97 protein-coding genes and 1 tRNA gene (2 of these 98 running past the window's edge) are annotated in these 115,343 nt (G+C 56.7%); 66 read left to right on the top strand and 32 right to left on the bottom strand.

Annotation, left to right across the window (positions count from 1 at the left end; all coding sequences use genetic code 11):
• A protein-coding gene (locus tag QEH57_RS10250; RefSeq protein WP_309006641.1) for an FAD/NAD(P)-binding protein crosses the window boundary here: on the top strand, positions 1-881 show its 3' portion. Its footprint begins 814 nt before the window's first position; 881 of the gene's 1,695 nt are visible here — the last part of the coding sequence; its start codon lies beyond the left edge, outside the window; the stop codon is at positions 879-881.
• A gap of 89 nt (positions 882-970) precedes the next feature.
• The gene (locus QEH57_RS10255; RefSeq protein WP_309006642.1) at positions 971-2,338 is read left to right on the top strand and encodes a hypothetical protein; all 1,368 of its coding nucleotides are present in this window, start codon (positions 971-973) and stop codon (positions 2,336-2,338) included.
• Between the two features lie 49 nt (positions 2,339-2,387).
• Here QEH57_RS10255 and QEH57_RS10260 read toward each other — a convergent pair whose 3' ends face one another.
• Both QEH57_RS10260 and QEH57_RS10265 read right to left on the bottom strand, forming a co-directional pair.
• Positions 2,388-2,546 carry a YqaE/Pmp3 family membrane protein gene (locus QEH57_RS10260; RefSeq protein ID WP_309006643.1) on the bottom strand — a complete coding sequence of 53 codons (159 nt, stop codon included), beginning with the start codon at positions 2,544-2,546 and terminating at the stop codon, positions 2,388-2,390.
• Positions 2,547-2,778: 232 nt separating this feature from the next.
• Positions 2,779-4,479, bottom strand: coding sequence for a PRC-barrel domain-containing protein (locus QEH57_RS10265; protein ID WP_309006644.1), 1,701 nt, complete (start codon positions 4,477-4,479; stop codon positions 2,779-2,781).
• Positions 4,480-4,962: 483 nt separating this feature from the next.
• Here QEH57_RS10265 and QEH57_RS10270 point away from each other — a divergent pair, with 483 nt between their 5' ends.
• Positions 4,963-6,030, top strand: a complete 1,068-nt coding sequence (locus QEH57_RS10270; RefSeq protein WP_309006645.1) for a PRC-barrel domain-containing protein — start codon at positions 4,963-4,965, stop codon at positions 6,028-6,030.
• 149 nt (positions 6,031-6,179) lie between these two features.
• A complete protein-coding gene (locus QEH57_RS10275; protein ID WP_309006647.1) occupies positions 6,180-6,842 on the top strand; it encodes a hypothetical protein in 663 nt (220 codons plus the stop codon).
• A 153-nt stretch (positions 6,843-6,995) separates the two neighbouring features.
• Here QEH57_RS10275 and QEH57_RS10280 read toward each other — a convergent pair whose 3' ends face one another.
• Positions 6,996-7,598 (bottom strand): hypothetical protein, encoded by a 603-nt coding sequence (locus QEH57_RS10280; protein WP_309006648.1) that lies wholly within the window; start codon positions 7,596-7,598, stop codon positions 6,996-6,998.
• Positions 7,599-7,897: 299 nt separating this feature from the next.
• Here QEH57_RS10280 and QEH57_RS10285 point away from each other — a divergent pair, with 299 nt between their 5' ends.
• On the top strand, positions 7,898-8,749 hold the full coding sequence (locus QEH57_RS10285) for a YihY/virulence factor BrkB family protein (RefSeq protein WP_309006649.1): 852 nt from the start codon (positions 7,898-7,900) through the stop codon (positions 8,747-8,749).
• Between the two features lie 89 nt (positions 8,750-8,838).
• Positions 8,839-10,644: an alpha-amylase family glycosyl hydrolase gene (locus tag QEH57_RS10290; protein ID WP_309006650.1), complete on the top strand. Its 1,806-nt coding sequence runs from the start codon at positions 8,839-8,841 to the stop codon at positions 10,642-10,644.
• A 260-nt stretch (positions 10,645-10,904) separates the two neighbouring features.
• Here the strand turns inward: QEH57_RS10290 and QEH57_RS10295 are convergent, their stop codons facing one another.
• Positions 10,905-11,369, bottom strand: a complete 465-nt coding sequence (locus QEH57_RS10295; RefSeq protein ID WP_309006651.1) for a DUF2383 domain-containing protein — start codon at positions 11,367-11,369, stop codon at positions 10,905-10,907.
• Positions 11,370-11,552: 183 nt separating this feature from the next.
• Complete coding sequence (locus QEH57_RS10300; RefSeq protein ID WP_309006652.1) at positions 11,553-12,527, bottom strand: hypothetical protein; 975 nt, start codon at positions 12,525-12,527, stop codon at positions 11,553-11,555.
• 499 nt (positions 12,528-13,026) lie between these two features.
• Between QEH57_RS10300 and QEH57_RS10305 the strand changes: the two genes are divergently transcribed.
• Together QEH57_RS10305 and QEH57_RS10310 are read left to right on the top strand one after the other, a co-directional pair.
• Positions 13,027-14,148: an ATP-binding protein gene (locus QEH57_RS10305; protein WP_309006653.1), complete on the top strand. Its 1,122-nt coding sequence runs from the start codon at positions 13,027-13,029 to the stop codon at positions 14,146-14,148.
• Between the two features lie 136 nt (positions 14,149-14,284).
• Complete coding sequence (locus QEH57_RS10310; RefSeq protein ID WP_309006655.1) at positions 14,285-15,397, top strand: DUF748 domain-containing protein; 1,113 nt, start codon at positions 14,285-14,287, stop codon at positions 15,395-15,397.
• Between the two features lie 51 nt (positions 15,398-15,448).
• On the opposite strand, the gene QEH57_RS10315 is transcribed toward QEH57_RS10310, so the two are convergent.
• On the bottom strand, positions 15,449-17,128 hold the full coding sequence (locus QEH57_RS10315; protein WP_309006656.1) for a fibronectin type III domain-containing protein: 1,680 nt from the start codon (positions 17,126-17,128) through the stop codon (positions 15,449-15,451).
• A gap of 60 nt (positions 17,129-17,188) precedes the next feature.
• Positions 17,189-17,668, bottom strand: a complete 480-nt coding sequence (locus QEH57_RS10320; protein ID WP_309006657.1) for a hypothetical protein — start codon at positions 17,666-17,668, stop codon at positions 17,189-17,191.
• A gap of 231 nt (positions 17,669-17,899) precedes the next feature.
• Between QEH57_RS10320 and QEH57_RS10325 the strand changes: the two genes are divergently transcribed.
• Complete coding sequence (locus QEH57_RS10325) at positions 17,900-18,097, top strand: hypothetical protein (RefSeq protein ID WP_309006658.1); 198 nt, start codon at positions 17,900-17,902, stop codon at positions 18,095-18,097.
• A 167-nt stretch (positions 18,098-18,264) separates the two neighbouring features.
• Here QEH57_RS10325 and QEH57_RS10330 read toward each other — a convergent pair whose 3' ends face one another.
• Positions 18,265-18,666, bottom strand: a complete 402-nt coding sequence (locus QEH57_RS10330) for a VOC family protein (RefSeq protein WP_309006659.1) — start codon at positions 18,664-18,666, stop codon at positions 18,265-18,267.
• A gap of 161 nt (positions 18,667-18,827) precedes the next feature.
• Here QEH57_RS10330 and QEH57_RS10335 point away from each other — a divergent pair, with 161 nt between their 5' ends.
• From QEH57_RS10335 to QEH57_RS10360, 6 genes are all read left to right on the top strand, one after another.
• Complete coding sequence (locus QEH57_RS10335) at positions 18,828-19,862, top strand: hypothetical protein (RefSeq protein ID WP_309006660.1); 1,035 nt, start codon at positions 18,828-18,830, stop codon at positions 19,860-19,862.
• 118 nt (positions 19,863-19,980) lie between these two features.
• Positions 19,981-20,505, top strand: coding sequence for a hypothetical protein (locus QEH57_RS10340; RefSeq protein WP_309006661.1), 525 nt, complete (start codon positions 19,981-19,983; stop codon positions 20,503-20,505).
• Positions 20,506-20,531: 26 nt separating this feature from the next.
• Positions 20,532-21,950 carry an MBL fold metallo-hydrolase gene (locus QEH57_RS10345; protein WP_309006662.1) on the top strand — a complete coding sequence of 473 codons (1,419 nt, stop codon included), beginning with the start codon at positions 20,532-20,534 and terminating at the stop codon, positions 21,948-21,950.
• Complete coding sequence (locus tag QEH57_RS10350) at positions 21,947-22,540, top strand: YeeE/YedE thiosulfate transporter family protein (protein WP_309006663.1); 594 nt, start codon at positions 21,947-21,949, stop codon at positions 22,538-22,540. The genes QEH57_RS10345 and QEH57_RS10350 overlap by 4 nt, the downstream gene beginning before the upstream one ends.
• A gap of 11 nt (positions 22,541-22,551) precedes the next feature.
• Complete coding sequence (locus QEH57_RS10355) at positions 22,552-23,292, top strand: MauE/DoxX family redox-associated membrane protein (protein ID WP_309006664.1); 741 nt, start codon at positions 22,552-22,554, stop codon at positions 23,290-23,292.
• Positions 23,293-23,294: 2 nt separating this feature from the next.
• Positions 23,295-23,813: a DUF6691 family protein gene (locus QEH57_RS10360; RefSeq protein WP_309006665.1), complete on the top strand. Its 519-nt coding sequence runs from the start codon at positions 23,295-23,297 to the stop codon at positions 23,811-23,813.
• Between the two features lie 527 nt (positions 23,814-24,340).
• Here QEH57_RS10360 and QEH57_RS10365 read toward each other — a convergent pair.
• A complete protein-coding gene (locus QEH57_RS10365) occupies positions 24,341-24,913 on the bottom strand; it encodes a VPDSG-CTERM sorting domain-containing protein (protein WP_309006666.1) in 573 nt (190 codons plus the stop codon).
• Between the two features lie 449 nt (positions 24,914-25,362).
• On the opposite strand from QEH57_RS10365, the gene QEH57_RS10370 reads away from it, so the two are divergent.
• The 14 genes from QEH57_RS10370 (at position 25,363) to QEH57_RS10435 (ending at position 39,058) form a co-directional block, all read left to right on the top strand.
• Positions 25,363-26,847, top strand: a complete 1,485-nt coding sequence (locus QEH57_RS10370) for an FMN-binding glutamate synthase family protein (protein WP_309006667.1) — start codon at positions 25,363-25,365, stop codon at positions 26,845-26,847.
• A gap of 168 nt (positions 26,848-27,015) precedes the next feature.
• Positions 27,016-27,660 (top strand): cytochrome c3 family protein, encoded by a 645-nt coding sequence (locus tag QEH57_RS10375; RefSeq protein WP_309006668.1) that lies wholly within the window; start codon positions 27,016-27,018, stop codon positions 27,658-27,660.
• Positions 27,657-30,473, top strand: a complete 2,817-nt coding sequence (locus tag QEH57_RS10380) for a 4Fe-4S dicluster domain-containing protein (RefSeq protein WP_309006669.1) — start codon at positions 27,657-27,659, stop codon at positions 30,471-30,473. The genes QEH57_RS10375 and QEH57_RS10380 overlap by 4 nt, the downstream gene beginning before the upstream one ends.
• 29 nt (positions 30,474-30,502) lie before the next feature.
• Complete coding sequence (gene nrfD, locus QEH57_RS10385) at positions 30,503-31,813, top strand: NrfD/PsrC family molybdoenzyme membrane anchor subunit (RefSeq protein ID WP_309006670.1); 1,311 nt, start codon at positions 30,503-30,505, stop codon at positions 31,811-31,813.
• Entirely contained in the window at positions 31,806-32,360 is a 555-nt protein-coding gene (locus tag QEH57_RS10390) for a DUF3341 domain-containing protein (RefSeq protein WP_309006671.1), read from the top strand. Before nrfD ends, QEH57_RS10390 begins: the two co-directional genes overlap by 8 nt.
• Positions 32,357-32,914 (top strand): cytochrome c, encoded by a 558-nt coding sequence (locus QEH57_RS10395; protein WP_309006672.1) that lies wholly within the window; start codon positions 32,357-32,359, stop codon positions 32,912-32,914. The genes QEH57_RS10390 and QEH57_RS10395 overlap by 4 nt, the downstream gene beginning before the upstream one ends.
• 61 nt (positions 32,915-32,975) lie before the next feature.
• On the top strand, positions 32,976-33,947 hold the full coding sequence (locus tag QEH57_RS10400; protein ID WP_309006673.1) for a hypothetical protein: 972 nt from the start codon (positions 32,976-32,978) through the stop codon (positions 33,945-33,947).
• Positions 33,944-34,231 carry a hypothetical protein gene (locus QEH57_RS10405; protein ID WP_309006674.1) on the top strand — a complete coding sequence of 96 codons (288 nt, stop codon included), beginning with the start codon at positions 33,944-33,946 and terminating at the stop codon, positions 34,229-34,231. The genes QEH57_RS10400 and QEH57_RS10405 overlap by 4 nt, the downstream gene beginning before the upstream one ends.
• A complete protein-coding gene (locus tag QEH57_RS10410; protein ID WP_309006675.1) occupies positions 34,228-34,968 on the top strand; it encodes an SCO family protein in 741 nt (246 codons plus the stop codon). Before QEH57_RS10405 ends, QEH57_RS10410 begins: the two co-directional genes overlap by 4 nt.
• Positions 34,965-35,921 carry a cytochrome c oxidase subunit II gene (gene coxB / locus QEH57_RS10415; RefSeq protein WP_309006676.1) on the top strand — a complete coding sequence of 319 codons (957 nt, stop codon included), beginning with the start codon at positions 34,965-34,967 and terminating at the stop codon, positions 35,919-35,921. Before QEH57_RS10410 ends, coxB begins: the two co-directional genes overlap by 4 nt.
• Positions 35,914-37,533 (top strand): cytochrome c oxidase subunit I, encoded by a 1,620-nt coding sequence (ctaD, locus tag QEH57_RS10420; RefSeq protein WP_309006677.1) that lies wholly within the window; start codon positions 35,914-35,916, stop codon positions 37,531-37,533. Before coxB ends, ctaD begins: the two co-directional genes overlap by 8 nt.
• The gene (locus QEH57_RS10425; protein WP_309006678.1) at positions 37,530-38,204 is read left to right on the top strand and encodes a cytochrome c oxidase subunit 3; all 675 of its coding nucleotides are present in this window, start codon (positions 37,530-37,532) and stop codon (positions 38,202-38,204) included. The genes ctaD and QEH57_RS10425 overlap by 4 nt, the downstream gene beginning before the upstream one ends.
• Positions 38,201-38,455: a cytochrome C oxidase subunit IV family protein gene (locus tag QEH57_RS10430; RefSeq protein ID WP_309006679.1), complete on the top strand. Its 255-nt coding sequence runs from the start codon at positions 38,201-38,203 to the stop codon at positions 38,453-38,455. The genes QEH57_RS10425 and QEH57_RS10430 overlap by 4 nt, the downstream gene beginning before the upstream one ends.
• A 195-nt stretch (positions 38,456-38,650) precedes the next feature.
• Entirely contained in the window at positions 38,651-39,058 is a 408-nt protein-coding gene (locus tag QEH57_RS10435) for a response regulator (RefSeq protein WP_309006680.1), read from the top strand.
• Between the two features lie 147 nt (positions 39,059-39,205).
• Here QEH57_RS10435 and QEH57_RS10440 read toward each other — a convergent pair whose 3' ends face one another.
• Positions 39,206-40,072 (bottom strand): PRC-barrel domain-containing protein, encoded by an 867-nt coding sequence (locus QEH57_RS10440; protein ID WP_309006681.1) that lies wholly within the window; start codon positions 40,070-40,072, stop codon positions 39,206-39,208.
• Positions 40,073-40,790: 718 nt separating this feature from the next.
• Here QEH57_RS10440 and QEH57_RS10445 point away from each other — a divergent pair.
• The 5 genes from QEH57_RS10445 to tal all read left to right on the top strand — a co-directional run bounded on the left by QEH57_RS10445 (position 40,791) and on the right by tal (position 44,014).
• Positions 40,791-41,183 (top strand): hypothetical protein, encoded by a 393-nt coding sequence (locus QEH57_RS10445; protein ID WP_309006682.1) that lies wholly within the window; start codon positions 40,791-40,793, stop codon positions 41,181-41,183.
• Between the two features lie 47 nt (positions 41,184-41,230).
• The gene (locus QEH57_RS10450; RefSeq protein WP_309006683.1) at positions 41,231-41,737 is read left to right on the top strand and encodes an MgtC/SapB family protein; all 507 of its coding nucleotides are present in this window, start codon (positions 41,231-41,233) and stop codon (positions 41,735-41,737) included.
• A 111-nt stretch (positions 41,738-41,848) separates the two neighbouring features.
• Complete coding sequence (locus QEH57_RS10455) at positions 41,849-42,403, top strand: type 1 glutamine amidotransferase domain-containing protein (RefSeq protein WP_309006684.1); 555 nt, start codon at positions 41,849-41,851, stop codon at positions 42,401-42,403.
• 74 nt (positions 42,404-42,477) lie between these two features.
• Entirely contained in the window at positions 42,478-42,834 is a 357-nt protein-coding gene (locus QEH57_RS10460; protein ID WP_309006685.1) for a hypothetical protein, read from the top strand.
• A 22-nt stretch (positions 42,835-42,856) separates the two neighbouring features.
• A complete protein-coding gene (tal, locus tag QEH57_RS10465; protein WP_309006686.1) occupies positions 42,857-44,014 on the top strand; it encodes a transaldolase in 1,158 nt (385 codons plus the stop codon).
• A gap of 85 nt (positions 44,015-44,099) precedes the next feature.
• Here the strand turns inward: tal and QEH57_RS10470 are convergent, their stop codons facing one another.
• From QEH57_RS10470 to QEH57_RS10480, 3 genes are all read right to left on the bottom strand, one after another.
• Positions 44,100-44,912 (bottom strand): SDR family oxidoreductase, encoded by an 813-nt coding sequence (locus tag QEH57_RS10470; RefSeq protein ID WP_309006687.1) that lies wholly within the window; start codon positions 44,910-44,912, stop codon positions 44,100-44,102.
• A gap of 145 nt (positions 44,913-45,057) precedes the next feature.
• On the bottom strand, positions 45,058-45,276 hold the full coding sequence (locus QEH57_RS10475) for a hypothetical protein (protein WP_309006688.1): 219 nt from the start codon (positions 45,274-45,276) through the stop codon (positions 45,058-45,060).
• Positions 45,277-45,319: 43 nt separating this feature from the next.
• Complete coding sequence (locus QEH57_RS10480; protein WP_309006689.1) at positions 45,320-45,754, bottom strand: hypothetical protein; 435 nt, start codon at positions 45,752-45,754, stop codon at positions 45,320-45,322.
• Between the two features lie 504 nt (positions 45,755-46,258).
• Here QEH57_RS10480 and QEH57_RS10485 point away from each other — a divergent pair.
• Positions 46,259-47,575, top strand: a complete 1,317-nt coding sequence (locus QEH57_RS10485; protein ID WP_309006690.1) for an NAD(P)/FAD-dependent oxidoreductase — start codon at positions 46,259-46,261, stop codon at positions 47,573-47,575.
• A 149-nt stretch (positions 47,576-47,724) separates the two neighbouring features.
• Here the strand turns inward: QEH57_RS10485 and QEH57_RS10490 are convergent, their stop codons facing one another.
• On the bottom strand, positions 47,725-50,106 hold the full coding sequence (locus tag QEH57_RS10490) for a phosphoketolase family protein (protein WP_309006691.1): 2,382 nt from the start codon (positions 50,104-50,106) through the stop codon (positions 47,725-47,727).
• 136 nt (positions 50,107-50,242) lie between these two features.
• On the opposite strand from QEH57_RS10490, the gene QEH57_RS10495 reads away from it, so the two are divergent.
• Positions 50,243-50,839 carry an exopolysaccharide biosynthesis protein gene (locus QEH57_RS10495; RefSeq protein ID WP_309006692.1) on the top strand — a complete coding sequence of 199 codons (597 nt, stop codon included), beginning with the start codon at positions 50,243-50,245 and terminating at the stop codon, positions 50,837-50,839.
• A gap of 20 nt (positions 50,840-50,859) precedes the next feature.
• On the opposite strand, the gene QEH57_RS10500 is transcribed toward QEH57_RS10495, so the two are convergent.
• Positions 50,860-51,240 carry a DCC1-like thiol-disulfide oxidoreductase family protein gene (locus tag QEH57_RS10500; protein WP_309006693.1) on the bottom strand — a complete coding sequence of 127 codons (381 nt, stop codon included), beginning with the start codon at positions 51,238-51,240 and terminating at the stop codon, positions 50,860-50,862.
• Positions 51,241-51,488: 248 nt separating this feature from the next.
• Between QEH57_RS10500 and QEH57_RS10505 the strand changes: the two genes are divergently transcribed.
• Positions 51,489-52,004 (top strand): hypothetical protein, encoded by a 516-nt coding sequence (locus QEH57_RS10505; protein WP_309006694.1) that lies wholly within the window; start codon positions 51,489-51,491, stop codon positions 52,002-52,004.
• Positions 52,005-52,097: 93 nt separating this feature from the next.
• On the top strand, positions 52,098-52,688 hold the full coding sequence (locus QEH57_RS10510; RefSeq protein WP_309006695.1) for a superoxide dismutase family protein: 591 nt from the start codon (positions 52,098-52,100) through the stop codon (positions 52,686-52,688).
• A gap of 281 nt (positions 52,689-52,969) precedes the next feature.
• Here the strand turns inward: QEH57_RS10510 and QEH57_RS10515 are convergent, their stop codons facing one another.
• Positions 52,970-53,461 (bottom strand): ferritin-like domain-containing protein, encoded by a 492-nt coding sequence (locus tag QEH57_RS10515; protein ID WP_309006696.1) that lies wholly within the window; start codon positions 53,459-53,461, stop codon positions 52,970-52,972.
• 352 nt (positions 53,462-53,813) lie between these two features.
• Between QEH57_RS10515 and QEH57_RS10520 the strand changes: the two genes are divergently transcribed.
• From QEH57_RS10520 to QEH57_RS10530, 3 genes are read left to right on the top strand one after another with little or no spacing between them, the layout of a single operon-like run.
• Complete coding sequence (locus QEH57_RS10520) at positions 53,814-55,571, top strand: thiamine pyrophosphate-dependent enzyme (protein ID WP_309006697.1); 1,758 nt, start codon at positions 53,814-53,816, stop codon at positions 55,569-55,571.
• 25 nt (positions 55,572-55,596) lie between these two features.
• Entirely contained in the window at positions 55,597-56,778 is a 1,182-nt protein-coding gene (locus tag QEH57_RS10525; protein ID WP_309006698.1) for a hypothetical protein, read from the top strand.
• Positions 56,779-56,799: 21 nt separating this feature from the next.
• The gene (locus QEH57_RS10530) at positions 56,800-57,831 is read left to right on the top strand and encodes a hypothetical protein (RefSeq protein ID WP_309006699.1); all 1,032 of its coding nucleotides are present in this window, start codon (positions 56,800-56,802) and stop codon (positions 57,829-57,831) included.
• A gap of 19 nt (positions 57,832-57,850) precedes the next feature.
• Here QEH57_RS10530 and QEH57_RS10535 read toward each other — a convergent pair whose 3' ends face one another.
• Positions 57,851-59,221, bottom strand: coding sequence for a sigma-54 dependent transcriptional regulator (locus tag QEH57_RS10535; protein ID WP_309006700.1), 1,371 nt, complete (start codon positions 59,219-59,221; stop codon positions 57,851-57,853).
• Positions 59,222-59,316: 95 nt separating this feature from the next.
• On the bottom strand, positions 59,317-59,490 hold the full coding sequence (locus QEH57_RS10540; RefSeq protein ID WP_309006701.1) for a DUF1328 family protein: 174 nt from the start codon (positions 59,488-59,490) through the stop codon (positions 59,317-59,319).
• A 280-nt stretch (positions 59,491-59,770) separates the two neighbouring features.
• On the opposite strand from QEH57_RS10540, the gene QEH57_RS10545 reads away from it, so the two are divergent.
• The 5 genes from QEH57_RS10545 to QEH57_RS10565 are packed head-to-tail and all read left to right on the top strand — an operon-like array spanning position 59,771 to position 64,086.
• Positions 59,771-60,601 (top strand): STAS domain-containing protein, encoded by an 831-nt coding sequence (locus tag QEH57_RS10545; protein ID WP_309006702.1) that lies wholly within the window; start codon positions 59,771-59,773, stop codon positions 60,599-60,601.
• A 20-nt stretch (positions 60,602-60,621) separates the two neighbouring features.
• The gene (locus tag QEH57_RS10550) at positions 60,622-60,996 is read left to right on the top strand and encodes an STAS domain-containing protein (protein ID WP_309006703.1); all 375 of its coding nucleotides are present in this window, start codon (positions 60,622-60,624) and stop codon (positions 60,994-60,996) included.
• 46 nt (positions 60,997-61,042) lie between these two features.
• A complete protein-coding gene (locus QEH57_RS10555) occupies positions 61,043-61,399 on the top strand; it encodes an ATP-binding protein (RefSeq protein WP_309006704.1) in 357 nt (118 codons plus the stop codon).
• Positions 61,396-62,427 (top strand): ATP-binding protein, encoded by a 1,032-nt coding sequence (locus tag QEH57_RS10560; protein ID WP_309006705.1) that lies wholly within the window; start codon positions 61,396-61,398, stop codon positions 62,425-62,427. The genes QEH57_RS10555 and QEH57_RS10560 overlap by 4 nt, the downstream gene beginning before the upstream one ends.
• 9 nt (positions 62,428-62,436) lie before the next feature.
• Entirely contained in the window at positions 62,437-64,086 is a 1,650-nt protein-coding gene (locus tag QEH57_RS10565) for a sensor histidine kinase (RefSeq protein ID WP_309006706.1), read from the top strand.
• Positions 64,087-64,259: 173 nt separating this feature from the next.
• Here the strand turns inward: QEH57_RS10565 and QEH57_RS10570 are convergent, their stop codons facing one another.
• From QEH57_RS10570 to QEH57_RS10585, 4 genes are all read right to left on the bottom strand, one after another.
• Positions 64,260-64,805 (bottom strand): hypothetical protein, encoded by a 546-nt coding sequence (locus QEH57_RS10570; RefSeq protein WP_309006707.1) that lies wholly within the window; start codon positions 64,803-64,805, stop codon positions 64,260-64,262.
• A gap of 99 nt (positions 64,806-64,904) precedes the next feature.
• A complete protein-coding gene (locus tag QEH57_RS10575; RefSeq protein ID WP_309006708.1) occupies positions 64,905-65,249 on the bottom strand; it encodes a DUF3618 domain-containing protein in 345 nt (114 codons plus the stop codon).
• Entirely contained in the window at positions 65,230-65,703 is a 474-nt protein-coding gene (locus QEH57_RS10580) for a phage holin family protein (protein ID WP_309006709.1), read from the bottom strand. Before QEH57_RS10580 ends, QEH57_RS10575 begins: the two co-directional genes overlap by 20 nt.
• A 20-nt stretch (positions 65,704-65,723) precedes the next feature.
• Positions 65,724-66,176, bottom strand: a complete 453-nt coding sequence (locus QEH57_RS10585; RefSeq protein WP_309006710.1) for a hypothetical protein — start codon at positions 66,174-66,176, stop codon at positions 65,724-65,726.
• A 390-nt stretch (positions 66,177-66,566) separates the two neighbouring features.
• Here QEH57_RS10585 and QEH57_RS10590 point away from each other — a divergent pair, with 390 nt between their 5' ends.
• The gene (locus QEH57_RS10590; RefSeq protein ID WP_309006711.1) at positions 66,567-66,848 is read left to right on the top strand and encodes a hypothetical protein; all 282 of its coding nucleotides are present in this window, start codon (positions 66,567-66,569) and stop codon (positions 66,846-66,848) included.
• A 5-nt stretch (positions 66,849-66,853) separates the two neighbouring features.
• On the opposite strand, the gene QEH57_RS10595 is transcribed toward QEH57_RS10590, so the two are convergent.
• Complete coding sequence (locus QEH57_RS10595; protein WP_309006712.1) at positions 66,854-68,068, bottom strand: phospholipase D-like domain-containing protein; 1,215 nt, start codon at positions 68,066-68,068, stop codon at positions 66,854-66,856.
• Between the two features lie 46 nt (positions 68,069-68,114).
• Between QEH57_RS10595 and QEH57_RS10600 the strand changes: the two genes are divergently transcribed.
• Both QEH57_RS10600 and QEH57_RS10605 read left to right on the top strand, forming a co-directional pair.
• Positions 68,115-68,486, top strand: coding sequence for a DUF4112 domain-containing protein (locus tag QEH57_RS10600; RefSeq protein WP_309006713.1), 372 nt, complete (start codon positions 68,115-68,117; stop codon positions 68,484-68,486).
• Between the two features lie 326 nt (positions 68,487-68,812).
• Entirely contained in the window at positions 68,813-69,286 is a 474-nt protein-coding gene (locus tag QEH57_RS10605; RefSeq protein ID WP_309006714.1) for a DNA starvation/stationary phase protection protein, read from the top strand.
• 98 nt (positions 69,287-69,384) lie between these two features.
• On the opposite strand, the gene QEH57_RS10610 is transcribed toward QEH57_RS10605, so the two are convergent.
• The 6 genes from QEH57_RS10610 to QEH57_RS10635 all read right to left on the bottom strand — a co-directional run bounded on the left by QEH57_RS10610 (position 69,385) and on the right by QEH57_RS10635 (position 77,676).
• Entirely contained in the window at positions 69,385-69,780 is a 396-nt protein-coding gene (locus QEH57_RS10610) for a hypothetical protein (protein WP_309006715.1), read from the bottom strand.
• 267 nt (positions 69,781-70,047) lie between these two features.
• Entirely contained in the window at positions 70,048-71,151 is a 1,104-nt protein-coding gene (locus QEH57_RS10615) for an AI-2E family transporter (RefSeq protein WP_309006716.1), read from the bottom strand.
• Between the two features lie 15 nt (positions 71,152-71,166).
• On the bottom strand, positions 71,167-72,432 hold the full coding sequence (locus QEH57_RS10620; protein WP_309006717.1) for a glycosyltransferase: 1,266 nt from the start codon (positions 72,430-72,432) through the stop codon (positions 71,167-71,169).
• Positions 72,429-74,699: a hypothetical protein gene (locus tag QEH57_RS10625; RefSeq protein WP_309006718.1), complete on the bottom strand. Its 2,271-nt coding sequence runs from the start codon at positions 74,697-74,699 to the stop codon at positions 72,429-72,431. Before QEH57_RS10625 ends, QEH57_RS10620 begins: the two co-directional genes overlap by 4 nt.
• Before the next feature lie 13 nt (positions 74,700-74,712).
• Positions 74,713-75,390 carry a VTT domain-containing protein gene (locus QEH57_RS10630; RefSeq protein WP_309006719.1) on the bottom strand — a complete coding sequence of 226 codons (678 nt, stop codon included), beginning with the start codon at positions 75,388-75,390 and terminating at the stop codon, positions 74,713-74,715.
• A gap of 6 nt (positions 75,391-75,396) precedes the next feature.
• Positions 75,397-77,676: an endonuclease/exonuclease/phosphatase family protein gene (locus QEH57_RS10635; protein ID WP_309006720.1), complete on the bottom strand. Its 2,280-nt coding sequence runs from the start codon at positions 77,674-77,676 to the stop codon at positions 75,397-75,399.
• A gap of 795 nt (positions 77,677-78,471) precedes the next feature.
• Between QEH57_RS10635 and QEH57_RS10640 the strand changes: the two genes are divergently transcribed.
• Both QEH57_RS10640 and QEH57_RS10645 read left to right on the top strand, forming a co-directional pair.
• Positions 78,472-79,134, top strand: a complete 663-nt coding sequence (locus QEH57_RS10640) for a VPDSG-CTERM sorting domain-containing protein (protein ID WP_309006721.1) — start codon at positions 78,472-78,474, stop codon at positions 79,132-79,134.
• A gap of 349 nt (positions 79,135-79,483) precedes the next feature.
• A complete protein-coding gene (locus QEH57_RS10645; RefSeq protein ID WP_309006722.1) occupies positions 79,484-80,332 on the top strand; it encodes a hypothetical protein in 849 nt (282 codons plus the stop codon).
• A gap of 75 nt (positions 80,333-80,407) precedes the next feature.
• Here the strand turns inward: QEH57_RS10645 and QEH57_RS10650 are convergent.
• Positions 80,408-80,495 (bottom strand) — tRNA-OTHER (locus tag QEH57_RS10650).
• Between the two features lie 40 nt (positions 80,496-80,535).
• Between QEH57_RS10650 and QEH57_RS10655 the strand changes: the two genes are divergently transcribed.
• The 7 genes from QEH57_RS10655 (at position 80,536) to QEH57_RS10685 (ending at position 95,690) form a co-directional block, all read left to right on the top strand.
• Positions 80,536-81,939, top strand: coding sequence for a tyrosine-type recombinase/integrase (locus QEH57_RS10655; RefSeq protein WP_309006723.1), 1,404 nt, complete (start codon positions 80,536-80,538; stop codon positions 81,937-81,939).
• 730 nt (positions 81,940-82,669) lie between these two features.
• Complete coding sequence (locus QEH57_RS10660; RefSeq protein WP_309006724.1) at positions 82,670-84,409, top strand: sulfatase; 1,740 nt, start codon at positions 82,670-82,672, stop codon at positions 84,407-84,409.
• Between the two features lie 51 nt (positions 84,410-84,460).
• Positions 84,461-85,930, top strand: coding sequence for a sulfatase (locus QEH57_RS10665; RefSeq protein ID WP_309006725.1), 1,470 nt, complete (start codon positions 84,461-84,463; stop codon positions 85,928-85,930).
• A 26-nt stretch (positions 85,931-85,956) separates the two neighbouring features.
• Positions 85,957-87,345: a sulfatase gene (locus tag QEH57_RS10670; RefSeq protein ID WP_191618692.1), complete on the top strand. Its 1,389-nt coding sequence runs from the start codon at positions 85,957-85,959 to the stop codon at positions 87,343-87,345.
• 21 nt (positions 87,346-87,366) lie between these two features.
• Complete coding sequence (locus QEH57_RS10675) at positions 87,367-90,396, top strand: family 78 glycoside hydrolase catalytic domain (RefSeq protein WP_309006726.1); 3,030 nt, start codon at positions 87,367-87,369, stop codon at positions 90,394-90,396.
• 12 nt (positions 90,397-90,408) lie between these two features.
• On the top strand, positions 90,409-91,941 hold the full coding sequence (locus tag QEH57_RS10680; RefSeq protein WP_309006727.1) for a sulfatase: 1,533 nt from the start codon (positions 90,409-90,411) through the stop codon (positions 91,939-91,941).
• 407 nt (positions 91,942-92,348) lie between these two features.
• The gene (locus QEH57_RS10685) at positions 92,349-95,690 is read left to right on the top strand and encodes a hypothetical protein (protein ID WP_309006728.1); all 3,342 of its coding nucleotides are present in this window, start codon (positions 92,349-92,351) and stop codon (positions 95,688-95,690) included.
• Positions 95,691-96,005: 315 nt separating this feature from the next.
• On the opposite strand, the gene QEH57_RS10690 is transcribed toward QEH57_RS10685, so the two are convergent.
• Positions 96,006-98,801 (bottom strand): family 78 glycoside hydrolase catalytic domain, encoded by a 2,796-nt coding sequence (locus QEH57_RS10690; RefSeq protein WP_191618696.1) that lies wholly within the window; start codon positions 98,799-98,801, stop codon positions 96,006-96,008.
• A gap of 24 nt (positions 98,802-98,825) precedes the next feature.
• Complete coding sequence (locus QEH57_RS10695) at positions 98,826-101,102, bottom strand: glycoside hydrolase family 88 protein (RefSeq protein WP_191618697.1); 2,277 nt, start codon at positions 101,100-101,102, stop codon at positions 98,826-98,828.
• Between the two features lie 581 nt (positions 101,103-101,683).
• On the opposite strand from QEH57_RS10695, the gene QEH57_RS10700 reads away from it, so the two are divergent.
• From QEH57_RS10700 to QEH57_RS10735, 8 genes are all read left to right on the top strand, one after another.
• Positions 101,684-104,671: a hypothetical protein gene (locus QEH57_RS10700; RefSeq protein WP_309006729.1), complete on the top strand. Its 2,988-nt coding sequence runs from the start codon at positions 101,684-101,686 to the stop codon at positions 104,669-104,671.
• Positions 104,672-105,030: 359 nt separating this feature from the next.
• Complete coding sequence (locus QEH57_RS10705) at positions 105,031-108,003, top strand: hypothetical protein (protein ID WP_191618699.1); 2,973 nt, start codon at positions 105,031-105,033, stop codon at positions 108,001-108,003.
• A 220-nt stretch (positions 108,004-108,223) separates the two neighbouring features.
• The gene (locus tag QEH57_RS10710) at positions 108,224-109,435 is read left to right on the top strand and encodes a hypothetical protein (protein WP_309006730.1); all 1,212 of its coding nucleotides are present in this window, start codon (positions 108,224-108,226) and stop codon (positions 109,433-109,435) included.
• Positions 109,436-109,503: 68 nt separating this feature from the next.
• Complete coding sequence (locus tag QEH57_RS10715; protein WP_309006731.1) at positions 109,504-110,811, top strand: hypothetical protein; 1,308 nt, start codon at positions 109,504-109,506, stop codon at positions 110,809-110,811.
• A gap of 341 nt (positions 110,812-111,152) precedes the next feature.
• The gene (locus tag QEH57_RS10720; protein ID WP_191618702.1) at positions 111,153-111,692 is read left to right on the top strand and encodes an RNA polymerase sigma factor; all 540 of its coding nucleotides are present in this window, start codon (positions 111,153-111,155) and stop codon (positions 111,690-111,692) included.
• The gene (locus QEH57_RS10725) at positions 111,692-112,789 is read left to right on the top strand and encodes a FecR domain-containing protein (RefSeq protein ID WP_309006732.1); all 1,098 of its coding nucleotides are present in this window, start codon (positions 111,692-111,694) and stop codon (positions 112,787-112,789) included. The genes QEH57_RS10720 and QEH57_RS10725 overlap by 1 nt, the downstream gene beginning before the upstream one ends.
• A 369-nt stretch (positions 112,790-113,158) precedes the next feature.
• Positions 113,159-113,929 carry a hypothetical protein gene (locus QEH57_RS10730; protein WP_309006733.1) on the top strand — a complete coding sequence of 257 codons (771 nt, stop codon included), beginning with the start codon at positions 113,159-113,161 and terminating at the stop codon, positions 113,927-113,929.
• Positions 113,930-114,295: 366 nt separating this feature from the next.
• A protein-coding gene (locus QEH57_RS10735; protein WP_309006734.1) for a hypothetical protein crosses the window boundary here: on the top strand, positions 114,296-115,343 show its beginning. Its footprint extends 1,529 nt past the window's final position; the window shows 1,048 of its 2,577 coding nt (coding positions 1-1,048); it begins with the start codon at positions 114,296-114,298; its stop codon lies off the right edge, out of view.

A 115,343-nucleotide genomic window follows, 5' to 3' on the forward strand; every position in this document is an offset into this window, starting at 1 on the left:
CAATGCGTTGCAAGCCGCAGCCGCAGAAGATGTGCCTGCCTGCTAGCATTCGAACGGTATGGGAGGAAGGACGGACCTGGCTGGAAGGGCAGAAGGAGCAGGGAGGAGCGTCTTTCGAATCGCTGATTTTGCCGATCGTTTTCGACTGCGCCCAGCGTTCCCTGCGACTGTGCGGGGTGGAGGGCAGCGTGGAGGCCTGGTACGGGAGCTGGCTGGAAGCGTCGGCGGACCCGTGGGACGTTTTCGACGAGATGCGGAAATCCTGCGCGATCGCTTCGGGCAAGGCTCCGGTCGATGCCGGATGGGCTCTGGGCGAGAGCTGGCGTCAGCTCTATCCCGCGGTGGCTAGCTTGGCCCAACGCGGTGGCTTGGAGACTGGCCAGTGGAAGCGTTTCTGGCGATTCCATCAGGAGATGGAACGTATCGCCTTTGGACCTCCTCTGGAGAACATGGAGAAGCTCGTTGCCTTGGTGGGCGCGGGGCGGGTCAAACTCGATGCGCTGAAGTCACCGGAATATGAATACGAGGAAGACTCCGCTCAATTCGTTTCCTCGAAGTACGAAAAGCGGGTGGACGTGTTGGTGGATGCGGTCTTGCCGGGCTTTCAAGATTTTTCCGAGGGGTCTTTGTTGGGATCGCTGATGGCGGCCAAAAGAGCTCGCCGCGACCCGGTCAGCGGTGGCGTGCAGGTCGCGGAAGACGGTGCGTTGATCGACGCCAGAGGACAGCCCGATTCGCGTCTCGTCTACTTTGGGCGCGCTACGGAAGGCTGGCTTCTGGGGAACGACAGTTTGGGTCGCAATCCTCGGGAGGGCATATCGCTATGGGCCGAGAAGATGGCGGCTAAGGTGCTTGAATCCACGAAGCGAATGGCTCGATGAATGGGGACGCGACGTGTTCGAATAGGGAAGGAGCAAGATGGAGCTCGTTGCAAGGCGTTCCTAGGCTCGAGGCTCGTCTTGAGCCGTGGATGCAGAGAGAGGGCCTGGGAAGCCTCTTGAGGGAGGGCTTGAAGGTATTTGGCTCGCCCTTGAACCTGATCCATACGGATCCTTTCGTCCGGAATATCGAAGCCCTGCTCAAGACGGGTAGGACGCGCAATCTCGACCTTGCGGTTTTCTTCGCCCGCAAAGCGAACAAGTGCCTCTCTTTCGTCGATGCGTGTCGAATAAACGGATACGGAGTGGATGTCGCTAGCGAGGTGGAGCTTCGCCAGACCTTGGCCCGGGGAGTGCTGGGCAGCGGTATCGCGTGTACGGCCGCGGTGAAGTCCCGTTCGCTGCTGGAGACCTGCTTGCAGAACGACGTTTGCGTGGTGATGGATAATAGCGACGAGCTGGAGCTCGCAGCCTCGGTCGCCAAGGGCCGGAGTCGTTCCTTGCGGGTGGCCTTGCGGCTGGCGGGCTTCGAGTTTGAGGGGCGTGCCCTAGAGTCGCGGTTTGGCTTTCCGCTGCGAGAGGTACCTGAGCTTTTAAGGCGTCCCGAGTGGCGATCTCTCGCTCTCGAAGGCCTGCATTTTCATTTGGACGGATATTGCCCTAAGCAGAGGATCGCAGCCTTGGCTCAGTGCTTGGACCTGTATGACTCGCTGGAGACCGCTATGGATCGACGCATCGCTTTCATCGATTGCGGCGGCGGCGTGCCGATGTCCTACCTAGAGAGCGAGCGTCAGTGGAATGACTTTTGGAAGGCCCACGAGGATGCCTTGTTAGGCCGTGGGGATCCGGTGACGTTCGGAAATAATGGATACGGACGCATTGTGGTGGACGGCCATTTGCACGGGCAGGTGAAACGGTATCCGTTCTACCAGTCCTTGGTGCAAGACCAGTGGCTCGAGCGCATTCTGGACGCGCCTTGCCAGGGGGCGACGATTGCGGAAGCCCTTGCCAAGCGCGGCTTGCAGCTGCGCCTGGAGCCGGGACGAAGTGTGTTGGATGGCAGCGGTGTGACGGCGGCGGAAGTGGCCTTCCGCAAGCGGCACAGCAATGGGCAGCCCTTGGTGGGTCTTGCTATGAACCACACGCAATGCCGTACCAGTAGCGTCGATTTTTTTGCGGACCCGTTGCTTTATAGAAGTGGTGGGGAGACCGGACAGGTGAGCCTATCCGGCGACGATTCCGCGTTTTTAGTCGGCGCGTATTGTACGGAGTCGGAGTTCTTGAGCTTGAGACGGTTTCACTTCCCTGAAGGCGTAGCGGTCGGCGATATCGTGGTGTTTCCCAATACGGCGGGCTACTTTATGCACTTCCGGGAAAGCCGATCCCATCAGTTCCCGTTAGCGAAGAATATCGATATCACGCAGGGAACCCTCCGTGTAGACGCATGCGAGCGAAGCTAGTCCGAGGACAGGCTTCGCTCGTAAACGGTTTAAATTAGCGGTTCGAAATCTATTTCTTGGCGATGATGTAAACCGCGTGGATGACACCTGGGATATAGCCGAGGATAGTCAGTAGGATATTGAGCCAGAAGTGAAAGCCGATTCCAACCTGGAGGAAGACGCCGACTGGGGGAAGGATTATAGATAGTATTATTCGTATTAGATCCATGATGTATAGCGATTGATATGGGTTTGAGGCTGTTTAGTAAAACCTATTCGCTGCTGATTCTGTTTTTGTTTGCGAGGCTTCTATTCGTTTGTCGATAGCTCCGCGGTTTGTTCGGAGATCCAGCGGGGAAAGGTACGTTTATCGGATTCGACGAAGGGAGACCGATATGGTCTCCCTTCGCGTGTGATGTCTAAAATGCCTTTATGTTATGAGGCGTTAATAGGTCCGCGTGTTAGCGGGAAGCGGTTTGGTATCCGCTTTGTTCGAAGAGGAAGACGTAGTCCTTGTTGGAGCCCTTAATTTCGGACTCGTCGATTCCGAAAGCTTCGCTGAGGGAATCGGCGTTTTGCTCGAGGTAGGACTCGAACTCTTCCTGCGACTTGAAGGTTGCCCAAGATCTGAACTCGGACGCGTCGGAGCTGAGCGTCAGGGCCTTGCCGTCCCAAGAGGCGCAGGCTTCACCCTTGTGGTCGTGCTGCTTCGAGCGCGATGCGGATTCGACAGCCGCTACAGGGATGATGGTCTTTTCGCCGTTGCGATTGGATTCCAGCACGAGGAACTCAACCTTGCCGGAGCTGGCGTCGGCTACGACGTCCGCGACGGAGGCAACCTTCTTCCCGTTCTTAGCCTTTACGGTTTTGCCTTCGAGCTTGCTCACCTGGATACGGCTATCGCCGAGCTCGATCATTTCATCCTTGGAAGGCAGCTTGTTGTCGCGGGACTTCATGTCCTTATCGTTGCGCGAGTACTGACCCTCCATGGAGCGGGAGTCGGAATCGGTGCTGTAAGGAACGCTGTATACGAAACCGTAGTACGTTCCGCGGGCAGGGATAGCGGAGTTTTCGATGCGATAGCTATCGATCAAGCGATCCCGGTTGGCGCGGATGTAGGAGTTCGGGTCAACGTCGCGTCGGTAGTCGGCGAGTTCCTCGAACTTTTCTTCGGTCATGTTGAGCACGATGTGGTCGCCCATCCACCAGTTCGCTCCGTCCTGCGGGTGAGGATCGTCGGTGTTGGCGTGGTACTTGATGGAGCTGAGAGGCACGATGGCGTGTTCGCCGTCGAACCAGTCGTCGGTGCGTACCACGAGGTGAGCGGATTCGTTGCCGTTTTCGTCGGCGATGATGTCGACTACCTTACCGAGGCGATCGTCAAGGTGGTTAACGACTTCGACGCCCTTGAGCTCGTCGGCGGTGAGGCTATGGCCATCGATGTCGAAGCTGCGGTTCGCGAGGTCCTTGGAGTTGTCGTTGTAGCGGTACTGTTGGGCTCCGCTTTCGCGCCAGTCTTCGGTGCCGGCTTGGTTGCTGGAGTACTCGCGGTTGGAGCGCTCGCGATCGGAGCGGTCTTCCTTGCTGCGGTTGGTTACGGCAGTGTGGTAGCTGCGGCTGTCGTCGAAGACTTCCTTCTTGTCGATTCCGAGCTCAGCGGCGAGTTCGTCCGCTTGGTTTTCGAGGTACTCCTCGAGGTCGTTGCCGGGCTTGAAAGAGGCAAGCGCTTCGAAGCGATCTTCATCCATGTCGAGGACTACCACACCGCCGCGAATGTTCGCGAGGAAGCTCTCCCGTGTTTCGGCGTCGGCTTGCTCGAGAGAGCGGACAGGGATCAAGGCGGTGCGGCCGTCGAACCAATCGTCGGTAGATACGACTACGTGGGTCGCTTCGCTGCCGTTGGAGCTCAGTACGACGTCTTCGATCTCGCCGAGGTTTTCGTTTTGGCGATTGATGACGTTGGTTCCACGGAGCTCGTCGATGCTCATGTGCATGCCGCCCACGTTGACTTGGATTTGGCCGCGTTCGCTTACCGAGTCGATCGAGTAGTCATGCTTGCTGGTCTTGTTATCGGCATCCGCTGCCATTGCGAGCGGAGCGAGGAGCAGACTCGTCGCAAGCGTGAGAATACTTGTCTTATGTCGGATAGATTTGTGTTTCATTTTGTTTCTTTCGTTGGTGGTTAAGTTATCGGTTTTAGCACCTCCCTTTTACGCAATTGCTATGCCAAAGATCATTTTTATGGTTTTGGTTTGTTTGTAAGTTGTTGATGGGTAGATAGAAAAAGAGATTGTGTAGTCTTTATTAATTGCAGTTATCACGGAGCACTTCGACGCTATGTTGCATTCCGAGTTGTCGCATTTGATATTTGCATGCAGGGAAGGGGGGGATCTTCCGCGTGGCGGGACCGATGTTTTTGGGAGGTCTGATTTTGTGCGTTTCGCACGGTCGGACGGCGGTTTGCAGGGCGTAATATAGAATAGGATCCCAGTGGGATTACGCTTTGTGGGGTTTACTATATTTGTGGGGTTTACTATATATAGTAGCGGAGGAGGAAGGGCGGGGCGAATTCGCGAGCTTGGCGCGGCCTAAGCGAAAGGAGGTTTGTTCAAACAACTATTAACTGAAAAACGGAGATTATAATTATGAAGAACAAATCAGAAGTAACAGATGCCCGCAGGGGCGAAGGCGTAATCGGTAAAGGGGCTGCGTTGGCAGTGGCGTTGAGCATGCTGCTGGCGCCCGTGAGCCTCTCTGGCGCCAATGAAAGGTCCGCCCTCAGCGAGGAAAAGCAGTACTCTATGGAGGATTCCTTGCCAGGTCCTAAGCAGCAGGACGAGAGGGGTTCCGAAGCTCAGCTTTCTTCCAGCGAGCCTGGAGAGTTGCCCGAAGAAAAGCAGGTCTCGATGCAGGGTGAAGCAGCGAAGTCAGGCGACGCAGCGGATCGCTCTCGCGAAGCTGTGGAAGTAACTGCCGGCAGTATCGAACCGTCCTACGAAACGAAGGCTCCCATGCGTACGGAGCGTCTGACGAACGTGACCTCGTGGAAGGGTTCGAAGGTGAGCTCCGAGGAGGGGGAGACGCTGGGTCGCATCGAGGACACGGTGCTTGACGCTCAATCGGGCCAGGTCACGCACGTGCTCATAGATAACAAGGGCCTTTTCGCAGGTTCGCGACTGGTACCGGTTTCGCAGCTAAGCAGAGAAGGCGCGGACGGTTCGTTCGTATTGGCAGCGAAGATAGACGGTTCTTCGGAGGATCGTATGTATTCAGAAACTGGAAACCTGGAGGAACCAATGGTCTCCGAGCGAAGCCAAGGTGAGGACCGGGAGTTTCGCGGTCGCGAATCTATCCGTCCGGGGCAGGTTCGCAGCTCCGATCTGATTGGTCGCAGCGTTGCGTCCAAGAGCGGCAAGGAAATCGGTGAAATCGAGAGCGTAGTACAGATTCCGGACACGCGGGACGCCTACGTCATCGTGGACGGATTCCAGGCACGGGACTGGAAACTGAATTCTGATGCGGAGAAGGTCGCTCTGCGCGTACCGGCCCTTGCGTTGGACGGCGACGTCGTGGAGCTGGCGGTATCGGGCGACGAGCCCGATTTCGGGTCGGCTCCTAGCTTGTTCGAAAGCGAACACGACAAGTGGTATTTGCACAACGGATACGACATCATCGTCGTGAAGGCAGAGAGCGAAGATTACGCTTCACGATAGTTAAAGGAGAGATCCCTTTTTATTTGCGAGCCGCCCGCTTGGGCGGCTTTTTCGTTTTTAGAGGCCGAGGGTATTGGGAAGGCCCGCGAGGGCGGTGGCGCGTCCTGTGCATAAGCGAGCTTGTTTTGTCGCATTAACCCCTGATTCCTATGACTGAGACAACTGAGATGGCCACGCTTTACGAAGCCTTGAAATTGCTGCGTCGCACCCGCTTGGACGAGCCTTTGGGGGCTTTGTCCAACGGGGCTCTTTATCGTATCGCCCAGCTGCGACCGAAGTCGGAGGAGGCTTTGCCGGACGAGATGGGGCTGGAGTCCCTGGATTATGGAGAGCGCGGCGATATCGTATCGCTGGTGAAGGTCTTTTCGCCGGAACGTACTAGCGACAGCGCCAATGAAGTGGCCCGAAGGAAGATCGAGGAGATCGAGGTGCGGCTTTATCGCATGTTGGTAGGCCACCTGAAGGGACGTTACGGCAAGCAGTGGTGGTTCAAGGGGGTTCCCGAGTCCATCCGGGTCAAGGCTTCGCAGCTTTACGAGGAAAGCGAAGGGCAGATCGAGAAGGAGACGGCCTTGTACTTGAGGGACCTCAAGGAAATCGCTTTGTCGGAGTGGGGAGAAGTGAAGGACCTGGTGGCGGATCCGCAGGAGAGCAAGCGACGCTTCAGTTCGCGTTTGGATCAGCTGCTGGAGCTTCGCAATCGCCTCAGCCATCCGATTCGCTTGCAGGAAAACGCCCTGCAGGAGGAGGAGTTGGAGGCCTTGGACGAGTGGATGGAGCGGCTGGAGGAGTTCGCGGACGAGGAGCGCTGAAGGCTTTTCGCGGTCTCTGTATTCTTAGGAGCGTTCAAGCCGCAGGCGTGGCCCTTGCGGTACGGGGGCTTCAAAACGGAAAAAGGCCACGGGCAAACGCCGGTGGCCTTTAAAGGTGCGATGGATCGCTGTGGGCGGGGAACCTAGCTTCGCTTAGGTTTCCTCATCCAAGCGCTCGACCAAGGTGTCGATGGCATCCTCGAGCTGTTCGTCGTTGAGGCTGGTGTCCTCTTGGCTGAGGTGGCCGCGCCACAGGAGTATTCCCGAATCAACGTCGTAGATGTCTAGCAGGAAAATGCGGGAGTTGGCGGGAAGGTAGATGGGTTCGCTCGCGTTCGGCCCGGGTACGGAGCGGGTACGCGATACGGTCGTTGTTACGGACCCGTCCGCGTCGCGCGTTTCTTCGGTGGTGGTAATGGTTACCTTTTCGGGGAGGGAAGCGTCCAGGTAGCTCGCTTGCACCGCGGGATAGGTGCGGAAAACGGCTTTGATCTGCGGTTGGCGGGCGCCGACGTAGTCGAAGCCGCGCTCCTCCAGTTCGTCGATCAGTTCGCTGCTGGCCTCCTTTTGCATTGCGGCGCTGAAGGCGGTGTCGGTGGTGCTGGAGTCGGTCACGCTGACCGAGAAGCGATCGGTTTTATGCAGGTCGAGCGCTTTCGTTACGGCGGTCGAGTTGACCGCTTCGGGTGTGGCGCATCCGGCGAGCGCCACGAGGGCGGCCAGGCTTGCGAGGATGGGTAAGGTCGTGATTTTCATAGTATTTGCTGGTTGGTTGCCATTTGAGGCGTTCCGTCCTGTTTTGCGGAAAGGGCGCCAAGCTGCGTGGAAGAATGATATTCGCTTATAGCATTTTTTAAGAATCTATATTCCAAGGCCTTGCGTGAAGGAACGTATCGTTTTGGCAGCTATCTGCATTGTTGCATAGCGCATCGTGACGGGGCTCTGCGGTGCGTTTTGCTCGCTGCTGGAAGGAGGGACAGGGCTTGGCAGGCCGACGGGAGCGGTCGGTCGCTTTTGGCGCGTGGCGTGCGACTAGGCTTTCCATGATGGGACCAGTGAAACTTGCCTATGGATTTGCGGTGAAGTCGATCAAGGGCTGGCTTGCCGACGGAGGGACGCGGTTAGCGGCGGCTGTAGCGTTTTTCACGGCCCTTTCTCTGGCTCCGCTGCTCACCTTGGTGATGCTTGTATTGAGCGTCTTCTTGGGGGACGAAGCGGCTCGTGGCCTGTTGGCGGATGAGATCGCGAACGTGACGGATTATCAGACGGCGCGTTTTATCGAATCGATGATAAGCGATCCGGAGCTGGGAAGCTCCAGCTTGCTAGCGGGCTTGTTTGGCGGAGCCTTGCTGTTGTGGGGAGCGACGCGACTTTTTTACGAGATACAGGAAGCCTTGGATATTATATTGGGCAAGGGAGAGTCGGTGACCGGTCTAGCGACTGCCTTGAAGCGGCGGGCCTTGGCTTTGGGGATGTGCATGGTGGTCGCCTTCCTGCTTCTTGTATCGCTGGCGGTAAATACGGCGCTTTCCTTCGCGATCGATTCCGTGCGGCTCGATTTGCCGGGGGTGGATTGGATGTGGGGGCTAGCGGCCGCTGTGAGCTCCTGGCTGATCGTCAGCTTGCTATTTACGACGCTCTATCGGTGGCTGCCCTTGGCCAAGGTTCCCTGGCGTTGCGCCCTGTGGGGCGGCGGGGTATCCGCAGGGCTTTTTGGGGTGGGAAGGAATGCATTTAGCATTTATCTGGCCCGACAGGACGACTTCGGTGGCGGGGCCGCTTCGCTTATCGCAGTGCTGCTTTGGGTTTATTTCTCCGCTCAGGTCTTTTTCCTCGGGGCGGAGGTAGCCAAGGCGGTTAGGGAGAGAGGCGAGTCTAAAGAGGCAGGGGCCGTGATAAAACGCTGAAGATTTTCGAGCTTGGGACCGGTGGCTGGCGCAGTTTGGGCGAAAGAAGCTCAACGGGCGATGGTCGCTCGCGTTAACACCTTTATAAAATGAGTGAAACCTTGGAATCGGAATTACCTTTGGGGGCGAGCGTGCTTGACGAAGGCGTATATTTTAAAGTCTGGGCGCCGCACGCGAAGGCGGTGTCCGTAGTCGGCGACTGGAACGATTGGAATCCAGACGCGGATCCCATGGCTCAGCGCGAGCATGGCAACTGGGATTGCCTGTGCGCGGAGGCGCGGGACGGATCTGAATACAAGTTCGCGATCGATACGGGGGATTCCGTTATGCAAAAGATAGACCCGCGCGCTCGGAAAGTAACGAATTCCGTCGGCAACGCGGTGGTGTACGCGGACTGTTTCGATTGGGAGGACGATGCTTACGAATTGCCGCCTTTGAACCAGCTCGTTATCTACGAGCTGCATGCTCGAAGCTTTTGTGGTGAGGATGGGGAAGGGAAGGCGACCTTGGACGAGGTTTGCGCCAAGCTCGACCATCTGCAGCGCTTGGGCGTGAACGCGATCGAGCTGATGCCGGTGGCGGAGTTCGCGGGCGATTTGTCCTGGGGCTACAATCCTAGCCATCCGTACGCGGTGGAGAGTAGCTACGGCGGGCCGGATGGATTGAAGCGCCTGGTGAAGGAGGCCCATCGCCGTAATATTGGCGTCGTGCTCGACGTGGTTTATAATCATTTCGGACCGAGCGACTTGGATCTCTGGCAATTCGATGGTTGGGAGGAAAACGGCCAAGGCGGTATCTACTTTTATAACGATTGGAAGGCTGAAACGCCCTGGGGACAGACGCGTCCGGACTATGGCCGTGGCGAGGTGCGACAATATATCCGGGATAACGCGCTGATGTGGCTGGAGGAGTTCCGCATCGATGGCTTGCGCTACGATATGACGCTTTTCATGCGCAGCGTGAGGGCGGACGGGGCGGAGGAGCTTCCCGACGGGTTCGACCTGCTGAGATGGATCAACAAGGATGCCAGGAGCTTGCCCCAGAACAAGGTGTTGATTGCGGAAGACCTGCAGAACGAACCCAGCCTGACGGAGGATATCGAGCATGGCGGAGGCGGGTTTCATGCCCAGTGGGATGCGGCTTTCGTCCACCCGATACGGGCCGTATTGATCGAGGCCGATGACGCGTCCCGTTCCATGCCCGCGGTCGCGGATGCCTTGCTCAGCCGCTTCAATGGCGATGCGTTTCGCCGTGTGGTGTATACGGAATCCCATGACGAGGTCGCTAACGGGCAGGCTCGTGTTACCCACGAGATCGACGCGGAGAACGAGACTGGCTTCCACGCGAGCGCGCGAGCCTCGCTCGGCATTGGCTTAACCTTAACGGCCCCAGGGGTTCCGATGTTGTTCCAAGGGCAGGAGTTCTTGGAGGAAGGATGGTTTTCGGACGACCATCCGCTTCACTGGTCTAAGCTGGAAGAGGCGGAAGGGATGATGGCCTTGGTGCAGGATCTGGTTTCCTTGCGCTTGAACAAGGCGGGCCAGGCCATTGGCTTGCAAGGTCAGGGCATCGAAATTTTGCACTGCAACGATATCGACAAAGTGGTTGCGTACCACCGTTGGCAGGACCATGGGGAGGGAGACGACGTGGTGGTTGTCGTGAACTTCAGCCACGAGGAGAAGAGCGATTATCAGCTTGGTTTCCCTGCTGCGGGAAAGTGGAGATGCTTGATGAATTCGGCCGCTGAAAAATATCATCGAAGCAAGGCGTTTTCGAGCCAAGGTGACCTCGAAGCAGGTGGAGAAGCTTACGGGGATGCGGCGGCGAGCGCAGCCATAGCTATCGCCCCTTATTCCTTCCAAATTTATTCTTTGGAAGCGTTGAAGGAAGGGTAAGGTTTTATTATATCTCAAATTCGCTGCCCTGCTATTTGGCAAGAGCAGCGAGTTTGTAGAGTCGAGGCCGGGAGTTCCTTTTGCGAGGCTCCCGGCGTTTTTGTGCATTCTTGGGGCGGGTGGGAGCTTCTTGTATTGAGGAAGTGGATATACTGAAATAACGGTAGGGCGGAAACGGAAAAAGCCCGGCGAGGCCGGGCTTTGGTGGAGACCGGAGCCAGACGTTTATCGGTTCCGATAGCGTTTATTTTCGTTTCGCTCTATTTGCCGCAGGCACGTTTTAGCTCGGCTCTGTTGTTGACGATATCTCCCTTGAGGTCAGCGATCGCTTTGCGGGTTTCGGGATCGATGGCGTCCAGTTTGCTGAGGGTTTCGTCGACGTACTCGAGCAGCTTGCTTTCGCCGCGCAGGGCTTCTTCGCAAATCGCTTCCGATGAGTTGCTGTCGGTGAATAGATCTTTTACGGAGATGAGGGCTCGGTGGGCGGCTCCCTTGATGGAACCGTCGCTCTTCCAGTCTTCTCCGATGCATTGAAGGCGACTGTTCAGGGCGATGGCGTGGTTTTCGCGGGCCGACTTCATTGCGAGAAACTGATGGGAGTCGACATCGGGCGTCTTGCTCGACTTTTCAGCAGCCTTTTCGAAGCCTTTGATGGAATCGTTGACGTGCGAAACGAGGGTTTCGAGTTGGGAGGCGAGTTCCTTTTGCGGGTTGATGGTATTCATGATCGTTATAGTGTTTATGTTATGGATTGTATAGCGGGGCGTTGTGGTTGGTGGAGCCACGCTGTTTCGATATAAAATTTGCCTTTATAGGGAAAGACCGCGCTTGAGCGGATCAAGCGCGGTCTGGTTGAGGGTGCTTTCCTCTGTAACAAGAGTTAGAATTCCAAGGTGGGGTAGAGTCGTTTAGAAGCGGTAGGCCGCTCCGAAAGTGAGGCTGTCGGATTCGACTTCGCCTGGATCGTCGAAGTTGTCGGCGTCGCTCAGGTCATACTCGTTGTTGGCGTAGCGAGCGTGCAGGCTGAATCGCTCTGTCGCGAACCATTCTGCGAAGATGCCAGCTCCGTCGCGGATTGCGGTACGGGAGGCGAGGTAGGGGCGACCGCCGAGGTCGTCGGCGTCGGAGTAGGAGATCCCGATACCGAGGTTGCGAGAAGGATAGTAGGTTGCCTTCAAACCGTAGACTTCGCCGCTGCTTTCGAGGCCTTGGTCGTCAAGTTCGTCGAACTGAGCGACTTGTAGGTCGATGAAGTAGAGGTTGCCCTCGAGGCTGAAGCCGGTGTTGTCCGTGAAGGACATGTAGTGCTTGAATGCGACGCCGATCGTATCGCTGCTAGATTCGACGAAAGAGTCCTCCGTGCGATTCTTGTAGTCGATAGCGGAATACACGACTCCGACTGTGGTGTTCTCTGCCACGTACTTACCGACCGATAGGGAGTACCCGTCGAAATCAGGTTGGTAGCGGAAGATGCCTGAGGTGAAATCGCCAGAAATATCGGTGTTAGCGTTGGTGTAACCAAGGTTTGCATACCAACCGGTCTCAGGATTTACCCAGAGGCCGTTGATGGTATAAGCGTCGAGGTCTACAACGTTGTCGATATCGTCATCGAGCTCCCGAATGTTAAGGCGGAGGTCGAGGGACGAGGCGCGTTGCGTGAAGGCGAGTTCGCGGTAGGCGTCACCGCCGGTTGCGTAATCGATAGGCGTAAAATAGTATACAGCGCCGAAGTCGATATTGTCTTCGTTTAGCTTAGAGTCCTCGAGGTCGGTGTCCCGAGTTGTATAATCGAGGTTTGTTTCCCAAGAGTAGGAGCTCGTTTGGGCAACGCAGAAAGGTGCCGCAACGAGAGCTGCCAAGGTAGTGATGTGTTTTGTTTTCATGTATGTTTCAGTTTGTGGTTTGTGGTTTGACGCTCTGATACATCGATTATTCGTGGGGGCACTTACCAAGGCGCCATGTTATAGTTTGAGGTGATCCCGATTTGCAGAGCTCGCGCCAAGTGTATCGAGATTATGGAAACGCTTTTTGTTAAAATATTGTAAGATGTTAACTGTGAGCTGGATGGGCGAGGATCGCTGGGGCGGCTTTCGCGTTCGTTCCGAAGATGCGACGGGGGTGCCACCGATAGAAGAGGGTCGGCGCTTTTCCATTTTGCTATGGAAGGGCTGCAGGATGCACCTCCGGGTTAGGTCGCTTCCGATCCGCTATAGGCGCTACTCCCATATGTTAGAAAAAAGTCGACATTGGGAGCGATTCGAACGGTTTTGGGGGAGCGTCTTATTTATAGAAACTGGATATGAGGGAAGGATATGAGGGCGTCGTCGTAGACGACGAGAACCGAGAGAGCGTGGCTTTTCGCCAACGAAACAAGTCATTCTCATGAAGCGTTCGGAGGAAGAGGAAGCGCTTGCTATGCAGTCTACGAGACTGCTTTTAATTGGAGACGACGTGTCGGACCGGAAGCGGATCGAGGACCTCCTCGCGAGGGCTCCCCGCGATCGGTATGCGATCGATTGGGCGTGCTCAACGGAGGAGCTCCCGGATTGCGTGCGGAACTGCCGTTACGACGCGATTTTGATCGACCATCGCTTGGAGTCGCAAGGGGTGGAGGCCTTGGTCACGGAGCTGGAGGCTCTCTGCGACCAGACCGCGGTAATTGTTTTGACGGATGGGGACCTTTCGGATGCGGAGGAGGCGGTGTGCCGGATGCCGGTCGACTTCCTGCTGAGCAAGAAGGAGCTTTCGGTTGATGGCTTGGATCGAGCGGTGCGCTACGCCATTCGCAACCGGGACCAACAGATGCGGCTGCGGAATTTCGCGCGGCTGGTGGCCCATGACTTGAAGGGGCCCTTGGGCAACGTGCGCAGCGCGGCGGAGATGTTGGCCATGCTTTTGCCGGATTTGTCGGGCGACCCTCGCGAACTGCTGGAGGTGTTGCGGAGCGATTGCGAGAACCTGGAGTCTACCTTGGAGGCGTTGCACGAGTATTCGGCGTCGCAGGGCGGTCGCCTCGAGTCCAAGACGATCCCGCTCCAGCAGGTTTTGCAGGCGGCTTTATGCAACTTGGGAATGCCGGATGCCCTCGAGGAGGGGAAAGTGGTCTGCGAGGGGTTGCCGAGCGTGGCGGTCGACGCGGGGCTTTTCACTCAAGTATTCCAAAACCTGATACGCAACGCCTTGCAGTATAACGCGAGTTCGAAGCCGTCGGTGCGAATCAGCGCGGTTTCGGCGTTGGGGTGCTGCGAGTTGAAGTTTGCGGACAATGGGATCGGGGTCGACCCGCGGAAGGCCAAGGACGTGTTTCGGCCGATGTATCGGCTCCACGGCACTGCGGCCTACGAGGGCACGGGGCTGGGCTTGACGGTTTGCAAGGGAATCGTGGAGCGGCACGGGGGCAGGATTTGGCTGGAGTCCAGCGGGATAGAGGGCGAAGGGAGCACGGTCTACATTCGACTCGTGGTGGCCCCGGATAGCCAAGCTTCCTCGACAGCGGAAGGCTGAAGGGCGAGGGCCTGGTGGGTGGCGCTTGGCGCTATCCTTGCAGAAGTCGGAGGCGAATCGCCCCGCTCCGATTGGGCCCCGTGGTGGCCGAGCGTTTGTTTCCGTTTGGAGAGGGGCGGCTGAAGCTCATGCCGTTATGAAGAATCGTTTCTCCAAGTATCTTTCGGGCGCTTCGCGCCGCAAACGGGGGCTGGCGATAGGCCTGCTGGCTCTGCTGCTGGTTTTGCTGGGGGCCCGGGTCCTGGCGCCCAGTTTGATTCGGAACCACGTAAATGGGGTGCTGAGCGATCTGGACGGCTATAACGGCTCGATCGAGGACATCGATCTGTCGCTCATTCGTGGTGCGTACCGCGTGGACGGTTTGATTTTGAACAAGGAGCACGGGGGAGCGGAGCAGCCGTTTCTGGAGGTGCGTTCCATGGATTTATCCGTGGAGTGGCTGGCGCTTTTCAAGGGGGCGCTGGTGGGCGAGCTGGTCTTGGAGGAGCCGAAGCTTTCGCTTGTCGTCTCCGATCGGAAGGAGCGCGAGCAGTTGGGCGACGAGGGGAATTGGGTGGAGACGGTGCAAGCTCTGTTTCCCTTTACCCTGAACCGCTTCGAGGTGAAGGACGGCGCGGTCGATTGGGCGTTGGAGGAGGACAGCCCGCTGGGGGCGGTTGCGGTGAGGAAGCTCAACGGCGTGGCGTCCGATATCACCAACGTGGACCGGAAGCAGGGCGAAGCCTTGCCTTCCCAGGTGCGGGCCAGCGGCTTGCTGGGGGAAGGGGCTCCCATGGAGTTGGAGGGAAGCTTCGACCTTTTGGCCGAGTCTTTGGAGATGAATTTGGACTTCCAGTGCGAGTCGATCCACCTGCCTTACCTGAATCCGATATTGGAAAACTACGCCAACATCGACGTGCGCAGCGGGACCTTGGGAATCTTCGTGGAGTGGGCGGTGTCGTCTGGGGAGGTCGATGGCTACGTCAAGTTCCTGGCGCGGGATATCGACGTGTTCCAGTTGGGCAAGGAGGGAGGGAATCCGCTCTCGGCCCTGTGGGACGCTTTCGCTGGCTTCTTGATCACGATCACCGAGAACAGGTCGAAGGACCAATTCGCGGCCAAGGTGCCGTTTAAGGGAAAGACCTCCGACTTGAAGGCGGGGGTGCTCCCGACGATCGGCTCGCTGCTGCAAAACGCTTTCGTTAGGGCCCTGGAGGGCGACGTGGACGGAAGCGTGAGCTTGGCGGACCTGCAAGCGGAGGGCGACTAGGCGAGCGCTGGCAGGCCGAAGGCGTCTGGCGTCTTGCAGGTTGGCCTATTCTTACTGGGCGGCGATCGAAGCTCCCAAGCGCAGGTAGCTCGGCTGTCCGTGGGTGGGCGTGGTTTGCAAGGTGAGCGTCCAGTAGCCTGCCTGGCTGGTGGATTCTTCCGCGCTCAGGCCGAGGTCGAAGGCGGTGGCCCCGACGATTTCCCATGCTCCGTCTTGGAATTGCAGCTGGGCGTCGCTCCAGGTCTGCAGGTCGCGGGACGTCTGAATGGAGACGGAGCCGCGTTGCTTGGCCGGGTAAGCGGAAAGTGAGTAGGTGAGGCCGTTGCCGGTGTTCGCCTGCGGCGCTTTGAAGTCAAGGAGTTCGCCGGCGGTTTCCGGTTCGTCCGTAGCGAGGGTGAACTCGAGGAGATTGTTGAGTCCGTCGCCATCGGCGTCGCGATCCGGTCCAGTCACACCCAATTCTGTTTGGCTGGGATAGGCGACGGAGAGCCAGTCGCGGTAGGCTTGGGGCATGTCGAGCGCGTAGTTGGCGATGGCGGAGGTGTTGCCCTGGATGGTGAGGGTCGTGGTCGTCGAGGGATCGGAGGTTTCGCCGATGGCCCAGGACTCGAATCCGTAGCCGGTGCGTGGGGAGGCGGTCAGGGTGACGACGTCGCCCTCGGCGTAGTAGTCTTTGCGGGGGGAGATGTCGACGGACCCGAAGTTCGACCTGACGGCGAGCTGGTAAATTTCGTTGGTAGCGGTGGCGCTCAGCGAAGCGGTGGTGGCGCTTTCGCCGCGGTCGTTGACGGAGGTGATCCAGTAATAGTAGGTGCGGCCGGGGGTGACGAAGCCGTCGGTATAGGTGGTGGAGCGAACTTGGTCGCTGCGGAGGGTGGCGGTCGAAAAGTCGTTGGTTTCGGAGCGGTACACTGCGTAGCGGGCTGCCGTGGTCTCCGCTTGCCAGCTAAGCTGGATGCGTCGCGGGAGGCGTTCGTTGACGACGAGCGGAACGGTGGGCGTCACTGGCAGGGGGATTTCGCGGGTGATGGAGATGCTGGAGGCCAGGGAGTTGCGTTGGGTCTCGTTGAAGGCGTCCCACGTGAGTCGGGCGCCTTGCGGAGTGTTGGAGACGCCGAGGTTCGCGTCCCAGGCGACGGCGGGAGCTTTGCTGACGGGGCCGAGGTCCGCGATGAGGGATTGGGAAAAGGGGTCGTAGGCAAGGATTTCCGCGGTTTCGTCGGAGTCAGCCTTCCAGAGCCGGTTCTTGAGGATCAGCTGCACGGTGAGGCGCGGTTGCTGGCCGGGCGAGAGGGTGAGGGTTTCGCTCTTCACGTGGTCGCCCTGTTCCGGCCAAACGATCTGGGCGTTGGCTGGCGCGTCGTCGTCGAGCAGGTAGAAGGTGCCGCTCAGGGTGGTTTGTTGCGTGTAGAAGACGAGGTCGGTGACTTCGTCGGAGGAGGTGCGAGGCAGGAAGACTTCCGCGTCGTAGTTGCCCCCGAAGACTTTGATGGGGGTCGCGGTGCCGCCCGAGGCTCGCACGAAGTAGTGGTAGCTGGCTCCGTGCTCGCTGGCGGTTGGGTCCACGAACTCGGTTTGCGTCGTGACCCCGACGAGCGTGGCGTTCGCGGGGTCGCTATCCACGCTGCGTCGCACCTCGTAGGCGATGGTGGGATCGGCGTAGCTGGTGTTGAGCGCGGCGCTGAGGGAGAAGGTTGCGATGATGGTGGCGAAGGAGAGTCGTGGGGACATGGTAATTTCAGTTAGGCGAGCGGATGTGCGGAGAGGGATACCTCGTGGGGAGGATGGTTCTCAGCCGCAGAGGGCGTAGGAGTCGGAGGCTTTGGCCTGCTCGTTTTCCCGGTCCTTGGCGGTGTGGTCCGAATTCAGTTCTCCCGAGGTGGCTTGCCAGGATTCCAGCAGGTCGGAGTCGAGATCGAGCAGCTCCTCGTTTTGCTGGACAGCCGCGAAGAGCTGGGCGTCCGAATTTCTGAGGAAATCCAGGGCGAGGCTCGCTTCCAGGCCGAAGATGCAGGAGCGCGGGTCGTTCAAGAAGGGGCCAGCGTTTTCCTGCTTGCTTGCGAGCTGGGCCTGCTCTTGCGACGAAAGCTGGTCGAAGAGGTGGCGCTCGACTACGGAGTAGGTAAGGCGCAGCTTTGCGAGGGCGGCCGCCTCCGGTAGGAAGCGGTATTCGTAGTAGGCTTTGCCGAAGCAATCCTGCCCGGCGCGAAGAGATTTCAGCAGCTGGGCGATGTATTCAAAGTGTTGTGATAGCGAGTCGTGAGTTTTCATGGTTGGCTCCAGTCGCATTTTGTATGCCAGTTAATTGAATCTCGCTTCAGGACCGGCGGTAGGCGGGTGGGATGGGGGCGTTCCCGTGGGAGGGCCGATTCGGCGCCCGTTTTAGGGAGGCGTTTTGCAACGATAGCCTTGGATGTGTTGCATTCTGCAAACGAGCGCAGCTGCTTTCAATTGCTTGCCCCCTTGAGGCGAGGTTGGCGCGAAACCTGAAGAGGGGGTGGTATGGATAACCGATCTACTAAATTCCTTATCAGTCTATTTGCAGTTCTCGCTTCCGCTCTCTTTTTCGTCGGTTGCGCGGATGACAACCATCTCGAGGACGCCGCCGAAAGCACGGGCGACGCCATCGAAGATGCCGCAGAGAGCACGAAGGATGCTGCAGAGGACGCAGCGGACGAAGTGAAGGATGCGACGAACTAGTCGCCCGGCCCTGAACCGACTCCTGTAAACCTTCTATTACAAGCGCCCCGCCTTGCATTAGCAGGTCGGGGCGCTTTTTTTGTGTTATCGTCTTTTTGGTGCGGGAAGCGTCTTCCGCAAGCTATTCGCTGCGGTCGCGCGTTTTCGGTGGGGAATTATATATAACTTTATATATCCCAACCGCCCCAGAGCGTGGGCGGGGCGATCTCGACGCTATTGCCTGCGGGGTCCCGCACGTATATCGAGTATCCGCCTTCGCTCCAGTCGTGTTTCGTTTCGATGGATATATTGTGCTTCGTGAAATGATCGAGCCAGCGGGGTAGGTCTTCGATCTTGGAGGCGAAGGCGAGGTGGCCATCGCCGACGCTGCCGTGGGCAGGGATCTCGCGTCCGGTTTCGCTGCTTTGGGCTGGGTTGAAGATGATCAAGGCGCTGGATTCCAGGCGGAAGACGAGGAAGAGCTCTGAGCTTCGCTGCAGTTCGAGCCCCAATACGTCGCGATAGAACCAGAGGGCGGAGTCGAGGTCCTCCGCATAGAGGATGGTTTCGAATATACGTGTAGCTTTCATAGGTCGTTTAGGTGGTTGCTCGCGGGAGGCGATTCGCTGGCTGTTGAGGGACGGGCGGGGTCATTGTTATTCGTGTGGGGTACTATTGCTAGATTGGCGCCAATCGCAAACAACGGCGGCGAGGCCGCGCATTGGTACGGAACTAGCAAGTGGCTATCCTTATGAGCTCGACCGACTTGCCGCGAGGCTTGCGCTACTCCACCGATTCCGCTCGGGGCTGTACGCGGCGTCGCTGCGGGCGCGGCTTTGCCTATTACGATCCGGAGGGGAAGCATATCCGAGAAATGGATACGTTGCAGCGCTTTCGGGCTTTGGCGGTTCCGCCCGCTTATGTGGACGTGTGGTTGTGCGTGGACCCGCGAGGGCACCTGCAGGCGACGGGAAGGGACGCTCGGGGCAGGAAGCAGTATCGCTACCATGAAGCCTATCGGGCCTACCGGGAGTCGCTCAAGTTCACCCGTTTGGCTGACTTCGGGGCGGCCTTGGGAGGAATTCGAAGAGGAGCCAATCGCGTCCTGCGCCGGAGCGATCCGGGGGAGAAGGCGTACGCCTGCGCCTTGGTGGTGAAGCGATTGGACGCGACTGGATTTCGAGTGGGCTGCGAGCGCTACCTGAGGGAGAACCGTACGCGGGGGATGCTGACCTTGACCACTGGAAATCTCGAGGTCGACAACGCGGCGGGGCGAATGGAGTTCGACTTTCGGGCCAAGGGAGGAAAGCGGGTGAAGCGGCAAGTGGAGCGACGGCATTTGGCTCGCTGCGTACGGCGTTTGCAGGAGCTGCCCGGGCAACGGATTTTCGTGTATCGCAACGGTATGGGAGAGTGGAGCGACTTGTGTAGCGAGGACGTGAACGCGTTCCTGGGCGAGCTCGCGGGGCAGCCGTTTTCCGCTAAGGACTTTAGGACCTGGATCGGTACCCGCGAAGCGGCGGCAGTTTTGGCGAAGCTTGACCCGGACGAGCTAGGCTTGGGCGAGGCGTGGCAGCGGGCTATTTCCTCCGCGGCGGAGACCTTGGGCAATACGAAGGCGGTGGCGCGGAAGTCCTACGTGCATCCTGCTCTCGAAGATGAGGAGGCCTGGACGTTTTTTCGCGCGGCCGAGCAGAAGGGAGGGGCGTCGACGCGGCGCGGCTTGTCGCGGGAGGAGTGTACCTTAGTCGACTTCTTGGAAGGCTGGGGAGGGAAGAACGCTTAGGTCACTCGGCGGGTGCAAGCTGCAGCGAGGGGAGTGCGGGAAGCAACCGCTCGGGACCCTTCCGGCTGGAACTGGGGGGTAAAGGGGGCGTGGCGCATCTTGTGCAAGGGTTGGGAGCATGGGAATCAGGAGCGTCTTTATCATTCTGCTTATCGCTTGCGGAGCCTTGTTTGCCGGCAGCTTGTTTAAGCAGGAGCAAGCCGTGCGCACGGTTCCGAGCGATTTAGGCTTTGACGAAACGGTGCAGGTCTTCGAGAAGCGCTTAGCGGACGGAGGTTTTAAGGTATTGGCCCGCTGGGACCAAGCACTGCCGGAGGAGGAATACGCTCGCGATAGCCTTGTGTATGTCTTCGGCCGCCCCAGCGGAGTGGACGCGGAGGGTTGGACGCTGGTGGACGATCCGAAAACGGTGTTGATTTGGTCTTCCGAAGAAGGACAGACACTGCTCTCTGCGGAGTGGAGCTCGCTGGATACGGATGCGGTAGTCGCGTCGCTCCGTCGTTCGGAAGCGGATACGAAGTTTTTCGAAACGATAGAAATGCAACCCTTGGTCGCGAATATCGGCCCCGACGAATTGAAGGAGAAACGTGCACCCGGGCCGCCGACCAGCCCAAGCGGCCTGTCGGTGGCTCAATCTGACTAAGCAAAACAAGGAAGGAACCTCGAACCATGGCATTGATTGTTGAACCAATATATTCTGGCGGGATCGCCCAGCTATCGTATTTGATAGGCGACGACTCGGAAGGAGTGGCGGCGGTGATCGACCCACGTCCGGATTGCGATGTTTACATGGAGCTAGCCCGTTCCAAGGGCTTAGCGATACGCGATATTTTCGAGACGCATATACACGCGGACTTCATGAGCGGCGCTCGCGAGCTGGCCAGCCGTCTGGGAGGGGCGGTACCGATCCGCGTCAGTGGAGAAGGGGGTGCCTCCTATGGATTTGGAGTGGAGAAGATTTCCGACAAGGATGAATTTCAGCTGGGAGAGATGCGTATCCAGGTACGGCATACACCGGGGCATACGCCGGAGCACGTGTCCTTCTTGGTTTTCGAGGGGGATGACGAATCGCCTTTTGCCGTTTTTTCCGGAGATACCCTGTTTGTCGATTCCGTCGGGCGTCCCGACCTGCTGGGCGAGGACGAAACCGAGGAGCTCGCGGAGCAATTGTACCAGAGTATCCACGGGTTTTATAAAGAACTGCCGGATGGAGTCCTCTTGTATCCCGGCCATGGAGCAGGGTCGGCCTGCGGTCCGGACATCGGTAACCGCATGTTTTCGACAATCGGATTCGAAAAGGAGCACAACGCCTATTTTGCCTGTGAGAGTAAGGAAGACTTCGTGAAGAAGGTATTGGATGCGGCTCCGGAAGAACCGCGTCACTATCGGCCTATGAAGAAGCTCAATTCTGAAGGGCCGCCGATCATGGGAGGTTATCCGCCTGCCGAGGCCATGACCGTGGAAGCCTTTTCAAGCGCCTGCGAAAATAAGGGTAACGTAATTTTGGATACGAGAAGTCCTTTGGCGTTCGGAAGCGGACATATCGCGGGATCGCTCAACATCGAGCTGCGAGGCGAAATGTCGGTTTGGTCTGGCTGGATGCTCGAATTTAACGATCCGATTTACTTAGTACTGGAACGGGACGAGGACTTGGAGACGGCCCTCTCGCATCTTTGGCGTACGGGGCATACCAATGTCATCGGCTATTTGGCCGGCGGCCTCGAAGCTTGGCTTCTCGACGGCAAGAAAGTCGACCAGGTCGAAATTATCGACGTGCATCGTCTTCACGACCTGGTAGGGGAAATCCAAATTCTCGACGTGCGTTCGGAATCCGAGCGCAAGGGCGGGTTCGTCCCTGAGTCGGAGCACTTGTTCGTGCCGAAGGTTCGGGAGGAGGCAGCCTCCTTGCTGGACAAGAAGCGCCCGGTGGCGACCTACTGCGCGTCGGGCTCTCGAGCTAGCGTCGCGGCAAGCGTGTTGAAGCAGGAAGGATTTGAGTCGGTAATGACGGTTCCTGGCAGCTGGAGCGCTTGGACTGAAGCGGGCTTCGAGGTGGCCAAGAACGAGCGACGTCTGGCATCGGTATGAAGGTATTGAATACGGCTTTCGTAGGAGGGAGCGTATTGGTGGCGGTGCCGCTTTGCGCCGCAGACTCTACCTTGGCGAAAACGTATGGGGCGCCTGCTTGGTCGCCTTATCTTGTTGGCGCTTTGATCGGGTTGCTCGTTTGCTTGAGCCTGCTTGCCGTGGGCAAGTCGATCGGGGCTTCGTCCGCCTATGCCGCGCTCGGGGGGCTGCTGGGGCGCGGGATCTTCGGGCGGCGCTTGGAGAAGACGGATTATTATCGGAAGAACCCGCCGCGTTTCGGCTACAGCCTGGTCTTCCTGTTGAGCGTGATTGCGGGCGCCTTTCTGGCAAGTTGGCAGGGAGGGGAGTTGCGCGGAGAGATGTTGCCCGAGTTTTGGGTGGCGTTGTTTGGCAGCGACTCGCTGGGCTTGCGTTTTGTTTGGGCCACCTTGGGAGGCGTTTTGCTCTCCTTCGGGGCTCGCATGGCAGGAGGTTGTACGAGTGGTCATGGGATTAGCGGCGCGCTGCAACTGAACGCGGTGTCCTGGCTCGCGTTGATTTGCTTCTTCATAGGAGGAGTGGTTGCAGCCCATTTAATCTATCCAATATAGGGATTTTTGTAATGAAGAAAAAAGCGAAGCTGTACCGTATGGTTATGTCGGACCATTTGTGTCCATGGGGCATAAAAGCGAAGGATTTGCTGAAGCGAAACGGTTACGAAGTAGAGGATCACCCCTTGCGCAGCAGCGAGGAGGTGGAGGCCTTCAAGAAGGCCCATGATTGCGATGAGACGCCGCAAGTTTTCTTGGGCGACGATCGATTGGGTGGCTACGACGAATTGCGCGAGCACTTGGGCAAGAAGCCCGATCCCAAGGAGGGTACCACTTACCAGCCGGTGCTGGCCGTCTTTTTTGTAACCCTGCCCATGGCGTTGGTGACGTGCTGGGCGCTGAGGGGAGAACTTGCTGTTATCAGAACCTTGGAGCTCTTTATCGCTTATAGCATGTGCGTGTTGGGGATTTTGAAGCTGCAGGACCTGCTCTCGTTTGCTACTGGCTTCGTGCAGTACGATCTCGTGGCCCGGCGCTATGTTCCCTATTCCTATGTGTATCCCTATGTGGAGGCGGGAGCCGGGGTTCTGATGATTGGCGGTCTGCTGACCTGGGTAGCTGCTCCAGCGGCATTGGTGGTCAGCTCGATCGGAGCGATATCCGTCATAAAGGCAGTTTATATCGAGAAGCGCGACCTTAACTGCGCCTGTGTGGGCGGAGGGAGCAGTGTTCCGCTAGGTTTCATTTCGCTCACGGAAAACCTGATGATGATAGCCATGTCCATCTGGATGATGGCGAAACAGTTTTATTGAGGATGAGTGGTTCCAAGATTATAAAGGCGATTCTCTTTGGCCTCGTATTTGGCTTTCTGTTACAGAAAGGGGGCGTGGCAAAGTTCCACATTTTGGTGGGAGCTTTGCTGCTGGAGGACTTCACGGTCGTAAAGATCATGCTGACGGCAGTACTGGTGGGAATGCTCGGGCAGCTTTGGCTTAAGCGGCGTGGATGGATCGAAACGGAGGCAGAGCCGTTTCGTTGGCGCCGGGCCTTGGTAGGGGGCTTGATCTTCGGGGTCGGCTTCGCCTTCAGCGGCTATTGTCCCGGAACGGGCGCCGCGGCTTTGGGGCAGCTGAACGGGGATGCCTTGTTCATGGCTCTGGGCATGATCGTGGGAGCCTGGGTTTTCACTTTGTTTTCCGATGGTATTTCCCAGTGGGAGAGCGGAAAGAAGTTGTATCTTTACGACGTCGTGAAGGTGCCGGAAGCCGCCTTTACGCTTCGTTTCGCTGGAGCCCTGCTAGGGGTGCTCCTGCTTCTTTCCTTGGCGAGCTAGCGCGTATTTTGTCTGCGATTAGCTCAAGGTAGACGACCTTGCTCGGGAGGTGGAAGGCCGTTTGGCAATACGAGTGCCGGTAGGGTGCCGTATCTTCGGATACATGAACTCTACGATGGTGGGGGTGGAGCTGTCGCGCTCCCGGTAGGAGCGAGAATGGGCGACGAGGATGCCCGGTCTGTTCCCTTTGCTGCCGTGGCGAGCTATGCCCGAGGTGGCAGGTAGGCGAACGCTGCTGCAGGCTTTTGCTTCTGGTGGGTGCGGACGGGATGCCCTGCAGGGTGCGAGGACCCGAAAAAAAGCTCATCACTAAAAGCAGTGGGATAGCCGCTTACCTGTAGGGTCGTCGCTTGCTTGCGACGTGCCGCAGATCCCTGCATTGATATCTCGCATTGCTGCGTGACAGCGAGCGCCAGCCCTACACTCGAGAGCGTTTTCCCGCAAAATGGTGATGAACAAAAAAAAGGCCGTATGGGAAAATCCCATACGGCTTGTTGTTACCGATGAAGGTATAGAGCGTTTCGCGATTAGGCGGTCTTGCTCTTGAAGCGGCGTTGGATGGAGATGAGGCCGATCAAACCGAGTCCGAGAAGAGCGGCGGTGGAGCTGCTGTCAGGGACGGTGGCGGTCGTGAAGGAGAATCCGGCGAATCCGAGATCGGTTTGCGAAGCGTTACCGGTGGTGGTCAGCGAGAACTGGCCCATGGTGTCTTCGTAACCGGAGATCATTGCCGTGCCGGTACCTGAGACTGCGAGCTGGTACAGGCTGCCTGTGAGTGCGGTGCGGCTGACCGTGGCGATGGAGTTTACCACAAAAGAGTAGTCGACGCTTCCGATGCTGAACTTCCAGAGTTCCCCAAAAGTGGGAGTCGTGAAGTCCAGGGGCATGAAGGTGACGGGCGTGAGGCCAGTCCCGAGGTAGTCTCCGGTCTGGGTTCCCTGGGAAACCTTCGCGTTGCTAAACGAATCGAAGGAAGTTGCGCTGGGAACGGGAGCATCGAGGCTGGTGGATCCGTCGAAGGCAATGCTGCCGTCGATCTTGACGGCGAAAGCAGCGGGAATAGCTGCGATGGCGATAGTGGCGAGCAATAATTTTTTCATAGAATATAGCGAGTTGTATACGTGTTGGTTATTGTTGTTGTTGTTTTTGAATGATCCGTAGCGTACGGCTGGCACAGAGCTTCCCCTTGGTCCGGTGGGCTTCTGATCCATTGCTCTATTGCAGAAGCCCTGCCAGATTGATGCTTGGAGTTTTTGCGTAGTTGACGCGGTTCTGTAAGTGTCACATGAAGAAGAGGATGTGCTGCTGACGGCCCTCCTCTGTTTTCAGAAAATATTTATTGTAAGGGAAAGCCGGATACGATTAAGGGGGCGAAACGCCTAGGTGCGGCTGGGCGGTCCCAGTTAGGGAAGCGAGAGGGAGTCGGGCGCCGCTCGGACCGGGGACTTTTGCAATGTTGCCAGTCTCACTTTGCATTTTCGGCTTTGAGGGGAAGGGGGTGGGCGTTCTGGGAGAGTCTTGGCGCGAAACTTTCGGCGTCGATTTGGCAATGAGAAAAGGGTTCATCTATTGCAGCGCTTTGCTCACCGTCACCCTGCTTGTCGGTGGTTTTTGGGTACAATGGATTTGGTTCTTGCTGCTCGTCGTGCTTCCGTTGGTCGCTCTCGGGTTCTACGACCTGTTGCAGCGGAAGCATACCGTCTTGAGGAACTTTCCTCTGCTCGGACATTTCCGATACCTCTTCGAGGAGATATCGCCCGAAATCCAGCAATACTTTATAGAGCGCCACACTGATGGGACTCCGATATCGAGGAACCACCGCAGCGTCGTCTATAAGCGGGCCAAGGATCGGCCGGCGACTCATCCGTTCGGAACGGAGCGCGATCCGTACTCGGCCCGTTACGTTGGGCTCAGGCATTCCTTGTATCCACGGTCTCCGCTCGAGGAAGGCTTTCGCGTTACCATTGGCGGGCCTGATTGTCGTAAGCCCTACGCGGCGTCTCTCTTAAATATATCGGCGATGAGTTTCGGATCTATCAGCGACCGGGCGATCCTAGCGATGGGCAAGGGGGCGAAGGAAGGTGGATTTTATCAGAACACGGGGGAGGGCTCGGTGAGCGAATACCATGTGGAGGCAGGCGGGGATTTGGTGTGGCAAATTGGAACGGGCTATTTCGGCTGCCGGACCCCGGAGGGGGGATTCGATGCGGAGGCCTTTCGGGAGAAGGCGAACTGGGAGGTAGTTAAGATGGTAGAGCTGAAGCTTTCGCAGGGAGCGAAGCCGGGCCATGGCGGGGTATTGCCCAAGGAAAAGAACAATGCGGAGATCGCTCGGATTCGCATGGTGGAACCAGGCACCACGGTGGAGTCTCCGCAAGGCCATCGGGAGTTTCGGGACGCGGAGGGACTGTTACGCTTTATCGCGAAGTTGCGTCGCTTGAGCGGAGGCAAGCCGATTGGCATAAAGCTCTGTATCGGCCGGGAGGAGGAATTCAGGTCGCTTTGCGAGACGATGGTTCGGAGGGGATCGTATCCGGACTTTATAACGGTGGACGGAGCGGAGGGAGGAACGGGAGCGGCTCCCTTGGAGTTCACGGATTCGGTGGGAATGCCTCTGGAGCCGGCCCTTCGTTTCGTTCGCCACACGTTGGTGGACTTGGGCATCCGCGAGCGGATCAAGGTGATTGCGAGCGGGAAGATCGTAACCGCTTTCGATATCGTGCGGGTCTTGGCGTATGGGGCGGACCTATGCAATTCGGCTCGCGCCTTCATGTTGGCCACAGGCTGTATCCAAGCCTTGCGTTGCAATACGAATCGCTGCCCGACGGGAGTGACTACTCTCGATCCGCGGCTGACCGCGGGCTTAGTGGTTGAGGATAAGTACAAGCGGGTGGCGAACTTTCACCGGAATACCTTGCGAGCGGCAAGGGAGTTGATGGCGGGATGCGGGGTAAGCCATCCACGGGAGTTGGACGAATCCGTTTTTCTGCGAGGCGTCGAGTGGCAACATCTGGGGGGAAGCGGGGTTGGCTAGGAATGCCTGCGAAGTGCAAAGCACAGCGGCGTGGGTGCATTTCGCATCGGGGTGGCGGCGGGGCTCGGCTTGGTACGAAGTTATATAGCGATGGATCGCGCTGGCCTGATATTTGCAGAAACGGAGCTCTTCGAATCTCGATGTTCTGCAACATGAAGTGATAGCCCGATGCCTCCCCCTTTCACTCCAGCTCAAGACCAATGGCTCCGCAACGCCTTCAGGCTGTTTATTGCGGGAGTGGTGTTGTTGGGCGTTACTGGATTCGCCTGGAAGCAATGGGATTTCGATCCCGAGCAAGGGCTGCCGGTGGATCAGCCGGTTCCCTTCAGCCATCGGCACCACGTCACGGATATGGGGATCTCGTGTCGCTACTGTCACAGCGACGTGGATACGTCGGCCTTTGCGGGCATGCCCGACACGCAAACCTGCATGAGCTGCCATTCGCAGTTGTGGACGGAAGCGGAGGTCCTGCAACCGGTGCGAGACAGTTTTCGAAGTGGAAAGCCGATCGAATGGCAGCGGGTGCACGATTTGGCGGACTTCGTGTATTTCGACCATAGCGTTCACCTTGCCCACGGAATAGACTGTCGCAGTTGCCATGGGGATGTTGCGGATATGCCGCAGGTTTGGCGGGAGGAGAGGTTTTCTATGGAGTGGTGCCTCGACTGTCACAGGGATGACGGGGCTTCCCAAGGGCTGCAGCCGCGTGGGGGCGGTGATTTGTTCGAGGGAGCAGCGGTCCCGCACGCAGAAGCAAGCGAGAGAGGGCACCCCTTGAGCCGGATGGAAAATTGTTCCGTATGCCACCGATGAATACGAATCGCAAGCAGGACGAGTTTGGTTTTGATCTGGCGGCCTTGCCGGAAGGAGTTTCGCGGCGGAGTTTCGTGAAATGGATGGGAGCTTCGCTTGCGGTGGCCAGCTTCAGCGGCTGCGTGAGGGCTCCGCGCGAGGAGATCCTGCCGCACGTCAAGGCGCCTGAGTACCGAGTGCCCGGCAAGGCGAAGCGCTATGCGACTGTTTTGAATAGAGGAGGGAGCGCGATGGGAGTGGTCGTTTCCCAGATCGAAGGCCGGCCGCAATTGATAGAAGGGAATACGCTGCACCCCGCGAGCCTGGGTGGACTGGACGCGGCGGCCCAGGCGGAAATCCTGAACCTTTACGATGCTGCGCGGTTGCGTCGCATAAGGGAGGGAGGTGCGGAGCGCTCCAGGGAGGAATGGAGAGCGTCGCTGCGCCAGGCGGCCGCTGCCGCGAGCGAGACAGGCGGGCAGGGATTCGGGTTGGTGCTGCCGCGTTTGGCGTCCCCATCGCTGGCGTCGCTCGTGGAGGACGTTCGGCAGCGGCTGCCGGAGATTCGTTTGTATCAAAATGAGGAATACGAGGACGAGTGGCTTGTCGACGAAGAGGGCCGGGCTTTGCTCGCGGTTCCGGATCTTGGGCAAGCGCGTTGGGTGCTGTCATTCGATTCGGACTTTTTGAGCGATCCCGAGTTGGGACCGCGTCTGACCCGCGACTTTGCGAAGCGTCGCGAAGCCGCTGACGATCCGCTGGCGCTTTACGTGTACGAGCCGGCTCCGAGCTTGACGGGTGGCAAGGCGACGCGGCGACGGGCATTGGCATTGAATGCGATCGAGTCCTTGGCCTTGGCCCTTGCGAACGGACTTGAAGGCAGAAGCGATCCGGCCGGAGGGGTGGAGCTTGGGCCCGACTACGAAAGCCTGTTGAAGCGCTTGAGGGATACGGGGCAGGGGGCAGTAGCCCTGGCCGGGGGGCGGCTTTCTAGGGAAGGCCAGGAAGCGGTGGCCCGTATTAATCGTGCCCTTGGTCCGGAAGGAAGAGGAGTGGTGTACCGGAGGCGAGACGATCTATTGGAAACTCCGCTAGGAGGCCGTAGGGCCTTGCAGGACGACCTGCGAGCGGGACGCCTCGAGCGTCTTCTTTGCCTAGGCGCCAATCCGCTGCGTCGCTTAGAGAAAGATGATTCTGTAATTGAAGAAAGGATACGCACCCTTGTGTGGAGCGCCAGTTTGGCGCTGCGGAGCAACGAAACGGAAGCGCGCTTGCGCTGGTCGGTGCCGCAGGCCCATGAATTGGAAGCCTGGGGTGATGGCGTTAGCTACGAGGGTACGGTTAGCATTCAGCAGCCTCTGATCGCTCCGCTTTTCGGCGGGGAAAGCGCTTTGGACGTGTTGGCGACCCTAGCCGGAAAGTCGGATCCGGACGCCTACGAATGGGTGAAGGGTTTTTGGCGCGATCGCTACAGCGGCTCCGATTACGAAGGGTTCTGGCGAGAGTCCTTGGTTAACGGTGTTTTGGACGTAGCGCAGATCGATTTTTCTGCTCGAAGGAGCAGCCGGCCCCAGTTGGGAGCGGCGGATACGAAGGTCCGCCGAGAGGAGGGGCGCCCTTGGGAGTTGCTATCGCAGCCTGAACCCGCGCGCGAAAGGGAGTCCAGCTTTCGAAACGCGTGGTTGCAGGAACTCCCGCATCCCATCAGCAAGCAGGCGTGGGGGAATTCGCTTTGGCTCTCGCCTTCGCTCGCGAAGGAACTGGGGGTCGTCGCGGGGGATTGGATACGCGTTTCGTGGGACGAGGGAACGTTGGAAGGACCGGCCCTGCCGTTGCAGGGCATGGCGACGGATTCGATAGCCCTGCCGCGTGGATACGGGAGGACTCTGGACGAGGGCGAGGGACCGGTGGGATTCGGCGACGCGTCACTGGAACGCCGGAAGCGAATCCGTCTCAAGGGGATTGAAAAGGTAAGCAAGAGGGAGCGTTTGGCCTTGGCGCAGCTCCCTGCGACGCAAGAGCCCGGGCTATTCGAACCGAAGGAGCAGGGAGCCAAGGGCCATGGTCAGGAAGCTAAGCGACGCAGCCTGTATCCGGATTATCAATATAGAGGCTACGCTTGGGGGATGGTGATCGATCTTGACGCTTGTACGGGCTGCAGCGCTTGCATGATCGCCTGCCAAGCGGAGAACAATATCCCGACCGTAGGCAAGGAGCAGTTCTCGATGGGGCGAGAGATGAACTGGATACGGCTGGAGCGCTATTTTAGCGAGGCGGATGCGGAGGGCGACTCGAAGCCTGTTTTCCAGCCTGTGGCCTGTATGCACTGCGAAAAGGCTCCTTGCGAGGTGGTCTGTCCGGTGGCGGCGACCACGCACAGCAGCGAGGGGGTGAACGAGATGACCTACAATCGTTGCGTTGGGACGCGCTACTGTTCCAACAACTGCCCTTATCGGGCTCGTCGCTTCAATTTCTTCGATTATCGGAAGGAGGATCCCGAGGTCGCTCGGCTGCAGTTCAATCCCAACGTGACGGTGCGGTCTCGGGGAGTGATGGAGAAGTGTACCTACTGTATCCAAAGGATCGAGGCCTCGAGAATTCGGGCGATTCGCGAAAATCGAAGGATCAAGGATGGCGAGATCGTTACGGCTTGCCAATCGATCTGCCCGGCTGAAGCGATTGTGTTTGGGGATATCAACGATCCGGCTAGCGAAGTATCCAAGAAGAGGATGCGGGAGGACCGTTACGTGTTGTTGGAAGAAGAGGATACCCGTCCGCGTACCAGTTACCTGCCGGTGCGTCGCCGGGAAAGGGAGGAGGGTAGCCTAGGATGAACCAGGGGGCGAAGGAATCGGCGGCCAGATTGGACAGTCTGATCCTAGGGCTTGTATTCGGAGCTCGGAGACGGGTTGGCTGGTGGGCTGCTTTGGCTGTCTCGCTCGGGCTGCTGGGCTTGTTTGTGGTCTCCATCGCGATGGTCGTGGGGCGGGGAATCGGAGTGTGGGGCTTGAACGTGCCGGTGGCCTGGGGCTTCGCTATCGTTAACTTCGTTTGGTGGATCGGTATTGGTCATGCGGGTACGTTTATTTCCGCGATCCTATTCGTTTCGGAACAGTCTTGGCGGGCGAGTATCAATCGGTTTACGGAAGCGATGACATTGTTCGCGGTCGCCTGCGCGGGGGTGTTCCCGCTTCTGCACCTGGGTCGTATCGGCGTGTGGTATTACCTTTTGCCTTATCCCAACGATCAAGGCCTGTGGCCTCAGTGGCGGAGCCCCTTAATGTGGGACTTCATAGCGATCTTAAGCTATGGGACCGTGTCGGCTCTGTTTTGGTTTTTAGGGCTAGTGCCGGACCTGGCTCGCTTTCGGGACCGCGCCCCCAAGCTGTGGCAGCGGCGGGTGTTTGGATTGCTGGCTTTAGGCTGGCGAGGGTCGTCGTCGCAGTGGATTCGTTACGGACAAGCCTACTTACTCTTAGGCGGCTTAGCCACGGCCTTGGTCGTCTCGGTCCACAGCATCGTCAGCATGGATTTCGCGATATCGCTCAATCCCGGCTGGCACTCGACAATCTTTCCGCCGTATTTCGTGGCGGGCGCGATCTTTTCCGGTTTCGCCATGGTGGTGACCTTGCTGGTTCCGTTGCGTCGCATGCTGGGGCTCGGGGAGTGGATCACGCTGCGTCACTTCGACAACATGGGTAAGATCCTACTGCTGACCTCGCTGGTGGTGACCCATGGGTATTTCATGGAGGCCTACCTCGCCTGGCATAGTGGGGATCCGCAGGAAATGGAGCTGCTCAGGCAGCGGTTGAGCGGGGATGCGTCCGCGGTTTTTTGGGCAACGATCGTATTCAATTCTTTGTTACCCCAAATCTTGTGGGCGTCTTCGGTAAGGAGAAACCTAGGGCTGCTTTTCGTTCTTTCCCTGCTGATCAATGTGGGGATGTGGCTGGAGCGCTACTTGATCGTGGTGTCGACGCTGGAGCAGCGTTTCCTGCCGGCGAGTTGGGGCGCATTTAGCGGCAGCTTTTGGGATTGGGGCTTGTTCGTAGGCAGCTTCGGTTTGTTCTTCACCTTGTTGCTGCTTTTCGTGCGGGCGCTGCCGGTGGTGTCGCTGCATGAGATGAAGGAGCACCTTGCTCACGAAACGAAGGAAGGGGGGAGCGATGGGTAAGGAAGAACGGATTTCCTTCGATTCGGGAATCATGGCTCGCTTCGAAGCGGAGAGAGACTTGAAGGCGGCCTGTTCCGCCTGCGAGGAGCTTGGGGTCGGGCCTTGGGAGGCCTTCACTCCGTATGGGGTGGATGGTATCGAAAAACCGGGTACGGAATCGGCGAAGCGATCGGTATCCAAAGGTGTGCTAGTAGGGGCTTGCTTGGCGTTGGCGATTGGATACGCGCTCTTTTATTATTCGTCGGTTGTCGACTATCCGTATCGAGTGGGCGGGAGACCGGTCCACAGTTGGCCGGCCTTTGTGCCGATGCTGTTCGAGCTCGCGGTTTTAGGGGGCGCGTTGACGGCGGTTGGCTTAGCGCTTTTCGGAAACGGCATGCCCGCTTGGGCCCATCCGGTTTTCTACTTTAAGGGGATGGAAGACGTTACGGGCGAAGGATTGTTTCTGTGGGTGAGTTGCGAGCGGGAAGGCGACTTCGAGCAAGTGGAGTCGCTGCTGAGGGAAGCGCGGGCGCTGTCCTGGGAGAGAAAGGAGCACGGAAAATGAAGGCGATGCTGCATGCTGCGACCTATCTGTGGGTCGGACTTTTCATGATGGCTTGCGCGCAGGAGATGCGGGACCAGCCGTATCTGGAGCCGATGGAGAGGAGTTCGTTCTTTGAGGATGGCATGGGGTCGCGACCGGCTGTGCCCGGTACGGTGTCGCGGGAGGAAGGGCGCTACTCTGTCGAGACGCTGACTGGGAAGCGTGGAGATGCCTTCCTCGAGGAAACGCCGTTAGCGGTTGACCGATCCCGTCTGCAGCGAGGCCGGGAGCTCTATGCTATTTATTGCGTCCCTTGCCATGGAGATTTGGGAAAAGGCGATGGAGCGGTGGTTGCCAGAGGCTTTCCTGCTCCGCCATCCCTTTTATTGCCGCGTCTTCGAGAAGCGAGGGACGGATACTTGTATCATGTCATTACGAATGGATACGGGATTATGTATCCTTATGGAAACCGTATCGAGGTAGAGGATAGGTGGGCTATCGTGTCGTATTTGCGAGTCTTGCAGCGAGCTGGGTCCATCGCGGAAAAAAGGAGGGATCAAGGTGCAGGAAATTGAAGTTCCAGAAAGGCCGTTGTCGGTAATGAAAGGTGTTTGGGGCGCGAGCTGCTTCGGATTTATGTTTCTCGTTCTCGGGACAGTGATCGGGCTGCTGGGAGCGGTGGATTTGGCGTCCGCCTATTTGGTTGCCCTGTGTTTTTGGATACAGGTCAGTGGAGGGTGTTTGGCGCTGAGCTTGATTTGGGGAGTGGGCGGCGGCCGTTGGGGTCAGTTGTTTGCTAAGGAGATGGCGGCTAGCCGTTGGACATGGCTTCCGCTGCTGGCTTTGCTGGTGCCGGTGCTGCTCTGGAGCGGAGCTTTGTATGGATTGGAGGATAGCGAGGTTTGGGGCTGGGGAGCTCGAAGTGTCGCTTACCTCGGCGTTCTTGCTGTCCTCGCTTGGGTTGCGGGCAGGCGAGCGGATGCGCGTTGGCGTTGGAGCGGGCCTGGCCTGGTAGTTGTGGCCTTGGTTTTCTCGTTGATCGCTGTCGATTGGATGATGTCGCTCACGCCGCATTTCCATTCCTCAATCTTTCCCTTCATTTGGTTCTCCGATTCCATGCTGGGGGCCTTGGCTTGGTTGGCGTTCTGGCGCATGGGCGGGGATCCGCAGGGAAGCGAGGTGGCTCGCTATCAGTTTGGGAAGCTGCTTTTCGCTGCCGTCTTTTTCTGGGGATACATTGCGGTGTCGCAGTGGATTATCGTTTGGAGCGCCGATTTACCCAGCGAGGCCCGCTGGTATTTGGACCGGACGAGTGGGGCTTGGTTGGGAGTGACGCTCGCGGTGGCGCTCTTGAGGTTTGCGCTGCCCTTTGCTCTGTTGCTGTCCGCATCGCTAAAACGTTCGGCTCGCACGAGCGCCTGGGTTGGCGGGCTGGTGTTGCTGTCGCAATTCATGGCGGCGGGGTGGATGGTATTGCCGTCGCTGGAAGGCGGGGCGGGCGAATTTGGCTTGGCCTTGCTGCTTGCGATTGGCATGGGCGGGATTTGGTCTTGCGCCTGGCTTTACGGCAGGTGGGCTCAGACGAGAAAGGAGGCGGGCGCCTCGTGACGAAGCCTTACGAAGTGGACGAGGACCGGACAGGGCTTTTCGCTTGGAGCGTGGGGGCTAGCTTTGCGCTGATCGCAGTGGCTGTCGTCGTCTCGTGGATACTTGTATCGTTTCACGATCTGGAGCCGGAGGCCCTTGACGAAAGCGAAGCTCCGGTGTGGGCGAGCGAAGGGCGCCGCACCGCAACGTCGGCTGTAGCGGACGGGGACGAGCGGGCTCTTGAGGCTGCGATGGAGGAGATCGCCGCGGAAGCGGAGAACGCGAGAAAGGGGGAGCGAAAGTGAGGCAGCTATTGATCGCTTTCGTTTGCTTCTTGTGTATGGGAGCATCGGTGAGGGAGCCGGAGGAGTCGCGTCCGCTGAAGGGAGCGGTGGTCGATTCGGAGGGGCGAGAGGCCGAGCTGTCGGAGATTTTGGGAGGCAAGCCTTCGCTCCTGATGTTGGGGTATCTGGATTGTCCGCACCTTTGTAGTTGGTCTTTGGCTACGATATGTCGTTCGGTTACCGAATTGCGGGAGGAGGTCGGTCGAGACTTTCGGGTGGTCTTTCTGAGCCTCGATCCGGATGAGTCGCTGGAGGAATTGGCCGCTGAACGGAGGCGCTTGGAGCGACGTTACGGTCGCGGGAACGGATCGGGGTGGCGTTTCTTGAAGGCGGAGGAGGCTGTCGTAAGGCAGGTGGCGAGTCAGGTCGGTTTTGGATACGAAGCGATAGACGGTGGAGATTTCTCGCATCCGGCGGCCTTTTTCGTGGTGGATCCGCAAGGAGTTGCGCAGGAGGCCTTTTACGGGCTGGAACTGCCTGCGGCGCGCTTGGCGGAGGCCTTCGAGGCGGCGAACTCGGGAGACGAACGAAGCTGGGGCGAGGCCTTTTTGATGCTTTGCAAGAAGTACAATCCTTTGACAGGTGGCTACGGTCGTGAAGTGGAGGCGACCTTGAGAGTGGGCGGGGGGCTGACGCTTCTGGGACTCCTCTTAGGGGGCTATTGGACATCGAGGTGGAGGAGGCGTCGCTGGAAATGAAGCCGGGAGTTGTCATGTTTGCATGGTTGCCGGAGCAGGCCTCCACGGTCGCAGGGGAAGTGGATCGCTTGTTCCTGTGGATGTTGGCATTCTGCGTCCTCATTCTCGTGCTGACAGTGGCGTTGGTGGTGGGATTTTGCGTCAAGTACCGCAGCTCCAAGAAACGCGACTCGGAGGAAGAATTGTTGGAGGGGGCGAAGCAGCGGCGCTTGGAGTACCTTTGGATCGTGGCGGCGACGGTGGTTTTTCTCGGATTCTTCGGCTGGTCGGCGAATTTGTACTTTCGCATGTTCAAGCCGTACGAGGATCCGCTGCGAATTTATGTGGTGGGAAAGCAGTGGATGTGGAAGGCCCAGCATGAGACGGGTCGGGGCGAGATCAACGAGCTGCATGTGCCGGTGGGAACGCCGGTGGAGTTGGTCATGAGTTCCCAGGACGTGATCCACTCGTTTTTCGTTCCCGCGTTTCGGCTGAAGCATGACGTTTTGCCGGGGCGGTACACGCGTATCCACTTCACCGCTACGAAGGAGGGGAGCTACGAACTGTTTTGCGCGGAGCTGTGCGGTACGGAGCATTCCGAGATGATAGGGCGGATCGTGGTGCTCTCGGAGGAGGGCTACGAAGCGTGGCAGGGAAGGTCTGGTGGGGCGGGACGCTTCGCCGAGAAGGGACGGCAGCTTTATGAGAACCTCGGCTGCGCGGGATGCCATGAGCCTGGGCGCCTGGTCCCTGCTCCCCCTCTGGACGAGGTGTATGGGCGTTCGGTGGCCTTGGCCAGCGGCGCTAGGGTCGAGGCGGACCGGCAGTATTTGAGGGATGCGATTCTAGCGCCGAACCAGGAAGTGGTGGCGGGGTTTGAAGCGGTGATGCCCTCCTATCGGGAGCAGTTGGAGAACGAGGATATAGACGCTTTGGTGGCGTACTTGGTGGAGAAGGGGGCAGCGCATGAGTGAGGCAGCGGAGACTAACTACCTAACGGCTGGAAGCAGCTTACGTTCTTGGCTGCTGACGCGGGACCACAAGCGAATCGCGATTCTGTACGCGATCTCCATCACGGCCTTTTTCCTCGTCGGTGGGGTGGCGGCAGTTTTGATGCGCTTGGAGCTGGCCACGCCTGGTGGCGATTTAGTGGCCTCGGCTACTTACAACCGACTCTTCACCTTGCATGGAGTGATCATGGTATGGTTTTTTCTGATACCTTCGATTCCGTCGGTGTTGGGGAACTTTTTGGTTCCCTTGATGATAGGGGCCCGCGACTTGGCCTTTCCTCGCCTCAATCTGGCAAGCTGGTATGTATTCATGGCAGGGGGCGTTCTGGCGTTGGGGGCTATCTTTGCGGGTGGCGTGGACACGGGGTGGACGTTCTATACGCCGTACAGCAGTACCTACTCGAACGGGTATGTGGTGGCGATGGTGGCGGGCGTGTTTATCGCTGGATTTTCGTCCATTTTTACGGGTATCAACTTTATGGTTACGATCCACGCCATGCGAGTGAAGGGCATGGGTTGGTTTCAGATGCCGCTTTTCCTGTGGTCGATGTATTCGACCAGCCTGATCATGGTCTTGGCGACGCCGGTGTTGGCGATCACCTTGGCGCTGCTGGCGATCGAGCGGGTGGGCGGGATCGGGATCTTCGATCCTGCCATCGGGGGCGATCCCCTGTTGTTCCAGCACTTGTTTTGGTTTTATTCGCATCCGGCGGTTTACATTATGATCCTTCCCGGGATGGGAGTGGTTAGTGAGTTGATCGCTTGCTTTTCGAGGAATCGAATTTTTGGATACAAGTTTGTGGCGCTCTCGAGCGTAGCCATTGCGGCTTTGGGATTCTTGGTGTGGGGGCATCACATGTTCGTGAGCAGCCAGTCCGTGGTGGCGAGTCTGGTCTTTTCGCTCTTGAGTTTCTTGGTAGCGGTTCCTTCGGCGGTGAAGGTATTGAATTGGACGGCGACTTTGTATCGAGGTCGAATCGTCTTTTCGGCCCCGATGCTGTACGCGATCGGTTTCATTGGCCTGTTTACTTTGGGCGGTTTGACGGGCTTGATTTTGGCGGCGGTCGCGGTCGACGTGCATGTGCATGACACTTATTTTGTGGTGGCACATTTTCACTATATCATGGTGGGCGGAATGTTGATGGCCTACCTGGGAGGCTTGCATTTTTGGTGGCCGAAAATAACGGGCAAGCAGTACTCGAGGCGTTGGGGGCGGGTGTCGGCGGTCCTGGTCTTCCTAGGCTTTAACCTGACCTTCATGCCGCAGTTCGTGCTGGGCTACCTGGGAATGCCGCGGCGGTACCACATCTACGCGGAGCAGTTCCAGCTGCTGAACCTTTGTTCGTCTGCCGGGGCGGTGATTCTGGGGCTCGGTTATTTGCTTCCGTTGTGCTATCTGCTGCATTCGCTCTTTTGCGGGAAGCCCGCGGGAAGCAATCCTTGGTCGGCGACCGGCTTGGAATGGCAGACGGCTTCGCCGCCTCCCGAGCATAATTTCAACGGCAGGCCCTCGAGTCCCGGCGAACCGTATCGCTACGATCGGATGGGCAAGGAAGGAGGGAGCGCGGAAGCATGAAGGCTGCAGGCGTGAAGGAAGCGGAGCTGCAGGCGCAGTTCGACGATGCTGGCCAGCAGGAGCGAGCCAGCGCCCTGGGGATGTGGATATTTTTGGCGACGGAGGTACTCTTCTTCGGGGTGCTTTTCGTGGGCTATACGGTTTACCGGCTGGCTTATCCGGAGGCCTTCGTTTGGGGAAGCGGCCATCTGGATCTGCGCTTGGGGACCTTGAATACGGCGGTGTTGCTGGGCAGCAGCTATCTGGTGGCCCTCGGGGCTTTGACGGCGTCGGGCAAGGGAACGTCGCGAAGGGCTCGGCTCTTCTTCGGGGCGGCCGCTTTGCTCGGTTGCCTGTTCCTGGCGGTTAAGGGGATGGAGTGGTACCACGTATGGGAGGAAGGGCTGTTTCCAGGACGCGGCTCCAGTTCGAATTCGTTTCAGGAAGGCGCAGAAGGGGGGCGGCTCTTTTTCGGATTTTATTACGTGATGACGGGCCTGCATGCCTTGCATGTGTTGATAGGGGTGTGCGTGCTGGCGGTCATGGCTGGCGTGGGAGGTCCGCTGGGCTGGAGGCGTCGCATCGGCAATCGGACCGCCTGGGAATTGGCAGGGCTGTACTGGCATTTTGTGGATATCGTGTGGCTGTTTCTTTTTCCACTGTTGTATTTGATCGAAAGGAGCGGGGGATGAAGCGTTTGACCTATGCGTTTCTTGCATTGCTGCTTCTGCTCGGGGTCTCGGTGTGGATCGCGACCTTGCCCTTGGGGGCGCTGGGCTGGCCGGCGGGGGTAGCGATCGCCCTCTTGAAGGCCCTAGTGGTGGTCGGGGTCTTCATGGAGTACCGGCGGCAAAGCTGGGAGTCGAGGGCGGCTGCTTGGGCGGGGGGAGTGTGGCTGCTTTTCCTCCTGGCTCTGGTGTTGGTGGACTTGGGAACGCGTTAGGCGAGCGGGCGGGAGGGGGCCGAGCGGGCGATTGGTGTTCCGCTACCCGGAGAAAGGAGGCTTGAGACCTAGAGCGTTAAAGCTTTGTTCTGCTCCAAGGAAGCGGGATGCAGATTGCAACTTTCTCGATCGTTCGTTACGGATCTGTTGACCTGCGAGGGGAGCGCGGGTTTGTTTTGAACTGTGTCAAGCTCTGTGAGGAATCCAAATGCGGAAAGCGCCGCTGTCGCTAACCGTACTAAAGGTAAACGTGTTTTGTTGGTTGAGGATAATATCAACCAACAGCGGATGTGCATTCTAGCCTTCCGGTGCAAGTTTCCGCATCACGAGATGAAGGCGGCGAGCACGGGTCGCGAAGCGTTGCGCATCGCGAAGGACTTTTCGCCCGAAGTGGTTTTGGTGGATTTCGGTTTGCCCGATATGGATGGCTCCGAGTTGGGCAAGCTCCTGCGGGAAGATGCGGGCTTGGAGAACGCGGTTTTCATTTCGCTGTCCGGCAGCGGCGAACCCGAGGATTTTCAACGGAGCGAGGCTGCAGGCTATGTGAAGCATGTCGTGAAACCGCCCGATTTGGACGAATTGGAGCGAGGCTTCTGGGCCTAGGGAGAATCCGTAGGGACCGTTTGGATACGAACCGGCGGTTGCTCGACTGCTCACGTAAGGGCGGAAGTGTAGGCCGAAGCGCGCCCAAACGAAAATAGCCGAGTCCTAGGACTCGGCTACGGGAAAGTTCGTTGAGGACTTCCTATCTTAGTACTTGCGGACCTTGATGGAGTTCTCGATCTGGAGGTCGCTGTTTTCCTCGGCGAGCTCGGCGGCGCGCTTCTTGGCTTCTTCGCTCTTTACGGTACCCTTCAGGACGATGCGGTCATCCTTTTTCTCGACCGTTACGCTGGCGAGATCGGTAGCGTTGTCGCCGGAGATGAGGGCGCCGCGAACGAGGGTGACGTCGTCGTCGAAGGATTGCTTGGCGCTGTAGTAGCCTTGGCTGTCGTCAGCGCTGTCGAAGTCGATGGGCTCTTGCTCTGCGAGGGCAACGACTTGGCTCTTGGTGGAAGCGAGCGTGAAGCGTTCCTTGCGGGCGTCCCAGGAGAGCTCGTTGGCAGGAACAGCGACGATGTCGTCACCGATGCCGAATAGTCCGCCTACGGAGATAAAGGCCGTGACGCGGCCCTGGCCCTGCATGGACTGGCTTCGCATGGACGACTGGCTCTGCATGGATTGGTCTAGTTCGCCCCACTGGCTGTTGGCGTCAGGCAGGTGCGTTCCCTTGTTTTCCTTCCGATCCTTGTCCATGTGACCCTTGTTGAGGGAAGAGGGAAGGCCGCTGATGCCGATGTCGGCGATGTCGCCGATCTTTTCGCCTGCGTTGTCGTACACGGAGGCTCCGATGAGGTCCTTAGCGGTGACTTGACGATCGAGCGAGTCTTGCGTCACGCGGTGCATGCGCTGCGATCCCATGGCGCTCTGGTCGTGGCGGTCGTACTGCGAGTGGGCGCTCGCTTGCTTGCTTTGGTCGTTACGGTTGTATTTCGAGGAATCGTCCTTTGCGGCGAATCCTGTCGTTGCGATTGCGGTTGCTGCGATTGTCGCAGGAATGATGTGTGAGATTTTCATGTTCAGTTGGTTATTATTTACAGATAATATAGTTTCAGTTTCGGGATCCGATAGGATCGATTCCGAGAACCCTATTGCTAGCATCGCGCCAAGTATCATTCCGTGCCGCTAGGCCCTCTGCTATATAGTAGAAACTTATATTTGCTAAAGGCGCCGGGAGCGGATGCATGCTTTTCGCATGCGTGTTCCCTCTATTTTGGTGCGCTTTGCGAAGGGGAAACACTTTATTGTACCCGGATAAACAATGAGGTCGCCGCTTTACGCGGATCGAGGTAAAAGGGGGCAGCGTTGGCAGGGGGCGCGGAATTTCAAGGCGGCGGTGAAGCGAAAGGGTTTACCGGGCGTTCCGCCGCGCCGGGGTTGTCTCGGAACCTTGCTAGGTCGCGCTCCTAGGTCAGGTCACGAGCTTTGTATCGAAACACCGCTGGCCTCTGGAATGGGCGCCTCGTTTCGCCGCGAGCTTGGTAAGTGCGAGATGCAATAAGGAAAGTGGCAATTTGTTACCCGTAAGCGGCTAGCTTCGAGGGTGCGGACTGGGAAGGCATTTTTTTGTTCGCGCGTTATTCCTTTGTTAAGGGGGCTGGTGGGGGCGCTGACTGAGAAGGAAACCGGCGTATAGGGGATTTGGCGCGATTTTTGTAGTTAAGCGGGCCCTCGACTTTGGCATGCCTCCAAGGTCTGGGATTTCCTGTACCAACTAACCATCAACCCAACGCGAATGAACCTACTACGCTCGTCGGCTTGCAGCACTCCAGAAATCGATATCCGCAATAAAGATCGGGGACGGATGGCGCCCCCGTACAGTCGTGAAACGCGCATCCGAAGCTTGTCGGATTGCGTCGCTTGGATCGTCAGGATCGCGAAAGCGTTGGAGAAGGAGTTCTGGTTGCCGTTCGCGTTGCGCGGGGCGATTCTCGAAGGCATTGCCAGCTTGCGCCGACTGGCTGACGATGGCGGCTTGAGTCGTTCGAAGGCGATCGAGATCGTGGGCCAGTTGAAGTCCTGCTGCTTATTTTACAAGGACTTGTTCGGCCACTCGCAGACCTTGAACCTCGTGAGCGAGCTCGCCGATGAGGTCGCCATGCAGGAGAAGTGGTCCTTTTCGAACTAGGAGCCAGCGAGGAACACGATAGGGCGGGCCGGAAGCCTGTGGCTTGAATGGATGTTCTGATAGAGGTAGCGAGCGTCGAGGAGCAGATCGTTCTCCTGCTTAAGGTTTTCGGAGCCATGGCCCTTGGCGGAGTCATCGGCCTGGAGCGGGAGCTCAACGATCGGCCGGCGGGATTTAGAACTCACATGCTCGTCGCGGGCGCCTCGTCCGTGTTGGTCAACGTGGGTGAATACCTGGTGCGATGGTACGCGCAGGACGGGCTCTCGGAGCTGGTGGAGGCGGATCCGTTCCGAACGATCGGGGCGGTGGTGACCGGGATCGCGTTTCTAGGGGCGGGCACCATCATCCAAAAGGAGAAGAAGATGACGGTGCATGGTTTGACCACGGCGGCCTCCCTTCTTTTCTGCGGGACGATCGGCATCGCGTCCGCGGTGAACCTTTGGGTGTTCGCGGTGGCGCTGACCTTGTCCAGCGTAGTGTTGCTGCGGTTGTTGCATCGCTTCGAAGGGTGGCTGCTGAAGAAGAAAAAGGCGCCGCTGGATAAGTCGTTATAGCATTTGTTTGGATCCCCTAGTGGCGCGGCATTTGCAGGCTTTGTAGCGACCTTTAACGGATGGATTCCGTGGGTCGATAACTAGAAATATAGAATGGGAGAATATAATACTATGATTGAATTATCAGGAACGAAGGTGGCCCTTTTAGTGGCTGACGGATTTGAGCAGGTTGAGTTCGTGGATCCTAAGGCAGCCTTGGAAAAGGCTGGCTCCACGGTGGAAGTCATTTCTCTCGAGGAGGGAGAGGTGCAAGGAGTGAATCACGGCGAAAAGGCGGATCGCTTCCCCGTGGACAAGGTATTGTCCAGCTCGAGCGAAGCGAGCTACGCCGCCCTCCTGCTACCAGGCGGAGTCATGAATCCAGATACCTTGAGAGCGAAGCCGGAAGTATTGAATTTCGTGCGATTGTTTTTCGAGCACGACAAGCCGGTCTACGCTATCTGTCACGGGCCTCAGATCCTGGTCAGCGCCAATGTGGTGCGGGGCCGCAAGATGACTGGATACCACTCGATAGAAGCCGACCTCAGGAATGCGGGAGCGCAATGGGTGGACGACTCGGTAGTGGTCGATGGTAATTTGGTGACGAGCCGTAATCCGGACGATCTTCCCGATTTTTGTCGGGCCATCGTGGAGCACTTGGCTGATCACCTCGCTGCGTATCGCTAGGCCAATAGAATTGCCGTAGGGCGAAACGGGTCCGAGCGGATGCGTTTCGCGTCTCTTTGCGGGGGCGTGAGCCCGTGGCATCAAGTTTGGAAGAGGTAAAGGGGGAGATGGAGATGAAGGACAAGGAAGGTCAAGAGATCGATATCGATCTGGAAAACGGCGAGCGTATTCGAATTGCGAGTACGCATATCGGCGAGCCCGAGAAGGCCTTGGTGGTGGAGCGGGCTATGGAGCTGGCAGCACTCGAAAGCCGCCCCGGAGCTCCGGAGAGCGAAGATTTCGAGAAGGCCGCCAAGGAATTGAGCGTGGATGCGCGCGTTATGGATAGAGGGGGATCTGTCGATTTGGATGGGAGCGGGTCGGGCTTGGGTTCGACGCAGGTGCTCAACCAAGGCGATGGAGCGGATCCCGAAATCCATTCAGGGAAGTAATGAAAAAGGAGATACAAGTAAGATGATGAATTCGGAAGGAATCGATACGGTTCGCTTGTGGAAGCTAGCGGAGTGTGGACAGAGCTATTGGCTAGACAATTTGACGCGAGAGATGTTGCACAATGGAGAATTGTCCGCTCGCATCCAAGGAGAGGGCCTGCGAGGCATAACCAGCAATCCCAAAACGTTTTCGGACTCGGTACGATCTGGGACCTTGTACAACGAGGAGATCGAAAGCCTCGTGGCCAAGGGCGAATCCAGCGAGTCGATTTACGAAGCCCTGATGGTCTCGGACGTGCAACGCGCCTGTGATGAATTCGAGAATTTGTATCGGGATACGGAGGGCCGGGACGGCTATGTCAGTATTGAAGTCGACCCGCGCTTGGCTCGGGAAGCCGAAGCGACCCTCGTGGCAGCGAGAGGTCTTTGGAAGAAGGTGAATCGCCCGAATGCGATGATAAAGATCCCAGCCACCGTAGACTGCCTTCCGACGATCGAAGAAGCCTTGGTAGAGGGGATCAACGTAAACATCACGCTCATCTTTTCCGTATCTCGGTATCGCGAGGTTGCGGCGTGTTACCTGCGGGCTTTGAGGCGCCGGGAAAAGGAGGGCCGCGAAGTGGATCGCCTCGCCTCGGTGGCGAGCTTTTTCCTGAGCCGGGTCGACGCCAAGGTCGACGGGCTTTTGGAGGCGGCTGCCGTTTCGCCCTCCGAATTGGAGCTTGCCGAGGCCTTGCGGGGCAAGGCGGCGATCGCTCTGGCTCGAACCGCGTATTCGGATTTCAAGGATTTGAGGGAAGGAAACGCTTGGAAGGACGCCCTTGAGTCTAAGGGTGCCAGGCCGCAGCGATTGTTGTGGGCGAGCACCTCCGTGAAGGATGATCGGTATCCGGAAAGTTACTACGTAGACGCGCTCGTTGGAAAGGAAACGGTGAATACCATGCCGGAATCCACAGCGGAGGCCTTCGCGAAGCTGGGAACGGTGGAGAAGGACGCGATCGAGCGGCGCGACGAAGAACCTGAAGGCGTTTTCGAAAAGCTTTGCAGTTTGGGAATCGACCTTGAAGCGGTGGCCCAGGACTTGGAGGAAGAGGGGATCCAGAAGTTTGTGGATGCCTTCGAGGAAGGGTTGCTCAGCGTGACGCGGCAAGCTAAGCAAGTAAGGGGCGACGCTGTCTAGGATAGGGAGCGTCAACCTTCATCGTCAAAGTCGCAGAAGCCGACTTCCCCGCGTAAAGGGGAAGTCGGCTTTGCTTTGAATGGGTTTAGAGTTGTTTCCGTCCGCCCGTCACTCCGTAGATTTCGGAGGTGATGTAGCTCGCTTCCTCGGAGGCGAGGAAGACATAGACAGGAGCCAGCTCGGCGGGTTGGGCGGGTCGCCCGAAGAGGGTGTTCTTCCCGAAGGATTCGACGGCATCGGGCGGCATGGTAGCGGGAATGAGCGGAGTCCAGACCGGGCCGGGCGCCACGGCGTTAACGCGGATTCCCTTATCGATGAGCTCTTGGGCGAGCGACTGGGTGAAGTTCGCGATGGCAGCCTTGGTCGCGGCGTAGGGCGCGAGGTACGAGCTCGGCGAGAACGCTTGGATAGAGGTCGTATTGATAATGGAACTACCCGGCCTCATGTGAGGAACCGCGGACTGGGTGAGGTGGAAAAAGGCTTCGATATTGGTTTTGAATACATGGCGAATATCGTCCTCGGGTATTTCCTGGATGGATTCGTAGGTTTTTTGGAAGGCAGCGTTGTTGACGAGGATGTCGATGCGTCCGAATTGCTCGACCACTTGTTCGACGGCGGAAACGCAATTGGCTTTTTCGCTTTGGTCGGAGCGAATGGGCAGGGCTTTGCGGCCGCTGTCGATGATCAGGTTTTCGGTGGCGCGGGCGTCTTCGTCCTCGCTCAAGTAGGTGAAGGCGACGTCGGCTCCCTCGCGGGCGTAGGCGATCGCGATGGCCCGGCCGATACCGCTGTCGCCTCCGGTTATGAGGGCGACGCGTCCTGACAGCTTTTCGCAGCCGCGGTAGGTCTCTTCCCCGTGGTCTGCCTTGGGCTGCATTTCGTATTCGCTCCCGGGCATTTCTTGCGTGCTGGAAGGAAAGTCCGGTCGGGGATGTTTCGTGTTTGGATCTTTGTTGGGTTGAGGGTCCTGAGTTTGCATGGTTGTTAGCTATTGCTTTGGTTGGATTAAATAGGTTGCCGCGAGGCGGTTGCGTTTGGTCCGTTTAGGCTTTTCGCTGAGGCGTCGAGGGGGAATTGCGTTGGGCGCTTTGACGCTTCGTCTTGGGAAGCGGTTGGGCCCCTTCGTCTTGGGGCTTGTCGAAGGTGACGCCGCGCTCGAAGGGAGTGCGTTCGTGGGGTCGCTTTCTTTGCTTGAGAAAGGAAGCGACGACGATTGCGATTGCTATAAAAGCGAGGACTGCGAAGACGTGCCAAGTGAACATAATGCGTAGGGGTTGATGAGCTGGGTGCGTTGTAGCGATTCAGTTATTCCTTGGTTTGACCCACTGCCGTCGCGTATTCCTGTACGGTTTCGTAGGCGTCGTCACGCAGGGCCAACCAATTTTTCGGGTCCGCGTCCTCGAGTGCTGAAACCTTTTGGTTTGCCTCCTTGCGCAGGGATTCGATTTCTTGCGAAGGCTGTTCGGGAGCGGTTTGGTCCAGCTTGTCCAAGGTGAGTCGCAAGGCGGCGATTTCATTGTTCCGATCTTGCGGGGCTAGCTCGGAGTTCTCTCCTTGTGGCTGCTGGGCGGGGGCTTCGTTGGCTACCGAAGCGGCATTGGCTTCAGCGGTAGGGGAGGGCTCTCCTTGCTCTGGGTCGGCGGTCGCTGCTCGGTAGATCATATTGGCGCCCACCATGACAATGGCAGCGAGGGCGACAGGGAGGGCGATTCTCTTTACGTATCTATTAAGTTCTTTCACGGTTCTACAAGGTTGATCGTTTTGGTTTTATGCTTTGCTTTCCCAGTAGCTAAATCGGCGCCGATCGATGCGATGATGCCTTAAAATGCGATAGAACGGATTTCTATTTGGGCATTGTTATAGGGTAAGGATACGCCGCTAGCGAGGGAGAGAGGTGTTGTATCTAGAGCCCTTGCGTATTGCGAAGCGGAGACTGTGGCATCGTATTAGCTAGGTGTAAGGCTATGGGAGAAGAAGAACGAAAAGCTAGAAAACTGGGTATCCCTTTGATCTTAGTCGGAATGGGGCTGATTGTGCTGTATTTCATTGCCCATCAGCTCCTGATTGAGCCGAACGAACCGGATCACGTGGAGCCGGCGCCTGTAACGGAAGGGCGTTGATATAGCTTAAGATCGGGGCGGCTGTTCCTGTTGCAATGTGTCGTAGCAAGAAGGCGTTTTGCACTGGATCAGCCGCCCTTAGGTTAAGCTAAACATTAAACCAGCAACGAGGAGCCACGGTGATATGGAAGGCGTAAGAAAAAGGATATTAGTTTTAGGGGGCGGATTTGGAGGGCTTGCGTTCGTCAAAGCCTTTGATTGCCCCGGCGTAGAGATAACGCTCATCGACAAGGAGAACCATCACCTCTTCCAGCCTCTTCTTTACCAAGTCGCTACGGCGGGACTTGCTGCTCCCGATATAGCGGAGCCTTTGAGGACTCTTTTTTCCAAGCGGAAAGAAGTGCAGGTCTTGATGGATGAGGTGCGGGACATCGATCTGGAAAAGAGTTTGGTAAGGACCCCGCATCAGAGCCTGAGCTACGACTATCTCGTGATTGCCCTAGGCGGGCGCACCAATTACTTCGGCAAGGATGATTGGGAGAAGCACGCTTCCGGACTGAAAACCTTGGCCGACGCTCACCGGATTCGCAACGAAGTGCTCGGCGCCTTCGAGATGGCCGAAAACCTTGCGGAGGACAACGCGGAACGGCGTAGGTTGATGAGCGCCGTGGTTATCGGCGGAGGTCCAACGGGCGTGGAGATGGCGGGGGCTTTGGCGGAATTGACACATCGGTACTTCAGGAGGGATTTTCGTCGAATCAATCCGAAGCAGGCTCGCGTAATCTTGGTCGATGTTGCGGATCGCGTTTTGCCGATGTATTCAGAATCTCTGTCAGCCAGCGCTAAGCGTCAGCTGGAGGGGCTCGGTGTGCAAGTGATGACAGGCAAGAAGGTGGAGGATATCCAAGCCCGCAAGGTGGTATTGGAAGATTTTGAGATCGAAGCGGAGAACATCATTTGGACGGCTGGAGTTTCCGCGAATCCGGTGGTGGAGAAACTTGATACGCCGAAAGCGAAGGGAGGTCGCTTGAAGGTGGAGCCTGACTGCAGCTTGCCGGGGTACGCGAACGTCTTTGCGATCGGGGACATCGCTGCCTTGGAAGATGCGAAAGGGAAGCAGGTGCCGGGGGTGGCTCCGGCGGCAATCCAGATGGCGAAGCATGCAGCGAAACTCATCCAGGCGGAGATAACGAGGGGCCGCAGCCAAGGCGAGGCCGCAGAGCGCGAGTCCTTCGTGTACAGGGACAAGGGGCAGATGGCTACGATTGGGAGGAGCCGAGCGGTGGCATCTGCCATGGGGCGCGAGTTTTCCGGTTTTGTGGCCTGGTTCGCTTGGCTGGCAATTCACTTGGTCACCTTGGTGGGAATGAGGAATCGCCTTTCTGTATTTATGAAGTGGATATACAAGTACGTGCAGAATAAGCCGGGGGCCCGGATTATCTGGCGTGCGGCGCCGGGTCGCGTGGAGGTCGAGCGGACGAGCGATCGCCTGGTGCTGTAGAGAACCGTGGTCGCAGGGTTGCTTGAATGGTGGCTTTTCGCGCCCGCTAGAGCGTTTTTCGTTTAGTTAGCCGTACTGTGTGATGAGGGAAACGCGGCGTGCCCGGCGGTCCCGCCCTACCTTATGCGAAAGATGAAACGAAATATGCTCTAAGCAGGGTTTTTAGCTCGGAAGTCGGAAACCTCCGGCATGTCGGCGCCGTGGAGGCGAATGTAGTTTGCATGGCGGTCGAGGTGCAAGGCGGCGAAATCGGCGAGGCGGTTGGCGTCGGAATGGTCCGGGAGGGCGTGGGCAACTGCGTTCATTAAGCTGTATCGATCCAGCTTGTTGCTTACCAGCATGTCGAAGGGAGTGGTGGTGCCTCCTTCCTCCAAGTAGCCGTGAACGTCGAAGCGTCGGTTGTTGCGGCGCTCGTGGAGAAGTTGATGGACGAGGCTCGGGTAGCCATGGAAAGCGAATACCACCGGAACGTCCTTTGGAAAGAGGGCTTCGAATGCGGCGTGGCTCTTGCCGTTGATATACTGATCCGAATGTTGGATACAAAGGAGGTCGACGATGTTGATAACGCTGAAGCGGATGTTGGGGGCTTGTTGCTTGAGCAACGCGGCGCAGGCGATCGTTTCGAGAGTCGGCACGTCGCCGGCGCAGGCGAGCACGATCTCTGGCGTTTCGTCCTCGTTGAGGTTCCCCGCCCAGCCGATGCGTCCGAGGCCTTCTTGGCAATGGGCTTGGGCCTCCTCCGGACCGAACCAGAGGGGAGCGTCCTTTTTGCCGGTGACGATTGCGTTGATGGAATTGCGGCTGCCGAGGCAGTGGGCGACGGTGTATAGGAGGGTATTGGCGTCGGGTGGCAGGTAGATGTGGGTGAGTCCGGCCTTTTGGTTGAGCAGATGGTTCAGGAAGCCGGGGGCCTGGTGGGTGAAGCCGTTATGGTCCTGTTGCCAGACGTGGGAGGAGAGCAAGTAGTTGAGCGACGCGAGCGGCGTTCTCCACTTGGTCTCCTTGCTGACTTTGATCCATTTCGCGTATTGGTTGACCATGGAGTCGACGATGTGGATGAAGGCTTCGTAGCTTGAGAAAAGGCCGTGGCGGCCGGTGAGCAGGTAACCTTCTAGCCATCCCTGACACAGGTGTTCACTGAGAGCTTCCATGACGCGACCCTTGGGAGCGAGGTCCGTATCGCCTTCCTCCGGTTTGCGCATCCACACCCGATCGGTGTTTTCGAATACGGGGTCGAGGCGGTTCGACTCGAACTCGTCTGGCGAGAAAATGCGGAAATTGTCAGGATTATTGGATACGACATCGCGTAGATAGATCCCAACGGTTTGGGAGGGATTCGCGGAAGCTTGGCCCGGCTCGGAGAGAGGCTTGGCGTGGGCGCCGAGGTCGGGAAGGATCAGGTCCGTCAGAGCGTTGCCTCCGTTCGTCTCCGGGCAGAGGCTCATGGCCAGCCCTTCGGGAGGGAGGTTTGCCTGCACGAGTTCGCTGGGGACCCCGTGGTCGTCGAAGAGTTCGTCGGGGCGGTAGCTTTGCAGCCAGGTCGCCAGTTGCTCCAGTTGGGTCCTATCGCTGTGGACGTCGGCTAGGGGAACTTGGTGGGAGCGGTAGGAGCCTTCTACCGGTTGGCCGTCGAGCGACTGGGGACCGGTCCATCCCTTCGGCGTTCGCAGGATGATCAAGGGCCAGCGAGGGCGTTGGCCGGGCTGGCGGTTGGCGGCCTGCTCGCGGATCGCCTTAATGTTCTGGAAGCATTGGTCGAGGGTCTGGGCCATGGTTTGGTGCATGGCTGCGGGCTGGTCGCCTTCGACGAAGCGCGGTTCGTAGCCGTAGCCGCGAAACAGGTGTTCGAGCTCCTCCGCGCTTAGGGCGGAGAAGAGGGAAGGGCTGGCGATCTTGTATTCGTTGAGATGGAGGATTGGCAGGACGGCGCCGTCGCACTGAGGGTTCAGGAACTTGTTGGCGTGCCAGGAGGTGGCGGTCGGGCCCGTTTCCGCTTCTCCGTCGCCGACCACGCAAACTGCGACCAGATCGGGCTTGTCGAGCACGGCCCCGAAGGCATGGGCGAGAGCGTAGCCGAGTTCGCCGCCTTCGTGGATCGATCCCGGCGTGTAGGGCGAAACGTGGCTGGAAGATCCGCCGGGCCATGAGAAGGCTGTAACCAGCTTTTCCACGCCTTCTGCGCGGTAGGGAAAATCGGGATACGTCATTTCGTAGGCGCGATCCAGGAAGGCGCAGGCGTTGACGGCGGCCCCGCCGTGTCCGGGACCGGCCAGGAAGAGGCAGCGGGATTCGGTCTTGCGGATGACGCGGTTGAGGTGGGCGTAGATAAAGGTGAGGCCGGGGCAGGTGCCCCAGTGGCCAAGGAGTCGGGGCTTGAGCTGGTGAGGAGCAAGAGGCTCTCGCAGCAAAGAGTTTTCTTTAAGGTAGATTTGGGCGGCCGAAAGGAAGTTGGCTGCTCTCCAGTAGGAATCGACGGGCGCGAGCTCGTTTTGCAGCTTATTTGTTTCGCATGATTCAGACGTAGCGGACATGCGGCCGAATTTGCAGTTTTCGGGCCAAGTGAAGGGCTCCGTTTACGAGCCTAGGGGCATTCGCGAAAGGACTGCATTGCGCAGCGAAGGACGAAGGCGAGGGAGGCTGGCGCGGGGACTGCGAGGGAAGCAAGCTATGGAAAATGCGATTTGCGATGAACCACCGAAGGGTCTGGAGGAGATGCTGGATCGGCTGATCGAGGCGGCAGACTCGGGGGAGTCGGTGACGGTGGAGTCGATGATGGAAGCCGTGGGACGGCGGTCCTTCGGGCCGATCGTGCTGTTGGTAGGGCTGGTCGCGATGTCTCCCTTGAGCGGCATACCGACGATTCCCTCGATCCTAGGGATCGTGGTGGTGTTGGTAGCGGGACAGCTATTGGTGGGACGAAAGCATTTTTGGATACCGAAGCGCCTGCTGCGGCGTTCGATTCCCTCCGACAAGTTCGCGAAGGCCTTGAAGGTGTTGCTGCCCGCCGGACGCTTCGTGGACCGATTTCTCAGGCCGAGACTGACTTTTCTAACCCGTGGTGGCGGGGCTTACTTGATGGCGGTGCTGTGCGTGTTGGTGGGGGCTACTATGCCGCCCTTGGAGCTGCTACCCTTTTTGGCGACGACGGCGGGCGCGGCTTTGACGGCCTACGGACTCGCCTTGATCGCCCATGACGGGATGCTCGCTCTGGTCGCCATCGGAGCGACCTTTGGAGTGGGATACCTTGCGGTGAGCGCCCTGTAGAGGGGGGCGATCGTGTTTCGCTAAAAGACCTTGGAGAAGGCGGAGCGGTGTTTGGCCACGAAGGCGTAGGCCCGTTCGCTCAGGGCCGCGAATCGGGGCGAACTGCGGTACCAGCGGTCCAGGAAGCGAAGTCGGGCGCTCTGCAGAGAGCGGAAGGCGGCCGCGGCGCCGGAGTAGATGTATCCATTTGGTTCGAACAGGTAGATGCGTTTCTGGAAATCGGGTCGGTAGGGCCCCGTCTTGGGATAGCCGCCGCTTTGGTAGGTACAGTCGTCGATCGCTCCCTTGGTCCAACGGCGCCAGGTGCGGACGCAGCGTTTGCAGAATCCGCAGTCGCCGTCCCACACCAGCAGCGGGCGTTCGAGCTGGGGGAAGGTGTACTTTTTTTCGGATACAGTCATTGCAAGGCGGCGGTCTGGCAGGGATATGGGCCGCAGAAGCTGCGCCAGCGTTTTAGGGCGACAAGCCCTAGGAGTTGCGAGCGAACTGAGAGGTCGGCGTGGCTAATCGCATCTTAGCGGCTTCGCTTTTATGCGATTTGCATTGCGGGCGGAGCGAGCGGGCTTGGCGCTGCGGGGGCGAATGGAAGGCTCTTGAGAATGAAGGCGGGGCGGAAGGAGGTTGGCATCGTAAATGCGTATCGCTGGGGATGAACAACGCGGATGAACTTAAGGGGCTCGTAGTGAAGGCGAACGAATTGTTGTGCCACGAACGAGCGGCAATCGAGGTTTACAGCCTGGCAGTAACCCTATTGGGCAGGGACTTGGGTTCGCCCGATTACGACGCGTTGCTGCAGCTGCACCAGGACCGGGCGGACTGCTTGATCGAATTGATCCAGCGAAACGGCGCCGAGCCAAGGTTGGAGGAAGTGGGCTGGAATCGTCCCCGTTCCGCGGTGTTGTGCGCGGCCACCTTGTACGACAGCGAGCCGCCTCAAGGTCAATTGCGCGAGTTCGAGTGCGAGATCGACGAGGCATGCCGCAAGGCTGCGGAGTTGCTCGGCGGGAGCTCGCAGTTGGGCCAGCTGTTGGGCGAGGACCTGTTTGTTGCAGGCGCAACGCTCGAATTGCTGGACGTCGTTGGCTTTCCGGAATCCGCCAAAGGGGCGAAGGGAAAAAGGAAGGCGAAGGAAGCGAAGGTTCCGGCCGAAGGATCGGTCGCTTAACGAAAGTTCCCCATCCGCAAGGCGGGCGGGAAGAATATCCTATCTACTAACGTGCAACCTAAACCTATTATTATCATGTTTATTCATCAACTTATGAAACGTTCTACCTGGCTGCGCTTCGCAGGCGCCTCTGCTGTTGCGGGAGCCGCCCTGTTGGCGGGCTGCAAGGGAGAACCTGTTAACGATCCTGTGAGCTCAGATGATGTGGACCCGAAGGTGCGTCGCATTGCGGAAGCTCGCTTGTCGCCTACGGAAGGAAATACGGCGGAGGGAGTCGTGACTTTCGTGCAGGAATCCGAGGGAATCCGGGTGATCGCGGATATACGAAATCTTTCTGTGAACGGCCGACATGGATTCCACATTCATGAAACGGGTGACTGCTCGGCGCCGGACGCGAGTTCGGCAGGAGGGCACTTCAACCCGAATAACGAAACGCACGCCGGCCCGATGGCCGACAAGCGTCACGTGGGAGACCTGGGCAATCTGGAAACCACCGAAGCGGGAAGCGCTATGTACGTGCGAGTGGACGAACATCTGCGCTTCGATGGTCCGGCTTCCATCATCGGCAAGGCCGTGGTGGTGCACGCCAACGCGGACGACTACCAGTCGCAACCTTCCGGCAATGCCGGACCGCGCATTGCCTGCGGCGTGATCGAATGGGTAGAAAAGCCCGAAGGGGAATAGGGCAAGGGAACATGATTATCTCTGATGTATGATGACGTTGCTCTGCGCCTCCGCGTTCGTTAGGGGCGAATGCGGCGCGTGCTGGAGCGACAGTTGAGCAAAGGTTGCTGCAAAAGCGCAGCGTTACCTAAAAGAGCCCGTCGACGTGAGTCGGCGGGCTTTCGTTTTTAGCGTATTCTGCTGGATGCTAGAGATGTGTCGCCCCTCGGTGATTTATTATTAATAAAAAAGCCCTGTCTCCGTTTGGGAGACAGGGCTCTGAGTTGGATTTTGCGATTAGATTATTGGTCGTTCGCGACGAGGTTGGCCTCGCCGATAGCGGCTCGGCTGAGGATCTCGTCGGCGGCCTTTTCTTCCTCGAGGGTTTCGTGCAGGAGGACGAATGCTTCGTCGTGCCCCATTTGCTTGGCCCAGGTGCAGAGGCAGCCGTAGGTGGCGATTTCGTAGTGCTCGATCTTTTGACCGGCGCAGACGATAGCGGCGTCGATCGCGGACGAGCCTTCGAAGTCGGAGAGCAGTTCCTCGGCTTCCTTTATCAAGCCCTTGGTCGCCTCGCAGGTATTGCGCTTTGCCTCGATGTCGAGGCTGGTGAATACCTTTTCGAGTCGGTTTACCTGCTCTTGCGTTTCGGCGAGGTGTTGCTCGAGTCCCGAACGCAGTTCCTCGGATTGGGCTGCTTTGATCTTTTTCGGCAAGGCCTCGAGGATGCGATGTTCCGCGTCGTAGGCGTCGCGGAGTTGGTCGATGAATAGTTCGTGTAGTTTAGTGTCCATAGCTTTTACTTTATGATTCCTTAGTTGGTTTCTGCTTGTCCCTAGGGTTTAGGGAGTGAGCTTGACGCTTTGCATACGCCATGCCGCAGGGAAGGGGCGGGGAGCCGGTGAGACGGCGAACTTTTTTTAGAGGCATTATCGCAGGCCGCGAGGGAGATGGAGACCGTGCCATTCTGCAGATGCTCGCTGTGCGGTTTGCATACTGGGTCCGGGGTCGCATGGGGCTTGTTATAAGCGTTGCGTGAGGGGAGGAGGCGTGGAGCTGCGGAGCTTTGGGAGTCGGGGCGCGTTTGGGAAAATTGGCAACGAACCTGCAGAAAGGTTTTAGGAAATATAAAAGGAAGGAATCAGTATGAGTAAAACCACGGCAGCGGACGTAATGATAGAGTGCTTGATAGATTGGGGGGTCGATATCGTGTTCGGCATGCCCGGCGATGGCATAAATGGTTTGATGGAAGCCCTGCGAACGCGTGAGGATAAAATACGTTTTATTCAGGTGCGGCATGAAGAGGCGGCCGCATTTATGGCGGTCGGATACGCCAAGTATACGGGACGGCTTGGGGTCTGCCTGGCAACCTCCGGACCGGGCGGAATCCATCTCCTGAACGGTTTGTACGACGCGAAGCTGGATGGCGCTCCGGTGCTGGCCATTACGGGGCATCACTTCCATGATTTGATCGACCAGCATTCCCAGCAGGATGTAAACTTGGACAAGGTTTTCATGGACGTGGCGGTCTATAATACCCGTATAATGGGACCGAAGCATGTGGAAGGGGTCACGCACCTGGCCTGTCGAAACGCCCTCGCGAAGCGAGGTGTGGCCCATATCAATTTCGCAGTCGATTTTCAGTCTATGCCCTTGGCGGCGGACACGGCTTCGAAGCGAAACGTGGATCGGTATTACCTCGCGAGGACGGGGCAGCGCCGGGAATTGCCTGCGGAGGAGCAGCTACGGAAAGCGGCTGCGGTTTTGAACAGCGGCAAGAAGGTTGTTATCCTCGCGGGGCAGGGAGCTCTGGGAGCGACCGACGAGCTGATCGCGATCGCTGAAAAGCTGGGCGCTCCTATTGTGAAAGCGCTTTTGGGTAAGGCCTGCGTGCCTGACGACCATCCCATGACCACGGGCGGTATCGGTCTTTTGGGTACGCTTCCATCGGAGGAGGCGATGCAAAATTGCGATACGCTCTTCATCGTGGGCAGCTCGTTTCCGTATATGGAATTTTTGCCGAAGGCGACGCAGGCGAAATGCGTGCAGATCGATATCGATGCGACGCGAATTGGTCTGCGTTTCCCGGCGGATGTCGGTTTGCTGGGAGACAGCGCCCGAACCTTAGCGGCTCTCCTGCCGCTGGTAGAGGAAAAGCAGGATCGCTCCTTCCTCGAGAAGGCTCAGAAGGCTAGCGCCGCATGGTGGGAACTGATGCAAAAGCGGGGCGAGCGCGAAGACGTTCCCATGAAACCGCAGGTCGTTGCTTGGGAGCTCGGAAAGCGGCTCGAGGAAAACGCGGTGGTAAGTTCCGACTCCGGCACGATCACTTCCTGGTGGGCGCGGCAGATCCAGGCCAAGCGAGGCCAGCTGTTCTCCCTTTCCGGCACTTTGGCGTCTATGGCGAACGGATTGCCGTACACCATTGCGGCGCAGCTCGCGTATCCAGATCGTCAATGCGTGGCCTTCGTGGGCGACGGTGGATTTTCGATGTTGATGGCTGAGTTCGCAACTGCCGTTCGCTACCGTTTGCCGATTAAGATTATCGTTATTTCCAACAACACGTTGGGTCAGATCAAGTGGGAGCAGATGGTATTTCTCGGAAACCCGGAATACGGCTGCGACCTGCATCCGATCGACTTCGCGAAGTTTGCGGAAGCCTGTGGCGGCAGAGGATTCAGGATCGAGGATCCGAAGGATTGTGGGCGTGTGCTCGACGAGGCGTTCGCGGTGGATGGCCCAGTGGTGATCGACGCGGTCGTCGATAAGCAGGAGCCGCCCTTGCCGGCTAAGATTGAGTTCGAGCAGGCGAAGCACTTTGCGGTGTCTATGGCGCGTGGAGAGAAGTATCGCTCCAGCATTATCAAGACAGTCGCCAAAAATCGTATCAAAGAAATGGTTTAATATAAAAAAAAGGAGTTTTAGAATTATGAATGCTATTAAAAATGAAAAGTCGCGCAGTGTTGCGGATTACTTGGAAGAACGAAACAAGCCGAACGAGGGGTGCCTGACTGTCGCCTTCGCTTGCGAAGGGGGCGGAAAGAATTACCAGCTGCACGCCAAGCGCTTGAAGAACCTGCTTAAGGAGCGGATCAGCGATTGGGAGCGTAAGGATGTTTTCTCGGAGGTACGGGAAGGAATCCTGGAACAGGGAAAGCGATTGGCGGAGAACGGCGACCTCTGGAGTGGCGACTACGAAGGCGTTTGTATACACGTATCGGATACGGAGGCGAATCTGATTAAGCTCTCGCGAGCGCCCCGCGAGGGATGTTGGGACGGGCATCGCTACCGTTTCCGTCCGGCAGCCGAGGGATTGGCGAGCCGACGGGAAATGTTAGCGTTGAGCTTGAGCTTCAAGAATCCGAAGCTGTATTCCTACGATGGAGAATCTGCGAGCGTGAGCGGCGAGATCGAATTGCCGGAAAGCGTGTATTCGTTCTCTGACGACGAAGTTTTGGACCAAGGTCAGCGCGCGCACGTGCGTCGCACGGGATCAGCCGGGGAGGGGGCTTCGCCGCAAATGGCCCGCCAAGGCGTGTCGCATGAGCAGTCGCAGCGGGACCTGAACGAGCCGGTTTTCCTGCGCGAGGTGAAGCATGCCTTGGAGTCGTGGGAAGAGGCGCGGTCGCTGCCGCTGGTGGTGATCGGCGACGAGTCGATCGTGTCGGAATTCCGCAAGCTCTACCGCCATGCTCAAGGAGATTTCCACACGGTTACGGACGAGCAGTCGCATCCTGACGAACGTGCGGTGGCCCGGATCTGCGCCCGGATCAGCCGGGAGGAATTCGCCAAGGAAACGGATAACGTTTTGCAGGAACTGAAGTCAGTCGATCCGGAGAACGACTTGTTCAACACCAACGTGAAGGAGATCGTGCGGGCGGCGGAAAGCGGCCGCGTGGCGGCTTGCGTCTTGGCGCGTGACGCTGAGATTTGGCTGAAGCGCGGCGGATTCGACGAACTGAAGTCCGCTTCCGCGGAAGATGGGCTCGAGGCTTTCGAGGCGCTCGACTGCATCTTTTGCGAGCTGGTCCGCAAGGGCGCAGAGGTCGCGGTGGTGGACGAGGAGAAGGTGCCCGGAGGGAAGTCCTTGGCGGCGCTTTTCCGCTGGTAGCCTGGCGGAGACTGATACGCGGTGAGCCAGCTCCTGGGAGGGTCTTTGCTTGCGAGCGTGGTCGTTTTCGCGATCTGCGCAGGCGTTATCGGGTACTTCGGGAGCCGGCTCGCGATATTGGCCGATCAGTTGGCGGATCGCACCGGGATCGGCGAAGCTTTGATGGGCGGGGTGGTGCTTGGGGCGGTCACCTCGCTCTCGGGGAGCGTCTTGTCGGTGAGCGCCGCATGGAGTGGCGACGCGGATTTGGCGCTGGGAAATGCTCTGGGAGGCATGGGCGCCCAGATGCTTTTTCTGGTGGTGGCGGACGTTTGCTACCGCGGGGTGAACCTCGAACACGCCGCGGCATCGGTGGAGAACATGATGCAGGGAGCGCTGCTGGTGTGCATGCTCTCGCTGCTATTGCTGGCGTCCTACGGACCGGAGTGGACGGTGTGGGGGGTGCATCCGGCTACGCCCTTGCTGTTGGTCGCGTACGTGGGTGGGATGGTATTGGTCAATCGTTCCAAGACGGACCCCATGTGGAAGCCGGTTCGCACTAGGGATACGCGGACGGACGAGCCGGAGTTGAGCAATCAGTCGTTGGAGTTGCGCAGCCTTTGTTTCCGCTTTGCGGGCCTGGCCATCGTTTTGGCGGTGGCGGGTTGGGCTATGCAGCGAGCGGCTTCGAGCATCGTGGAAGTGTCCGGAATGAACGTATTGATAATGGGGATACTGTTGACCTCGGTGGCGACTTCCTTGCCCGAGCTGGTTACTTCGGTGGCTGCGGTGAGGCGAGGGGCTTTGACCTTGGCGGTCAGCGGGATCTTGGGCGGGAATGCCTACGACTCGCTGTTCGCGGCTTTTTCCGACATAGCGTACCGCTCCGGCTCGATCTACCACGAGATGTCCCCGACTCTCAGCTTTTGGATAGCCGTGAACCTGTGCATGAGCGGGATCCTGATCATGGGCTTGCTCTCGCGCGAGCGCCGCGGGGTGGTGCGGATCGGCTTCGAGAGCGTAGGGGTCGGCTTGCTGTACTTGCTGGGAGTGGTGGCCCTGGTAATCGATTGAGGAGCGGGCGGCTCCGGAATCAGGTGTCGGCGGTTTCCAGTTCGGGATTCCGTTTCCGTTTGCGGTAGAGGGTGGTTTTGTTGATGCCCAATATTTCGGCGGCGTCCTGATAGTTGTCGGTCGAGTTGAGCACGCCGTTGATGTGGGCCTCCTCGACTTCCTCGAGGGTGAAGTGTCCGCCGATGGTGATATGGGAACGGCTGCTGCGGCCGTCGGCGGATTGGGAGCGTACCTCCATGGGCAGGTCGTCCAGCTCGATGGTCCCGCCGTCGCAGAGTATGAGGCAGCGTTCTATGAGGTTGTGCAGCTCCCGGATGTTGCCGGGCCACGAGTAGCTGAGGATTGCCGCAAGGGCGCTGTCGGAGAAGGTGCAGGCGTCGCCGCGGCCTTGGCGGCGGGCGTGGTGCTGGAGGAATGCTTGGGCGAGGCCCTTGATGTCGTGCGGGCGCTCGGCGAGCGGCGGCATGACGACCGAAATAACGTTCAAGCGGTAGAAGAGGTCCTCGCGGAAGCGTCCGTCCTGGGCGTCCTTCTGCAGGTCCTTGTTGGTGGCGGCGATGATGCGTACGTTGCCGGTGCGCGTCTTGGTTTCGCCGACCCGCTCGTACTGTCGCTCCTGGAGGAAGCGTAGCAGCTTGGCTTGGATTTCCAGGGGCAGGTCTCCGATTTCGTCGAGGAAGAGGGTGCCTCCGTCGGCGGCTTCGATCTTGCCCCAGGTGTCCTTGACGGCTCCGGTGAAGGCGCCTTTGACGTGGCCGAACAGCTCGCTCTCGAGCAGTTCCTTGGAAAGGCTGGGGCAGTGGACGACGACGAAGGGGTTCTTCGATCGTTTGCTTAGGCTATGTATCCGTTTTGCAAGGACAGTCTTGCCGGTGCCGCTGGGGCCGAGGATGAGTACGGTGGCGTCGGAAGGGGCGGCGCGTTCGGTGAGGCGGTAGATCGCCTGCATGGACTTGTCCTGCGATTCGAAGAGGGCGGGCGGCGCGGATTCGGAAACCTCCGTCTTCAGTTCCTCGACCTTGGATTCGAGGGAGAGGTTTTTGCCGACGCGGTCGAGGGCTTGGCGTATCTGCTCCGGCACGAAGGGCTTGAGCACGTAATCGAAGACGCCCTTCTTGGTGGCTTCGATCGCCGTGGAGATGGAGGAGAAGGCGGTGAAGATGATGATGGGCATCTCGAAGCCTTCGGAGCGAATCTTGTCGTAGACTTCGAGGCCGTTTTCCGGGCCTAGGCGCAGGTCGAGGAAGATGACGTCGACCTTGTTTTCCTCGAGTTTTCGGATGGCTTGGCTGCCGCTGTAGGCGGAGAAGGCCTGATGTCCCATAGCCCTGAGGGCGATGGAGGTGGTTTTGTGGATATTGGCTTCGTCGTCTACGATCAGTACTTTCATGAAGGAATAGGAGGATACTTAAAGAAAAGGAGCAGGCGTGCCGATAACTTTCGTTCCCGGCACGCTCATTCGGTTCATTGCTAGTGTGACCGCTCTCAGCGGGGCGTTTTTCCGCGGATGGCGCCGGCTGCGAAAGATACTACAAGCAGTACGAGGAATACGAAGAAGAGTATCTTCGCGACGCCTGCCGCTGCTCCGGCGATTCCGGTGAATCCGAGCAAGCCTGCGATGATCGCGACGACGAGAAAAGTAAGTGTCCAAGATAACATAGTTTTGTGGGTTAGGTGGTTGGTTTTAGGTTCGGGCTTATGTTTGCGATTTCCGCGCCAAGTCCTTTGGCGATAGGGCGAACGGAGCCTGTGGAGGGGGAGCGGAGGTGACTTTGGGAGGCGAATTTTTTAGGAGGCCGCAAAGCAGGTTTTTGCGTGGTGCAAAATGCACTGCGGAAGTGCAAATCGCATTTAAATTTTCGTGCATTTTGTATAAAGACAGTTGGACAATGCTCTCGCTTTTTGTAGGTCTTTGCTCATTGGGATTATGAAAAAAATTATGGAATTACTATCGGGCGACGTTTCGGGTGTATTGTCGAAATGGATATCACTTCAGCGTAACGATGAGAGCAGTTCGCTTTCTATTCCGGAAGACGAGGTGGTTTCGCAATCGACTGATTTCTTCAAGCTGTTCGTGCGGGCAGTAGCGTCGGGCAAGACGGATATAAACGATCCGGCATGGGACGAGACCTTGACGATGCTGCGGGAGGTCGCGATCTATCGCGGCCAGCGCGGGTTGAAGCCGGCGGAGACGGCGACCTTCGTGCTTTCCTTGAAGGAGGCGCTTTTCGAGGTCTTGTTGGAGAAGGGACGTTCCAAGAATTTGCTGGAGGACCTTTGGAGCGTGACGGTGTGCGTGGACAAGCTCGGCTTGTTCGTGATGAGCATCTTTATCGAGAAGCGCGAGGACGTTATCGAGCGCCAGCAGGAAGAGCTGCTAGAGGTATCGACTCCGGTGGTCGAGCTGTGGGACGGAGTGCTGGCCTTGCCGGTGATCGGGACCTTGGACAGTTCCCGGGCCCAGGTGGTGATGGAAGGTTTGCTGGACGCGATCGTACAGTTCGAAGCGAAGATCGCGATCATCGACATCACGGGCGTGCCGGCGGTGGATACGCAGACGGCGCAGCACCTCTTGAAGACGGTGACGGCTGCGGAGCTGATGGGAGCGGAGTGCTACATCAGCGGAGTGCGTCCCCAGATCGCCCAGACGATCGTGCAGCTGGGGCTGGACCTGGGAGGGATGCAGACGAAGGGCTCGCTCATGAGCGCCTTCCAGCAGTCTCTGAATCGGCTAGGTTTGAGTATCCAAAAAATTGATAACAAGGGTTAGGGAGGGTAGCTCGAAAATTGATGCAGAACAACATTCCTATTTTGAAGCTGGGCGACTTCCTCCTCGTGACGATCCAGATGGACGTGCACGATCGGACGGCCTTGCAGCTGCAGGACGACTTGACCAACGAAATTTCGAAGCGTCGCTCCAAGGGAGTGTTGATTGATATTTCGAACCTGGAGGTAGTGGATTCTTTCATGGGGCGGGTCTTGTCTGACATTGCCTCGATGGCTAAGGTCTTGGACGCGGAGACGGTGGTGGTGGGGATGCGTCCCGCGGTCGCCATGACGTTGGTGGAGCTCGGCCTCTCGCTTCCCAGCGTGGTCACTGCCTTGAACTTGGAGCGAGGAATGGAGCTATTGACGCAGCGTCTGGGAAGAAAGGGTAATGGGTAACGAGGAGAGCTTTCGTGAGTCCCTGCGGTTGCGGAGCGATAAAGATGTGAGCAAGGCGCGAGTGTTGATATCGCAATGGGCGGTGCGGCAAGAGTTTAGCGTTATCGAAAGGACTCGGGCGATGACTGCGGTGAGCGAGATCGCGCGCAATTGCGTGGTTTACGCGGGCGGCGGCACTATGTACGTGAGCTCTCTCTATCACGAGGGAGCTCCTGGCTTCCGTATCCAGATTGTGGATCAGGGGCCGGGGATTCCGGATGTGGACCAGTCCATGAAGCGGGGCTACAGTACCGGTGGCGGTCTGGGGCTCGGAATGGAAGGGGCCCGCAACCTGTGCCGCGCCTTTCGGGTGGAGAGCAATGCGGGAGCGGGGACTACCATCACGATGGACTACTGGAAATGAAACCGGGATCGTTGATTGAAATTGAAGAGAAGAGCCGAATCTCGCAAGCGCGGCGCCGGGCGAAGGCAGCGGCGAAGGCGCTAGGCTTTTCGGAGGTCGATCGCGAACGGGTGGGGATAGCGGTCACGGAGGCGGTCGCGAACGTGCTCAGGCACGCGGGGCGTGGGCATTTCTTGTTGCAGCCCTTGGAGGAGGCTGAGGAGTTGGCCGCGATCGTATGGGATGAGGGGCCGGGGATTTCGAATCTTGGCCAGTGCATGAGCGACGGGTACTCGTCGGCCGGCGGGCAGGGCATAGGGCTGGGGGCGATGAAGCGCCAGTCCGATACCTTCGATCTTTATTCGCCGCCGGAGGGCGGCCTGGTGGTGGCGATGAGCTTTCGCAAACGATGCTCTTTGAAACCTGAAACGCCTCCAAAGCGTGCATTGTGGGATGCGTTTGCGACGTGCCTGCCGATGCCGGGACAAACCGTTTCGGGGGATGCGTGGGCGATTCGGGAGTGGACCCGGGGCCTCAAGATCCTGCTGGTCGACGGGCTAGGCCACGGGCCGAAGGCGAATTTGGCAGCGAGCCGGGCGGTGGACTGCTTTTCCGAGGTGTATGCGGAGGATGGCGAGTCCGTAATGCTTGCCCTGAATGAAGCTCTCAGGGGAACGCGTGGCGCGGTTGCTGCGGTTGCTGAAGTGGATAGGCTGTCAGGGACAGTTCGATACACCGGTATGGGCAACATCTACGGACGATTATTTACAGCTACTGAGTCTACGCAGCTGCTCTCCATGAGTGGAACGATTGGTTACCACATGAGGGCGCCGCGCAGCTTCGAGTACCCGTGGACGGAAGACAGCATGATCGTGATGCACTCGGACGGGGTCGGGAGCCGGTGGGATTTCTCGAAGTTTCCAGGACTGGCGTTTTCCCGCAGTTCGCTGGTCGCCGGAGTGCTGGCAGGAGGATTTCGCAAGCTTTCGGACGACAGTTCGATCGTTTGCGTCAAGTTGCGGGCGGAAGAGGAGGGAATCGCCTCCTAGCGAGTTAAGATGCCGCACAACGCTGCCAGTCGCTACACGCTTGTCTCCTCGCTGATCGACAGCGAGGAAGACCTCGCTGCGAGTCGCCGCTGGGCCAAGCTGATCGCGGAGAAGCTGGGCTTGGACCCGTCTACCCAGACCCGCCTTTCCACGGCGGTGTCCGAGGTTTCCAGGAACGCCCTGAGCTATGGCGGCGGCGGGCGAATCGTTTTCCAGCTCGATACGATTAGCAATCCGCAGGAGCTGGCTGTTTTCGTGGAGGACGACGGGACCCAGCCGGACGAGGTGCAGCGTCGCATTCTCTCGCGCAAAGGCTTGGGAGTGGGGCTATCAGGGAGCCGCCGCCTCGTTTCCCGTCTGGAGGTGGATGCATCCAAGGGCGGAGGCACCTTGGTGAAGCTTTACTTGACCCTGCCTGATTCGCTGAAGCGTTTTACCTTGAACGACGCCAGCAACATTCGAGACGAGATCTTGAGTTCGGGGGACCTGAATCCCTTGGCCGAGTTGAAGCGGCAGAACCAGGAGCTCTTGGCTTCGCTCCAGTTGATCGAGAATCAGAAGCAGAAGCTCGCCCAGTTCAACAAGGAGCTGCGCGAGGCGGAGGAGCGTCAGCGGCGGACGGCGGAGAAGATGCAGGCGATCTTGGAGAACCTGCCGGACTCCATCGTGTTGTACGGCCCCGATTGCGAATTTGAATACAGCAACGGCCCGGCCAAGACCTTGGCCAGCTTGGGGGAGTCGGACGTTCCCTTCGGCTTGGATTCGGTTTTCGAGGAAGCCATCAAGTCGGGAAAGGACTACTTTCCGGAAGGGCCGGGGAGTTTGTTGCAGGAGAAGGTGAACGGCGAGGACCGTTATTTTCTACCTCGGGTAATTAACTTCCTAGGCTCCGGCGGCACGGCTCGCGGGGCCTTGCTGCTGCTGCGCGACGTCACGGACATGCGCTTGCTCGACGATCTGAAGATGGACTTGCTCGGAACCTTGAGCCACGAGATCAAGGGGCCGGTGACTTCCATCCGCATGGCGGTGCTGCTGCTGCTCGACAGGGCTCTGGGCGAGCTGAACGACGATCAAAAGGAACTGGCGGAAACGGCTAAGTCGGAGATCGAGCGCTTGCTGCGTTTGCTGAACAACCTGCTGGACGTGCAGCGCTTTTCCAGCGGCGGCTATAGTTTGCAGCGGGTCTATTGTACGGTCGCCGACGTGGTTGCGCGTTCGACTAGCGAAATGCGCCGGGACGCGGAGAAGCGCGGCATCGCTCTGGAGGACCGCACGGAGCAGTGCTCCACGGAGGACCTTTTCGTCGACCAGGAGCGCATTATATACGCTCTCAACAACTTGCTCTCGAACGCGATCAAGCATTCGGAGTCGGGGCAGACGGTTACCCTGACTGCCGAGAGGGACGCTTCGGGAAAAAGCATTCGTCTCGGTGTGAGGGACGAAGGCTCTGGCATTCCCAAGCGCTACCAACAGCTCATCTTCAATCGCTATGCCAAGGCTCCGGGTAACCGGAGGCCGGGGATCGGCCTAGGGTTGACCATCGCTCGTGACTTTGCTCGGGCCCATGGGGGTGACATCGGTGTCGAGAGCGACGAGGGCAAGGGTAGCCATTTCTATATCGAACTCCCCTTGGGGCGCGAGGAAGTCCCGGAGGATTGAGGCTCGCTGCCGCGGTCCGCGGTGGCAGCAAAAAGCCGACGCCCGCAGCGTTGCGGTACGTCGGCCTGAAAAGGTTAGAGCGTTTTTCGCTTAGTTAATCGTACTGTGTGATAAGGGAGAGGCGGCGTGCCTTATGCGAATGATCAAACGAAAATGCACTAGCAAATCAGCGGCTAGCTCTGCTTAGCGTTTTCCCCTGCGGACGCTTCTTCGTCGGCGCCGAGTTCCTTCTGGAAGGTATCGGTGGCGGCTTCCGTGGCAGCTTCGGCGGCGTGCAGGGTCTCGCGCTTCGCTTCTCCCGCTGCGTGGCGGAGCTTTTGTCCCGAGGAAGCCAGAGCTTCCTTTTCCTTGCGGGAACGAGGCAGGGCCATGCCGATGGCTACGCCGGCGACGACGGCGCCTGCGAGGTAAGCGAGCGGGTGGCGCTCGAAGGAGCTTTGCACTGCTTGTTTCGCTTTGGTCCCTTGCAGGGCAGCCTGCTCCTTAAGCTCGACGTAGCGCTGCTTGGCGGCTTCGGAAGACTCGGAAATGCGCTGCTTCGTCTTTCCTGCGAATTCGGAAGCGGCAGCTCCCGCTTGGCTCTTGGCGTCGTGAATCTTGGTGGAGGCCTTCTCCATAATGCCTGGAGATGCGCTCTTCTTGTCGGCGGTCGCGATCTGCTTTTCGCTGTCGGCCCAATCTTCTTCGTGTGGCAAGGTCGTGGTGGTTTCTTCTCTCATGGTCTCGTGGGTTTATTTGGTTATAATATTAATATATTGGGTGGGAGCCTCTATAGGCCTCTCGTTGATTTAAGTCGTATTCGAAATCTGGATGCGTCGTCAGCGTACCGGAGGTGCGGGGGCTTCTTTCTTTTTGTCCTTGCTCGTGTAGGCGGCGAAAAGGGCCACGCCGGCCACCAGCGCCAGAAGGGGAAACGGGTTCTCCTTGGTCTTGCGGGTAAACTCCGCAGCGTAGGCCTTGCTCTTCTGGTTGAGCTTTTCGACGAGTTGCTCGGAGTACTCGTTCACGTACTCTTCCATCAAGCGCTTGGGTTGCAGCTCTTCGCTGATCTCGTCGATGGTGTGGGACATGCGAGCCCGGGTCGCGGTGATTTGCCTTTGCAATTGCATGCTGCTGCTTTCCTGGGGCTCGTCTCCGGTGCTATTAAAATTTTCTTGTATCATTTTTTATGTCTCCCGCTTTTCTGGATATCCACTCCGCATGGTCCTCTAGGGTGGCTAGAGTGCGGTCGGGAATCAGGTCTTCTGGCTTTAGGGCTTTCTTGTTCTTCGCGACGAGTACGCCTCCGACGATTCCAAGCAGGACCGCCAAGCCGAGGGTTGAAACGGCCGCGGCCGCCGGGTAGCTCATGACCTCCGGCGCCAGGAAGTAGATAATCGTCAAGTCGATGCCGAGCAGAAGCATGAAGGCGCTGGCCCCTGCGACTACAAAGCCGATCAAGGTTCGGCGCAGTGCGGTGGAGGCGTTGTTGACGTTTTCCGCAAGCTCGATTCGCAGCAGCTGGGTGGTGGTCCGCAGCAAGTGCACGAACTCGTCCTTGAGGTCTCCCGCGAGGTCGATGAGGGAGGTCTTGCCAGATCCTCGCTGCTCGGAGGGGTCTGTGGTTTGGTGTATCATGGTAACGAAAGAATGTTTTCCTAGTTGCTTGTATCGCTCTCGTCTCGGGCGCTGCAGATCACGCGTCCGGCAAGGAAGCCGACGGCGACGGCTGCGCCGAGAGCGAGGAAAGGTGCGCGGCGTACGCGTTCGGTGGCCTGGTCGGCAAGCTGCTCCGGCGGCGTGTTCTTGATATAGTCGGCGGAGCTCTTGATCTGCTCGGCAAGGTTGGCGGTGATCTTGGCCGTTTCTTCTTCCGAGTCGGATTCCAAGCTTTCGGAGGCCTTGTTGAGCGCGGAGTGGTAGCGGCCTAGCTTCTGGGAGAGGCTTTCTTGGGCCTGCTTGCTGAGGGCTTTGGATTTCTTTTCCAAAACTTCGCGCAGTTCGCGCTTACGCTCTGCGAGCCAGTCGGAGTTCGAGCGCTCCGCGCTATGGGTAGTGTGGTTGCTGTCTTCGATATCCGTTTCTGGCTCAGTGGTCGTGTTGTGATTCATTTTATTTTTCGATTGGTGGTTTGTTTTAATGAGGGGTGCTAAGCGGGCGCGTCGGCCGCTCTTTGTTTAATACTTGCAATACTTTAAGCACAGTGGATGCCGGTGATTTTTGCTATTTGTGTAAGTGTCTCGTGCTGAGTGTTATATATATATGAAATAATTCTGGAGCCAATGGGTGAGGGAGGGGAGCGACTGCACAAGGCCTCGTTTGGGAGCAGCGTTTTGCATATTGCAATTAGGAGGGGAATTTCCACGAGGCGATCGATGTAGTTGAAGATGGATACGTTGTTTCGTTGAGAGGAGGGAAGAGGGCGTGGGATTGCCTAGGGGGACGGGCGGCGGGAGAGCTTCGCGCTTAAGATCCGTCGCTTGGCGCCGATCTGTGAGCCTATGGAAAATGGGTCTGCAGGTCGTTCGCTTCACAGTCGCTCCTTAACCGCTCTGATGGGAGCGGCGCTGCTTTTGGCTGCCTACGTGACGAGCTCGAGCGTGTGGCTGGACCTGGGCATGGCCCTGCTCGGGGCTGTAGCGTGCCTTGCCGGGCTGAGCGGCAGTTCCCGTTCCTTCCTGCCAAGCCGCAAGATGGCTGAGCGGCTGGACGCCGTCCTTTTCGCCGTGAGCGACGGGGTGCAAGCCTTGGACGCTTTGGCGGCTCGCAAGCGATTGTTCTAGGCCGGCTAGAGTTGCTCCTTGAAGAGCATCAGGAATTTTCGGGCGATGAGTTTGACGACGTTGGGTCGCTTGATGCTACGGGGATCGATGGGCTCGCTAAGGGCCAAGTCTTGGGCGAAGTGTTGGTCGAGCGTGGCGGCTAGTTCGCGATCGTGCACGATCATGGCGACTTCGAAGTCTTTCTTGCGCGAGCGTTGGTTAAAGTTGGGGGAGCCGACGCAGCTGACGGCCTTGTCCACGCGAATGACCTTGGCGTGTATCATGGATCGCTGGTAGCGATATATTTCGATGTTTGGAATGTTGATGAGGCCTTCTATGCACTCGTCGGCGACGAGGTTCTCGAAGCGCTTGTCGATCTTCTGTCCGGGGAGAAGGATTTGGATGGATACGCCCTGTTCGGCTTTCAGCTTCAGCAGCTTGAGGGTGGAGGGGCGGATGTTGAAGTAGGGAGTGGTTAGGGTGAGTCGTTTCTTGGCGCCTAGTATCAGAGCTTCGAATACGAGCTCCATCTCGCTTTGGTGAGTGGCGGGAGCGGAGCGGGCGACGAGTATTTTACTTTTTCCGGGCGAATCCAAGGGGGGCGGGAAGGACTCGAACTCGGGTAGGCGTTCGCCTTCGATGTCGATCCAGTTGTTCCAGAAGGCGCCGCAGAGTCCGGCTACGGCAGGGCCGACGATGCGGAAATGCGTTTCGCGCCATTCGCTGGAGTCGTTGGCGTCTCCCTCCCATTCTTCGGCGATGCCGACGCCTCCGGTGAAGCCAACGGTGTTGTCGGTGACGAGTACTTTTCGGTGGGTGCGCTTGTCGTAGTCCCAGATTCTGAAGCGAAGCGGACGGAACCATTTCACCTGGGCCCCCGCATCCTGCATGCGCTTGACGTAGGATTTGTTTGTCTTGGCGGCTCCGTGGGCGTCCAGCAGCACTCGAACGGTGACGCCTTCCTGGGCCTTGCGGGCTAGCAGCCGCGAGAATTGGTCGGCGATGTCGCCGGTCCAGTAGACGTAGGTTTCGAAGAGGATGGACTCTTTTGCGTCGCGGATGGCCTCGAGCATGGCGGGGAAGATCTGGTCGCCGTTGAGGAGCGCTTCGATCTTGTTGCCCGTGGTGAAGGGGACTCCGATCATGTGCTCGAGGAAGCGGAGTTGGTCGTCGTAGGATCGCGGGTCCGACTGGTCTGAGAGGGTGGTGGCGTTGTCTTCTTGGATTTGTGGAGGAGGCATGCTTGGTTTCGTTGGAAGTTGGCGCTGCAGTTGCGAGAGGGAGTTTATGATTAGCAAAATTGGAGCGCAGGAGGAGGGGAGCGGGGACGCTCGGGAGCGTGTATTAGAACGGCTCGATCGTATATCTCGGTTTTACGATTCGGCCTTTGCGATTCCCGGCACCAAATATCGGATTGGCTGGGACAGCATCTTCGGATTGGTCCCGGGAGTGGGCGACGTGATCGGGGTGGCTCCATTGGCGTATTATATAAAAGTGGCACATCGTTATAATATGGGGACGGGTGTGTACTTGCGTTTAGTGGCGAATCAGGGAGTGGACTTCCTGCTGGGTAGCGTGCCGTTGGTGGGCGATCTGTTCGATTGGGGGTTCAAGGCCAATGTCAGGAACGCCAAGATTTTGAGATCCCGTCTGCGTTGAGTGTTAGGTTGCGTCTTTCATTCTTCAGGAAACGCGCCAGATCGAGGAGGACCCTCCGCTTCGAGGGAATGCCGCCTGCCTGCGGGCGTTACTGCGCGTAAGGCGCTGTGAGTGGTTGGGTGTGAAGTTGCGTTTTGCCCTCTGGAAGGTCTGCGTGGTGCAATGCGCATTCAGAAAGGACCGGTTTTGCTGGGTGGGGCGGGGTGGCGCGAAACTGGCGAGTGGGAAGGGGCTGCGAATCGATCGCGACCGCTTCGATGCGCGGCAAGGCCCTTTGGGGATGTTATTCCGAAGGACAGTATAAACCCATTATAGATATTATTCGAATGAAGAAAAAGACGAAGAAACAGAGCGCTAAGAAAGTTGACCCGGTAGTGGAGGGATTGCGGCAGGTGGTAGCGGATAGCTACGCCTTGCTCGGTCAGTTGCACCATTGCCACTGGAACGTTACGGGGCCGGGGTTCTTCTCGCTGCACAACGCGTTCGAGGCTCAGTATACGGAGCTTTTTGCGGCGATCGACGAAATCGCGGAACGCGTACGGGCTCTTGGGAGCAAGGCGCCGGGCGGCTTGCGTTGCCTTTCCGATATGTCGGAGATCAAGGAGCTCGGCGAGGATGCTTCGGCGAAGGAGATGGTCTCGCACCTGCACGATTCGCATCGGCATGTGATCGAGAACTTGAAGAAGGTCCGTGACACTGCGGGAGACGCAGGGGACGACCAGACGGAGGATTTGATGATTAGCCGGATCCAGGTGCACGACAAGGCGGCCTGGATGTTGGGCAGCTACCTTGCGGGCTAGTCCCGCGGGAGCTCGAACTTTTAAACGAATTGAGGGAAGGCACGGGTGGGTGCCTTCCCTCTTAGTGTCGGATAGCGTCTAGTGACGGAAAGTGTTCGTTATACGGCGTAGGAGTGAACGGTGTACTCGGGGAGTCGGTCGTTCATTTCCAGGTCGAGGGTACGGATCTGGCAGAGGGTGCTGGATTGGAGCGTCAGCTCGTCGTAGGGGTAGCAGGCGGAAGCTAGGTTCTCGATGAGCTTGCGGGCCTCGGTATAGCTGAGCTTGCCGGAGAACTGCACTTCAAGGATCCGCGCGCATCCAGCCCGGACATTTTGTTTCAGTTCGCGTGGTAGCCAGTTTTCCTGGTCGAGCTTGCTGAGGATGAATTTGATTCGCTGGGCGAAAGCCTTGGGGGTTGGGATGGTAGTGGTGGTCTTGGGATTCCAAGGGGTGGTGGGTCGCGGGCGCTGAGGGCTCTTTTGGCCGGAGCTAAGGTTCAAAAAGGCTTTCATATAGTTGCGTGTTGGTTGCTGCGATTTGAAGACTTGCGAAGGCTATGCCCTCCGAAGTCGGTAGACGGCGATGGGGGCCGTGTTTTTGTTTACGCCTCCTTTTCAATTTCTGCGCCAATCTATCAAGAGACTGGCGTTTGAGGGCGCGTTTAGAGGGAGAATGAGGGGATTGTAGCCTAAATCTTTTGTTTAGGTACGTAGTCTCCAGTAGTCCGCGGAGGCAGATTCCGGTGCAATTGGCATCCGGACGCTTGCATATTGAATGCCCTACTTGCTGAGGAGGACGGCCAGGGAATGAGTCCGCTCGAACTCTTGGGCGGCGGACTTGACGGCGACGAGGAGGGGTACGGCCATGATGGCTCCCGGGATGCCCCAAAGCCAGCCGAGGAAGAGGAGGACGAGGATGATGAAGATGGGATTGATGGTGAAGGAGCGACCCAAGATGAGCGGGGTGACGAAGTTGCCCTCTATCAGGGTGAGGGCCAGGTAGGCTGCCGGGTAGATGAGGGCGTACTCGAGGGTGTCGGTTATGCTGAAGGAAGCGAAGGTGAGCAGGCAGACTCCGGCCACGGCGCCGAGGTAGGGAATGAAGTTGAGGGCTCCTGCCAGGACGCCCCAGATGATGGGGTTGGGGAATCCGAGGAGGAAGAGGGCGAGGGACACGCAGGCGCCGAGTCCGGCGTTGATGAGGGAGACGGTCACCAGGTACTGGGAAACGCTGGATTCGATCTGGCGGGCGGTTTCGATGACTCGCTTCTTGTCGGAGAGCCGCGGGGAGATCTCTACGGCGCGCTTGAGCAGGAGGTGTCCGAAGGCGAGCAGGAAGAAGAGCAGGATGAGGGTGGAAATGATGGCCCCGAGGACGATGGGGGTTTGGCTCAGGATCAGGTTGCCGAGTCCGGATTCCTCCATTTGCACCACCACGGGGCGGTTCTTCTTTTGCCCTTGGGTCATCTCGTTCAGCTGCTCGCTGGCGGCGTTCATGTTCTCGACGGGGCGCTTGAGGGCTTGGGCGAGCTTGCCCAGCTTGTCGAAGCTTTCCGGCGCGTTTTCGAGCAGGGATACGGCAGGCCCGGAGAGGGCGAAGATTCCGTAGGCGAAGGCGGCAGTCGCCACGGTGACGACTATGAAGGCGGCCAGGACGCGGGGCACGCGCAGGTGGAGAATCATGCGCACCGCAGGTGCGAGGGCGTAGCTGAGCAAGAGGGCGGCGAACACGGGCAGCAGGAACCCGCGGGCGACGTAGAGAGTTACGAAGATGATGATGAAGAAGACGATTCCGTGGTAGTTGGCCACGATCGGAATGCCTGCAAAATCGTCTTGCTGCTTCGTTGGTGCGCTGGGAGGAGGTGGGGTGGCCGAATCATGCATCTGATGGGGGATTGGCTAGTCGGTGATGGCGGAGGTTACGGTGGCGGTTTTCACTTTGAGGAGTTGGAGTTCGCCTTCGAGGCTGGCGATGACCTTGTCGAAATTTTCGATGCCGGTGCCTTCGATCCAGCTCTCGTGGGAGCCGATGCACTCTTGGTAGAGTTCCAAGGCGTGGGCGGCGGTGCTCTGGATGGAGAGTTGGCGAGCGGTTTCCTGGGCGGCGCTGGCGTATTCCTTGAGTTTGGCGGGAGCGCTGAGGAGTTTGACGAGCGATTGGGTGTACTCCGCTTGCGGGGCGTCTTGGGACAGCAGGATGCCGTTTTTTTCGTGCTGCAGCACGTCGGAAACGCCGGGGCCGTCGAGGGCGATGACGGGCGCCCCGCCGGCCATGGCTTCGGCGAGCACGAGGCCCTGGGTTTCGCTTAAGGAGGCGAACGCGAAAAGATCGAAGCTGGCGTAGGCGTCCGCCAGTTCTTCCCCTTGTAGTGATCCTGTGGGTACGAAACGTTTCTCAAGCCCTTTGGATTGGAGGAGTTCGCGAATCTGCTCTTCCTCCTCGCCGCTGCCGACCAGGGCGAAGCAGGCTTCAGGAGCGGCGGCGAGCGCTTCTGCGACTGCTTCCGCCAAGTAGTGCAAGTTTTTCTCTTGGGCGATGCGACCGACGTGGCCGATCAAAGGGGCGTTGTCCGGTATGCCGTAGGCTTGGCGGAAGCGCTCGCCTTGGCCGTTGGCGAAGAAGTCGACGTCGATGCCGGTAGGCTGTACTCGTACGGGGACGGATACGCCTCGCTCCCGGATCAGTTCCTGAACGCTCTTGCTGGGCGCCAGGACCATCGAGCAGGCGTTCGCGTAGCCGGTCGCGAGCTCGATTGCGGCTTTCTTGGTGAAGTCGCTGTCGAAGGGCAGGTAGTTGGTGTACTCTTCGTAGAGGGTGTGGTGGGTGAAGACGATCGGCAGGTTTCTGGTGTAGGCGGAGCGCAGGGCGGTGTCCCCGAGCAGGAAGGGGTGGTGGGAGTGGATGAGGTCGGGCTCGAAGGCATCGAGCTGGCTGGATACGTTGCCTAGGAAGGGGATTTGGAAAGAGAAGCCGCTGTCGTTGAAGTTGGTAATGGCGGGTACTCGGTAGACGTTTGTTTCGTCGGGAATGCTTTCTTCGAACTCGGGCGCGATCACGAGGCACTCGTGTCCGAGTTTTCGATACGCTTCGGCAAAGCTGCTGACGGAGCGCGCAACGCCTCCCACGTGGGGGAGGTAGGTATTGGTAAACATTGCAATTTTCATGACTTGAGTACGGGTGAATCTTTTCTTTCGAGTACGACTTCGAAAAGCGATGTGCCCTGTTTTGAATCGTAACCAGGTATTGAATACTGGATGGTGGGCTGGATTTCCCCTCGAGCAGCGAGGCGGGTCTTTACGGATACGGCGGATTCGCTGCACTTTTTGATCTCTACGGAGATCGGGCCGTGAGAGGTGGGGAGGTTCTGGATGGAGATCGTCTCTTCGGAATCGATCCATTCGTCGGTCACGCCGGACCCGATGACGAGGCGGTTTCCTTCTTCTCGAACGAGTCGGTTGACTGCGAGCAGCAGCCATTCGGCGGCTGCCCATGCGTGTTGGCCGTCGCCCATGCAGCCGCCGCCGGTGCGGGGGTTGATGGCTTCGGGCCATTGCCCGGTTTGCGTTGCGAGCTCGAGGCAGCGGCGGGCCAGCGGCTGCCATCTCTCGTCGCCCGCTCGGAGGAAGGTTTGGGCGAGGTCGAGGGTGAGGTAGATGTTTAGCCCGGAGTGGATCATGTCCTGGAAGAAGGCTCCGGTCACGAGGCTGTTTTCGTACAGGTAGTTTGCGGTAGCCATTACCCGCGGTTCGTTCGGATCCCAGATCTGTAGTGGATAGTCCGATACGAGCGATCCGATGGCTCCGGAGTCCATGCGTCGGTAGGGCGAGGCGGGAAGGCTTCCGCGGGCGCTTTTCGAAGTGATCTTGCTAAGGGAGCTCTCGATGCTGGAGAGGAGGACCTTGGAAAGGTCGAGCGCGACTTGGGCGGGCTCGTTCATCTCGCGGCGTTTTAGAATGGAATGGGCCGCCCGCAGTCCGCCGACCGCCCAGAAGTCGTCCCAGTAGTAGAAGTCGTTAGGACCGAAGTGCTCGGCGCTGAATCCGGCGGGCAGGAGGCCGTGGTGCCGGGTTTCGGGGGCGTCGGTCAGCTTGTTGGTGATCCATTTAATGGCTGGCTTGATGGAATCGAAGCAGGCGTCCGGGATCTCCCTGCCGGTGAGCTCTTCATAGAGGTCGTAGATCCAGAGCACTTGTCCGTTGGAGTCCCATTCGCCCTCTTGCGAGAGGAAGTATCCGTCCTTGGTCTGGCGGTCTGGGAATTGCTCCAAGGCGCGGCGGCAGGCGGCTTCCTGTCCGGTCTTCAGCAGGGCGTGGGCGATAAGGCAGGCGTCGCGGAACCAAAAGCGGCGGTAGGTGTAGGGGCCGGGATAGATGTCCTGGGGACTGAGTTGGGCGAGCACGCGCAGCGAGCGCTGGTATTGAGTTTGCTCGGCCTCGTCGGGGACTTGGAGCCGGGTGGTGTGGGAAAGCTTTTCGGACCAGGTCAGCGAGGGGGAACCGCCGGCGGACTCCTTGCTGGCGATGGGGATGGTCATCGAGCAATGGCGTTCGCGTCCGGCTTCCACGGGGAATACGGCCGCGGCGGTAGCCATGCCCGCCTCGCAGGTAACGCTCTCCTGCTCGGAGGGTTCGTCGAGGATGTGGGATACGTCGCCGTGTTCGTAGTTGCTGAGGGAGAAGTGGCTCGGTGGCTCCGCGAAGTCGATGAGGTGAACGTCGTTGACCGCAAGCGACTTTCGCGTGCTGACGATTTTTATGGTATCAATGAACTGGATACCTTCTGGGTTGTAGGGGCGGATCGCCACGACGAGTTTGGCGGCTTCCGGAGCGACGCAGCTGAGGTCGACAGCTAGTTCGATACGGCCGGTGCTGGCTTCGCGTCGCATTTCGACGGAGGACGCGAGTCGGAAGCCGTTGCCTTGGCAAGAGGTTCTGACGACGAGGCTGTCGTCGGTCGAAAGGGATTGGTCCGCATAGTCCTCGCGGCACGGCAGGAACCATTTTCCGCTATCGGTGACGAGCCAGAAGTCTATCGACCAGGAGTCGTGGAAGGGCGTGATCAGTCCGCGCGGATCGACGATGGCGTACTCTTCGCTGTCGGGGACGCTGACTGCGGTCCAGTTGCGGTGGGTGAGGTTTATGTGGCTAAAGGAGAAGGCCCGCGGTATGAAGGCTTTGTCCAAGGGGTCGTATTGCTTTTGTATCCAGTACGGCCAGATCCAATCGAGATTGTTTTGGATCGCCTTGGTATTGGTTAGGCCCCGGGCGTGGAAGGCGAACCCGGCTCGCAGGAGTTCGATCGGCTCGTTGGTTTCGGAGGGCTGGCTGAACTTGCGTATACGTTCGAGGGTTTCAACGGGGTCGTTGAAGCCGTAGGCCTTCGCTGCTTTTCTGGCAATCAGTTGCCAAGGTATCCATGTTGCAATTCCCATTGTATCGGTTGTTTCAGGTTGCGTCGTTGGTGGCCGGTTCCCGCTCGTCGCTGTCGCGCTTGAGCTTGTCTCGATAGAGCTTCACGCCGATGCTGAGGGCGATGCCGACTACGATGACGATGATCACGCCGGCGTTGACTCCTTGGAAAACTGCGTTTCCGAAACTGACGAACAGGATGGCCCCGAGGGCATGTCCGGCGCTGTTCCATCGCAGGTAGGGCGAGTGCTTTACGCCCATGGCGAGCGGCAGGTAGAGCTTGACGATGTAGGGCAGCCCCGGGAGCAGTCCCCAAAGGAAGAGGAGCTTGCTGGAGTTTCCGCCCGTCTTCTTTTCGAGCGTTTGCCAGAGTCCTTCCTGTTTCTTGTTGGTAGAGACGAAGCGGGAGACGAATCGGCTTAGGTAGAGGGAGATGCCGTGGTGGGCGACGATGGCGGCGCAGGCGACGGTGGCCCCCAGCACCAGCCCGAAGCGGGCCCCGACCGCGAATAGAAAGAGCGACAGCGGAAGGCCGAGCGGAGGCAACAGGACCAGGCTCACCAGAAAAATCCAGGCAGGCGCTTCCTGCACGGACGACTTCACCTGCTCCCAGCTTAGTTCGTAGTGGATCGCCAAATACACGGCTGCGGCAACGAGGAGCGCCAGCGCGATGACCGCTAGGATTGATCCCTCTTTTTTGTTGAGTGTGGGCATAGCGGTTTAGGCGATTACCATGTCGGCGTAGACGGGCAGGTGGTCGGAGGCGTTCCGGATGCTGCGACTCCTCAGGACGCCGGAATCGGGCACTTTCAGGTGGGGAGACGCGAAGATGTGGTCGATGCGGCGGAGGGGGGCCCAGGAAAGGAAGGATGCGGAGGGGCGGCCGTTGCCGGCGGTTAGTTGCGTGTCGGACAGCTTGCTGGCGAAGGCGAGGTAGGCGGGGCCGCGGGGGCCAGCGTTGAAGTCGCCGCAGATGACGACGCGTTCGTCTTCGTCGAGCGAGCCGAGCCATTTTTCTCCGAGAAGGCATTCGGCTTGGGCGATTCGCTCGGCGCTGTTTAGGCCGAAGTGAGTGTTGATAACGTTAAGCGGCAGGGCGTCTCTGAAGGCGATCTGGGCCCAGATGGATCCTCGAGGCTCGCGCAGGGCGAAGCGTTTGCCGGGGAGCCTGAAGGCTTCGCTTCTTATGATGTCGACCTTGTACTTGCTGGCGAGCGCAAGGCCGTATTGGACGCCGTTTTTTTGGTGGAGGGGAAGGAAGCTGTAGTAGAAATCGGGGCCGAATGCCTTGGCCACCGACTTTCGGAGGGAGGGGCCGTTTTCGCTTTCGTAGGCTTCCTGGAAGCAGACGACGTCAGCGTTGAAATGTTCGATGACCCGGGCCATGCGCTCGCTGTTGACGCGTCGGTCGATGCCGACTCCGCCGTGTACGTTGTAGCTTACGACGCGGAGTGATTCGGGTGCGGGAGCGGGGGCGTCGGTGCTGGGTACTGCGGCGCTGCGGCCCAGCTGGGAAAGCACGATCTGCCTGAGATCTCTGGGGCGCATCGAGGGGCGATCCCAAGCTAGGTTTCGGGGCAGCAGGACGAATCCGCGGCATTCTTCGGCTCCCGGGCCTGCGTGGGACCCGCGTTCGTCCGCGAAGGTCAGGGGCTTGCCGCCGGAGTGCCAGCCGAGCAGCACCAGATCGCCGGCGTACTTGGAGCGCACGAGGGTGCTTAGGTCTTCGAGAGTGTCTTCCACGAATTCGTGGCCGCGGGAGGTGAGCTGCTCTTCGAGAAGCGACAGGTCGCCAACCTGCGTCTTGGTGACGCAGCGAATCTGGTCGGAGTCATCTATGAAGAGGGCGGTGGGAATGTGGGCCTCGGCGCAGCAGCGTTTCGCCCAGGCTAGTCGGGCCTCGCCGCTGAGCTGATTGTCTGCGTAGAGGTGAGCGACGGGACCCATCGCCTGAAGGTGTACCCAACAAATGGATTCACTTTGGGTATCTGGATCCGAGTCGGAATTGAGAATGAAGGATTTGGATCGCTCCATGAACGCGGAGATCTCGCTGGCGGGCGAAACGCGGTAGCCGTCTGGGAGGATGGTTTGTATGGCCTCCGATAGCGGTCGTTGGGCGATGTCGTGGTATGGGGTGGAGTGCTCCTGCCCATGGTCCGAGAATATGACGACCTCGTAGTTTCGATCGCGGCAGCGCTTGGCTTCCTTGGAAATTTTCCGGATGCATTGGTCGAGCCCCTTCAGGGTCCAGTGAGCGAAGCGGGAGTGCGGACCGCGGCGGTGGGCGGCTTCGTCGTATCCAAAAAAGTTTGCATGGATGACGGGGAGGCCCGCCTTGATGTCGCGGGAAACCTCCCGGACGATCGCTTCGCGCAAGGCGATGGCGACCGCGAGCCGGGCCGGAATAAAGGTGAGCTCGGCGGCGAGCTCGCCGCGAGTAATGATGCCTCGGGCGGCGTCGTAAAGGCCGATCCCTATTTCCGCGCCTAGCAGCTTGAGGATGCGAAGGCAGGAGGTCGGGTTGCGGAAGGCGAGGCCGAGCCATCGGAATAGGGACAGTTCTTTCACCCAATGGGAAAAGGTATTCAGTTCCCCGCAGTACTTGGCTTTGGCAGCTCCGCCCGTATATATATTAGCGTAGCTCGAGCCCCCTTCCAGGAGGCCTTCCCCCTGGCTGGCGGATTCCTCGCCGATTCGTTTTGCCCACTCTGCGTCGTACATGCGGACGTTTTGCTTGGTGCTTCGGTCGTAGAAGCTAAAGGCGGGAGTGGCGCAGCGGACTCCGTAGTGCAGCTCGGCTTGCACGGCGGGCGTGCAGCTCGGTTGCCCCGGGTAAAAGGAAGTGAGTCGAGACGCTCTGCCGTCGAGGAGACGCTTGGTGTAGGGCATGCGTCCGGAGCGAAGGGCCCGCTCGAATTGGAAGCGGGAGAGGCCGTCGATCTGGATGAGTACGACACCGGGAGTTTGTGGCGCTTCGGGTTGAGGACTTGCTTTTCGCATTACGGTAGGTGAAGCCCGTAATTGCTGAATCCGCGCCAAACGATGCGCAGGGGGAAAGGGGGATGCAGAAGCTCATTTAGTGGTGCAATCTGCAAACGATTCGTCGAAAACCGTGTTATTTGCATTGCGGGATGCGTTGAGCTACGGCGGAAGCGCGAATCGGGGCGGCTGAAGCCAAGATAATCTAGAAGCTAAGCGTAGACCTGTATCGAGAGTATTGCTGTATTCAGAGAAAAAATACATTGGAGACTGCTGGTTTTCCGGCCCTTCGTTAGGCTTCCCGGGAGCATCAGGAAGGGGGCGGCGTATCAGATTGCACTGCAAGCGGTAAGCGTGTTCTCGGGGGGAAGTGTGGGAAACGGGGATTGTGGATTCTGGGTATGGGAGTCGTAATTAGTTGAACATAAGGATGATGGAATCCTGATTGTTTTCTTGCGATGCAATTTGAAACGGGAGGGATGTGAGTTGCACTCCCTAAGGGTCGAGGCGGATCGGGGTTCAGGGCTCGGATCAAAAAGTACGGAGGTGCCCGTAGGACGACATTTCATTCACGTGGATTGATTCATTAAGGTCGAACCGATCCTGATCGTGTGTTGGGCAAGTCGCTGATGTTGGGTAAATTATAGTTTTCGTTAGGTAGGGGCGAGGACGCTGGAAGAGGCTGCGGTGGTGGCTGGAAGGGATCTCGTTTATAAAATAAATTTCAAAGAATTTGGGCGAGGAAGCGGCCGTTGGCATGGATGATGAAAAAAGGGGAGACGGTTATTTCCTACTAATCCGAACACACCATAATCTATGAAAAATACTGTTATAAAGAACATCGCTGCCCTTTCTGCAGCTGCGCTCCTAAGTACATCAGCCTCTGCTATCGTCCTTGATATATCATCAGTGGGTGACAGCGGCATTAAATTCGGAGGAGATTCCTCCATTAGCTTCTTTGGCAATGCGGACGGGCATGTCTTCGAAGTAAATGACTCGGATGGTTCCGTTGGAGATTCCACCGGTTTGTTTGGTTCGATCTCTGGAGTATGGAGCATCGACCCATGGTCCAGCAACACTACGACGCTTTCGGGTGGTCCAGGCGTTTTCCAGATCTGGGACGCTGCCGGCGAAACGTTTGTGGCTGACCTTGCATTGATGAAGATTGGAACGGTCCTTTCTGGGGGCGTCATGAACGGGGCTTCTAATCTATCCAATTTTTCTTACTCTGGGTCTAACGCGGACCTTTTAGAGCTGTACAGTTGGGGGTCTGCGACTTTGTCGATGAGCTTCGAAATCGCGAATGGTCCTTCGGACCTGACATTGGATTACTTGGCAAATACTGAAGTCGAGTCCACCTTTTCCGGGGATCTTGCGACTCCTGTACCTGACGGCGGAACGACATCTGCCCTGCTCGGATTCGGTATCCTCGCAGTTGCAGCCGTAGCTCGCCGCAAGGGCTGGAAGAAGGCTGCCTAAGCAGCTTCCTAGCGCGCTGCGGCGAAGCGAACCCCGGCTTTAGTCTCAAGGCGCTAGACACTGATATTTGAAAGAATGAGTAGCTGCACATCGAAAAAGGTGTGCAGCTGCTTCAGCATCGGCCTTAGGCCTGCATGGGATTATAATATTTATTGGATATACCCCAAGCGAGAACAGTATACTTTGTAGCCGCATGGTGAGGCGGCCGGTTTATCGAGTGCGTGATCCCGTTCGTTTTGCTACGATGCTTGCGTGGGAAATTATATCGCGAGCGCGTTCGAATTAACTTTGTCGTTGAATTCCAAGATGTGGTTTCGTGGGGAAGGGTTAAAGGAAAGCGATTAATATTATGAAAGCGTCTAGTTCTATCCTTACGGTTCACCTCGCTGCGATTGTTGTAGCACAAGTAGCGGCTCTGGCCGTGCTTTGTTATTCAGAGTTGGCGGAATTTCGAACTTCGATCGAGGACGAGTTGGGCATTTCTAGGGATGCGCTTTGGATAATAGTGGGAGTCGCCATAGTGGTGTTTACGCTTCTTATCTTTCGAGACCTCAAGCGGAAGGTGATCAGTCCTATCGAGCAGATTGTGCAGGAAACGAAGCAAGGCGGATCTTCCTTTGCGTTCAAGAAAAGGAGCTATACTTCCGAGGAGGATTGCTTGAAGCATTACTTGGAAGGGCAGTCATTGCGCCACGCAGAGATGGAGCAGGAGGTGGTGCGGATGGAGGAGGAGGCCGCAAAGGCGCGATCGGTGGCCGAAGTTTCACCGGAAGAGTTTTGGGGCCTGCGCGAGGCCTTGTCGAAAGCCCGTTCGCGGATCGAGGAGTATCGAAAGGAGCTCGATTTGAGAGACAAGGAACTGGCCCGAGCCGACGACAGTTTAAAGGTTTCCGAATCCGAGCTTCGAAGGATATCGATCGAGCTCGAGGAGCTCAGGAAGCGCGAGCAGGCTCGGCTGGACGGCAGCCACGAAAGCCTGTCGATTCCGCGGTCGCGGCTGAATGAACTGCAGCGAAGCCTTTCGGAGATCTGCAAGGAGTCGCGGCACTTCAAGGGGGAGTGGGCGAATTCGACTCCTACGGCCGTGCGCGATGCCTTTAGCACGATTAGCGCTCGAGCGAGCGAGCAGTGGGATGCCCTGTCCGTGCACCTAGGAATCGCGGATTCCTCGGCCCCGTCGAAAGTAAAGGTGAGTTGAAGGCTCCGGGCTCGCAGGACGGGGGGGCTTTTTGCGCTCCAGTTCTCCTCTGGGGAGGTCTCGCAATTGAAGAATTGGTAGGCCCGCTCGGACTCGAACCGAGGACCAATGGATTATGAGTTGGCCGATTCGTTACAAGTTCCGTCTCTAGATTTACAAGCCTTTCCAAGTGAAATGACTGTAAATCAAAAACTTAGGAGACGATGGCCGCGAAGATCGAAATAATCCAAAACAATCTTATTCAGGTTAATTTCGGAAATTCTAGTACAGAACTAGTACAGAATTTTTCGACGAAAGAGCCGAGAAAATCGGGAAAATCGAAGAAACCGACAAGATCCGCCACTGCTGAATCCGCTAGGTCCAAGTCGACTTTGGCATACTGGAAGTCTGCTGTTCGGCAGCGAAAGTACCGGCACAAGGGAGAGCTGCGGAAGTGCGCCGACTACTCGGTCCGGATCGCCCACGACGGGGAGCAGCACGACATTCCCCTGAAGATCTCCGATCGAGACAAGGCTGCTTCCAAGGCGAAGTCGATTTGGGAGTCGGTGGTCGCTAACGGCTGGGACCGGACGTTGATGGGGCTTGGGGTCAAGTCCAAGGGGGACGCCTTGACCTTCGGAGACTATTTGGGCGAGTTTCTGAAGATGCCGGGCGTGGCGTTGATGACGGCGGAAGAGTATAGGAAGAAGGTCATTACTCTTATTGCGGAGGTAGTGGGCATCAAGCGTTCGCCGTCCGTCAAGGCGCCTCGGAAGGAATTGAAGAAATGGCGGCGGAAAGTGGAGAAGGTTCGGATTTGTTCGCTTTCGGACAGGCAGTTTATGAAATGGCGGGAATCGTGCCGCATGGCCTTGGAGAGAGGCGAGGTTTGCGGCCAGATAAAGCGCCGTCGATCCGCATCTACGATTAATGGGTTGATCAGAGCCTACAAAGCTGTGTTCCGGGCGGAGCAGTTGGAGAAGTTCGCTTATCTTGATCTTCCCGAAAAGATCCCCGGTACTACATTAAGGCTGCTTCGCGAGCCTTCGTACCGATACAAGGGAGGGATCGACGCTCAAGCTCTCTTGGACAAGGCGGACTCCGAGCTTCGGAAAGAAAATGTCGAGGCCTACAAGGTTCTTCTTCTGACGCTCGTCTGTGGTCTGAGAAGAACCGAGGCCGATTTGCTTCTTTGGAGCGCGGTCGATTTTTATCAAAACTGTATCCATGTTACGGCGACGGAGTATTACGAGTTGAAGTCGAAGTCTTCCGAGGGCGTTACCTATTTCTCGGATGATGTATGCCGTTTCCTTCGGGACTGCTACGACAGGAGGACTGGAGAGTTCGTTTTGGAGTCGAAGCGTCCGCCTCTCAGGCACAAGGTGACCTACCAATATCACCGAGCGGAGAAGACTTACAGGGAGTTGATCGTCTGGCTAAGGTCAAATGGAGTGAAGTCTCGGAGTCCGATCCACTCGCTTCGCAAGGAGTTTGGTAGTCTGATAAATCAGAGCTACGGTATTCACACTGCTTCATCTGCGTTGAGGCATAGCACCGTAACCGTTACAGAGAGCCACTACATTTGCACTAAAGTAAAGCCAGTCGCGGGTCTGGAAATCCAAAGGTAATTTAGCTGATCAGGTTTGAGCGTAAAATTCCTCTCCTTCATTTTCGATGTCCTCAAACTCGTTCGTGGGATCGGGCCAAAGGGAAGAAACTTGCTCAGCAAAATGGCAAAGAGTAACTAATCGTTGGATCCAACAATCGGAGGTACACTTGGCTATTTTGTATCAACCAGTGCGGTCATCTCGTCAAATAACGTCATCGTTGTGGATGAGTCGAGTGATCTTCAGAGTCACATTCTACCCATTCTTGCGAGGCTCGAAAACGTATTGGTGGTTCCCGTTCGACCTTTTCGCTGAAGTACAGACTCCATGAAGTAGGAACAACGAAGAGTGAGTTCTGGAGCTGGCCGCATGGGGTGAGGGCGGTAGTAGAGTTTTTCGCTCGGCAAGTCGTCCCTGTCTTACGTTTCGTAAGTGGCTCGAGAACAAGGTTTTGTTTGGCGGAGTGAGGGAGTCAAGGGGGTGTTTGCCAAAGGAAAATGGAGGGGCTTGACAGTCAGTGTGAAGCTGCGGTGACAACGCCTGGTTGTTTTGGATGCTTGAGCGTCTAGGTTCCGCTCTGGTTTGGCGTTTCTTGTGGCGGGGTTCCCTCGCTTTGGCAAGCGCGGCTCCGATTGAAGGCCTTATGTATTCACTATTATATTACCAAAGTTCGAAGCTAGAAACATGCGCCGATTACGATTCTTGATGAATGATTCGGGGCTTCGTTTCTAGCGACCCTTTTCCAAAATCCATGAAATATCTTTTGTTAGCGTTTGTTTCGATTGTGGGATGCTCACTCTTTGCCTCTGCAGAGAAGAGGCCTAATGTTGTCCTCATTTTAGCAGACGACCTCGGCTACACGGACATTGGGGCGTTCGCCGAGCGTGCTACTGGTGTGCCGGTAGCTCAGCAGTTTTTCGAAACGCCGAATCTTGATTCGCTCGCTCAGAGCGGGGTCTCCTTTTCCCAAGCCTACGCTTGCCCGCTTTGCGCGCCGACGCGTGCAAGTGTCTTAACGGGGAAGTACGCCAGCAAGTTGGGATTCACCACGGCGACGCCTCCCTCGGTGCGGAGTTGGTACAACTCCGGAAAAGTTCCGCCAAGTGGATACATGGCGCAGGACGCAATCTATTGGGGAGATCCGATTAAAGAGGAACAGGCTTTGTGGAATGGAGGTACTTTGCTGGCTTTGCCTTCGGGGCAAGTTACAGATCGCGGACGTGATGAGAAGACCTTGGCGGAAGTGCTCAACGAGCAGGGGTATCGATCCGCCTTTGTTGGCAAATGGCATCTTGGCGGACATGGGTCGAAGGGCTATGAGCCTCACGATCAAGGTTTCGAGGAGTTGGCTTATTACGATGCGGGAGGCTCTCCCTACTTTGGTTGGCGGAAGGAGTGGGCTTCGAACAAGCCGCATCATAGCGAAATGCCCCAGGAACAACTTTTTGGATCCAAGTTGGGCAGTGACACGGGCCAGCGTTACCTTACGGATGAGCTAACCGCGCAAGCTACCTCGTTTATCCGCACTCATGTTGAGTCGAGGAGAGATGATCCCTTCTTTTTGTACTTTTGCCACTTTTCCCTGCACGCACCGCTTCAGGCGAAGGCGGAGGACGTCGATTACTTCGAAGCGAAGGGGAGCCGTGGGTGGAATGGTCACGACAATGCGACTTATGCCGCTATGGTTCGCAGCCTCGATGAATCGGTAGGAGCACTGTTGGATACGCTCCGCGAGACGAATCAATTGGATAACACATTGATTGTTTTTATGAGCGACAATGGCGGCGTTTCTTGGCCGCTCAACCAGTCCACCCGCTCCGACGACACGCGACCGACGAGCAACGCTCCGCTGAAAGGCGGGAAAGCAATGGTTTACGAAGGAGGCATCCGCGTTCCGCTCTTCTTTTACTGGAAGGGTAAGATCGATCGTTCCGCATGGATTGACCGCCCTGTTGATTGTAATGATATTTTCCCTACTGTTTTGGAGATGTCAGGGGTCGATGTTGAACCTCATTATCAAGAGATCGATGGGAGAAGCCTCGCTGGCGTGATCGAAGGGGGCGTGGCACAGAGCGAGGGGTATGACCGCGAGACGTTTTACTGGCACTACCCGTTCAACGTGATCGTCCACAACCCTGTGGACGACATGCCCCTCACGCCGCATTCGGCGATTCGAAAGGGAGATTACAAGTTGATCTTCGACTGGTCCGGACGCCTGTGGCTCTACGATATTGAAAGAGACCTTTCCGAATCGAACAACTTGGTTGACGCCAAGCCTCAGCTCGCCCGCGAGCTGTTTGTGGAGTTGAATGAATGGTTGGCTCAAAACGTGGAAGAAAAGTATTATCCGACTTTGAACCCGTCCTATGATGCTGACAATGACACCCGCGATTATCCGTTTGTCGATTTGCGGGCGTCGATCTTAGGACGAGATTTCGCGATCCGCCCTAAGCCCCCTGAAAGCAAGAGCCACTTGGTAAAGGCTGATTGAGCTATGTTTCCTCGGCTGATGCGAATCACTGCTTGTTCGAGAATGCTCGGGATGGGCCATTTAATGCGTTGTTCAATGCGTTCGAAGTCGCTGGCTGTTCTCGTGGCCGGGTGTCTGGCAGCGTCTGCGAGCGGCGATCAGAAGCCGAACGTGCTGTTTATTGCTGTCGACGACTTGAACGACTGGGTGGGCACGCTGGGCGGGCATCCTCAAGCGCAGACCCCTCATATCGACCGCTTGGCCAGCAAGGGAACTTTGTTTGAGAACGCGCACTGCCAGTCCCCGGTTTGCCAATCGTCGCGGTCCAGCCTGATGACCTCCCGGTTCCCTCATCGGACAGGTATCTACTTTTTGAATCCGGACATCGACGGTTCTCCTGCATTGGAGGGTGTCGTTACCTTGCCCGAGCGCTTTGCCAGTGAAGGCTACGAGGTCTTGGCTGGGGGAAAGCTGTTTCACAACCGGGACAATCGTCGAATATTCGAAACGATTGGCACCTATCTCGATGAAAACGGGGGCTTCGGCCCATTTCCGGAGGAAAAGATTAGCGACCCATTCAGCATGAAGCTATGGGATTGGGGAGCTTTTCCCGCAAATGGGGAGGACATGACCGACGATAGGCTTGCTCGCTGGGCAGTCGACGAATTGCAGCGCGAGAGGGAGGATCCCTTTTTTCTAGCGGTTGGTTTCTATCGTCCCCACGTGCCGATGTATGCTCCGCAGAAGTGGTTTGACCTGTTCCCAAGCGAGGAAGTCTTATTGCCGCAGGTTGTGGCCGATGATCGGTCGGACCTTTCTGAATACGCGAAGAACCTGACAACCTTGAAACATATCGCCCCGACGCATCAATGGATGGAGGACAATGGCGAATGGCAGCACGCGGTGCAGGCCTATTTGGCATCGATCGCTTACGTGGATGATTGCGTGGGACGGGTCCTAGGCGCCTTGGAGGCCAGCGAACATTACGAGAACACCATCATCGTGCTCTTTGGAGATCATGGATTTCATCTAGGCGAAAAGGAACGCTGGGCGAAGCGCACTTTATGGGAGGACGGCCTGCGGGTTCCGTTGATTGTATCGACTCCTCAATCCCGAAAGGCGGCCCGTGCGAATCAACCGGTAGGGCTGATAGATATCTACCCGACGCTGCTGGACCTATGCGGTTTCGACTCGGACGATTCCCTCGATGGGGATTCGCTGGTTCCGATTCTCGCTGATTCGAGAGCCCTGTGGGACAGGCCTATTTTGTCCACCTACGGTCCGGGTAATCATAGCGTTCGGTCCGAGAGGTATCGATATATCAGATACAAGGACGGATCTGAAGAGCTCTACGACCACTATGACGATCCGCACGAGTGGCGAAATCTAGCTGGGAATTCTGCATTTAAGAACACAAAGGAAGACCTCGCTAAGTGGATCCCGCCTGCTTCATCCGAACATGAGATATTGGGCGAAGGTTCCACCGGGCACGCCGCTTATGAGGCGGCATTAGCAGCCTTGGAGCTGCGGCGAGCGAATTAATAGTTACTATCCCATCAAATGTTACTATGAACATTAGCCTACCATCCCTAGCGAAGCCTTGTCTCGCTCTTGCCATTGGCGTTTCGGCAGCCATATCTGCGTTTGCTGAAAAGCCGAATATCGTAATGATTTTGTCAGACGACCAAACGTGGACGGATTACGGATTCATGGGACACGAGCATATTCGTACCCCGAATCTCGACCGGTTAGCCGAGTCGGGGGTTGTATACCGGCGAGCTTATGTACCGACCCCATTGTGTCGTCCCTCCCTGATGACTTTGGCGACAGGGCACTACTCCAAAGATCACAAGATAACGGGAAATGACCCGTCGCCGAAACTGGCGGCGGTGAGGAGTCCGGAGCACATAGAACTAAGCCGCCAGATGCTGGAGAATATCGACAGGTTGGATACGTTGCCGAAAATCCTGTCGCGAAATGGCTACCTAACGCACCAAAGTGGAAAATGGTGGGAAGGCAGCTACCAGCGAGGCGGCTTCACTCATGGGATGACTGGAGGCGATACAGGAGGTCTTTTGCGGCACGGGGACAAGGGCCTGGAAATTGGCCGAGAGGGGATGGAGCCGATTTTTGATTTTATCGAACGCGCGGAAAGCGACAATAAGCCATTCTATATCTGGTATGCTCCTTTCCTGCCGCATACTCCGCACAACCCGCCAGAGCGGATACTGAAGCGCTACGAGACCCTCGGTCTCGATCCGGCTTTGGCCAAGTACTATGCCATGTGCGAATGGTTCGACGAGACTTGCGGCGAGCTGATCGATCATTTGGAGGAGAGGGGGCTGCGTGATAACACCCTGATCTATTATGTGTGTGACAATGGTTGGATACAGAAGACCGAAGATACGGTTGTCCCTGAAGGTTGGTTTACCCAGTTTGCTCCGAAGTCGAAGCAAAGCGTTTACGACGGAGGCGCCCGGCAGCCGATTATCCTGTCTTGGCCGAACCAATTGAAGCCTGGCGTTCGCGATGAGCTCGTGAGCAGTATCGATCTTTTCCCTACCGTTTTGAGTGCTGCGGGCGTGGAAACACCCGATGGGCTTCCTGGCATAGACCTTTTGCCGAATGCTAGGGAAGCGAAGCGAATCGGTCGGGATATCATCTTCGGTGATTCTTATGCCCATGATATCGTGGATTTGGATAATCCTGAGGCTTCATTGATGTATCTCTGGTGTATCCGCGATCGGTGGAAGCTGATTCTAAGTTACGACGGTGAAGTTAACCGCTATGCCGTGGTGCACCCGAGGGATGAGGCGATCCAATTGTTCGATATCCTTGCAGATCCTTTTGAGGAGGAGAATCTGGCGAAGCGTCATCCAGAGGTCGTTTCCGAGCTGAAGGATGAAATCGAGAACTGGTATCCATTGACGCAGCGAAAGCTCGTTTCTCGCAACTAGTGTTTCAATCTCCACGAAATTATGCTCCTGATGCCCCGCTTTAAGAACTTTTCCTGTTTCCTGATAATACTGTCTTTGTTCTGCTGTTCCCTATGGGCGGCGGATAAGGCTCCTTATGATTTGAGAGTGGGCGACGGTATCGTTGATCCATTGGGATACCACGATACGAGACCGCGCTTTTCGTGGAAGCTGGCAGACGAGCGATTTGGCGCCGCGCAGCTTGCTTACCAAGTTCGGGTCGTAAGCTCTACTGAAGATGCCACGCTCTGGGATAGCGGCAAGGTAGAGTCGGGGCAGTCGGTTTACGTGCAGTATGCGGGTGAGCCATTCACCTCGAGGGAGAAGGTGTATTGGAAAGTCAGGTACTGGGATCAGGAAGGCGATGTGTCCCCATGGAGTCAGTGGGCAAAAATCGAGTACGGATTGCTTGCCAGCTACGATTGGTCCGCTAAATGGATATACCAGCCAAAGGTGAGGAGCCTGGAAGGGATCGAGATCACTAAACTAACGTATGGAAGACATCGATACAGGATCGATGTAACGGATGCGATCCTGAACTCGGTGAAGGATGATCCCGATCGGATCTTTAGCATTCGGGTAGGGGAAGGAGAGCTCTTCGAGCGAGAGGAGCGTACCGGAAGTCCGATGGCACTGACGATCGATTACCGAGAAAACGGCGAAGACAAGCAGTGTCTCAGGTGGGATGGACAACTGATTGAAATTCCACCCCCCGATGCTTGTAACGTGCCCTACTTTCGCAAGGAGTTCGAGCTGGATGAGCTTGAGGGAACGGCTCGACTCTACGTTACGGCGCGTGGAATTTTCGAGGTCGAAATCAATGGGAAGCGGGTGGGACGAGACGCCTTCGCTCCAGGTTGGACCGACTATTTTCAGCGTATAGAAACGCTCACCTACGATGTAACCGACTACCTGGTCGAGGGAAGGAACGTGATTGGCGCGCGAGTGGCCAAGGGGTGGTACGCGGGCGAGGAGGGAGAGGGAATCGGCAAGTTAGGTCCGAGCGATGTGAACCGGGGGCTCGGTGGACAGGTTCAGGAATTTTTGTGTCAGCTTGAGATTGCGGGTGCGGGTGGGAGCGAAGTAGTGGTTGCGACCGATGACTCTTGGACGTATTTCGATCAGGGGCCGGTCGTGAAATCGGAAATCTACTGGGGCGAGGACTATGATGCCCGGAACGAGATTCCAGGTTGGAGCTCGGTGGGATACGATGCGGCAGGTTGGAAACGAGTTGAAGCGGCTTCCTTGGATGGGGTTTCTCTCCTGCCGAAGACCTTCCAAACCGTTACTGTACGGAAGGTGCTGACGCCTACTGAGATCGTGTCGGCGGGCGAGGGGACTGTCGTTTTCGATATGGGACAAAACATGGTGGGCTGGCCTGCCATCGACTTGCCTGGGCTCAAAGATAAGAAAATTCGGATACGGGTGGCAGAGATGCTGGAGCAGGACGGTTCGCTCTACATAGAAAACTATCGGAACTCCCGTTCGCAGGCAACCTACGTTCCTGCGGAAGACGGAAAAGTTCGGTGGCGACCCACCTTCTCGTTTTTTGGATACAGGTTCGTAGAGGTTTCTGGGTATGATACGAATGAAGTCCCGAGTCTAGGTTGGGTAGCTGGAGAGGTATTGCACACCAGCTTTGAACAGACTGGAAGCTTCACTTCGTCGCATGCCAAGCTGAACCAGCTGCAAAGCAATATTGAGTGGGGACAAAGAGGCAACTTTCTCGATATTCCGACTGATTGCCCGCAGCGCAACGAGCGTCTTGGTTGGGCGGGCGATGCCCAGACTTTTTCGGCGACATCGCTTTTCAATTTTGATGTGCATGCCTTTTGGAAAAGCTGGCTGAAGACCTTTCGTGAGCACCAGAGCGAGGATGGCCGCTTACCTGTCGTCGCTCCCAACGTGGGAACGTTTTGGGGAGGGCCTCGACTTTCGCCGGCCTGGGGCGACGCGATCGCCATTGTTCCTTGGGAAGTGTATCTGCAAACTGGCGACGTTACTGTGTTAGAGGAGAATTACGAGGCGATGAATAAGTACGCGGATCTCTACCGTAGACGCAGCCCGAACCACATAGCTCCGGATACTGGATTCGGCGATTGGCTGCAGCCGTTGACTGAGAGAGGGGTTATCGACCCTAAGGAGCCTCGTTATGGATCCACTCCTCGTCCACTTATAACGACAGCATTTTTTGGATACACTACAACTATTTGCGCCAAGGTTTCTGAACTCTTGGGGAAGGAAGAAGAGGCGAAACGTCATTGGAGCGAGTTGGAGAAAATAAGAAGCGCGATTCGGCGAGAGTTTCTGGACGCGGACGGTCGCTTGACGACGCCGGTGGAAACGCAGACTGGCTACGCTCTACTGATTGCCTTCGATTTAGTTGAGGAAGATTTGAAACCGAAGTTGGGAGAGCATCTCGCAGCATTGGTGAGAGCTGAGAACAATCGATTGAATACAGGTTTTGTCGGTTGTTCCTACTTAACTCGGGTTCTGGACAGCACTGGAAATATCGACGAAGCGCTTGCGGTACTTTTTACCAGCGAGTACCCGTCATGGTTCTACTCTATCGATCAGGGAGCCACTACGATTTGGGAGCGGTGGAACAGCTACAACCACGAGACTGGGTTTGGCGACGCGAAAATGAATTCATTTAACCACTACGCCTACGGAGCGATCGGTCGTTGGATGTACGAGCGACTGGCTGGCTTGGCTCCGGACGAAAGCAACCCTGGCTACAAGCACTTTATCGTAGCTCCGATTTTCGAGTCGCCGTTGGAGTTCGCGGAAGCCCGCCTTGAGACTCGCTACGGCGAAGCTCGAACTCGTTGGGAAAAGGTTTCGGGGGGCATCCGCATGCGGGTCATCGTTCCGCCTAACAGTTCTGCGACGATCCGCATTCCTGAAAAACTGTCTAAGCAAGTTCGCTGGGCAAATGCCCCACATGGGGCAAAACTCAAATTTACCAAAAATGATGGAATCGCAGTGTCGGAAATCGTGGCTGGAGCCTACGACATACTGCTCCTTCCCTAGAAACAGATTGAAATGAAACTTAGACTTACCCTGATATTCGCGGCGATCTGCTTTTGTAAGTTCGCTGCTACCGAAGAACGAAAGAACGTCATTTTCATTTTGGCGGACGATCTCGGCTGGGCCGATACAACTCTCTACGGCCATACTGAACTCTTTCAGACTCCTAATTTGCAGCGCTTGGCGAGCCGTGGCATGCTTTTTAACCGAGCGTATTCAAACAGCCCGCTCTGTTCACCCACGCGGGCGAGCGTGCTTACAGGGCAACTGCCGGACCGACACGGCTCGGTGGCGCCCACGCATCACCAGATGCCCGTTCGGCTTGAGTCGATAGCGGATTCCACAGGTAATGCCGCCTTCCAAGCGGTGCCTATCAAGTCTCTCACTCGGCTTGATACCGCTTGGCCCACGCTGGGCAAGCAGATGCAAGGCGCGGGGTACGCGACGGGCCATTTTGGCAAGTGGCACCTCGGTCGAGAGCCTTACAGCCCATTGGAGCACGGTTTCGACGTCGACATCCCGCATTGGCCAGGTCCGGGCCCAGGAGGTTGGTTTGTTGCTCCTTGGAAGTATCCGGAGTTCAAGGAGAACTTGCCCAAGGAGCACATCGAGGACCGCATGGCGGAAGAGGCGATTGCCTGGATGAAGCAGCAGGCGGAGGGCAAGCCGTTCTACTTGAATTACTGGCAGTTCTCGGTTCATGCTCCTTTCGACGCGAAGCAAGGTCTCGTGGATTACTATCGTCCTAAGATCGATTTCAATAGCAAGCAGACCTCTCCCACTTACGCCGCGATGGTCCACTCGCTAGATGATGCCATTGGTACATTGCTCGACTACGTAGATGCGGCTGATATCGCGGATGATACCGTCATCATCTTTGCGTCCGATAACGGAGGGAACGAATACAACGGTATTCCGGAAACAGATATGGAGGGCAAGGAATACGTCAGCGCTCCGACCGATGGAGGACCGTTGCGGGGAGGTAAGGCCAGTATTTACGAAGGAGGCATCCGCACGCCTTGCATTGTGGTTTGGCCGGGGATGGTAGAACCAGGTTCGGTCAGCGATGAGCCAATACAAACCTCTGACTTTTATCCGACGCTGCACGCTCAGCTTGGTATCGAGCTGCCGCAGGGACACGTGGTGGACGGGATCGACATAACCCCAGCATTGAAAGGTGGGGAATTGGAGCGCGAGGCGATCTTTACCTATTTCCCGGTCATGCCAAAGGTGCCTGAGTGGTTGCCTCCCTGCATGTCCGTGCACGTGGGGGATTGGAAGCTGATTCGAATCTTTCACGAAGGCAAGAACGGTGGCCATGCCTATCGCTTGTTCAATCTGGCTGAAGACCTAGGCGAGACAACAGACCTTTCCGAGAAGCATCCCGAGATTGTTGCGCGTTTGGATAGGCTGATGGAAGATAGGCTCGTGGCGTCTGGCGGTCTGCAGCCCAAGCGAAATGAAAACTTCGATCCCGCGAAGCACCGTCCGGACCTTTACGGGGTCCAGGTCGGAGGGCTGAAGGTCGCTAAGGGGAGAGACGAGTAGCCTTCCGATCTTATCGTCTGCTCTCAAACCGCGCCCTTGGGAACAGGGCAGCCTCCGTCTTCCGGTTTATATAGAGTGGCGGTCGAGCTCGGGATATCGGGTGTCGTTGATAGGTTTGACGTTCGCTCGACTGACAGTCCGTAATCACTTCAGCGGACAAAACGGGGAAGATCGGTTTCTTATACTGATTGTTACCTGCCCCCCTATACACTGACGCTAGTAAACGTAGCGCTAGGAAGCTTGCGTTGAGGTTTGATATTCCTCATCCGTGGGTCCGATTCCGTTATGTGTTCTTTCGTTTGTTGAGAGACGAGGATCGGGTAGCAGGCCCTTGTCGGGCACTCAATAACAGTGAAACTACCAAAGCCCCCTGAAAACGAAAAATGTTATCAAGTAAACCATACCTCATGAAAGCCCTGCGACCGTGTCACGGATCTGCTCTTCTTGCCGTGGCCACTGTGGCTACGTTGTCTTTTGCGGATGATAATGATATCGAAGAAGACACCTTTGAACTTTCTCCCTTTATTGTCGATGGGAGTTCGGATAGTGGATACCATGCCACTGAAACGCTTGCGGGCTCGAGGTTGAGGACGAATGTCGGTGATATTGGCGGCGCCATGGACATCTTCACCAAAGATTTCCTCGAAGATATCGGGGCTGACGACTTCTCTTCGGCTCTCGAATTTGCCACCAACACGGGTTCGTGGGATCCTGACCTCGTTTCCAACCCTGAGGCGGCGAACGCTCGGGATGATGTAAGTTACACAGTTCGGGGGTTCAAGGTGACCTCCTTGAGTCGAGACTTTTTTAAGTCGCTCTACGGAGCGGATGGATACAATACGCAACGACTTACCTTTTCCCGGGGGCCGAACTCCATCTTGTATGGAATTGCCCAGCCTGGTGGTATCGCGAATTCCATGACGATGCGCGCAAATTTTCGGAATACCACTAAGTTCACAGCGAACTACGATACCAATGGCGGCCACCGCGCTACTACCAGTTTTAATCGGGTCCTGATCGATGATAAGCTAGCGATCGTAGCGAATACTCTGTACAAGTACAAGAGCAGCTGGATTGATGGTGTGTTTTCCCGAGACAAGCGATTTCATGCGGCCTTGAAATACAGGCCATTTTCTGGATCTGAGGGAATAATGGAGGACCTCGAGATCAACTTGTCACACGAGAAAGGGCGGTCGAAGTCCCAGATCTTGGGGCGCAGCGAGCCAATTGGGGATGGTATAAGCGAGTGGATTGCAGCAGGCAAACCTGTTTTCGATAACATAAACACCCCTGAAGACGAAATTCCAGAGGGAGTGCAGAAGTACACTGACAGTTCCCGCGCTCTGTTCATGATCAAAGGGGTGCCTGGAGGACCGGAAGTTCCGACCTTGGATTGGTCGAATACTTATGTGGGATCCTCGCCGAGCGAGACCCGATCCCTGCTGGATACTTCCATAATACCGAAAGACGTTAACTATCTAGGTAGCGCTGCTGTTAAATACGAGGATTTCCAGACTACGCAGATCTTCGTGAACAAGAAATTTGGTAAACTGTATTTGGACCTTGCTTACAATTCGCAGGAGCATGGTCGGAATGCTCAGGACGAATTGCGTGGGTTCAAACTTCAGGCGGATCCGAATATGTATTTGCCAAACAGTACTCCCGATAACCTCATTCCCAATCCGTATGCGGGTAAGTATTTTATTCAGGGAAGCTGGGTGCGGCACCAACCTATACATGATCGCGATGCGGAGACTGTCCGGTTTTCGGCCTCTTACGATTTAGATTTTCAGGGTCGAGATGATATCCTGCGCCATCTAGGGAAATTCCGTTTCGCTGCAATGCAGGAAGAATCGAGAACGGAGAGCTTTCGGCAGTTTTCTCGACTTTATAACCTCACGCCGGACCTGACGAACGAGTTGCTGGTGCGGCAACCTGGATCTGGACTGTCTCCGAGCTACACGGGACCGAGACGCGGATTCGTTCCGGACAGAAGCATCAGTCGGGAGATTCGTAATACAGGGATTATTTACAATCCGGAAGAGGACTATTACGTTCAAACGAACGTTGTGGGTGGAGGTGGCTATCAGCCGGCTGCAGGGAGAGGGTACATCGTAGATCCGGAAACGGGTGAGCGACTCAGCTTTCCGATAGCCGGTAATGGAACAAATGCGAAGAACTCCCCTATTTTCAGAAGCTACATTGACCCTGAGAAGGGACTGTACGCAACGGGTGGAGCTATCCCAACTCTCCCAGGTTACGAGCAGCCCATTTACGGAGATGTGCTGATTGCGGATGGATATACGGTGGAAGGGTATCCGAATCTTCGGACTGATGAGAATGGCATAACCCTTGGTCTGGCCCCCGATATTGCTGGCGGAAAGGGATACGAGAAGCGGGTGTCTCAAACGTACACCATGCAGCACTACTTGTTTGGAGGACGGATTGTAACGACCTTGGGTTGGCGAAGCGACGACGTAGACAACTGGGGAATCAGCGAGCAGATGAGAGACTACCGCTTCGATAACGATTACTATTTCTACGGAGATGCTCGCCAGTTCGATCCACGATCTACTACCGATAATTATGTCTTCAAGGCGGGAGATCCGACTACGAAAAGTATAGTGGTAAAGCCAAATCAGTTCGTTTCCTTTTTCTATTCGCAGGCTGATAATTTCAACCCGGTCGGGAGTGGAAATAATATCTACGGCGAGGAGCTGCCGAATCCGTCCGGTCTAGGCGAAGATGCGGGAGTTCGGCTCAATTTTGGGCCAAAGTTCAACCTATCGCTCTCTGCTTTTCGCACCACTTCCAAAGACGAGCGGCAAGCGAAGATCAGGACTGGAACGCGATTCCCGATTTTCAACCAGGACTTTGTTTCCGAAACGCTGTGGAAAAATGTCAGCCGGCTGCAAAACGACGTAGAGGGTTTCGTTACCGACGATACGACTGACTACCTGACTTCTCCTTACCGACATGATAGGGAAATTAACTGGGTGGGCCGCCAGTCCGTTCAATCGGAAGGTGTAGAGCTGCGCATGACTGTGAACCCAACCAGACAATTGAGAATGATGTTTAACTTCTCGACCCAAGATAGTCAGATTAACGAGGTTGGGCCAGATCTTTACACTTACTGGATGGATTTCGTGCCGAGCGTCTTCGCTGAGCATCCGGAGTACTTGGCGGATAACCCAGAAGGCCAAACCTACATGAACCTAACGGGCGCCAAATTGAAGTTTCTTACCTACCATGGCCGCCGCGACGATAACGGAAAGCTGATTGATCGTGCCCTTACGATTCCTGAGCTGATTCGTGGTGCTCAAGATGACGTGCTTCGCTTAAGCGACCTTATCGGCTTTTCGGATTCCAGCCAGCCAAAGTCGTCGGCTAACTTCGTGGGCACCTACACCTTCGGTAACGACTCTAACTTGAAGGGGTGGGCATTCGGCGTAAACGCTCGTTGGAGGGATGTACGTACCTTGGGTTATCCTGTTAAGCCGGGCCCTGGAGCTCGTCTTGATGCAGCCAACCCCTATACGGGCGGAGACACGCTTTCGACAGGTGGTTTCATCCGTTTCAAGAAGAAGTTCGGAAACGTGAACTATACGGGGCAGATTCAGATCACCAACTTGTTCAGTGATACGGAATTGGTGCCGTTTGGAACGGATAAGGCGGGAACTGGGGAAGTTATTCGATACAAGTACCAGGCTCCTAGGACCATAGACTTCCGTAACACCCTATCGTTCTAGTTTTTCCGCTTCGCTTTATACTTGGCGATGCCCGATCGGGGCATCGCCAATTTTTTGGGTTTGGACTTTGGGGCGATCGAAAGCTGATCGGGGGATTGTTGAAAACTGTCGTCGTGTCGTGCTGAGCCTTCAACTCGACTGCCTTGTGAAGCGGATCTTGTTTCACTCAGTCCGGCTAGCTTATTGCGGCGAAAAGCCGCGTACTGGGACTACGCTAGCAGAATTCCCTTCCGGCAGGATCCTCTAGGAAAATGGGGGAAACGTCGAAAGTCGGGTACGCTAGGCGTTCTCTGGTGTCGTTCCCTTTGGACAGTTTCAAGGAAGCTCGGAGTCGATCGAATAACTGCCTGAATCGAGCGTAAAGGTAGCGTACCCATCGCAGATTCCTTCGAGTTTAACGTCGGAGCATTCCAACAAGGCGTTACCTCCCATGGTGATGAGATCGGCAGCCTTGCTTGGAATGGAAATCCTAGCGGTGGTGTTGGCTGGAATGGATACCTCCCACTGGAATCGTTCGCCATTTTTTGACCACTCGCTTTTGATTGTTCCGTACGGTGAATCGTGGCTCGTTTTTACCCAATCGAGTTGATCGAAACCGTATGGCTTCAAATGGACCACCTTGAAGCCGGGCGCTCCTGGGCGGATGCCCCCGAGGCTTTCGTGAAACCACGCTGCAAAGCCGCTTTGCATAGGGTGATTGAGGGATCGTCCCGAAGTGCTCCGCCCACGTGGAAATTCGTCGAAAATTTCGGGCCAAGTTGTCAGGCCTTGCGACAGAGCGTAGCTGTAGCTTGGCCAGGTGGGCTTTTTTAGGGCTGCGATGGCGGCATCGCTTGACCCGCTTTCGCTGAGCAGGCTGTAGATGGGCCGTCCTCCATGGATGCCTACGGCTACGTGACCTAGGTGGTTTGCGGTGACATCGTGTACTAGCGAGTTGGAGACGCGTTCCCGTTGGCGTTCGGGAAACAATTCGAACCGCAAGGAAATCGCATTTGCGGTCTGCGATCCGTATCCGCCTATGGATTCGTCGAAATAGGTTTTGTTGAAGGCATCCTTCGTTCTTCGCGCGAGTTCTTTGAACTGTTCTACGTCATCTTGCTTGCCGAGATATTCCGCAAAACGCTGCATGACGCGTAGCGTGCCGTAATAAAACGCAGTTGAGCTCAGTTCGACCGGACATTCCATGTGCTTGTTGCCGCCGGGAGGGCACCAATCTCCATAGCCACGGATCACAATGCCATTCTCGGTGAGAGATTCGACATATTGGATCCAGCGTTTGAGGTGAGGGTAGTGACGTGTGAACACGTCGGTGTCACCGTAGTAAAGGTATTGATACCAAGGAAGGAGAATGTAGGCGGATCCCCAGTCAGGGCGAGCTTCCTGGCAGACGCGTCGGCCGGTGGCGACGTTCGTGGGAATGCCAGGGGTTGCCTTTTGGCCCCAGTAGGTGACGCCTCCGCGACCGAGGTTCGTCTCGATGTCGTCCGCGAATTTTGTCCAGAACTGGGCCATGTCGTAGTTGAAAATGGCCGTTTCTCCGACAGCGTGCGTATCGCCTAGCCAGGCGCATTTTTCGCGATGCGGACAATCTTCCAGAATGGAGTGGAGGTTGTCTTCGATGGTCCACATTGACGCGTCGTAGATTCTATTCAATACCTCGTCCGAACTTAGGAAGTAGCCTCGTCGGGCGACGGCGGTGCGTACGAATACGCCTTGGAGCGTATCGCTGTCAGGGGGTGAACTGAGTCCCTCGATTTCTATGTATCTGAAACCGTGATACGTAAAACGAGGTTCCCATGTTTCGATTCCGTCACCTTTGCAGATGTAGATGTCCATTTGCTCGAGTCCAGTGGCGTGAACCCCGGTAGTAATCATGTCGAGCTCTCTTCGATCGTCGGTCAGGATTTCAGAGTAGCGCAGGGTGAGTTGCGTGCCTGCCGGCTCTTGAACCCGGATCTTTGCCCAACCAGCTATATTTTGACCGAGGTCAAAGATCCATTTTCCGTCATGTCCTCGGATTATGGATACTGGGGCGAGGGATTTTATCCTCCTGATGGGGTCGATCATTTGCGCTTGTAGCTTTGGAGCGAGGGCTTCGCATCGCGTTGCGTGCGACCAGCTTGAGTCGTCGAATCCTGGAAGCTGCCAGCCGTCCATTTCCAGTCGAGCGTCATAGCTCTCCCCTCCGTAGACGTTGTCGTAGAGTATAGGGCCGCTGGATGCTTTCCATGAAGAGTCTGAATTAATGGTTTGAGTGGAGCCGTCTGCGTAGTCCACGAGGATTTTGGCGATAAGCCCTGGCCTGCCGTAGTTGAGGCCGGGGGCATTGAAGGCATGGTTCTGACCATAGAAACCACTGCCCAGCTGCACTGTGGCGACGTTTTCACCGGGGTGGAGAGCGGCGGTGATGTCATGGGTGACGTAAAGAGCTCGTCGATCGTAAGTGACGTTGGCGGGGTCGAGAACGGCGTCGCTGCAAGGGATCCCGTTGATTTGCATTTCGCTGTATCCGAGACCGCATAGGTAGGCGCGGGCTCGCTTGATTCCGGGGCGGACCGTGAAGGTTTTCCTGAACAGAGGCGAGGGGTAGGATTGGACTTCCTTGGCCTCGTTAATGAACTTGGTTTTGAGTGACCTTTTGGTAAGGGGAGAGCTTCGGTTGTCGCCCTCCATTTGTATCCAGTTGGCGCCGTCCCAATCCGACTGCGAAGGAAGTCCGATTTCCCAGCTTCCGATGGTTGACCACTCGCTCTTCCTGTTATTCTGGTCCCAGAACTGGACGCTCCAGTAGCAAGTCTGGCGCGACGAAAGGGGGAGGCCTGCATAGCGAAGGTGGAGACTTTGATTAGATTCTACTTTTCCGCTGTCCCAAAGGTCGGCTTGGCGGGACTTGATTCCTTCTGGCGTAGTTGAGACGAGAATGCGGTAGGCGGTTTGCTGGACCGCATGTTCCTGTGACTCGATTTGCCAGCTCAAACGTGGGCTTGTCTCGTCGATCCCGAGTGGGTCCCTTTTGTATTCGCAGGTCAGGTTGACCACGCTAGCTGCGTAGCTTTGAGCCACAAGGAGCAGGCTGGCGAGTAGAGAGAGAAGGCGATATTTCGATGGCATTGTCTTGGGTGTGGAGGCGAAGGTTCAGCGCTCGGGTATCGATTTCAGAAGTCGGGTGAGTTCGGCTCCAGCTGCGAGGAAGGCACCGGTTCCATAGACTTCAGTGCGGTCGGGCCATGCCGAGCCCGGTTCGGCGCCAATCGGCTGGACGTAGCCTAGCATTCCCTCGGGGGTGATGGAGCGCGCGAGCGCTCCCCAGGCCTTCAGGACAACCGGTTCGTAGGTATCGCGGTCAAGGATGCCGGCGTTGATGCCCCAAGCTAGGCCGAAACAGTAGAACCCGGTGCCGCTGGTTTCTGGAGTAGGGTAGGTATCGGCCTCGAGAAGGCTCATGGCCCAATGGCCGTTTGGGGTTTGCAGGTAGGCAATGCGGCGGGCCATCTTTTTGTAGATATCTACGAAGTACCGGTGCTGTTCGGAGTTTTTAGGCAGTTCGGGGATAAGCTCTGCGAGGCCGCCGAACACCCAACCGTTGCCGCGAGCCCAAAATATTTTGCTGCCATTGTGTCTTTGTTCGATGAAACGGGTGTCGCGGAAGTAGAGGTCTTCGGTCGGATCGAAGAGAAGTTCGGTGATTGCCTTGTATTCGTCGAACATCCAGTCGCGGTACTTTGGATTGCCCGTGACGGAGGAGAGTTTGGCCCAGACGGGTGGGGCCATGAAGAGCGAATCGCACCAGCTCCAACGATCTTCTCCGATTCGATGGTTCCAGGTGAGGGGAACGGTCGATGGCTTGGCTATGATTTTGTCGAACTGGTCGACTATATTTTTGTACTTAGATTTGTCTCCAAATTTCTGGTACAAGCTGAGGTATAGCTGCCCGATGCAGTGGTCGTCCGCGTGGTAGAAGCGAGCGGGTCGGAGTTTCCAATGCATGTTTTCTGAAAGATCTATCAACCATCGGTAGTAGCGGGGGTCCTCTGAGATCTCAGCCCACTTTTCCATCCCGACCATTAGGGTGGCGGCCGGCCATTCATTGGCGGTGTAGGGGCGTTTGCGGTGCTTGTTGTCGAAGACCTCGCCGAAGTGCTCGATTTGCCAGTCTGCGACGCGGCTAAGCTCATTGCGTACCGAAGCAAGGGAGGGGCGTTCTTCCGGGGGATCTGAGCGACCGATCCAGTAATCAACTACAGAAACGGTTTTCCCGGTTTGTCCGATGACGGAAATCCAGCCATCCGCCCGGCTGCGGTCCACTTGTATTTTGCTGTCCTCAAACAGCGTTGCTGGACCCGAAGCGAGCTTGTCTCGTTTGGCGAAGCTGTCAGCAGCTGCGCTCTCGATGCCCTCTGGAGTTACGAGATAAACGCGATCGTCATGGGCCGCCAGGCTTCCGAGGGACGGCGAAGATTGGCGACTCCATTGGCCAGTCGTCGGATTGCGCTGAAAGTAAGCTGGAGAGCCGTCCTCGCCTTTCATCAATACGTGGACGCGACCGCTGGCATCGACCGTCATGGAGCCCCCGTTTACGAATTTCGTTCCAGATGGGATCGACCAGACTACGGCGCTTTGGGTGTCGGCAGTAATAAAGGCGTTGCCTCTAATACCGATGGTGTTGCCCTCGTTGTCTTTCCAGGTGTTGCCTTGGTCGTCGCTGTAGGCATAGCAGAGGTCGTGAGTCGTGTCGGCCTTGGGCGAGTCGCGCCAGCACCAGGTCAAGTGTCGACGGCCGTTGTGGGTTGCCAAGGAGTGAGGGTAGGCGTTCACGGTTTTATTTCCGCGGGACCAACTCTTGTCGATGATCTTTGCCTGTGCGGGATCGTTGAGGAACCACTTGCCGTTGCTGTATTCAAAAAGGCAGGAATCGGCGCTGCCCGAGCCGCCGTTGAGGCGTAGGTAGAGAGATAGGTTTTTTCCGTGGTTGGCGAAGCTTGGGTAGGTGACGCCTTCAATCTTCGGACCGCCTAGATTGTCCTGTACCGGGCCGAAGAGCTTGTCGTTCCATGAGTAGTTTTCTGGGCTTCGGGCAACGGGGTGTAGACTTTTTCGGTACCGAAGGGTGGAACCATGGTGGTCGAAGCTTAGGTGTAGGTAGCCGTCCGCTGAGATGCCCAGCGCTACTTTCTCATGACCGTCGCCAAAACCGCGGGCGATGGGGCCGACTTTTCCTCGGTCGCCGTTTTCGGTTCGTTGGTATCCGGTAAGCGATACCGCGTGCCAGGAGCCTCCAGGCAGCCTCCGTCTTGCAACGGTAACTTGGCGCTGGTCGTCCCAGAAGGCAGCGTATTGCCAGCCAGCATGGCTTTGTAGGGCTCCGGGGCCGAAATTCCACTTGGCCGGCCTCTCCACAATATCTTTGGGCATAGCGCGCGTGCTGACAGTCGAGATTCTGTGGAACGAGGTCTCCGCCCGCGTCTGAGCTGGCGCTAGATAGGCGCCTATAAGACAGGCGAGCGGAGCGAGTAGTTTTTGTAAGGCGTTGTTGCTGAGCATCCTATTTGAGTTCAGTGAAGCGGAAGAGGGGAGCGGTTCTTTTTGATCTTTGGCCTTTTCCTGCTCCGAAGGCAGGTTTCCCTGGGGGCGCGGCCAAGGAATTAACCAATGATTGATTTCATCGCGATGCAACGGGATCTCGGAGAGGCTTTGCCTGACTGTTAGGTTCTCTTTAGGGAGAGCGAACCTTGCTAGGGATAGGCTTCGGGAGGCCCTTTTCTTAGAGGAGGAAGACGATCTGTTCGGGCCGCTGCACCGTACAGTCAGGTTGTCCCGCAATTGTCTTTGTTGGGTTAGCGAACTGTATTATTTCCACCTTGGATAGTCTGCCTGAATCTCGCTCGCTTTAAGTGAGCAGTTGCCGCCCCTTGCCGGTGGGCGAGGTTTTCTCGGCTATTCCTTCCCCTACCTAACCCTTAGGGACCGGCTCGGTTCCAGTGAAGCTCTCCTCTGTGGAGATATTCAACATACAAACGATGATGATATACCCCCCACTAAAAGAAATCCCCACGTGGAAACTTATTTACGGAGCTCTTGTATTGAGCGCTGCCTATTCTCCCGCCTTAATGGCTCAAGAGGAGGATGTTGATGTGTATGAACTCTCTCCTTTTACGATCGATGCGGGGTCCGAAGATGGCTATCGCGCGACGCAAACGCTTAGTGGCACTCGCCTCAAAAGTGACCTGAAAGATGTTGGTGCCTCGATGACGATCTTTACGGAAGAGATCATGAACGATCTTGCGGCGAATAGTATAGAAGACATTCTGAACTTCGCCCCGAATACAGACGTTTTCGTAAACGATCTTAACGATTCTCAAGGATTTGGAAACGACTTCATAAACAATGACGTAAAGTATGTTACGCGCGGTGGTTCCACCACGATTGTAGGACAGAATTTCTTCCAGACCGGCATTCCGAACGATCGTTTCAGCACGGAGCGTCTGACCTTTACGCGCGGGCCGAACGCGGTGCTATTCGGCCTGGGAAACCCCGCTGGAGCTTTCGTCTCGAGTACGAAGCAAGCTCACAGCAAGAAGAAGACTTCGATCTCGACTCAAATCGACGATAGAGGGTCCTTCCGTATTAATCTAGACCATAACCAACCGATCGTCGAAGACAAGCTGGCGGTTCGCTATTCGGGGCTTTACGATGCGAGCAATCACTACCTGCCTGACGCTGAGGGCCTGAGCAAGCGGCACTTCTTCACCGTTCGTTACCAGCCCCTGAAAGGGACGGTGTTGAGAGCGAACTACGAGCGAGGGACCATAGACAAGCCGGCGGTTCGACCGTGGCCTATCTTCGACGCCTACAGCGCTTGGATGCAGGAAGGGTCTCCGTTGCGAGCGACTCCCAGTACGCCTCGTGTCGAAGGTATGGAGAACGATGGCGCTCGTGACTTGATCTCTACGGAGTTCAGTCCAGCTGGTACGCAGATCCCTACTATGACTTTGCGAAACCAAGCTCGAAGCGCCAAGCCTAGCTTCGCTGCGGGATTCGCTCCCTCGGGCAATAAATTGTCTTCTATAGACGAATCCGTGTTTCCTATCTTTCATACCACGTTCGCGGGATTGGCGGCGCGATTGCACGACTACGAGACCAACAGTTTCTTTTTGGAACAGAAGATCACCGACAAGATGTATTTGGAGCTCGCATACAATACTGTTGAAAACGATTACCGTTCTTTCAATGGCATGCGGGGAGGGGACGCGATGTTGCATTTCGACGTCAACGAGCAGCTTCCTGACGGTAGTCCCAACCCCAATGTAGGCCTGCCGTACGTTCAGGCTAGGCCAACCCTTATCGATGCGGACAGCGAGAGAATTAACAAGCGAGCCATGTTGTCCTACGATTTGGACTTTACCGATAGGGACGATTGGGTGAAGCACCTCGGAAGGCACCAAATGGCAGTTTTTTTGGAGGACTCTAGGGTCGAGTCGTGGGCGAGCAACAATGTACATCGCAATGTAACGCCGCTCTTCACTACTTCACCGCAGACGCGCATAACGCACCCATGGAACCAGCTTTCGTATCGATTCTATTTCGATCCGGAAAACGGCAAGCTCAGTACTGCCGAGGGCAGGCGGATTCTTGAGGCACCGGTCATTTATTCAGGAGATCCCATTCCGGAGCCGGGCCCGAATGGGATCACGCCGGCCTTTGTGGCCCAGCAAGGGCCTAACGTACGAGACGTAGACGTCGAGACCGAGGCGCTCGCGATCCAAAGCTTCTTCTTCAACCGCCGGTTAGTGGTCACGAATGGTTTTCGTGAAGATACGCAAACTTCATTCGCCGGTTTGCCTGCAGACTTCAGGGATTTCCGCGATGATGACCTGAACAACGTGAACCCACGCACGTTGAGCCCCCGCGAGCTCTTTGCGGATAGTCCCGAATCTCGGGGCGGTAGCACTAAAAGCCAAGGTGTTGTCTTTCACGCTACCAAGTTCATGAGCTTGAGCTACAATACGTCGAACAACTTCTCGGTAAACGCGACCACGCGCGACCTGTACGGAAACCTATTGCCGAATCCGCAGGGCGATGGCGAAGATATTAGCGTGAAATTCGATCTTATGGATCGGAAGATGTTCTTGGACTTTACGTATTATACCAATTCCACGGTTGATAAGCTTGATGATATAAGAAGAACCCCTGCAGGCGATTTTCTGCAGGTGCGAGACATATGGAATACGATCTATAATGAAACGGGAGATCCGAAGTTTCAATCGCCTCCGTACGCTACGCTTGGATCGATCTGGAAGGATCGTACGACTACGACCGCAAAGGGATGGGAGTTTTCAATGACGGCTAAACCTGTTAAGGGCTGGAATATCCGATTGAACGGCAGCAAGCGCGGCAACAGTACTACCACCGAACGTGGTGTCGTTACCCGCCAGTACATGAACGAGTACCTCCCTATCATCAAAGCCAACGAGACTTGGATGGGATATGTTTCCGGCGACGGGGAAGGGCGAGCGGTATCCGAAATCGTAGCAGATCTAGAGGAAACCCTTCGCAACTTCGAGCGCATCAAGGATCTACCAGCCGATGTGTTCGCCCCGAACTGGACGGCCAACCTAATCACTTCCTATCGATTCGCAGGTGACTCGAGCCTCAAGGGCTTCTCGATCGGGGGTAGCATGAATATGCGTGGGAAGACTATCAACGGTTTCGGTGTTGACGATTCTGATACGGTATTGCCCGATGTTCCGTTCTACTCGCCAGGATACGAAATATTTGGGGCGTGGTTTGGATACGACAGAAAAATCTTAAACGATAAAGTAAATTGGAAGTTTCAGGTCAATATTCGCAACGTATTCGACGATTACACGGTACACCCGCTACGGTCGGTTGACACCAGAGACGGAAACAACACCTCGAGCACTGCTTTGTACATGTTGCGTGAGCCGAGGACCATTCGTATAACAAACACGTTTACGTTCTAGCCTACATAGATTGAGTGAGCTTTTCGGAGGCAGCGGCTATTAGCCGTTGCCTCTCTTTTTGTCGATTCGGTTAGTGTTGCCGGAACCCTCTTCTAATGAGGGGTAGCCTTAGGTTTTCCTCAGGGGCGTATCGATTTTTCAAGGTATCTGGGGTGGCGGCGGACAGTCAGGTTGCTTGGCCGTTGATTGTTCGCTTGTTTGAATCATGTAAAATAGCCTGCCCGCCCCCATCTTCATAAGATAATGAGAGTCTCTCTGTTTTGTGAAGCGTGGGGTGCTCGCTTGTTTAGGTTATAGTTAAGGGAGCCGTGGCGGCTACCTGTTTTCCCTGTTCATCTAGAATCAATTGATGGCAAATTATGAAAAAATACCCCATACATGTCGCGTTCCCCTTTAGGAACGTTGTTTGCGGAGTTCTTGCAATTGGCGCGATCCAAGCCCCTAGGCTTCTAGCCCAAGGGGAGGAGCCAGAGGTCTTTGAGCTCTCTCCATTCACTGTCGATGCCGGTTCTGAAGACGGCTATCGAGCCACCCAAACGCTCAGTGGTACACGGCTCAAGAGCGACTTGAAGGATGTCGGATCCTCTCTGACTATCTTCACCGAAGAGATCATGAACGATCTCGCTGCGAACAGCATCGAGGATTTGCTGAACTATGCTCCGAATACGGACGTATTCGTAAACGAGCTCACAGACACGCAAGGGTTCGGAAACGACTTTCTCAACCAGGACGTCAAGTACGTAACCCGAGGGGGAGCCACCACTATCGTGGGACAGAACTTCTTCCAGACGGGTATTCCGAATGACCGTTTCAACACAGAGAGGCTAACGTTTACGCGAGGACCCAACGCCGTGCTCTTCGGTCTGGGCAATCCATCGGGCGCCTTCGTTTCCAGCACTAAGCAAGCAGGCGACAAGACCACGACCAGCATTGTTACCCAGATCGATGACCGCGGTTCTTTCCGCATCAATTTCGACCACAATCAGGTCCTGGTAGAGGACCGGCTTGCGATACGTTACTCGGGGCTACACGACGCCAGCAACCATTACCTGCCTGACGCGGAAGGTCTCAGCAAGCGTCATTTCGTGACCCTACGCTTCAAGCCCTTCGAGAAGACTGTGCTTCGCGCGAACTACGAGCAGGGGACTATCGACAAGCCAGCAGTACGCCCTTGGCCGATCTTCGACGGCTACGGTCCATGGATCAAGGAAGGCCGTCCTACTCGCGCCACTCCAACCACCCCGAGGGTTGCTGGAATGGTAAACGATGGAGCTCGCGATATCATCTCCACGGCTTTCAGTCCTGGCGGAACGCAGATTCCGACTCAGTCACTGCTAAATCAGGCCCGCAGTGAGACCCCGAGCCTAGCGACGGGATTCTTTCCTTCCGGGAACAAGCTTTCATCTATCGATGAGGACATCTTCCCGATCTTCCATACCACTTTTGCGGGGCTCGCGGCTCGCTTGCATGACTACAATACTAAGTCGTTTTTCATCGAACAGCAGATCACCGATAGGATGTTCGTCGAGCTCGCTTACAACACTGTCGAGAACGACTACCGCTCCTTCAACGGTATGCGCGGCGGCGATGCGATGCTCCACTTCGACGTGAACGAGCAATTGCCGGACGGTAGCCCCAACCCGAACGTGGGACTTCCCTATGTGCAAGCTCGTCCGACGCTTATCGATGGGGACAACGAGCGAGAAGACATGCGGGCTATGGTCTCCTACGACCTCGACTTCACCCAGCGAGACGGCTGGGCCCAGCATCTGGGCCGTCACCAAATGGCAGTCTTCTTTGAGGACGGCAACGAGCAGTCCTGGTCGAGCAACAACGTGCATCGCAATATCACGCCGACCTTTCCAAACGTGCCGCAGAGCCGTATCACCCATGGATGGAACCAACTCTCCTACCGTTTCTACTTCGAACCTGAAACGGGTAAGCTCAGCACTGCAGCAGGTCGCCAAATTTTGGAGGCGCCCGTCATCTACGCCGGAGATCCGATACCCGAGGCGCATCCCAGCGGCATCACCCCCGGTTTTGTTGCCCAGCAAGGGCCTAGCGTCAGAGATGTAGAAGTGAAAACGGAGGCCCTTGCCGTTCAAAGTTTCTTTTTGAATCGACGTCTCGTCGTCACCAACGGCTTCCGCGAAGACACGCAGACCTCTTGGGCTGGTGTGCCAGGAGATTTTACGGATCTGCGAGATGCGGATTTGAACAACGTCAATCCGAGAACGCTTAATCCACGCGAGCTCTTTGCGGGCGAACCGGACAAGCAGATCAAACGCGGCGGCAGTACCGCGAGCCAAGGAGTGGTCTTTCACGCGACTCCGTTCATGAGCTTGAGCTACAATACGTCGAACAACCTGTCGATCACCGCGAACACCTACGACCTCTATGGGAACCTCCTTCCCAACACGCAGGGAGATGGAGAGGATTTCAGCGTCAAGTTCGACATTTTAGATAGGAAGATGTATCTGGATTTCACCTACTACACGAATTCCACGGTAGACAAGCTCGACGACATTCGTGAAACCCCAGCGGGCAGCTTCCTGCAAGTTCGCGATATTTGGAACACTCTTTTCAATGAAACGGGCGACGTTAAGTTCCAATCGCCTCCTTACGCGACCATCGGATCGGTCTGGCGTGACCGCGCGAGCACTACTGCTAAAGGCTGGGAGTTCTCGATGACGGCGAAGCCGGTCAAAGGCTGGAACGTTCAACTAAACGGCAGTAAACGTGGCAATAGTACCACTACCGAACGTGGCGTGGTAACGCGGCAGTACATGAATGAATATCTGCCGATTATCAAAGCCAACAGTACGTGGATGAATTACGTGTCGGAAGACGGTCAAGGTCGTCTTGTTTCCGAAATCGTTGCTGAGCTTGAGGAGACGCTGCGAAATTTCGATCGCATCAAGGATCTTCCAGCTGACGTCTTCGCGCCGAACTGGACGGCGAACTTGATCACCTCTTACCGCTTCAATAAGGAATCCCGTTTTAAGGGATTTTCCATCGGCGGTAGCATGAACATGCGCGGCAAGACCATCAACGGCTTTGGGGTGGACTCGAACGGAGACGTGTTGCCCGACAAGCCCTTTTACGCTCCCGGTTACGAGATCTTCGGCACTTGGTTTGGATACGATCGGAAGATCCTCAACGACAAGGTAAAGTGGAAGTTTCAGGTGAATGTCATTAACCTTTTCGACAACTATACGGTTCACCCGCTTCGTTCCATCGATACGCAAGATGGAAACAACACGCCAAGCGTCGCCTTGTATACCTTGCGTGAGCCTAGGACGGTTCGGATAACAAACACCTTTTCTTTCTAGCAGAAATCTAGGCTTCTGTTTTTTTGAAGCAGCGGTCCTGGTGGCCGCTGCTTTTTTGTATTCGAAGTACGGTGACGCACTTAAGGAGACTGACTGTCCGCGTTGGGCGGCCTTTCTTTATTGACCCAAGTTTGGGACCTTGTTTTTGCCCCCCCCCTCTCTCGGCTGATTCGAGAATTCCGCTGTGCCCAGACCGTTGCGCTCGCTCGAACGTCGATGCGTGAATCTTGGGTTTAGTTCCAACAATATCTTCAAAGTGCAGCAATTGTCGCCGCTGCGAGTTAATGTTATGACCCTTCTGAAAGAAACAAGAATCATCGTATTATTGCTGGCCGCTGTGGTAGCGTTCACTGTCGGGTATCAATATCTGGGAAAAAGCGAAGAAAGCCTATTGTCGTACGAAGAGAAGATAAGTGGTGAAGTAAAACCAGGTACCTCCCTCCCTGCTGATACTCAGAGGCGCGAATTGGACCCTGCCTTTATTTCGGACCTAGAGGCCGCCTTTGCCGGTTTGATTGATCGTGACGACGAACATAGCGAATACGACTTGCATTTATTGATTCAGGAGATGACCCCCTCCGAGTTGGAGGCCTACCTTGAGGCGATCAGGCGGATTAAGGTCGAATCTTATCGAACGAGGGCGGAAATTGCCTTGCACTACCGTTGGCTTGAGTGGGATCCAGATGAGTCTCTTCAGCACGCGCTAGAAACGTGGGACCATGAAATTGCGGATACGTGGTTCGATGTTCTTGTGAGGCGCTATGCTGAGCTTTCCCCAAGAGAATCTATTGCTTGGTTGAAGCGGTCCTCCGATCCACTCGTAGTAAGCCGCTTCGCCAAGTACGCCAGCCAGGCTACGATTGGGATGGCCCCTCATGATCTGTCCTTTGCGACGGAGACACTTTCGCTTATAGAGGACCCGGAACTTCGAAGCAGATCCGTAGCCGCAATCGCATACAACATGGATCGATCGGAGGCTGAGCGGTGGCGCGGACGGTTGGAGCGGTCAGATGACCGCAACAGTGTCTCGCTGCAGGTTGCTTCGCTGCTGATGGAAGAGAGTCCCGTTGAAGCCTTGGACTTATTGCTGGAGCTGGAGCAGACTTCTGACCCCTTGAGGGAGCAATTGGCAGCCGTAGGACTGCAAAAGCTGATCGAATCGGAACCGGGGCTCATCGAGCACTACTTTTCTAAGTTCAAATTTCCTCCTGCTGAAATCGGAGCCTTCGTCCAGCTGATGTTTCAGCAGATGTTATCAAATGACGAGTCATCCGCTCTCAGTTGGGCGGAGGAGCTGGAGGCTGATGGTCTGATGGATGACGCGACCCGTTTTGGGATTATGCATCAGCTCAAGCAGAGACATCCTCAACTTGCTCAGGTTTGGCGGGACCGGATTCAGGACCCCGCAGTACTCGAAGAACCAGATCGCTAAGCGTTGTGGAGCCCGCTTTCGGCTAGGAATGCCTCTTCTGTTAGTAACATACGAAAATACCCAAAACTATGAAAATCATTAGGAATACAGCCTTGCTTGGCTTCACTGCGCTAGCCTTTCAGCTATCGTACGCCCGTGACGTAATTGCGCCCGCTGACCCATCTATAACAAGTCACACTCTCAGTTATAAAGGTTCAGTACTCGGTATTGCGGAAAACGCTGGAGGGATGATCAACCGATTTCGTATCGACGGCAGCATCGATCTCATGGGTCCTGAAGTGGATCGTGCGGGTCGCGGTGGTCAGATCGCAACGAGAGACAAGCTACACCGGCTTCGCTACAACCCCACGCAAGCTGGATTTCACGAATACCTTGGCACCCCCTCTGACATTACAGTGAGTCAGGGCGGCACGCGACTGACCGTAAACGATCGGCCCTGCGCTCTTTGGCATGGCGATGGTCGATTTGACTATATTCGCTGGGAAAATATTGGAGCCGACCCCTATGGAAACGATGGCGGCGATAGCGACGTCGACGGAATCGACGAGGAGAACCTCGAGGGAAAGCAGAACACTGAAGTCAAAAGCGAATTCAACTTTTGGGCCGAGTATAAGCTAATGGATACAGAGGATTGGGTCCATGATCTTGCGGTTTTCCGCTGTTCCACGAGATTCAGTTACGTGCGGGATCCTATACATTGCATAAGGCAGTTCAATAAGGTTTACAGCCCGCACATCGGAAATATCACCGATATGTCGAATCACAAACCAGATGGCGTGCATCCAGATCATCGATACGACCTAGCGAACCAAGTTAGTATCTTTGCTATGCGCTTCGACCGTGACCGATCGCCGTTTACCCATACCCGCTGGATCAACGAAAATGGTGACTGGATGGTGAGACATCGTACCGGGGGATTTGAATGGCGCGTAAATATTGAGAACAACGAAGATGTACGTAGCCGCTCCACAGTGCCTTGGGACGGCGGGGATCGCGATACCTCCAGTCCCCACAACTTTGATGGCAAGCGACTTATCGTTTTGGCGCAGAGTGCATTGATCGGTGGGCCTCTGAAAGCTCTTGGAATTTACACTCCTGATTCAGGCAAAAACAAACTCAACGTAATCGGCCGGGATCGCGGTACTGGCAAGCTGCTCTACAGGGACCGCCGCGTTTACGGAATGGACCTCGCGGACGAGACGAGAACGGCTAGCCTCGAAAAGGCGGGCGTGAATATTGCGTCCTTGGGCGTGATGAATCCTGGTCAGCTTATCGCTCTAAACGCTTACGAATCGGTGCGTCACGAGACGTATCTTTTGGTAGGGAATCCCAAGCAGATTAGAGAAGTTGTAGAGCAGAATCTAGAGGGCCTTTGAGCCTTGTATTCCTAGCGGGCCCCATGGGGCTAGTGATCGGATTCAATTTCGGTTTAACGTCGCCTCAGGCAAGAGGCGGCGTTTTTTCGTTTTGCCGGTATGCCTCCTCAATCTTTGGGCTGTTTAAGCAAATCGGTGAGGATGTCGCATTCCGGAAATGCATGTGCATTTGGTGTATGCAGTTCGTGAAGCTTGAAAACTTGTCGGCTAGGATGTGCAGTTCTTTCTCACCCCTACGCCTCAGTAAGTCCGCTGGTAAGTCCCTTGATGGGCGGCGGAGTTCGTGCGGGCGTATTTTTCAGATTTCCCAGTTTCAACCCCGCTTATCTCATACAATACACATGACAGATGACTCTTCGGAGCAGCAACGTTGGTTTAGGGAGCAGCTTGAGCCCCACGAGAGCAAGTTGCGAGCTTGGCTCCGGAGCCGTTTCCCATCCGAGCTCGACGTGGACGACATTATTCAGGAGTCATATCTAAAGGTGCTGCGGGCGAAGGAGGGAGTCGTTATGGAAAACCCGAAAGCCTTTTGGTTCGCGACTGCCAGGAACCTGGCCTTGGACCATGTGCGCCATCCGAGGCTTGCGAGGACAGAACACATGGACCGAGAGGAGTATCTGGAATTTGAGGACAATAGCTTGAGCGTTCCGGAGACAGTGTCGCGCAACCAAGAGCTGGAGATTCTTACTCGGGCGGTGCAATCCTTGCCAAAGCGATGCCGTCAAGTTGTCACTCTGGCTAAGATCTATGGATTGTCGCAGAGGGAGGTGGCTCGTAAGCTCGGTATTTCTGAGAACACTGTCTCGAACCAACTGACGATTGGTGTGCGGAAGTGCGTGGACTTCGCGGTCGTCTACCGCGGAGGGAAAGGTTGTATTTGATGAATGAGAAAGACTCCGACTCAGAGGATTTAGACCGGATATCGGACGTGGCTGCGTCTTGGGTCGCGAAAGAGCAGAAAGGATTCTCGGCCGAGGAGCAGGATGGGTTTTTCCAGTGGCTGGCGGAGGATCGCAGGCATGGCGAACGCTACGCCCACTACAAGAAGGGTTGGAAAGCTTTTGATCTATTGTCAGAGTGGCGACCTGAGCACAGCTCGGATCCGAATCCGGATCTTCTCGATTCTGTATCCCCGCGTCGGTGGTGGATTCCGCTGTCTGCCGGTGCGGTGGCCGTGGCTGCGGCGTTGGCGTTGTTCATCTTGGTTTCCACTTATAACTCGCCTGCTAAGGGGCCTGCGAGGGGGGTGGAAGAGCTCCACATTGTGGCTCAGGATTACGTTCATCAGGTTTTGAGCGATGGCAGTGAAATTGACATGCGTGAAGGGGCGGCAGTGTCTATCGAGTTCGGTGACGCTGCCCGTTTTGTGCGATTATTGGAGGGGGAAGTGCATTTCACCGTCTCCAAGGATCCTGACTGGCCTTTTATCGTTGGAGTAGGAGATAGGGAGGTGAGGGCAATTGGTACCGCATTCAACTTGAAGATCGATAGCGGGCAACTCGAGGTGCTCGTCACGGAAGGCAAGATTAGCTTGGAGAACGTGGCGGTGGAACCAGAATCGTTGCCATTCGTATCAGCACCTGAAAAGGGTGTGGTTGAGGATGCTCCGAGAAAAGGGGCGAAAGGCAGTGTGTTGGCCTACATGAGCTACGGCCAAAAATCTACCGTATCACTCAAGTCTGACCGCGATGAGAAGCCCATTCTGCAAAACCTCGAAGCAGTCGAGATAGCTTCCATCTTAGACTGGAAGCATGAGCTTTGGAAATTCGATGGGGTTCCGCTCGCGGAGATCGTGGCGCGCTTCAACCAGCGCAACGAAACCAAGCTGCATCTGGCGGATGGTTCGCTTGCGCATTTGCCGATCGTCGCGTCGATCCGCTCCAACGAAGTCGAAAGCCTCGTGCGGTTGCTTGACCTTTCGTTGAACATTGAAGTGGAGCGCAAAAGTAACGGTTCGATATGGCTACGGGAAAAATGACTACATTTTCTCAAAAGACCAGTCGTTCGAAGAATCTGTGTGCTGTCGTGTTTGTTGAAGTTGTATCTAAAAGGTCGATAGCTGAAGGCGCTTCGAAAAACTGAAAAAAGATGGTTCAATTTTTTAGTGATGACCTGTGAGTCAGTGGTTTAGGATCTAATATTAAAAAGTAGAAAAAATTATTGGTGTAAAGTGCCGCGAGTCCCGTCTTGGAGCGAGACAAGTATGCGCTGATGACCATATCTCGTATTTTTGGAAAAGTATTTCTCACCCCGCTTACCCCGCGTTCTGAAGAGAGTTTTAGGCGGCGCATCGCTTTGGGCGTTGGCGCTATTCCTCGGTATTGCTCCGACTCTAGGGGCGGAAGATATGAGGTATTTCAATGTGCCTGCGGGGTGGGCGGTCGACACGCTCAAGGAGGTTTCGGAACAGGGGGAGTCTCAGTTTCTGTACATAGAGAGAATGTTGGAAAGGGTGCGTACCAAGAAGGTGCATGGGCACTATTCACTGCGAGAAGTTCTGGATCGGATGTTGGAGGACACCCAAATAGAGGCCGTCCGGGATAGTGTAACGGGGGCGTACTACATACGCAAAAGGACAGCGGAGATCTTAGCTAATGAAGGTTCTCCGAAGGGGAGGGAAGGAGGGATGAACACAATACAAACTAAAGATATGATGACTTTAAAAACCAAACTAAGAAAACTAGGAAAATACATATTACCCCCCTTTGTCGCAGCCTCCTCGTTGGTTGCTCAGGATAATGAAGACTCAGATGTATTTGAACTTTCGCCGTTCACCGTGGATGCAGGTGACGAGGCGGGATACCGAGCGACCTCCACCCTTGCTGGTTCTCGCCTGAACATGAGGTTGAAGGATGTAGGGTCCGCGATCTCGGTCATGACGAAGGAGCTCATGAATGATGTGGGAGCGACGGATGCCGGTACGCTATTATCCTACGGACTGAACACCGAAGTTGCATCGGGAGATCAAGGTAACTTTTCCAATTCCATCAGGTCAAACGGCTCCTACTCCTCCCAGGAGACAAGGCGTAACCCACAGAGCGGTCAAAGAATTCGAGGATTGGCTGAAGCGACGTTGACCCGCGACTATTTCCTCACGGACATACCATTTGACGGATAAAACACGGAATCGGTTACGATAAGCAGGGGCCCTAATTCCCTGTTGTTCGGGATCGGCAGTCCAGGAGGTGTTATCAACAATGCCATCAAAAGCGCTTCCATCGGAAGCGATTTTGGAGAATTAGGCATTCGTTTGGGCGAGCGAGGCAGCTATCGTACCACGATCGACTATAACAAGACTCTGTTGGAGGACCGACTCGCAGTGAGAGTTTCGCTTCTGGAAGGAGATACTCAATTCCAGCAAAGACCCGCTTACGAAGAGGTATCTCGCCGATTTGTCGCATTGAATGCGACGCTAGCGAAAAACGAGGGTGTCGCTTGGCTTGGCGCGATCAACCTCCGTGCCAGCGTGGAAGACGGCCTGATCATGGGAACCCCTCCTGACAACATTCCCATGTTGGATGGTGTCTCAAGTTGGTTCGGGCTTCCGGATAACTTGGATGACATCTTGGAGATGACAGGGGCTGCTCCTCGACCTTATGTGGCGAATTATCAGCCGAAATGGACGGTGCAGAATCACACGGGCGCGGTGACGTCCCAACCAGGTCCGAGCACTGGAGGCTTTTGGGAGCAGTATCCAGTTGTCTACAATAGCGTGAATGCGACGGAGCCAGGCGTTGGCTTTCCCGATGCCCCGGAAGTAGACGGCGTGCTCGCTCGTGTGCAGTGGGGGCTTTCCGATGGCGATCCGGGCTATGGTCGTTCCGACAACTACTACACATGGAGCTACTATGGTGGCGCTACGACTCCAGGGTTCCAAAGCCCGAATATCATAAATCCCAATATCTACGACAACCGTCGTACGCTCATCGCGGGAAATAGTCAGTGGGTTAGGCAAGAGTTCGATGTCGTGAACGTCCGCTTGGAGCAGGCTTTTCTCGAAAACAAGGCTGGTATCGAAATTGCCTACAATGCGGAAAACTATTCGAAGAACGAGCACGTGCCATTCTACAACCGTCCTTTGATCGCGGATGTAATGGAGACTCTCAGCAATGGTAAGCCAAATCCGAACGTCGGCCGCCCACTCATCATGGACTTGGGAAGTGATGACCGCAATGTGGATCACACCGCTCGACGGGCCTATCAAGCGACCGCCTTCTATAAGCTCGAACTCGAAGGAGACGGTATCAAGCGCTTCCTCGGGAATCATACCTTTACGGGGTTTGTCGGATCGCAGGAGATCGATCTCACCCGCCGCGAATTTCGCAACGTCTTGTTGGACCTGAGCGACGAAACTAACATCGAGTCGGATCTTAAGGATAAGATTGATAGCTGGCGCCGTAGAAATCCGATTGTGGTATATGTGGGGCCTTCTATGTTGGACCCTAGTATCCAATCGCTCGACGATGTTAAGCTGGATGGCTACTGGAAGGGAGCAATTCCTGAGCCTGGCGATATTTTGACGCAGCAATACC

Origin of the sequence: Pelagicoccus sp. SDUM812005 (genome assembly GCF_031127875.1) — a bacterium.
In the GTDB taxonomy this organism is placed as follows: domain Bacteria; phylum Verrucomicrobiota; class Verrucomicrobiia; order Opitutales; family Opitutaceae; genus Pelagicoccus.

Excerpts from the sequence above, each read along its gene's own strand:
- QEH57_RS10255 (WP_309006642.1), top strand. The coding sequence starts at position 971 with ATGCAGAGAGAGGGCCTGGGAAGCCTCTTGAGGGAGGGCTTGAAGGTA.
- QEH57_RS10260 (WP_309006643.1), bottom strand. The coding sequence starts at position 2,546 with ATGGATCTAATACGAATAATACTATCTATAATCCTTCCCCCAGTCGGC.
- QEH57_RS10265 (WP_309006644.1), bottom strand. The coding sequence starts at position 4,479 with ATGAAACACAAATCTATCCGACATAAGACAAGTATTCTCACGCTTGCG.
- QEH57_RS10270 (WP_309006645.1), top strand. The coding sequence starts at position 4,963 with ATGAAGAACAAATCAGAAGTAACAGATGCCCGCAGGGGCGAAGGCGTA.
- QEH57_RS10275 (WP_309006647.1), top strand. The coding sequence starts at position 6,180 with ATGACTGAGACAACTGAGATGGCCACGCTTTACGAAGCCTTGAAATTG.
- QEH57_RS10280 (WP_309006648.1), bottom strand. The coding sequence starts at position 7,598 with ATGAAAATCACGACCTTACCCATCCTCGCAAGCCTGGCCGCCCTCGTG.
- QEH57_RS10290 (WP_309006650.1), top strand. The coding sequence starts at position 8,839 with ATGAGTGAAACCTTGGAATCGGAATTACCTTTGGGGGCGAGCGTGCTT.
- QEH57_RS10295 (WP_309006651.1), bottom strand. The coding sequence starts at position 11,369 with ATGAATACCATCAACCCGCAAAAGGAACTCGCCTCCCAACTCGAAACC.
- QEH57_RS10300 (WP_309006652.1), bottom strand. The coding sequence starts at position 12,527 with ATGAAAACAAAACACATCACTACCTTGGCAGCTCTCGTTGCGGCACCT.
- QEH57_RS10305 (WP_309006653.1), top strand. The coding sequence starts at position 13,027 with ATGAAGCGTTCGGAGGAAGAGGAAGCGCTTGCTATGCAGTCTACGAGA.
- QEH57_RS10310 (WP_309006655.1), top strand. The coding sequence starts at position 14,285 with ATGAAGAATCGTTTCTCCAAGTATCTTTCGGGCGCTTCGCGCCGCAAA.
- QEH57_RS10315 (WP_309006656.1), bottom strand. The coding sequence starts at position 17,128 with ATGTCCCCACGACTCTCCTTCGCCACCATCATCGCAACCTTCTCCCTC.
- QEH57_RS10320 (WP_309006657.1), bottom strand. The coding sequence starts at position 17,668 with ATGAAAACTCACGACTCGCTATCACAACACTTTGAATACATCGCCCAG.
- QEH57_RS10325 (WP_309006658.1), top strand. The coding sequence starts at position 17,900 with ATGGATAACCGATCTACTAAATTCCTTATCAGTCTATTTGCAGTTCTC.
- QEH57_RS10330 (WP_309006659.1), bottom strand. The coding sequence starts at position 18,666 with ATGAAAGCTACACGTATATTCGAAACCATCCTCTATGCGGAGGACCTC.
- QEH57_RS10335 (WP_309006660.1), top strand. The coding sequence starts at position 18,828 with ATGAGCTCGACCGACTTGCCGCGAGGCTTGCGCTACTCCACCGATTCC.
- QEH57_RS10340 (WP_309006661.1), top strand. The coding sequence starts at position 19,981 with ATGGGAATCAGGAGCGTCTTTATCATTCTGCTTATCGCTTGCGGAGCC.
- QEH57_RS10345 (WP_309006662.1), top strand. The coding sequence starts at position 20,532 with ATGGCATTGATTGTTGAACCAATATATTCTGGCGGGATCGCCCAGCTA.
- QEH57_RS10350 (WP_309006663.1), top strand. The coding sequence starts at position 21,947 with ATGAAGGTATTGAATACGGCTTTCGTAGGAGGGAGCGTATTGGTGGCG.
- QEH57_RS10355 (WP_309006664.1), top strand. The coding sequence starts at position 22,552 with ATGAAGAAAAAAGCGAAGCTGTACCGTATGGTTATGTCGGACCATTTG.
- QEH57_RS10360 (WP_309006665.1), top strand. The coding sequence starts at position 23,295 with ATGAGTGGTTCCAAGATTATAAAGGCGATTCTCTTTGGCCTCGTATTT.
- QEH57_RS10365 (WP_309006666.1), bottom strand. The coding sequence starts at position 24,913 with ATGAAAAAATTATTGCTCGCCACTATCGCCATCGCAGCTATTCCCGCT.
- QEH57_RS10370 (WP_309006667.1), top strand. The coding sequence starts at position 25,363 with ATGAGAAAAGGGTTCATCTATTGCAGCGCTTTGCTCACCGTCACCCTG.
- QEH57_RS10375 (WP_309006668.1), top strand. The coding sequence starts at position 27,016 with ATGCCTCCCCCTTTCACTCCAGCTCAAGACCAATGGCTCCGCAACGCC.
- QEH57_RS10380 (WP_309006669.1), top strand. The coding sequence starts at position 27,657 with ATGAATACGAATCGCAAGCAGGACGAGTTTGGTTTTGATCTGGCGGCC.
- QEH57_RS10390 (WP_309006671.1), top strand. The coding sequence starts at position 31,806 with ATGGGTAAGGAAGAACGGATTTCCTTCGATTCGGGAATCATGGCTCGC.
- QEH57_RS10395 (WP_309006672.1), top strand. The coding sequence starts at position 32,357 with ATGAAGGCGATGCTGCATGCTGCGACCTATCTGTGGGTCGGACTTTTC.
- QEH57_RS10400 (WP_309006673.1), top strand. The coding sequence starts at position 32,976 with ATGTTTCTCGTTCTCGGGACAGTGATCGGGCTGCTGGGAGCGGTGGAT.
- coxB (WP_309006676.1), top strand. The coding sequence starts at position 34,965 with ATGAAGCCGGGAGTTGTCATGTTTGCATGGTTGCCGGAGCAGGCCTCC.
- ctaD (WP_309006677.1), top strand. The coding sequence starts at position 35,914 with ATGAGTGAGGCAGCGGAGACTAACTACCTAACGGCTGGAAGCAGCTTA.
- QEH57_RS10425 (WP_309006678.1), top strand. The coding sequence starts at position 37,530 with ATGAAGGCTGCAGGCGTGAAGGAAGCGGAGCTGCAGGCGCAGTTCGAC.
- QEH57_RS10430 (WP_309006679.1), top strand. The coding sequence starts at position 38,201 with ATGAAGCGTTTGACCTATGCGTTTCTTGCATTGCTGCTTCTGCTCGGG.
- QEH57_RS10440 (WP_309006681.1), bottom strand. The coding sequence starts at position 40,072 with ATGAAAATCTCACACATCATTCCTGCGACAATCGCAGCAACCGCAATC.
- QEH57_RS10445 (WP_309006682.1), top strand. The coding sequence starts at position 40,791 with ATGAACCTACTACGCTCGTCGGCTTGCAGCACTCCAGAAATCGATATC.
- QEH57_RS10450 (WP_309006683.1), top strand. The coding sequence starts at position 41,231 with ATGGATGTTCTGATAGAGGTAGCGAGCGTCGAGGAGCAGATCGTTCTC.
- QEH57_RS10455 (WP_309006684.1), top strand. The coding sequence starts at position 41,849 with ATGATTGAATTATCAGGAACGAAGGTGGCCCTTTTAGTGGCTGACGGA.
- tal (WP_309006686.1), top strand. The coding sequence starts at position 42,857 with ATGATGAATTCGGAAGGAATCGATACGGTTCGCTTGTGGAAGCTAGCG.
- QEH57_RS10470 (WP_309006687.1), bottom strand. The coding sequence starts at position 44,912 with ATGCCCGGGAGCGAATACGAAATGCAGCCCAAGGCAGACCACGGGGAA.
- QEH57_RS10475 (WP_309006688.1), bottom strand. The coding sequence starts at position 45,276 with ATGTTCACTTGGCACGTCTTCGCAGTCCTCGCTTTTATAGCAATCGCA.
- QEH57_RS10485 (WP_309006690.1), top strand. The coding sequence starts at position 46,259 with ATGGAAGGCGTAAGAAAAAGGATATTAGTTTTAGGGGGCGGATTTGGA.
- QEH57_RS10490 (WP_309006691.1), bottom strand. The coding sequence starts at position 50,106 with ATGTCCGCTACGTCTGAATCATGCGAAACAAATAAGCTGCAAAACGAG.
- QEH57_RS10495 (WP_309006692.1), top strand. The coding sequence starts at position 50,243 with ATGGAAAATGCGATTTGCGATGAACCACCGAAGGGTCTGGAGGAGATG.
- QEH57_RS10500 (WP_309006693.1), bottom strand. The coding sequence starts at position 51,240 with ATGACTGTATCCGAAAAAAAGTACACCTTCCCCCAGCTCGAACGCCCG.
- QEH57_RS10505 (WP_309006694.1), top strand. The coding sequence starts at position 51,489 with ATGAACAACGCGGATGAACTTAAGGGGCTCGTAGTGAAGGCGAACGAA.
- QEH57_RS10510 (WP_309006695.1), top strand. The coding sequence starts at position 52,098 with ATGAAACGTTCTACCTGGCTGCGCTTCGCAGGCGCCTCTGCTGTTGCG.
- QEH57_RS10515 (WP_309006696.1), bottom strand. The coding sequence starts at position 53,461 with ATGGACACTAAACTACACGAACTATTCATCGACCAACTCCGCGACGCC.
- QEH57_RS10520 (WP_309006697.1), top strand. The coding sequence starts at position 53,814 with ATGAGTAAAACCACGGCAGCGGACGTAATGATAGAGTGCTTGATAGAT.
- QEH57_RS10525 (WP_309006698.1), top strand. The coding sequence starts at position 55,597 with ATGAATGCTATTAAAAATGAAAAGTCGCGCAGTGTTGCGGATTACTTG.
- QEH57_RS10535 (WP_309006700.1), bottom strand. The coding sequence starts at position 59,221 with ATGAAAGTACTGATCGTAGACGACGAAGCCAATATCCACAAAACCACC.
- QEH57_RS10540 (WP_309006701.1), bottom strand. The coding sequence starts at position 59,490 with ATGTTATCTTGGACACTTACTTTTCTCGTCGTCGCGATCATCGCAGGC.
- QEH57_RS10545 (WP_309006702.1), top strand. The coding sequence starts at position 59,771 with ATGGAATTACTATCGGGCGACGTTTCGGGTGTATTGTCGAAATGGATA.
- QEH57_RS10550 (WP_309006703.1), top strand. The coding sequence starts at position 60,622 with ATGCAGAACAACATTCCTATTTTGAAGCTGGGCGACTTCCTCCTCGTG.
- QEH57_RS10560 (WP_309006705.1), top strand. The coding sequence starts at position 61,396 with ATGAAACCGGGATCGTTGATTGAAATTGAAGAGAAGAGCCGAATCTCG.
- QEH57_RS10565 (WP_309006706.1), top strand. The coding sequence starts at position 62,437 with ATGCCGCACAACGCTGCCAGTCGCTACACGCTTGTCTCCTCGCTGATC.
- QEH57_RS10570 (WP_309006707.1), bottom strand. The coding sequence starts at position 64,805 with ATGAGAGAAGAAACCACCACGACCTTGCCACACGAAGAAGATTGGGCC.
- QEH57_RS10575 (WP_309006708.1), bottom strand. The coding sequence starts at position 65,249 with ATGATACAAGAAAATTTTAATAGCACCGGAGACGAGCCCCAGGAAAGC.
- QEH57_RS10580 (WP_309006709.1), bottom strand. The coding sequence starts at position 65,703 with ATGATACACCAAACCACAGACCCCTCCGAGCAGCGAGGATCTGGCAAG.
- QEH57_RS10585 (WP_309006710.1), bottom strand. The coding sequence starts at position 66,176 with ATGAATCACAACACGACCACTGAGCCAGAAACGGATATCGAAGACAGC.
- QEH57_RS10590 (WP_309006711.1), top strand. The coding sequence starts at position 66,567 with ATGGAAAATGGGTCTGCAGGTCGTTCGCTTCACAGTCGCTCCTTAACC.
- QEH57_RS10595 (WP_309006712.1), bottom strand. The coding sequence starts at position 68,068 with ATGCCTCCTCCACAAATCCAAGAAGACAACGCCACCACCCTCTCAGAC.
- QEH57_RS10600 (WP_309006713.1), top strand. The coding sequence starts at position 68,115 with ATGATTAGCAAAATTGGAGCGCAGGAGGAGGGGAGCGGGGACGCTCGG.
- QEH57_RS10605 (WP_309006714.1), top strand. The coding sequence starts at position 68,813 with ATGAAGAAAAAGACGAAGAAACAGAGCGCTAAGAAAGTTGACCCGGTA.
- QEH57_RS10610 (WP_309006715.1), bottom strand. The coding sequence starts at position 69,780 with ATGAAAGCCTTTTTGAACCTTAGCTCCGGCCAAAAGAGCCCTCAGCGC.
- QEH57_RS10615 (WP_309006716.1), bottom strand. The coding sequence starts at position 71,151 with ATGCATGATTCGGCCACCCCACCTCCTCCCAGCGCACCAACGAAGCAG.
- QEH57_RS10620 (WP_309006717.1), bottom strand. The coding sequence starts at position 72,432 with ATGAAAATTGCAATGTTTACCAATACCTACCTCCCCCACGTGGGAGGC.
- QEH57_RS10625 (WP_309006718.1), bottom strand. The coding sequence starts at position 74,699 with ATGGGAATTGCAACATGGATACCTTGGCAACTGATTGCCAGAAAAGCA.
- QEH57_RS10630 (WP_309006719.1), bottom strand. The coding sequence starts at position 75,390 with ATGCCCACACTCAACAAAAAAGAGGGATCAATCCTAGCGGTCATCGCG.
- QEH57_RS10635 (WP_309006720.1), bottom strand. The coding sequence starts at position 77,676 with ATGCGAAAAGCAAGTCCTCAACCCGAAGCGCCACAAACTCCCGGTGTC.
- QEH57_RS10640 (WP_309006721.1), top strand. The coding sequence starts at position 78,472 with ATGAAAAATACTGTTATAAAGAACATCGCTGCCCTTTCTGCAGCTGCG.
- QEH57_RS10645 (WP_309006722.1), top strand. The coding sequence starts at position 79,484 with ATGAAAGCGTCTAGTTCTATCCTTACGGTTCACCTCGCTGCGATTGTT.
- QEH57_RS10655 (WP_309006723.1), top strand. The coding sequence starts at position 80,536 with ATGGCCGCGAAGATCGAAATAATCCAAAACAATCTTATTCAGGTTAAT.
- QEH57_RS10660 (WP_309006724.1), top strand. The coding sequence starts at position 82,670 with ATGAAATATCTTTTGTTAGCGTTTGTTTCGATTGTGGGATGCTCACTC.
- QEH57_RS10665 (WP_309006725.1), top strand. The coding sequence starts at position 84,461 with ATGGGCCATTTAATGCGTTGTTCAATGCGTTCGAAGTCGCTGGCTGTT.
- QEH57_RS10670 (WP_191618692.1), top strand. The coding sequence starts at position 85,957 with ATGAACATTAGCCTACCATCCCTAGCGAAGCCTTGTCTCGCTCTTGCC.
- QEH57_RS10675 (WP_309006726.1), top strand. The coding sequence starts at position 87,367 with ATGCTCCTGATGCCCCGCTTTAAGAACTTTTCCTGTTTCCTGATAATA.
- QEH57_RS10680 (WP_309006727.1), top strand. The coding sequence starts at position 90,409 with ATGAAACTTAGACTTACCCTGATATTCGCGGCGATCTGCTTTTGTAAG.
- QEH57_RS10685 (WP_309006728.1), top strand. The coding sequence starts at position 92,349 with ATGAAAGCCCTGCGACCGTGTCACGGATCTGCTCTTCTTGCCGTGGCC.
- QEH57_RS10690 (WP_191618696.1), bottom strand. The coding sequence starts at position 98,801 with ATGCCATCGAAATATCGCCTTCTCTCTCTACTCGCCAGCCTGCTCCTT.
- QEH57_RS10695 (WP_191618697.1), bottom strand. The coding sequence starts at position 101,102 with ATGCCCAAAGATATTGTGGAGAGGCCGGCCAAGTGGAATTTCGGCCCC.
- QEH57_RS10705 (WP_191618699.1), top strand. The coding sequence starts at position 105,031 with ATGAAAAAATACCCCATACATGTCGCGTTCCCCTTTAGGAACGTTGTT.
- QEH57_RS10715 (WP_309006731.1), top strand. The coding sequence starts at position 109,504 with ATGAAAATCATTAGGAATACAGCCTTGCTTGGCTTCACTGCGCTAGCC.
- QEH57_RS10720 (WP_191618702.1), top strand. The coding sequence starts at position 111,153 with ATGACAGATGACTCTTCGGAGCAGCAACGTTGGTTTAGGGAGCAGCTT.
- QEH57_RS10725 (WP_309006732.1), top strand. The coding sequence starts at position 111,692 with ATGAATGAGAAAGACTCCGACTCAGAGGATTTAGACCGGATATCGGAC.
- QEH57_RS10730 (WP_309006733.1), top strand. The coding sequence starts at position 113,159 with ATGAGGTATTTCAATGTGCCTGCGGGGTGGGCGGTCGACACGCTCAAG.